This is a genomic window from Mesorhizobium sp. M1365 (genome assembly GCF_040317865.1).
Taxonomy (GTDB): Bacteria; Pseudomonadota; Alphaproteobacteria; order Rhizobiales; family Rhizobiaceae; genus Mesorhizobium.
The window spans coordinates 166951-248365 of the sequence record NZ_JAMYLG010000007.1 but is presented as its reverse complement, the minus strand read 5'-3'; the positions used below and the strand labels follow the sequence as shown (position 1 = coordinate 248365).

At 63.1% G+C, this 81415-nt stretch carries 81 protein-coding genes and 1 pseudogene (1 of these 82 cut by a window edge); 40 read left to right on the top strand and 42 right to left on the bottom strand.

The window, feature by feature from the left end:
* Nucleotides 1-1785, top strand: a 1785-nt coding sequence (locus NKH04_RS33210) for an OmpA family protein (protein WP_502913387.1), incomplete at its 5' end; no start/stop codon positions are given.
* A gap of 239 nt (nucleotides 1786-2024) precedes the next feature.
* Complete coding sequence (locus NKH04_RS11955) at nucleotides 2025-2540, top strand: TIGR00645 family protein (RefSeq protein ID WP_352450730.1); 516 nt, start codon at nucleotides 2025-2027, stop codon at nucleotides 2538-2540.
* Nucleotides 2541-2594: 54 nt separating this feature from the next.
* On the opposite strand, the gene NKH04_RS11950 is transcribed toward NKH04_RS11955, so the two are convergent.
* From NKH04_RS11950 to NKH04_RS11940, 3 genes are all read right to left on the bottom strand, one after another.
* Nucleotides 2595-3461, bottom strand: a complete 867-nt coding sequence (locus tag NKH04_RS11950; RefSeq protein ID WP_352473967.1) for an SDR family oxidoreductase — start codon at nucleotides 3459-3461, stop codon at nucleotides 2595-2597.
* Between the two features lie 114 nt (nucleotides 3462-3575).
* Nucleotides 3576-4211 (bottom strand): helix-turn-helix transcriptional regulator, encoded by a 636-nt coding sequence (locus NKH04_RS11945; protein WP_352473965.1) that lies wholly within the window; start codon nucleotides 4209-4211, stop codon nucleotides 3576-3578.
* Nucleotides 4212-4218: 7 nt separating this feature from the next.
* Nucleotides 4219-5088: a S1C family serine protease gene (locus NKH04_RS11940; protein WP_352491489.1), complete on the bottom strand. Its 870-nt coding sequence runs from the start codon at nucleotides 5086-5088 to the stop codon at nucleotides 4219-4221.
* 169 nt (nucleotides 5089-5257) lie between these two features.
* Here NKH04_RS11940 and NKH04_RS11935 point away from each other — a divergent pair, with 169 nt between their 5' ends.
* Nucleotides 5258-6208 carry a S1C family serine protease gene (locus tag NKH04_RS11935; protein ID WP_352491490.1) on the top strand — a complete coding sequence of 317 codons (951 nt, stop codon included), beginning with the start codon at nucleotides 5258-5260 and terminating at the stop codon, nucleotides 6206-6208.
* Here NKH04_RS11935 and NKH04_RS11930 read toward each other — a convergent pair.
* Nucleotides 6205-6630 carry a VOC family protein gene (locus NKH04_RS11930; protein WP_352836222.1) on the bottom strand — a complete coding sequence of 142 codons (426 nt, stop codon included), beginning with the start codon at nucleotides 6628-6630 and terminating at the stop codon, nucleotides 6205-6207. The two genes, NKH04_RS11935 and NKH04_RS11930, sit on opposite strands and share 4 nt — an antisense overlap.
* A 66-nt stretch (nucleotides 6631-6696) precedes the next feature.
* Here NKH04_RS11930 and NKH04_RS11925 point away from each other — a divergent pair, with 66 nt between their 5' ends.
* Complete coding sequence (locus NKH04_RS11925) at nucleotides 6697-7323, top strand: TetR/AcrR family transcriptional regulator (protein ID WP_352683626.1); 627 nt, start codon at nucleotides 6697-6699, stop codon at nucleotides 7321-7323.
* Here NKH04_RS11925 and NKH04_RS11920 read toward each other — a convergent pair.
* Nucleotides 7256-8212 (bottom strand): LysR family transcriptional regulator, encoded by a 957-nt coding sequence (locus NKH04_RS11920; RefSeq protein ID WP_352450726.1) that lies wholly within the window; start codon nucleotides 8210-8212, stop codon nucleotides 7256-7258. The two genes, NKH04_RS11925 and NKH04_RS11920, sit on opposite strands and share 68 nt — an antisense overlap.
* 110 nt (nucleotides 8213-8322) lie before the next feature.
* On the opposite strand from NKH04_RS11920, the gene NKH04_RS11915 reads away from it, so the two are divergent.
* From NKH04_RS11915 to NKH04_RS11905, 3 genes are all read left to right on the top strand, one after another.
* Complete coding sequence (locus NKH04_RS11915) at nucleotides 8323-8967, top strand: FMN-dependent NADH-azoreductase (protein WP_352491493.1); 645 nt, start codon at nucleotides 8323-8325, stop codon at nucleotides 8965-8967.
* 132 nt (nucleotides 8968-9099) lie between these two features.
* Nucleotides 9100-10482 carry a 3' terminal RNA ribose 2'-O-methyltransferase Hen1 gene (locus NKH04_RS11910; RefSeq protein ID WP_353044355.1) on the top strand — a complete coding sequence of 461 codons (1383 nt, stop codon included), beginning with the start codon at nucleotides 9100-9102 and terminating at the stop codon, nucleotides 10480-10482.
* On the top strand, nucleotides 10479-13055 hold the full coding sequence (locus NKH04_RS11905; protein WP_352922832.1) for a polynucleotide kinase-phosphatase: 2577 nt from the start codon (nucleotides 10479-10481) through the stop codon (nucleotides 13053-13055). Before NKH04_RS11910 ends, NKH04_RS11905 begins: the two co-directional genes overlap by 4 nt.
* Nucleotides 13056-13063: 8 nt before the next feature.
* On the opposite strand, the gene NKH04_RS11900 is transcribed toward NKH04_RS11905, so the two are convergent.
* Nucleotides 13064-13354: an HlyU family transcriptional regulator gene (locus NKH04_RS11900; RefSeq protein ID WP_023678291.1), complete on the bottom strand. Its 291-nt coding sequence runs from the start codon at nucleotides 13352-13354 to the stop codon at nucleotides 13064-13066.
* Nucleotides 13355-13467: 113 nt separating this feature from the next.
* Nucleotides 13468-14151 carry a PadR family transcriptional regulator gene (locus tag NKH04_RS11895; RefSeq protein ID WP_352922835.1) on the bottom strand — a complete coding sequence of 228 codons (684 nt, stop codon included), beginning with the start codon at nucleotides 14149-14151 and terminating at the stop codon, nucleotides 13468-13470.
* 270 nt (nucleotides 14152-14421) lie between these two features.
* Between NKH04_RS11895 and NKH04_RS11890 the strand changes: the two genes are divergently transcribed.
* Nucleotides 14422-14676 carry a DUF2798 domain-containing protein gene (locus NKH04_RS11890; RefSeq protein WP_352922837.1) on the top strand — a complete coding sequence of 85 codons (255 nt, stop codon included), beginning with the start codon at nucleotides 14422-14424 and terminating at the stop codon, nucleotides 14674-14676.
* A 62-nt stretch (nucleotides 14677-14738) separates the two neighbouring features.
* Here the strand turns inward: NKH04_RS11890 and NKH04_RS11885 are convergent, their stop codons facing one another.
* The 6 genes and pseudogenes from NKH04_RS11885 to dnaG all read right to left on the bottom strand — a co-directional run bounded on the left by NKH04_RS11885 (nucleotide 14739) and on the right by dnaG (nucleotide 21325).
* On the bottom strand, nucleotides 14739-15119 hold the full coding sequence (locus NKH04_RS11885; protein ID WP_352922840.1) for a thiol-disulfide oxidoreductase DCC family protein: 381 nt from the start codon (nucleotides 15117-15119) through the stop codon (nucleotides 14739-14741).
* A gap of 210 nt (nucleotides 15120-15329) precedes the next feature.
* Nucleotides 15330-15623, bottom strand: coding sequence for a GYD domain-containing protein (locus NKH04_RS11880; RefSeq protein WP_352450720.1), 294 nt, complete (start codon nucleotides 15621-15623; stop codon nucleotides 15330-15332).
* Nucleotides 15624-15830: 207 nt separating this feature from the next.
* A pseudogene (locus tag NKH04_RS11875) lies at nucleotides 15831-16230 on the bottom strand (sigma-70 family RNA polymerase sigma factor); the annotation flags it as partial.
* 135 nt (nucleotides 16231-16365) lie between these two features.
* Entirely contained in the window at nucleotides 16366-16929 is a 564-nt protein-coding gene (locus NKH04_RS11870) for a hypothetical protein (RefSeq protein WP_353044354.1), read from the bottom strand.
* Between the two features lie 38 nt (nucleotides 16930-16967).
* The gene (gene rpoD, locus NKH04_RS11865; RefSeq protein WP_023678297.1) at nucleotides 16968-18989 is read right to left on the bottom strand and encodes an RNA polymerase sigma factor RpoD; all 2022 of its coding nucleotides are present in this window, start codon (nucleotides 18987-18989) and stop codon (nucleotides 16968-16970) included.
* Nucleotides 18990-19363: 374 nt separating this feature from the next.
* Nucleotides 19364-21325, bottom strand: a complete 1962-nt coding sequence (gene dnaG, locus NKH04_RS11860) for a DNA primase (RefSeq protein WP_352771682.1) — start codon at nucleotides 21323-21325, stop codon at nucleotides 19364-19366.
* Between the two features lie 282 nt (nucleotides 21326-21607).
* On the opposite strand from dnaG, the gene NKH04_RS11855 reads away from it, so the two are divergent.
* On the top strand, nucleotides 21608-24808 hold the full coding sequence (locus NKH04_RS11855; RefSeq protein WP_352969032.1) for a putative Ig domain-containing protein: 3201 nt from the start codon (nucleotides 21608-21610) through the stop codon (nucleotides 24806-24808).
* 87 nt (nucleotides 24809-24895) lie between these two features.
* Here NKH04_RS11855 and NKH04_RS11850 read toward each other — a convergent pair whose 3' ends face one another.
* Complete coding sequence (locus tag NKH04_RS11850; RefSeq protein ID WP_352922845.1) at nucleotides 24896-25303, bottom strand: RcnB family protein; 408 nt, start codon at nucleotides 25301-25303, stop codon at nucleotides 24896-24898.
* Nucleotides 25304-25681: 378 nt separating this feature from the next.
* On the opposite strand from NKH04_RS11850, the gene NKH04_RS11845 reads away from it, so the two are divergent.
* The 3 genes from NKH04_RS11845 to NKH04_RS11835 all read left to right on the top strand — a co-directional run bounded on the left by NKH04_RS11845 (nucleotide 25682) and on the right by NKH04_RS11835 (nucleotide 28997).
* Nucleotides 25682-27346, top strand: a complete 1665-nt coding sequence (locus NKH04_RS11845) for a Na/Pi cotransporter family protein (RefSeq protein WP_352816167.1) — start codon at nucleotides 25682-25684, stop codon at nucleotides 27344-27346.
* A 132-nt stretch (nucleotides 27347-27478) separates the two neighbouring features.
* Nucleotides 27479-27688 (top strand): DUF2061 domain-containing protein, encoded by a 210-nt coding sequence (locus NKH04_RS11840; RefSeq protein WP_292658743.1) that lies wholly within the window; start codon nucleotides 27479-27481, stop codon nucleotides 27686-27688.
* Between the two features lie 127 nt (nucleotides 27689-27815).
* A complete protein-coding gene (locus NKH04_RS11835; RefSeq protein ID WP_352922848.1) occupies nucleotides 27816-28997 on the top strand; it encodes an MFS transporter in 1182 nt (393 codons plus the stop codon).
* 2 nt (nucleotides 28998-28999) lie between these two features.
* Here the strand turns inward: NKH04_RS11835 and NKH04_RS11830 are convergent, their stop codons facing one another.
* Nucleotides 29000-29557, bottom strand: coding sequence for a GNAT family N-acetyltransferase (locus NKH04_RS11830; RefSeq protein WP_352473942.1), 558 nt, complete (start codon nucleotides 29555-29557; stop codon nucleotides 29000-29002).
* Nucleotides 29558-29613: 56 nt separating this feature from the next.
* Entirely contained in the window at nucleotides 29614-30063 is a 450-nt protein-coding gene (locus tag NKH04_RS11825) for a GatB/YqeY domain-containing protein (RefSeq protein ID WP_292658734.1), read from the bottom strand.
* A 320-nt stretch (nucleotides 30064-30383) separates the two neighbouring features.
* Between NKH04_RS11825 and carA the strand changes: the two genes are divergently transcribed.
* A complete protein-coding gene (carA, locus tag NKH04_RS11820) occupies nucleotides 30384-31601 on the top strand; it encodes a glutamine-hydrolyzing carbamoyl-phosphate synthase small subunit (protein ID WP_352541094.1) in 1218 nt (405 codons plus the stop codon).
* 55 nt (nucleotides 31602-31656) lie between these two features.
* On the opposite strand, the gene NKH04_RS11815 is transcribed toward carA, so the two are convergent.
* From NKH04_RS11815 to mntR, 3 genes are all read right to left on the bottom strand, one after another.
* Nucleotides 31657-32925: a TCR/Tet family MFS transporter gene (locus NKH04_RS11815; RefSeq protein WP_352683610.1), complete on the bottom strand. Its 1269-nt coding sequence runs from the start codon at nucleotides 32923-32925 to the stop codon at nucleotides 31657-31659.
* 150 nt (nucleotides 32926-33075) lie between these two features.
* Nucleotides 33076-33993: a KPN_02809 family neutral zinc metallopeptidase gene (gene ypfJ, locus NKH04_RS11810; protein WP_352473939.1), complete on the bottom strand. Its 918-nt coding sequence runs from the start codon at nucleotides 33991-33993 to the stop codon at nucleotides 33076-33078.
* Nucleotides 33994-34216: 223 nt separating this feature from the next.
* On the bottom strand, nucleotides 34217-34672 hold the full coding sequence (gene mntR, locus NKH04_RS11805; protein ID WP_023678308.1) for a manganese-binding transcriptional regulator MntR: 456 nt from the start codon (nucleotides 34670-34672) through the stop codon (nucleotides 34217-34219).
* A gap of 235 nt (nucleotides 34673-34907) precedes the next feature.
* Here mntR and NKH04_RS11800 point away from each other — a divergent pair, with 235 nt between their 5' ends.
* Both NKH04_RS11800 and NKH04_RS11795 read left to right on the top strand, forming a co-directional pair.
* Nucleotides 34908-36275, top strand: a complete 1368-nt coding sequence (locus NKH04_RS11800; RefSeq protein WP_352473938.1) for an Nramp family divalent metal transporter — start codon at nucleotides 34908-34910, stop codon at nucleotides 36273-36275.
* 151 nt (nucleotides 36276-36426) lie between these two features.
* Complete coding sequence (locus NKH04_RS11795) at nucleotides 36427-37080, top strand: dihydrofolate reductase family protein (protein WP_352683606.1); 654 nt, start codon at nucleotides 36427-36429, stop codon at nucleotides 37078-37080.
* Between the two features lie 53 nt (nucleotides 37081-37133).
* On the opposite strand, the gene NKH04_RS11790 is transcribed toward NKH04_RS11795, so the two are convergent.
* On the bottom strand, nucleotides 37134-38003 hold the full coding sequence (locus NKH04_RS11790; protein ID WP_352683604.1) for a LysR family transcriptional regulator: 870 nt from the start codon (nucleotides 38001-38003) through the stop codon (nucleotides 37134-37136).
* 92 nt (nucleotides 38004-38095) lie between these two features.
* Between NKH04_RS11790 and NKH04_RS11785 the strand changes: the two genes are divergently transcribed.
* Nucleotides 38096-38695, top strand: a complete 600-nt coding sequence (locus NKH04_RS11785; protein ID WP_352683602.1) for a LysE family translocator — start codon at nucleotides 38096-38098, stop codon at nucleotides 38693-38695.
* Between the two features lie 18 nt (nucleotides 38696-38713).
* Here NKH04_RS11785 and NKH04_RS11780 read toward each other — a convergent pair whose 3' ends face one another.
* On the bottom strand, nucleotides 38714-39505 hold the full coding sequence (locus NKH04_RS11780) for an SDR family NAD(P)-dependent oxidoreductase (RefSeq protein WP_352683601.1): 792 nt from the start codon (nucleotides 39503-39505) through the stop codon (nucleotides 38714-38716).
* Between the two features lie 194 nt (nucleotides 39506-39699).
* Between NKH04_RS11780 and NKH04_RS11775 the strand changes: the two genes are divergently transcribed.
* Nucleotides 39700-40158 carry a MarR family winged helix-turn-helix transcriptional regulator gene (locus tag NKH04_RS11775; RefSeq protein WP_352683599.1) on the top strand — a complete coding sequence of 153 codons (459 nt, stop codon included), beginning with the start codon at nucleotides 39700-39702 and terminating at the stop codon, nucleotides 40156-40158.
* Nucleotides 40159-40195: 37 nt separating this feature from the next.
* Here the strand turns inward: NKH04_RS11775 and NKH04_RS11770 are convergent, their stop codons facing one another.
* The gene (locus NKH04_RS11770) at nucleotides 40196-41374 is read right to left on the bottom strand and encodes an MFS transporter (protein WP_352922854.1); all 1179 of its coding nucleotides are present in this window, start codon (nucleotides 41372-41374) and stop codon (nucleotides 40196-40198) included.
* Nucleotides 41375-41567: 193 nt separating this feature from the next.
* On the opposite strand from NKH04_RS11770, the gene NKH04_RS11765 reads away from it, so the two are divergent.
* Both NKH04_RS11765 and NKH04_RS11760 read left to right on the top strand, forming a co-directional pair.
* Nucleotides 41568-41921: an ArsR/SmtB family transcription factor gene (locus NKH04_RS11765; protein ID WP_352457526.1), complete on the top strand. Its 354-nt coding sequence runs from the start codon at nucleotides 41568-41570 to the stop codon at nucleotides 41919-41921.
* 94 nt (nucleotides 41922-42015) lie between these two features.
* A complete protein-coding gene (locus NKH04_RS11760; RefSeq protein ID WP_352922857.1) occupies nucleotides 42016-42762 on the top strand; it encodes a metallophosphoesterase family protein in 747 nt (248 codons plus the stop codon).
* A 106-nt stretch (nucleotides 42763-42868) separates the two neighbouring features.
* Here the strand turns inward: NKH04_RS11760 and NKH04_RS11755 are convergent, their stop codons facing one another.
* The gene (locus NKH04_RS11755; RefSeq protein WP_352969025.1) at nucleotides 42869-45310 is read right to left on the bottom strand and encodes a DNA/RNA non-specific endonuclease; all 2442 of its coding nucleotides are present in this window, start codon (nucleotides 45308-45310) and stop codon (nucleotides 42869-42871) included.
* A gap of 263 nt (nucleotides 45311-45573) precedes the next feature.
* On the opposite strand from NKH04_RS11755, the gene NKH04_RS11750 reads away from it, so the two are divergent.
* The 4 genes from NKH04_RS11750 to NKH04_RS11735 all read left to right on the top strand — a co-directional run bounded on the left by NKH04_RS11750 (nucleotide 45574) and on the right by NKH04_RS11735 (nucleotide 51883).
* Nucleotides 45574-46464, top strand: coding sequence for an SH3 domain-containing protein (locus NKH04_RS11750; RefSeq protein WP_352922863.1), 891 nt, complete (start codon nucleotides 45574-45576; stop codon nucleotides 46462-46464).
* Between the two features lie 257 nt (nucleotides 46465-46721).
* Nucleotides 46722-50225 carry a carbamoyl-phosphate synthase large subunit gene (carB, locus tag NKH04_RS11745; protein WP_352923658.1) on the top strand — a complete coding sequence of 1168 codons (3504 nt, stop codon included), beginning with the start codon at nucleotides 46722-46724 and terminating at the stop codon, nucleotides 50223-50225.
* 478 nt (nucleotides 50226-50703) lie between these two features.
* Nucleotides 50704-50967, top strand: a complete 264-nt coding sequence (locus tag NKH04_RS11740) for an HTH domain-containing protein (RefSeq protein ID WP_352923660.1) — start codon at nucleotides 50704-50706, stop codon at nucleotides 50965-50967.
* Nucleotides 50968-51280: 313 nt separating this feature from the next.
* On the top strand, nucleotides 51281-51883 hold the full coding sequence (locus NKH04_RS11735; RefSeq protein WP_352923662.1) for a hypothetical protein: 603 nt from the start codon (nucleotides 51281-51283) through the stop codon (nucleotides 51881-51883).
* Here the strand turns inward: NKH04_RS11735 and NKH04_RS11730 are convergent.
* The 5 genes from NKH04_RS11730 to NKH04_RS11710 all read right to left on the bottom strand — a co-directional run bounded on the left by NKH04_RS11730 (nucleotide 51870) and on the right by NKH04_RS11710 (nucleotide 54810).
* Nucleotides 51870-52151, bottom strand: coding sequence for a hypothetical protein (locus NKH04_RS11730; protein ID WP_352923665.1), 282 nt, complete (start codon nucleotides 52149-52151; stop codon nucleotides 51870-51872). The two genes, NKH04_RS11735 and NKH04_RS11730, sit on opposite strands and share 14 nt — an antisense overlap.
* A 302-nt stretch (nucleotides 52152-52453) precedes the next feature.
* Entirely contained in the window at nucleotides 52454-52918 is a 465-nt protein-coding gene (locus NKH04_RS11725; protein ID WP_352923667.1) for a DUF6644 family protein, read from the bottom strand.
* The gene (locus tag NKH04_RS11720) at nucleotides 52919-53302 is read right to left on the bottom strand and encodes a DUF6152 family protein (RefSeq protein WP_352772968.1); all 384 of its coding nucleotides are present in this window, start codon (nucleotides 53300-53302) and stop codon (nucleotides 52919-52921) included.
* 286 nt (nucleotides 53303-53588) lie between these two features.
* Complete coding sequence (locus tag NKH04_RS11715; protein WP_352969019.1) at nucleotides 53589-54077, bottom strand: GNAT family N-acetyltransferase; 489 nt, start codon at nucleotides 54075-54077, stop codon at nucleotides 53589-53591.
* Nucleotides 54070-54810 carry a transglycosylase SLT domain-containing protein gene (locus NKH04_RS11710; protein ID WP_353044353.1) on the bottom strand — a complete coding sequence of 247 codons (741 nt, stop codon included), beginning with the start codon at nucleotides 54808-54810 and terminating at the stop codon, nucleotides 54070-54072. The genes NKH04_RS11715 and NKH04_RS11710 overlap by 8 nt, the downstream gene beginning before the upstream one ends.
* A gap of 243 nt (nucleotides 54811-55053) precedes the next feature.
* Here NKH04_RS11710 and NKH04_RS11705 point away from each other — a divergent pair, with 243 nt between their 5' ends.
* Nucleotides 55054-55623: a methylated-DNA--[protein]-cysteine S-methyltransferase gene (locus tag NKH04_RS11705; protein WP_352923675.1), complete on the top strand. Its 570-nt coding sequence runs from the start codon at nucleotides 55054-55056 to the stop codon at nucleotides 55621-55623.
* Nucleotides 55624-55675: 52 nt separating this feature from the next.
* Here the strand turns inward: NKH04_RS11705 and NKH04_RS11700 are convergent, their stop codons facing one another.
* A complete protein-coding gene (locus NKH04_RS11700; protein WP_352772958.1) occupies nucleotides 55676-56002 on the bottom strand; it encodes a hypothetical protein in 327 nt (108 codons plus the stop codon).
* Nucleotides 56003-56301: 299 nt separating this feature from the next.
* Between NKH04_RS11700 and NKH04_RS11695 the strand changes: the two genes are divergently transcribed.
* From NKH04_RS11695 to NKH04_RS11685, 3 genes are all read left to right on the top strand, one after another.
* Nucleotides 56302-56514: a cold-shock protein gene (locus NKH04_RS11695; protein WP_023678332.1), complete on the top strand. Its 213-nt coding sequence runs from the start codon at nucleotides 56302-56304 to the stop codon at nucleotides 56512-56514.
* 276 nt (nucleotides 56515-56790) lie between these two features.
* A complete protein-coding gene (locus tag NKH04_RS11690) occupies nucleotides 56791-56991 on the top strand; it encodes a hypothetical protein (RefSeq protein WP_352475039.1) in 201 nt (66 codons plus the stop codon).
* Entirely contained in the window at nucleotides 56988-57242 is a 255-nt protein-coding gene (locus tag NKH04_RS11685) for a type II toxin-antitoxin system RelE family toxin (RefSeq protein WP_352616729.1), read from the top strand. The genes NKH04_RS11690 and NKH04_RS11685 overlap by 4 nt, the downstream gene beginning before the upstream one ends.
* Nucleotides 57243-57321: 79 nt before the next feature.
* Here the strand turns inward: NKH04_RS11685 and NKH04_RS11680 are convergent, their stop codons facing one another.
* The 3 genes from NKH04_RS11680 to NKH04_RS11670 all read right to left on the bottom strand — a co-directional run bounded on the left by NKH04_RS11680 (nucleotide 57322) and on the right by NKH04_RS11670 (nucleotide 59937).
* Nucleotides 57322-57930 (bottom strand): glutathione S-transferase family protein, encoded by a 609-nt coding sequence (locus NKH04_RS11680; protein WP_352705351.1) that lies wholly within the window; start codon nucleotides 57928-57930, stop codon nucleotides 57322-57324.
* Between the two features lie 262 nt (nucleotides 57931-58192).
* Nucleotides 58193-59029, bottom strand: coding sequence for an EAL domain-containing protein (locus NKH04_RS11675; protein WP_352923687.1), 837 nt, complete (start codon nucleotides 59027-59029; stop codon nucleotides 58193-58195).
* Between the two features lie 14 nt (nucleotides 59030-59043).
* A complete protein-coding gene (locus tag NKH04_RS11670; RefSeq protein WP_352774799.1) occupies nucleotides 59044-59937 on the bottom strand; it encodes an EAL domain-containing protein in 894 nt (297 codons plus the stop codon).
* A gap of 202 nt (nucleotides 59938-60139) precedes the next feature.
* Here NKH04_RS11670 and NKH04_RS11665 point away from each other — a divergent pair, with 202 nt between their 5' ends.
* Nucleotides 60140-61342 (top strand): pyridoxal phosphate-dependent aminotransferase, encoded by a 1203-nt coding sequence (locus NKH04_RS11665; protein ID WP_352923682.1) that lies wholly within the window; start codon nucleotides 60140-60142, stop codon nucleotides 61340-61342.
* Between the two features lie 6 nt (nucleotides 61343-61348).
* Here NKH04_RS11665 and NKH04_RS11660 read toward each other — a convergent pair whose 3' ends face one another.
* Both NKH04_RS11660 and NKH04_RS11655 read right to left on the bottom strand, forming a co-directional pair.
* Entirely contained in the window at nucleotides 61349-61744 is a 396-nt protein-coding gene (locus NKH04_RS11660; RefSeq protein WP_352683825.1) for a (R)-mandelonitrile lyase, read from the bottom strand.
* A 30-nt stretch (nucleotides 61745-61774) separates the two neighbouring features.
* Entirely contained in the window at nucleotides 61775-62374 is a 600-nt protein-coding gene (locus NKH04_RS11655) for a methyltransferase family protein (protein WP_352923679.1), read from the bottom strand.
* A 144-nt stretch (nucleotides 62375-62518) separates the two neighbouring features.
* Between NKH04_RS11655 and NKH04_RS11650 the strand changes: the two genes are divergently transcribed.
* The 4 genes from NKH04_RS11650 (at nucleotide 62519) to NKH04_RS11635 (ending at nucleotide 66914) form a co-directional block, all read left to right on the top strand.
* A complete protein-coding gene (locus tag NKH04_RS11650; RefSeq protein ID WP_352475048.1) occupies nucleotides 62519-63385 on the top strand; it encodes an alpha/beta fold hydrolase in 867 nt (288 codons plus the stop codon).
* Between the two features lie 163 nt (nucleotides 63386-63548).
* Nucleotides 63549-65600, top strand: coding sequence for an elongation factor G (locus tag NKH04_RS11645; protein WP_352683561.1), 2052 nt, complete (start codon nucleotides 63549-63551; stop codon nucleotides 65598-65600).
* A 636-nt stretch (nucleotides 65601-66236) separates the two neighbouring features.
* Entirely contained in the window at nucleotides 66237-66368 is a 132-nt protein-coding gene (locus NKH04_RS11640; protein ID WP_353044352.1) for a hypothetical protein, read from the top strand.
* 48 nt (nucleotides 66369-66416) lie between these two features.
* Nucleotides 66417-66914: a methyltransferase family protein gene (locus NKH04_RS11635; RefSeq protein WP_352541068.1), complete on the top strand. Its 498-nt coding sequence runs from the start codon at nucleotides 66417-66419 to the stop codon at nucleotides 66912-66914.
* Between the two features lie 19 nt (nucleotides 66915-66933).
* On the opposite strand, the gene NKH04_RS11630 is transcribed toward NKH04_RS11635, so the two are convergent.
* Entirely contained in the window at nucleotides 66934-67686 is a 753-nt protein-coding gene (locus NKH04_RS11630) for an SDR family oxidoreductase (RefSeq protein WP_352469808.1), read from the bottom strand.
* 121 nt (nucleotides 67687-67807) lie between these two features.
* Here NKH04_RS11630 and NKH04_RS11625 point away from each other — a divergent pair, with 121 nt between their 5' ends.
* Nucleotides 67808-68452 carry a TetR/AcrR family transcriptional regulator gene (locus NKH04_RS11625; protein WP_352458407.1) on the top strand — a complete coding sequence of 215 codons (645 nt, stop codon included), beginning with the start codon at nucleotides 67808-67810 and terminating at the stop codon, nucleotides 68450-68452.
* Nucleotides 68453-68556: 104 nt separating this feature from the next.
* Here NKH04_RS11625 and NKH04_RS11620 read toward each other — a convergent pair whose 3' ends face one another.
* Together NKH04_RS11620 and trxB are read right to left on the bottom strand one after the other, a co-directional pair.
* Complete coding sequence (locus tag NKH04_RS11620) at nucleotides 68557-69453, bottom strand: LysR family transcriptional regulator (protein ID WP_023678345.1); 897 nt, start codon at nucleotides 69451-69453, stop codon at nucleotides 68557-68559.
* Between the two features lie 98 nt (nucleotides 69454-69551).
* Nucleotides 69552-70526, bottom strand: coding sequence for a thioredoxin-disulfide reductase (gene trxB, locus NKH04_RS11615; protein WP_352469805.1), 975 nt, complete (start codon nucleotides 70524-70526; stop codon nucleotides 69552-69554).
* Nucleotides 70527-70780: 254 nt separating this feature from the next.
* On the opposite strand from trxB, the gene NKH04_RS11610 reads away from it, so the two are divergent.
* On the top strand, nucleotides 70781-71257 hold the full coding sequence (locus NKH04_RS11610; protein WP_352469300.1) for an Lrp/AsnC family transcriptional regulator: 477 nt from the start codon (nucleotides 70781-70783) through the stop codon (nucleotides 71255-71257).
* Nucleotides 71258-71579: 322 nt separating this feature from the next.
* On the opposite strand, the gene NKH04_RS11605 is transcribed toward NKH04_RS11610, so the two are convergent.
* The 3 genes from NKH04_RS11605 to NKH04_RS11595 form a co-directional block, all read right to left on the bottom strand.
* The gene (locus NKH04_RS11605) at nucleotides 71580-72155 is read right to left on the bottom strand and encodes a D-sedoheptulose-7-phosphate isomerase (protein WP_352586848.1); all 576 of its coding nucleotides are present in this window, start codon (nucleotides 72153-72155) and stop codon (nucleotides 71580-71582) included.
* A gap of 7 nt (nucleotides 72156-72162) precedes the next feature.
* Entirely contained in the window at nucleotides 72163-73641 is a 1479-nt protein-coding gene (rfaE1, locus tag NKH04_RS11600; RefSeq protein ID WP_352921182.1) for a D-glycero-beta-D-manno-heptose-7-phosphate kinase, read from the bottom strand.
* A 139-nt stretch (nucleotides 73642-73780) separates the two neighbouring features.
* Complete coding sequence (locus NKH04_RS11595; protein ID WP_353044351.1) at nucleotides 73781-74413, bottom strand: LysE family translocator; 633 nt, start codon at nucleotides 74411-74413, stop codon at nucleotides 73781-73783.
* A 176-nt stretch (nucleotides 74414-74589) separates the two neighbouring features.
* Here NKH04_RS11595 and rfaD point away from each other — a divergent pair, with 176 nt between their 5' ends.
* Genes rfaD through waaC form a run of 3 tightly spaced genes read left to right on the top strand, consistent with a single transcriptional unit; the run spans nucleotide 74590 to nucleotide 77500 of the window.
* Nucleotides 74590-75540, top strand: a complete 951-nt coding sequence (gene rfaD / locus NKH04_RS11590) for an ADP-glyceromanno-heptose 6-epimerase (protein WP_352450437.1) — start codon at nucleotides 74590-74592, stop codon at nucleotides 75538-75540.
* A complete protein-coding gene (gene waaF, locus NKH04_RS11585; protein WP_352921178.1) occupies nucleotides 75513-76520 on the top strand; it encodes a lipopolysaccharide heptosyltransferase II in 1008 nt (335 codons plus the stop codon). Before rfaD ends, waaF begins: the two co-directional genes overlap by 28 nt.
* Nucleotides 76517-77500, top strand: a complete 984-nt coding sequence (gene waaC, locus NKH04_RS11580; protein WP_352819953.1) for a lipopolysaccharide heptosyltransferase I — start codon at nucleotides 76517-76519, stop codon at nucleotides 77498-77500. Before waaF ends, waaC begins: the two co-directional genes overlap by 4 nt.
* A 207-nt stretch (nucleotides 77501-77707) precedes the next feature.
* Here waaC and greA read toward each other — a convergent pair whose 3' ends face one another.
* Entirely contained in the window at nucleotides 77708-78181 is a 474-nt protein-coding gene (gene greA / locus NKH04_RS11575) for a transcription elongation factor GreA (protein WP_023719113.1), read from the bottom strand.
* Nucleotides 78182-78506: 325 nt separating this feature from the next.
* Complete coding sequence (locus NKH04_RS11570; protein ID WP_352541060.1) at nucleotides 78507-79064, bottom strand: tetratricopeptide repeat protein; 558 nt, start codon at nucleotides 79062-79064, stop codon at nucleotides 78507-78509.
* Between the two features lie 236 nt (nucleotides 79065-79300).
* On the opposite strand from NKH04_RS11570, the gene NKH04_RS11565 reads away from it, so the two are divergent.
* From NKH04_RS11565 to NKH04_RS11555, 3 genes are all read left to right on the top strand, one after another.
* Nucleotides 79301-79726, top strand: a complete 426-nt coding sequence (locus NKH04_RS11565; RefSeq protein WP_023678354.1) for a DUF3775 domain-containing protein — start codon at nucleotides 79301-79303, stop codon at nucleotides 79724-79726.
* 76 nt (nucleotides 79727-79802) lie between these two features.
* Nucleotides 79803-80771 carry an extensin-like domain-containing protein gene (locus NKH04_RS11560; protein ID WP_353044350.1) on the top strand — a complete coding sequence of 323 codons (969 nt, stop codon included), beginning with the start codon at nucleotides 79803-79805 and terminating at the stop codon, nucleotides 80769-80771.
* A gap of 118 nt (nucleotides 80772-80889) precedes the next feature.
* Nucleotides 80890-81415 carry the 5' portion of an extensin-like domain-containing protein gene (locus NKH04_RS11555; RefSeq protein WP_352929698.1) on the top strand. Its footprint extends 329 nt past the window's final position, so the window shows 526 of its 855 coding nt (coding positions 1-526); the start codon lies at nucleotides 80890-80892; its stop codon lies beyond the right edge, outside the window.

Sequence of the window (81415 nt, the reverse complement as noted above, 5' to 3'; positions counted from 1 at the left end):
AATCAGCAGCAGCAAACAGAATCCGCTCCGGCCGAGCAGATCGCTCCAGCCGAGTCCGAGCAACCCCGCAAGAAGCGGCGCAATCAGCAGCAGCAAACAGAATCCGCTCCGGCCGAGCAGATCGCTCCAGCCGAGTCCGAGCAACCCCGCAAGAAGCGGCGCAATCGGCAGCAGATCGAAGCGGCCCCATCGGAACAACCGGCCGAGCAGGCAGCGCCGGCAAACGACAACCAGCCCAACGTCAACCCGCGCAAGAAGAAGCAAAAACAGAACCAGCAGATCGAGGCTGCCCCGGCAGAACAGGCTCCGACTGTCGAGCCCGGACAAAAGCCGGGCAAGCGCAAGAAGCCTGCTGAATTGACCGGACCCGCCACGGAGGCGGAAGGCCAGCCGGCGCCGACCAATAAGGAAGCGACCCCACAGGCCCAACCGGCTCCGATCGAGCAGCAGGCCGCTCCCGTCCAGGGCGAACAGCCCCAGGACAAGATCAAGAAACGTGGCAAGAGGCCTGTCGGCGAACAGCCGGTGACAGGAGAGCAACAGCCCTCGACCGGCGAACAGCCTTCGACTGGCCAGGCCGCGCCGGTCCAGGGTGAAAATCCGGTCCAGGGTGAAGCCCAGGCCAATCCGAACGAGGCACCTGTTCTGGACAGCCAGAAGGATGTCTTGCGCAAGCGCAAGGGTGGCAAGGAGCGCGGCCAAAATGCCGGTAAGCAGCAGGGCAACCAGCCCGCCCAGCAGGGCGAGAACCAGGTGGAAGCCCCGAAGCCGGCTCCGGTCGATCAGGGGCCGCCACCCACCGACGACCGGGCAGCCCAGCGGGAGATCAAGCCTGAAAAGATCGTTCCGGTGACCGAGGAAAAAGGCAAGCGCGTCGAGCGTGCGCCGGACGTCGAGGATGTTCGTCGTCGTCCGCGCCCCCAGGGCGCCAACGTCGTCAGGGAATTCGGCGACCGCGTTATCCTCCAGTTCAACAACCAGACGTTCGTCGAAAGCAGCGATGCACCGCGCATGCACCGCGGCGCCAGGAATGTCTATTATGAGGACCTGTCGGGCGATCGCACCCGGGAAATAGTCGAGCGTGACAATGGTGTCCGGATCGTCACCATCCGCAACCGCTACGGCGACGTCATCCAGCGTTCACGCATCGCGCCCGACGGCCGCGAATATGTGCTGAGCTATGTCGACGAGCGGAACTATGACGACGATGCAGACTGGCGCGACCCGGGCGACGACCTGCCGCCGATGCGCCTTACCATCCCGCAAGAGGAATACATTCTGGATTCCGAAGAGGTCGAGGATCCGGACGACTACTACACCTTCCTCGAACGGCCGCCGGTCGAGAGGGTCCAGCGCCTCTATTCGATCGACGAGGTCAAGCGCTCGGCCCGCGTGCGCGACATCGCCCGCCGCATCGACCTCGACACGCTCAACTTCGAATTCGGTTCGGCCTCGATTTCCGACACCGAGGTCCAGAAGCTGGAGGGTGTTGCCAACGCCATGGACAAGCTGCTGAAGAAAAACCCGGCCGAGAGCTTCCTGATCGAGGGCCATACCGACGCTGTCGGCACACCGGAAGCGAACCTTGCTCTGTCCGACCGCCGCGCCGAGGCGGTCGCCGAAGCCTTGACCAACGCCTTTGGCATCCCGCCGGAGAACCTGACGACGCAGGGCTATGGCGAGGAGTATCTCAAGGTTAACACGTCGGGACCCAACCGCGAGAACCGCCGCGTCGCCATCCGCCGGATTACACCCCTGGTAGCGCCTGTGGCCAGCGCCCAATAAACCGCAATGTGAACCGCGCGATTTGATCAACCATTGAATCGCGCGGTCATCAATCTTGAAACGCGCGGTTACCCATCCCAGATTCTGGAAAGGGCGTTCCCTGCCCTGTCCCGACTCCAGCGGGACACACGAGCCCCGCCGGTTCCCCTCCCCGGCGGGGTTTCGTTTTTTTGAAACCTTGCAAACCGCCGCAGCCTGCCCGAAATACGGCACTCCGATAACGGAGCCCGAATCGCCGCATGAAGCGCCTCGAACTCGCCATCGAATCGATCATTCTCGCCTCGCGCTGGCTGCTGGTCGCCTTCTATCTCGGACTGGGTGCGGCACTTGCCATCTATGCCGTGTCCTTCGGCAACAAGCTGTTCGAGTTCGTCTCCGTTGCCTTCACGCTCGATGACACCGACACCATCCTGAAAATACTCGGCCTCATCGATGCCGCGCTGGTCGCCTCACTGGTGGTGATGGTGATCATCTCGGGTTACGAAAACTTCGTCAGCCGCTTCGATGAAAATGACGGCAAGGTGCATTGGCTGGGCACGATCGATGTCGGCTCGCTGAAGGTCAAGGTCGCCTCGACAATCGTAGCGATCTCCTCGATCCACCTCTTGCAGGTGTTCCTGAACTCGGTCTCCTACACGACCGACCAGCTGATGTGGCTGACCATCATTCATCTGGCCTTCGTTCTGTCGGCACTGATGCTTGCCTATATCGACCGGCTGATGGGTCTTGGCAAAGCCAAGAAAGCCGAAGACTGAGCACACGTCTGTGCCGGTCTTTAAGAGATATGCCTGTCAGCTAGATACTTTCCGTCAGTAGATACCTTTGATTTTGGTATCCGTCCGGCCGAACACCTCGTCCGGCACAAAAAAGTCGCCGGCGAGCGGGCCTGTCGCACCCGGCGCATAGGCCGAGAAATCGCTGACGCCCTCAGCGCGCAGCACTTCTTCGTCAATGTAGAAATTGCCGGTCGCCTCACGCGACGGCCTGACCAGGATGGCGTATGCCGCATCGGCCATGATGTCGGGCGAACGGCTCATCGCCGCCACCGTCGCCCCGCCCAGGAGGTTACGCACCGCCGCCGTGTCGATGGTCGAGATCGGCCATAGCGAATTGACCGCAATGCCGTCCCTGGCGAACTCGGCGCTCATGCCCAGCGTGCACATCGACATGCCGAACTTTGCCATCGTGTAGGCGACATGGTTCTTGAACCACTTGGCCTTCATGTCGAGCGGCGGCGCCAGATTCAAGATGTGAGGATTTTCCGCCAACCTCAAGTGCGGAATGCACATTTTGGAGACGAGAAAAGTGCCGCGCGTGTTGATCTGGTGCATCAGATCGTAGCGCTTCATATCGGTCTCCAACGTGCCGGTAAGCTGGATGGCACTGGCGTTGTTGACGCAGATATCGACGCCGCCGAACCGCTCCACGGTCTTGGCGACCGCCTCGGCGACCTGTTCTTCATCCCGAATGTCGCACAGCGCCGGCAGCGCCTTGCCGCCGGCCTGCTCGATCTCGTGCGCCGCCGTGTAGATCGTCCCGGGCAGCTTCGGATGCGGCTCGGCGGTCTTGGCCGCGATCGTCACATTGGCGCCATCGCGCGCGGCGCGCAGCGCAATCGCCAGCCCGATGCCGCGCGACCCGCCGGAGATGAAAAGCGTCTTTCCCTTGAGCGACATCCTTGCGCCTTCCTGCAACATGAAAGACACGATCCTTGCGCGGCTGAGAACCGCCGCGCAAGGCCCAACACACCGCATGCGGGTTACGCTGCGTCGGCCTTGAGACAATCTGAACTAGACCAGCACCAGGCCCTGCCGCATGGCGATGGCAATCGCATCGGTGCGGTTGGCGGCACCGAGCTTCGTCAGGATCGCTGCGACATGGAACTTCGCCGTATGCACGGAGATGTTCAGCCGCCGCGCGATGACCTTGTTGGGGGCGCCCTCGGCCAGCAGCGCCAGCACCTCGCCTTCCCGCGGCGAAAGCGTCGGCCGGACGATATGCTCGTCAGTCGGTTCCTCTTCGAACCGGTCGCTGCCATGGAAGGTCAAATCGTGATGCAGATCGGATAGAGCATGACTGTCACGCGAAATCCGGTAGCCCGCAGCCGCGAGCCGCGCGGCGGCGGCGATCAGCAACTCGTCCGCTTGCACCGGCAGCACGGCAAATACTGTATCGGCCGGCCGTTCACGGGCCGCTCGCGACGATAGCAGCACGCGAGGCATAGCCGCGTCGACGAGCCCGCCTTGTAGCCCATGATCATCGACGATGGCGACATCCGCCGCCTCACGCCCGTCGACTTCGCCGGCCAGAACCGGCCGCAGATCATCGGTCGCGGCGAGAATGGCGGACAGACTTCGCGTGCGCTCGGCGTCACCGAGCGCGATCAGCACCGTCAGCCGTCTGCCAGCGACCTCACCGCTTACCATCTATCCCTCAGCTCAGTGGCTTTTCACCGATGGTCAGGGAAACCTCACGATTCTCGCCGCCGCGCACCACGCCGAGTGTCACCAAGGCACCGGCGCTGTCCGGCCCGAGCTTGCGGATCAGCTCGCGCGGGCCATGCACCGTCTCTGCGTTCCACGACACGATGATGTCGCCGAGACTGAGACCGGCTGATTTCGCCGGCCCGTTATCGTCGAGACTCATCACCATGGCGCCCTGTGTATCACCATTGCGGACCGGATGCAGGCCGGCGCCAAGATAGCCGCGCGCCACATGACCCTTCTCGCGCAGCGTCGTGACTGCCCGCTCGATCGTTTCGTAAGGCATGACCAGCGCCCGCCGGCGTGGCCCGAACAGCAGCATGCCGATCAGTCCGCCCTTGGCGTCGAGCACAGGGCCACCCTCGAAACGGCCGCCGGCATTGACGGCAAGGTTGATGCGCCGGTCGATCGTGCCACCGCGCATTGAACGCCAGGCCGGGCCGACCTCGCCGACCGTGCCGAAGGTAGCGAGCGAGGTGCCGTCGCTATTGCCCGCCACGACCACCAGGTTGCCCGGCCGCACCGCATCCGCCTTTACCAGTGACGGGGCGGCCGGCGCGCCGGCCGGTTTCAAAACGGCCGTGCCGGTGGACGGGTCGCGGCCGACCAGTTCCGCCTTGACGGCTTCGCCCGAAGAAAACGTCAGCTCGATCTCCTCGCCGGCCTCGACCGCCTCCTCGGCAGTGACGAAATAGCCGTCCCGCCAGTGGAAAGCAGTTGACGTCCGGTGGTGCGTCGCGAAGCTGGCCGTCGCTGGTGCCGCGGCTGCCGCGATGTCGGCAATGGCGTCGGAAAACGTGCTCAGATTGAAATCGCTCATGATTTGTCTCCTGGGTTCTTCGTGACCCAGATATCGCCCGGCAGGGCGTTGGCGGATACTCGCCTGACGGCTAGTTGGGCATTTGACTGGCCATCTGGTCAGGTCGCGGCCGGTCCGGCCGCTCCGCACATATAGGCATTGTTCATCTTGTTCCAAACGGAGCCTTCGGATGGCCCTGCCCGCCCAGCAATTGCAATATGACGATGCCCTTCTCGATGCCTATTCGGCGACGGTCGCCGATGCCGTCGACCGCATCGGGCCCGCTGTCTGCCGCATCGAGCGCATCGGTGGCCCCGGCGGCCATGGCTCCGGCTTCGTCATCGCGCAGGACGGGCTGGTCGTCACCAACTTCCACGTCGTCGGCGATGCGCGCAGCGTACGCGTGTCAATGCCGGACGGCGCCTCCAGGGAAGGCCGCGTGCTCGGCCGCGATCCCGACACCGACATTGCGCTGGTGCGCGCCGACGGCAACTTTGCGGACGTCGCGCCGCTTGGCGATTCCAAGCGATTGAGGCGCGGCCAGATTGCTATTGCTATCGGCAATCCGCTCGGCTTCGAATGGACCGTCACCGCTGGCGTCGTCTCGGCACTCGGCCGCTCGATGCGTGCCTCCACCGGCCGGCTGATCGACGACGTCATCCAGACCGACGCCGCGCTCAACCCCGGCAATTCTGGCGGACCGCTGGTGTCCTCGGCTGGCGAGGTGATCGGCGTTAACACCGCGATGATCCACGGTGCGCAAGGCATCGCCTTCGCGGTTGCCTCCAACACCGCCAATTTCGTCATCTCGGAAATCATCCGCTTCGGCCGTGTGCGCCGTGCCTTCATCGGCGTTTCCGCCGACACCACCAACCTGCCGCGCCGCGCAGCCCTTTTGTCGCAAGTATCGAGCAGCACGGCGGTGCGCCTGCGCACCGTCGAAAAGAACAGCCCGGCGGCCAAAGCCGGCCTCAGGGAAGGCGACATTATTGCCGCCATCGACGGCCGCCCGGTCACCGGCGTCGACGATCTGGTGCGCATGCTCGACGCCGAGCGCATCGGCCGCGAGACACTGTGCACGGTGGTGCGCCGCTCCGGCATTACTCAGGTCACCGTGATGCCGTTGGCGCGGGCGAGTTAGCGCGCCGCAGCACCCTGCGCATATTGCGCCATAAATTCTGGGCTCGGCGGGATCGGCCTGATCACGTCGATCAGCACGCCGTTGGGATCCCTGGTGATGAAATGACGCTGGCCGAAGGGTTCGTCGCGCAGCGTTCGCAGGATCGGCAGGCCAGCGGCGGTGATCCGCTCACAGATGGCATCCGGATCCCTGACCTCGAAATTGATCAGCAGGCCAGATGTGCGGCCCCGCCCTTCCTCCGGGATCGTCTCATGATCGCCCTGGACGATGCCGAGGTTGACGCGGCGATCTTCGGCTGAGCGCAGATGCACGTACCAGTAGGCCTCAAACAGCGGCTTGAAGCCGAAATGCGCAACATAAAAGGCTGCCGTGCCGGCAACGTCGCTCGTCATCAGCACCGGATAATAGCTCGTCGTCCTCATCTTTCCTTCTCCCGGCAAATAACATACAGTCTGCATGTAAATGGCAATAACATACAGGCTGCATGTATGCAACAAGGATCCGCTCGTCGCTCCAACCGTGATCGCACCGAGGCGACACGCGCTGAGCTCATCGCCGCGGCTCGCAAACTGTTCACCGAAAAGTCCTATGCCGAGACCGGCACACCCGAGATCGTCGCCGCTGCCGGCGTCACGCGCGGCGCGCTCTATCATCACTTTGCCGACAAGCAGGCGTTGTTTGCCGCTGTGGTCGAACAGGAGGCGCAAGCCGTCTCGGAAGAGATCGAACGCGCGTCGCCGCCTTCGCTATTTGCCCGCGATGCGCTGATTGCCGGCTCGGATGCCTATCTGGCTGCCATGCGTGCGCCCGGCCGTACGCGGCTCTTGCTGCTTGACGGCCCGGCCGTGCTCGGCCGCGCCGCCATGGATGCGATCGACAATCGCCATGGCAACCGTTCGCTGCGCGACGGCCTTGTTGCCGCGATGCGCTCGCACTCCATGACGAGACTGCCTGTGGAAGCACTGACCGCTTTGCTCGCAGCCGCCTTCGACCGCGCAGCGCTCGCAATCGAAACTGGAGCATCGATCGAGGACTATCGCGCCGTTCTCATGGCGCTGATCGACGGCCTGTCTCCGGCTCCTCCTCAGGTATCTCACCCGGTTCGAACTCGTTGAAACAGCCTAGCTGGCGCTTGAACTGGTCGATCAGCCAGGCGGCCGCCGGTTTCGGGCTGCGATCGGCGCGGTGCATGGCATAGAGCGGCGAGCGGACTTCGCTGTAAGGCTCGAGATCGAGTTCGACGAGCCGCCCGGTCGCCAGATCATCGGCGATGAGCCATCGCGGCAGCCCGCCCCAGCCCAGCCCCTCGCGCATCAGCACGTGCTTGGTGCGCACATCCGTCAGCCGCCAGGTGCGGTAGGCGAAGACGCCATAGTCACGCCCGCGCGTACGCTCGGACTGGTCCGAGACGACCAGTTGGATGTGTTCGCGGACATCCTCTAGCGCCACTGGTCTCGGCAGCAGCGCCAGAGGGTGATCAGGCGCTGCGGCTGGCACCAGGGAGAAGAAGCCGATGCGAAGCAGATTCACGTCCGTCTCACCCAGAAGCCCCCCGATGCCGAGATCGGCCTGTCCGCCGACAACATGATCGAGGATAAGGCCAAGCGAGCCGATATGCAGACGCAGCGTCACGGCCGGGAACTGCGCCTCGAATGCCTTTAGCACCCGAACCAGCACCGGCGACGGTAGCGTCACGTCGACCGACAGCGTCACTTCCGCCTCCAATCCCTGCCGGTATCCGTCGACACGCGAGCGGATGCGTTGCAGCACGCCGACCATGCGCCGCGCATCTTCCAGCGTCGCCTTGCCGACATCGGTCAGTTGCGGTTCACGCGTGCCCTCGCGCTCGAACAGCTTCAGCCCGAGCTGCGCTTCGAGGTTGGCGATGGCGTAGCTGATCACCGATTGCGCGCGATTCAATTTGCGCCCGGCGGCCGAGAAGCTGCCGGTCTCGGCCACCGCAACCAGGATCTGCAGTTGGTCAAGCGTCGGGTTCGGTTGCATCGTTCAATCCACATTTTAGATGGATAATATACAAAATATACCAGTTTTTCAAATGGGTCTGCGCACACATATCTGCCGGGAGATTTTGATCCAACCCTGGAGACCCCATTATGTCCATCCTTCTTGTCACATCGAGCCCGCGCGGCGCTGCCTCACACTCGACCCGTATTGCTACTGAATTCGCCGAAAAGCTTGTTGCCGCCGATCCGTCGAACACGCTTGTCGTGCGCGACCTCGTCGCCAATCCGTTGCCGCACATCGATGCCGATTATGCGACCGGCATCTACACGCCGGCCGAAGCGCGCACCTCGCGCCAGGCCGAAGTCGTTGGCGTCTCCGATGTCGTGCTGGATGAACTGTTCGCCGCCGATTCGGTGATTCTCGCCACCGGCTTCATCAACTTCAACATCTCCTCGACGCTGAAGTCCTGGGTCGATCACATTGCCCGTTCCGGCAAGAGCTTTGCCTATGGCGAGAACGGCCCCAAGGGCCTCGTCACCGGCAAGAAGGTCTACATCGTGCTGGCTTCGGGCGGCATCTATTCCGAAGGTGCGGCCGTGCAGTTCGATCACGCCATTCCCTACCTGCGCAGCGTGCTTGGCTTCCTCGGCATGACCGATCTCGAGGTCATCCGCATCGAAGGAGTCGGTATGGGCGCCGATGCGGTGGCAGCAGCGCTGGCCAAGGCCTCGACCAAGGTCGACGCCATTGTGGCCGCGACCGGTAATGCCGAGCGCGTCGCCACCGCGGCGTAAAGCGTCAGGATCGTCTGAATTGTACAAGGGCAGGCGCCCGGCGCCTGCCCTTGTTGTCGTTGGCGACAACCTATTGTGGTGGGCCACACAACCGCCATTGGTTATTCCGCTTGTCTGCGCTATCGGTCGCGGATGTTCCTTTCCGTTGCCACAACGCACCGTCCGGCCACCGATCTCGGCTTCTTGCTGCACAAGCATCCGGATCGCCTGCACGAGACCGACCTGTCTTTCGGCAAGGCGTGGCTGTTCTATCCCGAGGCAACCGAAGAGCGTTGCGAGGCTGCACTCCTGCTCGACGTCGACCGGGTGGGACTGGTGCGAGGCAAGGGCCAGTCAGAAGGCTTGCTAGACCAATTTGTGAACGACCGGCCTTACGCTGCATCATCCTTCCTGTCGGTGGCGCTGAACAAAATGCTGCGGACGGCGATGACCGGTATATCGAAGGAGCGCCAGGAACTAGCCGACAGCGAACTGCCGCTGGAAGCCGTGGTCACGCCACTGCCAACGCGCGGCGGTGAGGTTCTGGTTCGAAGTTTGTTCGAACCCTTGGGCTGGACAGTCGATCTGACGCCAATCGAAGGAATCGGGGGTGCTGCGGGCGAGCCCCGATACGGCCATCTGAAGCTGACCGGCACGGGCTGGCTCAGCGCCTTGTTGAACCACCTCTATGTGCTGATCCCGGTGATGGACGATGCCAAGCATTACTGGGTCGGCGAAGCAGAGATCGACAAGCTGCTGTCCAAAGGCGAAGGCTGGCTGGAAAACCATCCGGCCAAAGACCTGATCGTGCGCCGCTATCTGGGCAATCGCCGGGCTTTGGCCCGCATCGCCCTGGAGCGGCTGGCTCCCGAGACGGCTGGCGAGGCACAACCTGCCGAGCCGCGCGTTACGCCCGAGGAAGCGCTGGAGACGCCTATCCGGCTCAACGATCTGCGCATGGACGCAGTTGTCCACGCCATTCGGGCGACGCGAGGAACCACGGTTGCGGACCTGGGATGCGGTGAAGGCAAGCTGCTCGACAGGCTGGTGCGCGAGCGATGGATTCACAAGCTGTTCGGTCTGGATCCGGCGGCGCGCGAACTGGAATGGGCCGCAAAGCGTCTCAAGCTGAACGAATTAGGCGGGCCGCCCGAGGGCCGGGTCACGCTGCTGCATGGATCGCTGACCTACCGCGACAGCCGTTGGGCCGCAGCCGACGTCGCCGTTCTGGTCGAGGTCATCGAGCATCTCGACGAGGACAGGCTGCCCCTGGTCGAACGCATCGTTTTCGGTGAGACGGCGCCCAAATCCGTCATCGTGACCACTCCGAATGCGGACTACAACGCTCTGTTTCCAAGACTGGTCCCTGGCGCATTTCGCCATCCCGATCACCGTTTCGAATGGAGCCGGGCTCAGTTCCAAGCCTGGGCGGCCAAAATCGGCGAGATCTATGGCTATGCAGCCACCTTCAGCGGTATCGGAGCCGAGGACCCGACCCTCGGCGCCCCCACACAGATGGCGGTGTTCACCCGATGAGAGAACCTGATAAGACCCACCTCACCATTCCTGACTTCGCCCTCGTCGTGCTGATCGGCTCGACCGGATCGGGCAAGTCGACTTTCGCCACCAAGCATTTCCTGACGACTGAGATTATCTCCTCGGACCAGTGCCGGGCGCTGATCTCCGACGACGAAACCGACCAGGACGTCTCTGCGGATGCCTTCGATCTGGTTCGCGAAATAGCCGGCAAGCGGCTCAAACACCGCAGGCTGGCCGTCATCGATGCCACCAATGTGCGAGCCGCCGACCGCAAGCCCTGGATTGAGCTGGCGCGCAAGTGGCACGCTTTGCCCGTCGCCGTGGTCCTCGATCCAGGCGTCGAGGTGTGCGTCGCACGCAATGCGGTGCGAGCCGACCGGCAGTTCGGCGCCGGGGTCGCCCAGCGCATGACAACCGAGGTCCGCAAGGGTCTTGGGGGCCTCCAACGCGAGGGCTTCCGCCAAGTCTGGAAGCTTACCAGCGAGGCCAGCATCGACGCGGCCGAGGTGTCGCGACAGCCGCTGTGGACCGATAAGCGCGACGACCATGGCCCGTTCGATATCATTGGCGACATCCACGGCTGTTCGGATGAGCTTCATATCCTGCTCGCTCGATTGGGCTACAGCATCGTCTGGTCTGAGCATCAGGGCGACCGAACGGTCACCGTGGTCCCACCAGAGGGCCGCAAGATCGTCTTTGTCGGCGACCTCGTCGATCGCGGTCCCAACTCGCCCGACGTGCTGCGCATTGCCATGAGCATGGTCGCGGCTGGAACCGCATACTGTGTCCAGGGCAACCATGAACGCAAACTCAGCCGCTGGCTAGAAGGCCGCAAGGTCACGGTCGCTCACGGCCTCCAGCAGACTGTCGATCAGCTAAGTGCACAGGACCGAGGCCTGCGCGAGGCGCTGCCGGCCTTTCTCGACGGCCTGCGCAGCCATGTCTGGCTCGATGGCGGAGGCCTCGCCGTCGCCCATGCCGGCCTCAAGGAAGAGATGATCGGACGCGGTTCCGGCGCTGTGCGCGAGTTCGCTCTGTACGGCGAGACCACAGGCGAGACCGACGAGTTCGGGCTGCCCGTCCGCGCCGACTGGGCCGCGGCCTATCGTGGCAAGACGGCCATTATCTATGGACATACGCCCACGCTATCGGCCGAATGGGTCAACAACACCCTGTGCATCGACACCGGATGCGTATTCGGCGGCAAGCTGACGGCCTTGCGCTGGCCGGAACGCGAACTGGTCGAGGTGCCGGCAATCCAGACCTGGTCGGAGCCGATACGTCCGCTGGGCGGGTCCGGTCCCGGTAAATCGGCACAGGCCGACGCCGACGGCGTGCTCGATTATCAGGATGTCTCCGGTCGCCGTTGGATCGAGACCGGACTGAGGGGCCGGATTGTCGTGGCCGAGGAGAACGCGTCGGCAGCACTGGAGGTGATGAGCCGCTTCGCGCTCTCGCCGCAATGGCTGATCTATCTGCCGCCGACCATGTCGCCGTCCGAGACCAGCAGCCAGGACGGCTGGCTGGAACGTCCGGAGGATGCCTTCGCCTACTTCCGCGAGCGCGGCGTTGCGCAGATCGTGTGCGAGGAGAAGCACATGGGTTCGCGGGCAGTGATCGCGCTCTGCCGGAACGCGCAGGCGGCACGCAGCCGCTTCGGGGTCCCTGGCGACGAAACCGGCGCAATCTGGACCCGCACCGGACGCTCCTTTTTCAATGACAGTGCCATGACGGAGGACCTGCTCGCCCGTCTTCGCACCGAGGTCGACGCGGCGGATCTGTGGAAGGAATTGAACAGCGACTGGCTGCTGCTGGACGCCGAGATAATGCCTTGGTCGGCCAAGGCCGGCAGTCTGATCGAAAGCCAGTATGCGCCTGTGGCCACATCCTCTGCCGCCGGTCTCAAGGCCAGCAGCGAGGCGCTGGCCCGTGCGATGGCGCGCGGCGTCGATGCAGCCGGCCTGAACGCACGCCTTGAAGACCGGGCCGTCCGCGCAGCCAAATACGCCACCGCCTGGGCGCCCTACGTATGGCCAGTTTCGGGCGTCGAGGACCTTAAGGCCGCGCCTTTCCACGTGCTGGCCAGCGAGGGACGTATTTGGTTTGACCAGGACCATGTCTGGCACATGTCGCTCGCGGACCGTCTGACTGCCCGTGGCGGCGTGGTCACGCCGACTCGATGGCGTATGGTTGATCTGGCCGACGGCGGCGCGTGTGCCGAGGCCGTCGCCTGGTGGGAAGCGCTGACTGGCTCAGGCGGCGAAGGCATGGTGGTCAAACCACGCGACTTCGTCAGCCGTGGCAAGAAGGGGCTCATCCAGCCGGCGCTGAAGGTCCGCGGCCCAGAATATTTGCGCATCATCTATGGTCCCGAATATGACGCGCCCGACAATCTCGTCCGCCTCCGAGAACGCGGCCTGGCCGGCAAGCGCAGCCTGGCGCTCAGAGAGTTCGCGCTTGGCCACGAAGCGCTAACGCGATTTGTCGCCAAGCAGCCGCTACGCCGGGTTCACGAGTGTGTCTTCGCCGTGCTGGCGTTGGAAAGCGAGCCAATCGACCCAAGGCTGTAATAGCCGATCTATCCGAAGATCTTCTCGCCTTGCTCGTCGACCAGCTGGATGCCCTTTTTGATCGAGATGTCGACAGCGTCATCAAGCCCGGCAAAGCGGTCGGCGCGGATGAATTTGTGCTCCTTCATCACGCCGTCGATCTCCTTCGAAACCACACCGCAGGTCTGGTACTGGCCCTCCGCCTTGTAGGGCGTGGCGCTGATCAAAAATCCCTTGTGCTCGATCTGCTTTGCCGGCGCCGCTGTCTTTGGCTCGGCGGCTTCGTTGCCTCCGCCGAAAAGACGCTTCAGAAAAGACATGGGGTATCCTCCAACGGCAATCATCCTGCACCACATAGCGCGGTGCAGGATGATTTTCAGTACCGGTCCTTGGCCCAACGGGCAAGGGCCGCAACTGGCTTGGCAGCCAGAGATCAGTCGCGCGACAACGCTTCCAACGCCTCTGCGGCAGCTTCCAATATGCTGATTGCCTCGGCCTGCTTTGCTTCAGGCGCATCGACGATTTCGCCGAGCGCGGCGCGCAGCCGGTGGCGCACGGCGCGAAACTCGTCGCGCTTTTCCGAGCGGCCGCGGCCGCGCCGGCCACCGTCGCCGTCATCGTTCCAGCCGAACCAGTCGCGCGCCTTCGCCATCTTGCGGCCGAAGCGCTCGAGATGTTCGAGCACGTGGTCGATCATCTTGCGATTTTCGTTGAGGTGCGCCTGCCCAGCCTCGGTGATTGAAAACACCTTCTTGTTGCCTTCCGCCGCAGAAACGGCGTAGCCGGCCTCTTCCAGGAAGGTCAGCGTCGGGTAGACCACGCCGGGGCTCGGGCTGTAGAAGCCGCTGGTGCGCTCCTCCAGCGCCTTGATGATGTCGTAGCCGTGCCGCGGCGCCTCGGCCAGCAGCGACAGCGTGATCAGCTTGAGATCGCCGTCGGCCAGCATGCGCCCGGCGCGGAACATGTCGCCCGGCCCGCCGCGTCCGCCGCCTCTCATGCCATGCCCGAACGGGCCAAAGCCGCCGCCACGTCCGCCGAACTTGCCGGCCATATGCATGAAGACGCGCTCGGCGCGTTCGCCGAAACGGTGACGGCTGAAATGATTGTCTTTGTGCATTGTCTGCTCCTTGAGTTATGTCTTACGATATATCTCAACTAAGTGCCCGCCACGGTCGAGTCAAGATATATCTTACGATGTATCTGAAAATGGCACCAGCAGGATTGATTTCGCCAGCGAGGGCAGCTAGAGGGTGCATGAGGGCCGAAGGCCGCTCCGTAAGCGTCTGACGTGAAGCAACGCATCCACCCCGGTCGTTCCGGGCAGTTACGCCGACAATACCGGCGAATGGATGCAAGGCGACGAACCGGATGCTTCAGGGAAATCCAAATGACCATGACCCCCCGCAGCAAGCTGCCTGCGCGCTATGCCGCCGTGCTCGGCCCGCTGGTGCTGTCGTTGCTGATGACGTTCATCGTGTCGTTCATCTCGACACTGAAAAGCCTTGGCTTCCAGGCCGACATGCCGGCCACCTGGCTGACGGCTTGGGGCCTGTCCTGGCTGGTGGCCTTTCCGACGCTGCTGCTGGTGCTGCCGGCGGTGCGCTGCATCATTGGCTGGCTTTGCGAGCCCGTGGCTCGATAGCAGGGCACGCGAAAGGCCTGGAAACAATCTCCGGACCTTTCGGTGCGGAGCGAACAATACCGCTACCAGCGGCCTTTGCGCCGATTCCAGGCGTAGAGCAGATCGGCGAAACGATCATAGCCATAGCGCGTCAACGGCAGTGCGCCAGGATTGCCGAACAGCGTTGCGAGCCAGCCTTCGCCGGGCGTCGTCCGCCATACAGCAATGGCAACATCGGCGCCGACCAGCAATTTGCCACCGGCGTCGGTCGCATGCAGCCGGCGCCGGATGTCCTCCAGCCCGATGCCGTATCCGGCCAGCGCCGCCGGTTCGGCATTGATGTCGCGAAATTCGATCCGCCCGGCCTTGACCGCCTCGATCAGCCGCCGCTTCTGCCGGCTGATACCGGCATCACAGACCGGACAGCGCGTATTATACCAGACGGTCAGCAGAGGCTTGCTCATGTTTCGAAACGGCACCAGAGGACACGCACGGATTATCCGAGAAATGCCGTTGCGCCGCAACGTGACACGATACCGGCGGAATGGCCGGTTTCGCTGATCCAGGTCGCCCAAAGGGTACGCAGCGGTTTTACGATAACGACATGCATAAAAAGAAGAGCTTAAAGCGCGTCGCAAAGGCCGTTCAGCGCGACGCGCTTCAGACGCCGCGGCTCAGCCGAGCGAGGTGATGATCTCGCGATAGGCATCCTCCGGGAAAGCCTTGAGCGTCCGAGTCCTGACGTTGCCAGCCGTCGCCAGCATTAACGAGAAACGAGCCAGGACGGCATCGTCGGGCGCTTCGAGCACGGCCACCATGTCGCAATCCCCCATGGTGAGATAAAATGCCTTGAAGGACCCGCCCATGTCTCCCAGCAGCTTCTTGGCGGCATCGAGCCGCTTCGGCGATTCGCGCACGTTTTTGGCGCCTTGTTCCGTCCAGTTGATCAGCACGATGTAAGTTGTCATGGCACACCTCCCTCCGGTGCCACGGAGCACGGCGTCCAACTGCCGGGGCGGGCATCCGGGTTTGTCGCCCAGAGAATGCGTCCGTCGCGGAATTATCCTCTCGTAGGGCACGACACGCAAGAGCGGCGCGTTCAATCGTGATCGCCTGTGCCCAAACGGAAAAGGGCGCCACCGGCGCCCTTGAAACTGCTTATCCGTCACCCGGCCTCAGCTGTCGAGGAAGCTTCTGAGCTTGCGCGACCGGCTCGGGTGCTTGAGCTTGCGCAGCGCCTTGGCTTCGATCTGGCGGATGCGCTCGCGGGTGACCGAGAATTGCTGGCCGACCTCTTCAAGCGTGTGGTCGGTGTTCATGCCGATGCCGAAGCGCATTCTGAGCACGCGCTCTTCGCGCGGCGTCAGCGAGGCCAATACTCGCGTCGTCGTCTCGCGCAAATTGGCCTGGATCGCTGCGTCGATCGGCAGGATCGCCATCTTGTCCTCGATGAAGTCGCCCAGATGCGAATCCTCCTCGTCGCCGACCGGCGTTTCGAGCGAGATCGGCTCCTTGGCGATCTTCAGCACCTTGCGCACTTTTTTCCAGCGGCATGGCGAGCTTTTCCGCCAGTTCGGCTCGCGGCCGGTCTCATGCAGCCGACTGCACCACGAGCCCGGTGAACCGTCGATGGCCATTGCCCTATCATGCAAATGTCAACCGCTTTCATCCGGCTGTCACTATCACGGACAAATCCCTGTGGAATTACAGTTATTGAACAACATCAATTCCCGCCGCAAAAAGTCCGTCCGCCGTGCCGCGCCCGGTCAACACGACCCGAGTGCCCTGATGAAGTGTATTACGAAAGTTGTCCGAGATACCGCATGGAGTGCCGGTCATCATCGGCATGCCCGCCAGACTGACTCTATTCGGACAGCGGTAAGACCAACCCGCCGTATCACTGACGGAAAATTCGAGTTGCGTATGCTTCCCCATCAGTGCCGCCAGCCAGAGCGGGTATGCAGTCAGGACAGTTGCACGGATAAACACGCCGAAAATAAAAGGCAACACAATAACGCCAAAACCAGAAAGGATGAGGGTCTTGATGGACACCTGCGGGGCGTCGAAGTCCCTTGCAAACTTTCGGCAGTAAAGAACGAGAATTAAGCAGCCAGCAGGTATAGCAATCGATTTCGCGATCATATCGTGGTCGCTCACATAACGTTGCGACGGCACAAAAGAATGACCGAAGATCATTGCTCCAAGTAGAGCCAATAGGTGAATGGTAAGACCGGCCAGGCTGAAAACGATGACCCGTGGGAGGAGGCGGCGCAATGACCGTCTCTCTGTTATCTCCCCCACGGAAGCCTAGCCTAACTGTCCAGGAAGCTGCGCAGCTTGCGCGACCGGCTCGGGTGCTTGAGCTTGCGCAGCGCCTTGGCTTCGATCTGGCGGATGCGCTCGCGGGTGACCGAGAACTGCTGGCCGACTTCTTCAAGCGTGTGGTCGGTGTTCATGCCGATGCCGAAGCGCATTCTGAGCACGCGCTCTTCGCGCGGCGTCAGCGAGGCCAATACGCGCGTCGTCGTCTCGCGCAGATTGGCCTGGATCGCCGCGTCGATCGGCAGGATCGCCATCTTGTCCTCGATGAAGTCGCCAAGATGCGAATCCTCCTCGTCGCCGACCGGCGTTTCGAGCGAGATCGGCTCCTTGGCGATCTTCAGCACCTTGCGCACTTTTTCCAGCGGCATGGCGAGCTTTTCCGCCAGTTCTTCTGGCGTCGGCTCGCGGCCGATCTCATGCAGCATCTGGCGCGAGGTGCGCACGATCTTGTTGATCGTTTCGATCATGTGCACCGGAATGCGGATGGTGCGCGCCTGGTCGGCGATCGAACGGGTGATCGCCTGCCGGATCCACCACGTCGCGTAGGTCGAGAACTTGTAGCCGCGGCGGTATTCGAATTTGTCGACCGCCTTCATCAGGCCGATATTGCCTTCCTGGATCAGGTCGAGGAACTGCAGGCCGCGATTGGTGTATTTCTTGGCGATGGAGATGACGAGGCGCAGATTGGCCTCCACCATTTCCTTCTTGGCGATCGCGGCTTCGCGCTCGCCCTTCTGCACCTGGTTGACGATCTTGCGGAATTCCTGGATCGAAATCGCCGTCTCGGTGGCGAGGTTCTGGATCTCGGCGCGCAGGTCGCGGATGGCGTCCTTCTCGTTCTTGGTGAATTCCTTCCAGCCGCGCGAAGTCAGATTGCCGATCGAGCGGGTCCAGTTCGGATCGAGCTCCGAGCCCTGATATTCCTTGAGGAATTCCTCGCGGCGCACGCCATAGCTTTCGGCCAGCCTGAGCAGCTTGCCTTCGTTCTGCACCAGGCGCTTGTTGATGTCGTAGAGCTGCTCGACCAGCGCCTCGATGCGCGCCGTGTTCAAGGACAGCGACTTCACCGCCTTGATCAGCTGGTCTTTCAATTCCTTCAGCCGGCGGTCCTGGCTGGGCGACAGCGTGCCCGCGGCAGCCAGCCGGTTCTCGACCTGCTGGTCCTGCAGCTTGCGCAGTTTCTTGTAGGTGTCGGCAATGACGTCGAGCGTCTCCATCACCTGCGGGCGCAGTTCCGCTTCCATGGCCGCCAGCGACAGGCTCGCCTCGTCATCGTCTTCCTCGTCGTCGTCCACCAGGCCACGCGTGTCGCCGCCGACATTGGTGATGTCGTCCTCGTCCTCACGCGAACGGCGCGACTTTTCCTCGGTCTTGGCTTCCTCGATACGCTCGACAACCGGCGCCTGCTTGGCCTCCGGCCCGGCATAGGTCGCCTCGAGGTCGATGATCTCGCGCAGCAGGATCTTCGATTCGTTGAGCTCGTCACGCCAGATGATGATGGCCTGGAAAGTCAGCGGGCTTTCGCACAGGCCCGCGATCATCGTCTCGCGGCCGGCCTCGATGCGCTTGGCGATCGCGATTTCGCCCTCACGCGACAGAAGCTCGACTGAGCCCATCTCGCGCAGATACATGCGGACCGGATCGTCGGTGCGGTCGGTCGGCTCTTTCTTGGTCGTGGTGGCGGCGACGGCGGTGCCGGTCTGCTCGGCCAGCTCGTTGGCGTCTTCCTCGGCGTCAGCGGCGGTATCGGCGGCTTCGGGCTCCTCGCCCTGCTCGTCGTCCTCGACCACGTTGATGCCCATGTCGGAAAGCATGGCCATCGTGTCCTCGATCTGCTCGGAGGTCACTTCCTCCGAGGGCAGCACCGAATTCAGCTCGTCCATGGTGACATAACCGCGTTTCTTGGCGGCCTTGATCATCTTCTTGACAGCATCGTCGGAAAGGTCGAGCAGAGGGCCATCGGTCGCGGCCTCGCGTTCGGTCTCGACTTCTTCCTTTTCTTTTGTCGCCATAGTCTTTATTTTCTCCAAGCGGCTGAGTATCAAAGCCGCGTAAGCTGCCGGTCCGGTCAAATTGGATGCGCTCTTTCCAGAACGCGCTTTACCGGGCCAGTAACTGCATCTCTCGTTAAGTCCAGATTAACCCTGATATCTGTGGCAAGCTGACTGCCTGTCCAGTGATCAGTACCTTACATCGCTGCATTCCCGTCGATGCCGGGGCGGGTTAACGTTTCGAATCGACCTGATTCCGCCATTCTGCCGGAAGGTCAAGCGCCTCTCGCATGATTCGCATGAAAAAAGCGAATCAATTACCCGACTTAGAGCACCGCACGCTTGATTCAACGCGCAAGCACGTCCTTACATTTCAGTCTTCTGGAGGCTTCGATCTAAACGCGCCCAGCTCTGCCCGACGATACGCCAAACCCTTCGATCAGCGCTTCCGTTGCCTGCACATCACGAAATTGCGCCTGGATTTCGACCAGGTGCCGGTAATTTTCGTCCGTGGGATCGCTGGCGAGCGCTGCTTCCGCCTGCTTCAGCTCCTTATGTAAGGTGCGCGCGCTGCGCTGCAAGTGGAGAGCTTGGCTGAACGCATCGCGAGCATCGTCGAGTGCTGCCGTTTCCAGCGCCGGCCATTGCCGCGCACGTTTGATCAGCGCCACCGCGCGCTGCCAGATCTCACCGCAGCCGGCCCGCTCGATCGTCGCGATTACAGCCTCGCGGTTGTTGGCCATATCGTGCGCCATAGCGTCGAGGATGGCCGCATGCAGCCGCTTCAGATCGGAATTGGCGAGATCGAGGAACTCGACATGGGCGAAATTCTCGTCGATCAGCACGGGATGGTTGACGAGGGCCGCAATGATCGTCGCCTCGCGCACCGACATGCCCTCGCCGCCGCGTTTGACCAGCGCCGAGCGGCCGAGGCTTTCGGTGATCGCGGTGCGCCCACCGGCATTGCCGCCACGTGCAAACTGTCCGCCGGGTGCTGAGACCCTGCCCGGGAAGCGCTCACCTGGCCGTCCGTCCTGACGTCCCTGGCGTCCGCGCTGGGTCCCGAAGAAGCTCTGTACGCGCTCGCGCATTTCCTGTTGGTAGTGATAACGAAGGCTCTCGTCGCGGATGCGGCTGGTCAGTTCGCGGAGCGTCTTTTCGAGCTCCGCCCGCCGTTCCGGCGTGTCGAAGATGCCGCCGGCGGTCTCGCGCATCCACAAGAGGTCGGCCAGCGGCCGTGCCTCGGAAAGCACGGCGCGGAACGCATCCGGCCCGTCACCCTTGACCAGATCGTCGGGATCCTTGCCCTCCGGCAGCAGGGCGAAGCGCACGGAGCGGCCTGCCTGGACCGCCGGCAGCGCCATGTCGGCGGCGCGCCACGCTGCCTTCAACCCGGCCTGGTCGCCGTCGAAGCACAGCACCGGCTCGCCAGCCATGCGCCATAGAAGTTCGAGCTGGTTTTCAGTCAACGCGGTGCCGAGCGGCGCCACCACGTTTTCGAAGCCGGCCTGCGCCAGCGCGATCACATCCATGTAGCCCTCTACGGCAATGACCGTGCCGCCCTTGGCCAGCGCCCCCTTTCCGAGCGCTTGGCGCGCACGGGCGAAATTGTAGAGCACGTTGCCTTTGTGGAAGAGCTCCGTATCGGGCGAGTTCATGTATTTGGCCGGCGCATCCGGCGCCAGTGCCCGCCCGCCGAAGGCGATGATCTTGCCCCTGGAATCCGGGATCGGGAACATGATGCGGTCGCGGAACCAATCGTAGGAAACCGGGACGTCGTCGCCATGGCGCACCAGCCCGCACGCCTCGATGTCGGCCTTGGGGACACCCTTGGCGGCAAGATGCTCCTTCAGCGCATTGCGGCTGTCGGGGGCATAGCCGAGGCGGAAAGACTGCTGCGTCGCCGGTGTCAGCCCCCGGTCGCGCAGATAGGCGCGGGCCTTTGCCCCTTCCGGTCCCTGCAGCCGTTCCTGGAAGAACGCCGTCGCCATCTCCATGACGTCAGTCAGGCTGGCGCGTTCCTTTTCGCGCCGCTCCTCCTGGGCATCGCGAACCGGCATCGGCACGCCGGCCATGTCGGCGATCTTCTCGACCGCTTCAGGAAAGCTCATCCCGTCAAGTTCGGTTAGGAACTTGAAATGGTCGCCCGAAACCGAGCAGCCGAAGCAATGGTAGCGGCCCTTCTTGTCCTCGCAGTGGAAGGACGGGCTCTTCTCGCCATGGAAGGGACAGCACGCCCAATAGTCGCCGCGCGGCGCGTTAGTCTTCTTCCTGTCCCACGCGACGCGCTGGCCGATCACCGAAGAAATCGGCACGCGGTCGCGGATCTCGTCGAGGAAAGCAGGCGGAAAGCGCATGGGGGACAGCTCGTTTGGCCTCCATATAATCACGCCGGCGAAGCCCGACGACTCCTAATGCGGAACCATACCCGGTTTTCACAGGGCCAAGGGGTCCAGGCGCCTGACGTTGCGTGGCTGCCACACCGCAGCGGGAATAGTCTCAAGCTTACCTGACCCGTGGCTTCAAGATTGACTTTGCATGAACTCGCCAATCTAGATGATCATAAGCAAAGGCGACTCGTCCGGAATTCAGCGCCCGTAGAGAGCAGGCCCGCCGGTCGGGGGATTTTGGGGGACGGGGTGACCGTAGCTCTGGATGCGCATGTCACCATGCGACTGCGGCGTTTGCCGTTATCCGCACTTTCCTTTCCGTTGTCGTCGATTTTCCTGCTTTTGTTCGCAACGCTGAGGCGCACCCTTGCCGCCATTCTAGTGCTCGTGCTCGTGCCGACCGCGGCGTTCGCGCTGCCGACGGTGACCATCAACCAGGCAGCGGGCCAGAGCGATCCGGCGGGTTCGTCACCAATTCGGTTCGACGTGATCTTCAGCGAGCCGGTGACCGGCTTCAATGGCAGCGACGTCGATCTTTCCGGCACCGCCGGCGCCACCACCGCGTCCGTTACCGGCTCCGGCAGCTCCTACAGCGTTTTGGTCAGCGGCATGACGGGTTCAGGTTCCGTCGTGGCCACAATACCGGCCGGCGTGGCAACCAACGCCAGCGTTGATCCGAACGAGCCCTCGACCAGCACCGACAATACCGTCACCTACAATCTGCCGCCGCCACCGCCGCTGACAGTGACCATCAACCAGGCTGCCGGCCAGAGCGATCCGACCGGTTCCTCACCAATTCGGTTCGACGTGGTCTTCAGCGAGCCGGTGACCGGCTTCAATGGCAGCGACGTCGATCTTTCCGGCACCGCCGGCGCCACCACCGCGTCCGTTACCGGCTCCGGCAGCTCCTACAGCGTTGTGGTCAGCGGCATGACGGGTTCGGGGTCCGTCGTGGCCACAATACCGGCCGGCGTGGCGACCAACGCCGCCGTCGATCCGAACGAGCCCTCGACCAGCACCGACAATACCGTCACCTACAATCTGCCGCCACCGCCGCTGACAGTGACCATCAACCAGGCTGCCGGCCAGAGCGATCCGACCGGTTCGTCGCCAATCCTCTTCGACGTGGTCTTCAGCGAGCCGGTGACCGGCTTCAGCGGCAGCGACGTTGTGCTTTCCGGCACCGCCGGCGCCACCATCGCTGTCGTCACCGGCTCCGGCAGCACTTTCAGCGTCGCGGTCAGCGGCATGACGGGTTCAGGGTCCGTCGTGGCCACAATACCGGCCGGCGTGGCAACCAATGCCGCCGTCGATGCGAACGAAGCCTCGACCAGCACCGACAACACGGTCACCTTTACACCGCCCGTGATCACGGTCTCGCCGCCGTCATTGCCCAGTCCGGTCTACAACCAGGCCTATTCGCAGCAGCTGACGGCCAGCGGCGGTATGACGCCCTACACTTTCGCGCTGACGTCCGGAACCCTCCCGTCGGGCATCAGCTTCGACGCGGCCGGTCTGCTCTCCGGAATCCCGACTAATACCGGCACGTTCAACCTGGTCGTGGCGGCAACCGACGCAAACGGTTTCATCGGTTCGAAATCCTACACGCTGATCATTGCCGAGCCGACCGTCGAGCTGACGCCGGCATCCTTGCCAAACCCCGTATACAACCAGGCCTATTCGCAACAGCTTGCGGCCAGCGGCGGCGCGGTGCCTTATACTTTCGCGCTGACGTCCGGAACCCTCCCGTCGGGCATCAGCTTCGACGCGACCGGTCTGCTCTCCGGTACCCCGACCAATACCGGCACATTCGACTTCACCGCAGTTGCAACCGATCAGAATGGGAAATCCGGTTCCAAGGCCTATTCGGTGACCATCGACAAGCTTGGCACCACCACCTTGGTCGTTTCCAGCCTCAACCCTTCCAATCAGGGCGATCAGGTCACTTTCACGGCAACGGTTTCGGCTCCCGGCAATCCGCCGCCGGCCGGAACGGTCACCTTCAGTGTCGACGGCTCGCCCGCTGCTACGGTCGCGCTCGCCGGCGGTACCGCCGCCCTGACGACGTCCGCCCTCCCGGTCGGCACCCGTCAGGTCGTCGCGACCTACAATGGCGACGCGAACAACGCGACAAGCACCTCCAGCGCGCTCGCCCAGGAAGTCCACGCCCTAGGCTCCATCACCATCCGCCAGACCACCGACAGCGGCGACGGCTCCTTCGGCTTCTCCTCGCCGGCGCCCGGCCTCAACTTCACCATCGCCACCAGCAGCGGCTCCGGCGACGGACCGGCCGTTTCGCTGCAGACCGGCTCCTACAGCGTCACCGCCGCCGACATGACCGCCGCCGGCTTCGCCTTGACCTCGATCAGTTGCAACGATGGCGATTCCGTCGGCAATGTGGCGAACCGCACGGCCGTGATCAACCTGGCGCCCGGCGAAAGCGTCGTCTGCACGTTCGCCAGCACCAATTCACGCGAAAATACCACGGCGCTCATCAAGGAATTCATGGAGACACGCGCCAGCCTCATTCTGGAGAACCAGCCCGACATCCAGCGCCGCATCGACCGGCTCGACGGCGTCGCCGGCGGCGGCAGCCCAGTGGCCACCCTGCTCGCGTACCTGCCCGGCATGGCCGACACCAACTCGGTCAATGTCAGCGCAAGCCTTGCCTCCATGCGGCGGCTTGGCGGGGAAGATGCCAACAGCCTGTTCGACATCTGGTTCGAAGGCACTTACAGCCGCTTCGACATCAATGACCAAGACGGCAAATTCGCCCTCGCAACCTTCGGCGCCGACTATCTGGTCAGCCGCAATCTGCTTGTTGGCGCCTTCGTCCAGATCGATCGTACCGACGGCTTCACCGGCAGCGGCGGCGGAACCGCCGAGGGCACCGGCTGGATCGCCGGGCCTTATTTGACCGCTCGGCTGACTGACAATCTGTATTTCGATTTGCTCGCCGGAGCTGGAACATCCTCGAACAGCGTCAGCCCCATGGATACCTACACCGACGGCTTCGACGCCAGCCGTTGGATGGTCAGCGCCACGCTGCAAGGGGAATGGCAATATGACGCCTGGACCTTCTCGCCGCGGGCGCGCTTCTCCTATTTCGAGGAAAAATCGGGAGCCTATGTCGACGGCCTGAACGTCCCCATTCCCTCCGTCACCGCCGGCCTCGGCCAGATCGCCTTCGGCCCCGGCGTTTCCTATCGCCATGTCACGGATGACGACGTTACCCTCGACTTTAACCTGCGGCTCGACGGCGTCTTCGACATAAGCGACACAGCGACCGAAAGCGGCGCCGACAATTTCCATGGCCGCGTCGGAGCCGGCATCGATACCCGCATGCCGGGCGGCATGCGTCTCGGCCTCTCCACCAGCTATGGCGGCATCGGCTCCGATTCGGCGAAGTATTTCAGCGGAACCGTGAAACTTTCGGCCGCGCTGAATTAGGATCAAGATGGACCAATGAAAAAAGGCGGCCTTGGCGGGCCGCCTCTCTTTCATTGACCAGCGCCGTGCCGGTCAGACGTTCCGCGGTCACTGCGTGGCGATGGCGCCGAAGATCAAGCCGGAAAGAACGCTGACCAGCAGATAGTCATTGCCAACCCGGATCCATTCCTGCCCGGGACCCGGACGGCGCAGGCCATAGTGGCGATAGTCGCGGATCGGCTGGTGACGCTTCCAGCTGGAATATCTCTGGCCGTTGCGCCAATGGCTGCGCTTCACAACGATCTTCTTCTTCACTAGGACGCGCTTGTTCACGTCGACATGCTTGTTCACGTCGACATGCTTGTTCACGTCGACATGCCTGCCAGGCTTCTGCCAGTCGACCTGGCTGTAGTTCGACTGCGGCGCGTTTGGTGTGTTCAGAGGTGCGGCCTGGCCCTGCCAGGTGGTTGCAGCCAGCATCGAGAAGGCAATGGCGGAAAGAACGATGCGTTTCATGGCGGGTACTCCTTGGTTGTCGATGCCTACGGAATAGAGCCGGAAGGATGAACCGAAACTGAACACCGAGATTACGTTTTCGTAATGATTTCTTACCTTTATAACGACTAATTCAGCGCTACCTTTAAAGCGGGCGTCCGAGAATGGACGCATGACCCGCCGCAACTCCGCAGGCTATGCAACCATTTTGTCAGCCATCCATTTCCGACACGCCCCGTCGCGTGGCAACACGCGTCCGAAGCGGGCAAAATTTATTATTCGGCTAAAATAAATCGGAGTAATATCAACCTCTGCAATGTCCACGATTCGCGCCCACTTTTGCCTCTTTGACTTCACCGCGCCCGCGTCGCTGGCACCTGTCGCGTTGCGGGGCCTGGCATGAGTGGCTCGGTCGTCTTGCTGCACCTGGCCGGTGCGGTCGCACTGATGCTGTTTGCCACCCGTCTGGTGAAGACCGGCGTCGAGCGCGCCTATGGCGATGTGCTGCGCCACAAACTGCGCGCCACAATGCGCAATCCGTTCATGGCGGTTCTGGCCGGCTGCGGCCTGGCTGTCGCGCTGCAAAGCTCGACCGCCGTCACCTTGCTGGTCGGCTCGTTCGCCGGCTCCGGTATTGTCAGCGGCATGTCGGGCCAGCTTGCGGTGCGCGGCGCCGAGATCGGCTCGGCACTGGTAGTCAAGCTGCTCACCTTCGATCTGTCGCTGCTGGTGCCGATCTGCCTGGTCGCCGGCACCGTCATGTTCATGGCCACCGAGCGGCGCGACTGGCGCCAGTTCGGCCGCATCCTGGTCGGCATCGGCCTGCTGCTTCTGTCGCTGGAGATGATCGGCCAGGCGTCGGAGCCGCTGCGCCAGAGCACGCTGATGCCGCTCATCGTCGATTACTTCTCCGGCGATCCTGTCACCGCCTATCTTCTGGCGGCGGTGATCACCTGGCTGTTCCATTCCTCGATCGCCGCGGTGCTGCTGATGGTGACGCTGGCCGGCCGCGGCTTCATCCCGCCCGAACTCGGTATCGTGCTGGTGCTGGGTGTCAATCTCGGCTCTTCGATCATCGCGCCGCTTCTAACCCGCAACGCAGAACCCGGCGTTCGTATCGTGCCGATCGGCAATCTCCTGATGCGCGGCATGGGTTCGCTGATCATGCTGATCCTGTTCCTGACGTTCAAGCCGCCGGTCGCCTTCTTGGGCAGCACGGTGCCCGAGCAGATCGTCAATGCCCACATTGTCTTCAACATCCTGATCCTGGTCGCCGGCCTACCGCTGGCGAGCCTGGTCTATCGCGCCTCGGAAAGGATCGTGGCGTTGGGCACCAAGCCCCAGGCCGCCAACGCGCTCGACGTCGTCGAGCTTTCGGCGCTCAACGAAAGTGCGCTCGACGTGCCGAGCCAGGCATTGGCCAACGCCACCCGCGAGGTGGTGCGGGTCTGCGAAACGGTCGAGATCATGCTGAAACGGATCATCGAGCTCTATGAGAGCGCCGATGCCGACAAGATCGGCGCGCTGGCCGCACTCGACGACCGTGTCGACAGGAAGCACGCTGCGATCAAGCTCTATCTGGCCAGGGTCACCAAGAACCCGCTGAGCGAGGACGAGGCGCTGCGTTGCCAGGAACTGATCGGCGCCTGCGTCAAGCTGGAGCAGGTCGGCGACATCATCGTGCGCAACATGCTGGTCCACGTGAAGAAGAAATTCGAGCGTGGGCTGGAGTTCACGCCGGAAGGCTGGCGTGAGCTTTGCGCCTTCCATGCCTTGGTGCTTGCCAATGCCAGGCTTGCCTTCAACGTGCTGGTGTCCCGCGATCCGGAGACCGCTCGCCAGTTGGTGCTGGAAAAGGACCGGCTGCGCGACCGCGAGAAGGAAACCAGCCAGAGCCATTTCGTGCGGCTGCGCGACGGCACCGCCAAGAGTGTCGAGACCAGTTCCATCCATCTCGACACCATTCGCGACCTCAAGCAGATCAACTCGCTGCTCGCCTCGATGGCCTATCCCGTTCTTGAAGAACGTGGCCTGCTCACCGGTTCGCGGCTGAAGGCCGGATAGATTGCATCCACAGGCCGGGAAGCTTTAGAACATCGCCTATGAAAATTGCTGTGGGCCAATGCGCAGAAATTATCTTTGCGCCACCTCCTGTCTGTCGGCTAAAGATCGCCGCATCTACCGGAAGGAAAGTCGATGGACACCCATTCTCGCAGCTTCGCCAAAGCGCTTTCCTGGCGCATCACCGGCACCATCGACACGATGATCATTTCGCTCGTCGTGACCGGAAGCATCAAGCTCGCCGCTGCCATCGGCCTGACCGAGGTCGTCACCAAGTCGCTGCTCTACTATCTTCACGAACGTGCGTGGCTGAAAATTCCTTACGGGAGGAAGGCAGCCGCCTAGCTCTTGCCTCCGCGCGGACGCCTGACCGGCGATCAAGAAAAGCTAAAGCGGCGTCGACAATTTCTGGATTGCCCGCTGCCCTCATCCGTGGTTTGAGGCGACCTTATCCGAGGATCGCCTTTCCGCCATGCTCCCCCTCATTGCCCTGTTCATTGCCGCCTTCGCCTTCGGCACCACCGAATTCGTCATCGCCGGCGTGCTGCCGCAGGTGGCGGAGGGCCTTGGCGTCGCGATCCCGACCGCCGGCTATCTCGTTTCCGGCTATGCCGGCGGCATTGCAGTCGGCGGCCCGCTGCTGGCGCTCGCCACCAAAAGCTTCTCCCGCAAGGCCCTGCTGCTTGGACTGACTGCAGCCTTCACCATCGGCCAGGCCGCCTGTGCGCTGGCGCCCGACTTCGCCTCGATGCTGCTGTTGCGGATAGCGGTGGCCGTCGCGCATGGCGCCTATTTCGGCGTTGCCATGGTGGTGGCCGTCGGCCTCGTGCGCGAAGACCAGCGCGGCATGGCGGTGGCGCTGATCCTGTCCGGCCTCACCGTATCGAACGTAATCGGCGTTCCGGCCGGCACGGCAATCGGCAACATCTGGGGATGGCGTGCGACATTCTGGGTGATGTGCGCGCTCGGTGTGGTGGCCTTCACGGCAGTCGGCGCCCTGCTGCCGCGCAAGACGGGATCGTCGAGCCCGTCGGCGAGCCTTGGAAGCGAGGTCCGTGTGCTCGCACGCCAGCAGGTCTGGACCTCGCTCATTGTTATGCTGATGCTGATGATCGGCCAGTTCGGCCTGTTCACCTACATCACGCCGACGCTGCTTGAGGTCACCGGCCTCGACGAGAAATGGATACCTTGGGTGCTCTTGCTCAACGGGGTCGGCGCAACGATCGGCGTCTTTGTCGGCGGGCGGCTCGCCGACTGGAAGCTGATGCCGTCGCTTATCGCCATGCTTTTCCTACAGGCGGCAATGCTCGCCTTGATCTACGCTGTCGGCCCTTACCCGCTGCCGATGGTGATAGCGATCTTCGTCTGGGGCGGCCTCAACTTTGCCATCGGCACGCCGATCCAGACCCGCATCCTGACCTGGACCGCGGACGCCTCCAACCTTGCCTCGTCGCTCATCCCGTCGGGCTTCAATGTCGGCATCGCGCTCGCCGCATCGCTCGGCGCGGCGATGCTCAATGCCGGCTATGGCTATCGCAGCCTGCCGGTGGTTGGCGCGATCGCCATGCTGGTCGCCGTCGCGGTTGCGCTTGCCTCGCATGTCTGGGAATGGCGAAGCCGGGCTGCGCCGCCGCTGCCGGCTGCCGCCGAATAGGGCTACAGATCGATCCGGTAGCGCAGGCTTTCCGCGCCGCCATAGGCGGCGTCCTCGAAGAAACGCCCGACCAGCCGGCCGCCATTGGCCAGAACGACCTTCTGCGAGGGCACATTGTGAGGCTTGCAGGTGATTTCGACGAAGGGCAGGCCAACCGCCCTCGCCTCCACCAGCATCAGCCGCAGCGCCTCGGTCGCATAGCCGCGTCCCCGTTTCCACGGCACCACCGCATAGCCGATGTGGCCGAGCACATGCGACGGCAGCGACGCGGTGCCGTGCTGCCAGCGCAGGCCGATTGAGCCTGCGACTTCCCCGTCCCAGATCCAGCGCCGGAATCCGGGCAGCCGCGGCACCGTCGAACCGTCGGGCAAGGTGATCGGCGGTCCCTTGCCATCGGAATCGTCGAGATCGCCAAGGAAAGTCGCTGGATCCTTTTCGATAGCCGCAAGCTGCTCGCGCGTCGCGTCGAGCAGCCGCACATTGTCCGGCGACCAGCCGCGCTCGAGGGCCGCCTTGTAGGACGGCAGGTGTTCAAACGCCGGTTTGACGAGTTCGATCACGGGCGCGAGCTTTTGGCTGCCGGATTGCGGGCGCGACGGCAAGGGCCTTCGGCGGCTTACTGCAGCAGGCTCTTGACGATGCCGCTCGCCTTGGAGAAATCCATCTGGCCGGCGTATTTTTCCTTGAGCGCCGCCATCACCTTGCCCATGTCCTTGACGCCGCTGGCACCAGTCTCGGCGATGGCGGAACGGACGGCGCTTTCCGTCTCGGCCTGGCCCAGCTGCGTCGGCAGGAAGTCGCGGATGATGGCCATCTCGTCGCGCTCCTGCGCTGCAAGCTCCGGCCGCTTGCCGTCATCGAACGCCTTGGCCGATTCTTCGCGCTGCTTCACCATCTTGGCCAGGATCTGCAGGATCTCGTCATCGCTCGCCGGCTCCTTGCCGGCGCCGCGATTGGCGATGTCGCGATCATGGATGGCCGCCTGGATCAGCCGCAATGTCGGCAGCCGGCGCTTGTCCTGCGACTTCATCGCGCTCTTCAGGGATTCGGCGATTTTGCCTCGCATGGTGCTTTCTCCTTCGAATGCGGCGGACAATAGTCGTGCCGATAGCTCAAGGCAAACTCGATAGCGTCCGGCAAACCGCTGATATTATTCGACGAAATAAATCTAGGCTCGCACGGCGCGGCATCATTGACCGCCTTGGCGCCTTCCCCTATGTACTGGGCCTTGCATGAAATTGAATTCTAGTGCACGTCGCCCAAAAATGCGCAGCGGTTTTGGGCAACGACAGGCACAAATGAAAACCTAGCGCGCCGAGGCTGTGAGATCGCCGCTTCGCGCCTTTTGTTGCGCCGACTGAGGGCGCAACCTTTAGGAGTGCCGCCATGGCTACGATGACAGCCGCGTCGACCCCCCCTTGGGCCAGCGAGAGGCCGACAGCCCTGCTGGTGCTGGCCGACGGCACTGTCATAGAGGGCCGTGGTCTGGGCGCCGCCGGCTCCGCCGTCGCCGAGGTCTGCTTCAACACCGCGCTGACCGGCTACCAGGAGATACTCACCGACCCATCCTATGCCGGCCAGATCGTCACTTTCACCTTTCCGCATATCGGCAATATCGGCACCAATGACGAAGACACCGAAGACCTCAACCCGCTGGCCCGCGCCGGCGCCGTCGGCGCCGTGTTCAAGGCCGATGTCACCAACCCGTCGAATTACCGGGCCGGAACCGGTCTCGACCAGTGGCTGAAGAAGCGCGGCATCGTCGCACTTTCAGGCATCGACACGCGGGCGCTGACCGCGCTGATCCGCGAAAAGGGCATGCCCAATGCCGTCATCGCGCACGCGCCCGACGGTATCTTCGACATCGATGACCTCAAGCGCCGCGCCGCCGCATGGTCAGGGCTTATCGGGCTTGATCTCGCCAAGGAGGTGACCTCCGGCCAGTCATCAGTCTGGCGCGAGACGCCTTGGGTCTGGAACGAGGGCTTTGGCGAACAGGCTGATCCGTCGATGCACGTCGTTGCCGTCGACTACGGCGTCAAGCGCAACATATTGCGCCTGCTGGCCGGCCTCGGCGCCAAGGTCACCGTGGTGCCGGCAAAAACCGGCGCCGAGGAGATCCTGGCGATGCGGCCGGACGGCATTTTTCTATCCAACGGCCCTGGCGATCCGGAAGCCACCGGCGACTACGCCGTTCCGGTTATCCAGGATCTGTTGAAGACCGAAATCCCGCTTTTCGGCATCTGCCTCGGCCACCAGATGCTGGCGCTGGCGCTGGGCGGCAAGACCGCAAAAATGCATCAGGGCCACCACGGCGCCAATCATCCCGTCAAGGACCACACCACCGGCAAGGTCGAGATCGTCTCGATGAACCATGGCTTTGCCGTCGACGCCGACTCATTGCCGAGCGGCGTCGAGGAAACCCATGTCTCGCTGTTCGACGGTTCGAATTGCGGCATTGCGCTCACCGGCAGGCCGGTCTTCTCGGTCCAGCATCATCCCGAAGCCTCGCCCGGCCCGCAGGATTCGCACTATCTGTTTCGCCGCTTCGTCAATCTCATCCGCGAAAAGCGCGGCGAGCCGGCACTGGCCGAGCGTGTTTAGCGCATTGCGTAAAAACGGATTTGATTGACGGCGCCGGCCGGGCTCCCGGCGCCGATCAAGCCCCGTCCGTCACGGCTTCCTGCGTGTGCATGCGTTTGACTTCCTTCGGCGTCGGCTTGGCCACCCTGGTGACGAAGACGACGAGCGCCAGCGTGAGGAAAATCGCGCCGAGCAGATAGGGGGCACCGCCGAAAACCACGGGCGCGTTCGGGCCCGTGAACCAGGAAAAGATCGCCGTATAAAGCAGCGGTGTGATGATCGACGTGATCGAGAAGATCGAGGTCATTGCGCCTTGGAGTTCGCCCTGGGCGGAAGGTGGCACCTTGGCGGCCGCCAGGCTTCTGAGCGGCGGGTCGGCCAACGCCTCGAGACATCCGACGACGATCACTGCATAGATCATCCAGCCTTGTGACGCGAAGGCGTAGCCGAAGGCGCTGAGTGCGGTAAATGCCAGACCGATTACCGCCGTCTTCCACTCGCCGAGCTTAGGGATCACGCGCGGCAGGACTGTCGCCATGACGATCGCCCCGCACAGGCCGAAAGCGCCGAGCGAGAAGCCGATCTGTTGTTCGCTCCAGCCATAGCGATAACTGGAGACGAACGACCAGACCGCAGGATACATCATGTGCCCCAGCGTCATCAGAAAGAAGACAAGTCCGATCCAGCCGATACCTTCGTAGTTGCGCATCTGGACGAGCGTGCCGACCGGGTTCGCGCGTTTCCACTCGAAGCGGCGACGGTGCTTGTTATCAAGTGTTTCCGGCAACAGAAACAGCGCGATCAGAAAGTTTGCGAAAGCAAGCCCGGCAGCGAAATAGAACGGCACACGCGGCCCGAACGTGCCGAGCAACCCGCCCAGAACCGGCCCGATGACGAAGCCGACGCCGAAAGCAATGCCGAGCAGCCCGAAATTCTTCGCACGATTTTCGTCGGTCGAGATATCGGCAATGAATGCCGATGTCGTGGAATAACTGGCGCCGGAAATGCCGGCCAGCACGCGGCCGATGAACAGCATCGGATAGGACCAGGCGATAGCGCAGATCAGATTGTCGATAGCGAACGTCAGCACCGAGGCAAGCAGGATAGGCCGCCGCCCGAACCGGTCGCTCAACCCGCCCATCACTGGTGCGAAAACGAACTGCATCGCCGCATAGACGAAGAACAGCCAGCCGCCCTCGATAGCCGCCTCGCTGATGCCGACGCCGGTCAATTCCCTGAGATAGGCCGGCAGCACCGGCATAATGATGCCGAAGCCAATGATGTCGAGCAGCAGGGTGGTGAAAACAAGCGCAAGGCCCCGCCTGGCGGTTTTGGGGTCTATCATGATGGTATCTCCTCGGGCCGCCCAAGCTAACGGGAACACACCTTATAGGCGAGCACATCGCTGGGAACAATGAGGGAACGGGCAGAGTGCTTTCATCCTGACATCCCCTGACTGCGATCCAGTCTCTCGGATTACGAGAAAACCGTCGGCTCAGATCGGGTTGTTGAACGTGTCGCAGTCCGAAAGCTTGCCGTTCTGGAAGCCTCGCGCCAGCCAGGTCTGCCGCTGCTGCGACGTGCCGTGGTTGAAGCTTTCCGGCACGACGTAGCCCTGCATCTTCTTCTGCAGCGTGTCGTCGCCGATCTGCTTGGCGGCGTTCAGTGCCTCCGCCATGTCGCCCTGTTCCAAGATGCCTTTCTGACCGGTGAAATGCGCCCAGATGCCGGCAAAGCAGTCGGCCTGCAACTCGACCTGCACCGACATGTGGTTGGCGTCCGCTTCGCCCATGCTCTGCCGCATCTGGTTGAATTTGGGCAGGATGCCGACGAGGTTCTGCACATGGTGGCCGACCTCATGCGCGATCACATAGGCCTGTGCGAAATCGCCCGAGGCACCGAACTGCTGATCGAGCTGCTGGAAGAAGGTGGTGTCGAGATAGACTTTGCGATCGTTGGGACAGTAGAATGGTCCGGCCGCTGACGAGGCAGAGCCGCAAGCAGAGCCGATCCGTCCGCTGAACAGGACCAGTTTTGGATCTTGATAGGTCAGGCCCTCGGACTGAAAAATACCGGTCCACGTGTCCTCGGTCTCGGCCAGCACAGTCGACACGAACTGCTTCATCTCGTCGGAGGCGGGCGCACCGGTGCCGCCGCCTTGCGCACCGCTATTGTCGGTGATCTGACCGCCGCCGGGCTGCAAGCCGCTGTTATCGAGGATCTGACTCGGGTCGAAGCCGAAATACCACCCTGCCAGGAAAATCAACCCTACGATGATAATGCCCGACATGCCGCCGCCGCCCGCGCGACCGCCGATCGGGATGCGAAACTGCCCCGGCCCGCCGCCAAGCCCGCCGCTCTGGCCGCGCTCGTCCTCGACATTGTCACTCTGACGACGGCCCTTCCAGAGCATGGCAACCCCCGTGATGCAATTTTCCGGCCGATCGGGCCGTGTCCCGGTTCGATCGGACACGACAACAATTATCTCAACGGTTACGCCAAGTCACAGTATTTTTCGTGCGAACAAGCAATGCTTGCTGACGCTTGCCTGCTCTGGCCGAGACATCGCAAGGTCTGTGCCGTTCACCCTGCTCGTGGGAAGCGAGTCGCGCGAAGAGATACGCTGGCCGTGCTTTTCAGCGGGCGGCGATTATTGCCTTGCGAAAGGCTTCGAGCGTCTCGGCGCTGACATGATGCTCGATGCCCTCGGCGTCGATGCGCGCCGTCTCGGCGCTGACCCCGAGCGAGCGCAGGAAGGCCTCGACCGTCTGGTGGCGAATGCGGCTCTCTTCCGCAACCTTGCGGCCGGCATCGGTCAGGAACACGCCGCGATAAGGCTTCCGGGAGACCAGCCCGTCGGCGCACAGCCGCGTCAGCATTTTCGCGACCGTCGGCTGAGCGACGCCGAGCCGTGCCGCGATATCGACCTGGCGCGCCTCGTTGCCATCCTCGATCAGGTCGGCGATGAGCTCGACATAATCCTCGACCAGCGCGCTGCGGCGCGCTTCACGCGTCTGCCTGAAGCCTTCCGAGTGGATTTCTGCGTCAGGCAGCGGCTTTTCGCGAGGAACCGGTCTTTTCTTCAGCGCCAATACGCGCTCCTCCCGGCAGTTTGAATCGACATTGCGGTCATAACACGGAACCCTATTGGTTCTGGCCGTTTATTTCCATTCGGTGGCCGGCGCAACCGGCGTTCACTGCCGTTCAGGCCGCACGCCAAGCGGCCACAAGAAAAAGCTCAGACAATGAAATATAGCATATTGCATAATGTTCAGCCGTGGCATAGATAAGGAGACAACATCGATCGTTCCAGTGGAAAGCCATTTCATGTCGGAAGCCGAAGCCACCTCAGCCCCCCGGTCCATGTGGCGATTTGCCCGCCCGGAGGACGACGAGCAGCCCAGCCTTCGCGAAGTCAACGCAACGATCGCGGTGCCGCACTCGGGGATCTGGCTTCGCCGGCTGTTCGCCTTCATGGGGCCGGGCTACATGGTTTCGGTCGGCTATATGGATCCGGGCAATTGGGCGACCGACCTCGCCGGCGGGGCCCAATTCGGCTACACGCTGCTTTTCATCATCATGTTGTCGAACCTGATGGCGATCCTGCTGCAGGCACTCGCCGCCCGGCTCGGCATCGCCACCGGCCGCGACCTTGCGCAGGCGTGCCGCGCCTATTATCCGCGACCAGTCAATTTCATGCTTTGGGTCGCTTGCGAACTGGCCATCATCGCCTGCGACCTGGCCGAGGTCATTGGCACGGCGATCGCCTTGCAACTGCTGTTCGGCATTCCGCTGATAGGCGGCGCCATCATCACCGCGCTTGATGCCTTCCTGCTGCTGCTGCTGATGAACAAGGGCTTCCGTTTCCTCGAGGCCTTCATCATAGCGCTTTTGATTATCATCTTCGGCTGCTTCGCCATCCAGATCTTTGCCGCCGCCCCGCCGGTCGGCTCCATCCTGCATGCGATGTTCGTGCCGTCGTCCGAGATCGTCACCAATCCGGCCATGCTCTACATCGCCATCGGCATCATCGGCGCCACGGTGATGCCGCACAATCTCTATCTGCATTCCTCGATCGTGCAGACCCGCGCCTATGAGCGCACCGATCGCGGCAAGCGCGACGCCATCAAATGGGCGACGACCGACTCGACCATCGCGCTGATACTGGCGTTGTTCGTCAATGCTTCCATCCTGATCGTGTCGGCGGTGGCGTTCCACGGCACCGGTCATCATGACGTTGCCGAGATCGGCCAGGCCTTCGAGCTTCTGTCGCCGCTGCTTGGCCTCGGCATCGCTTCCATCCTGTTTGCCGTAGCGCTGCTCGCCTCCGGCCTGAACTCGACGGTGACGGCGACGCTCGCCGGCCAGATCGTGATGGAAGGGTTCTTGCGGCTGCGCATCCCGCAATGGGCGCGCCGCCTGCTGACGCGCGGCATCGCCATCATTCCGGTGGTGGTGGTCACCGCGCTCTATGGCGAGAAGGGAACCGGTCAGTTGCTGGTCTTCAGCCAGGTAATCCTGTCGATGCAGCTCCCCTTCGCTGTCGTACCGCTGGTGCAGTTCGTCTCGGACAAGCGCAAGATGGGCAATTTTGCCATTTCCCGCGCCGTCGCCGTGCTGGCCTGGGTGGTTGCCGCGCTCATCCTGGTGCTCAACTTCAAGCTGCTCTACGATACGGTCGTTGGCTTGGGCTGAGCGTTCTCGGCTCCAAGCTGAGACGATAAGGTCGGCAGTCACCTGCCCCCGGTCCTAGAAATTTGCCGGCCGCTGTCGGACAAATGTCCGTTCGCCCGTCCTTGGCTCGAACTCCGGCCATGACGGCACGGATCAGGGAAAGGGAGCTCCAATGAGGAAGATCATCGCCGCAACATTCGTCAGCCTCGACGGCGTCATGCAGGCGCCTGGCGGCCCGCAAGAGGACCCTGTCGGCGGCTTCAAATTCGGCGGCTGGACGTTTCATTACTGGGACGATGTGATGGGCGCCGCGATGGGCGAGACGTTTTCAAAACCGTTCGCGCTGCTTCTCGGCCGCAAGACTTACGACATCTTTGCCGCCCACTGGCCTTATCAGAAAAATGATCCGATCGCCGACAGCTTCAACGCCGTCACCAAATATGTGGCGACGCACAGGCCGGATTCGCTGTCCTGGCAAAACAGCCAGCCGCTCGGCAGCGATGTCGTGGCGACGTTGCGCCGGATGAAGCAGGAGGACGGCCCCGACCTGCTCATTCAGGGATCGAGCGAGCTGATCCAGACCTTGCTCGCCAATGACCTGATCGACGAGATCAGCCTGCTGATTTTCCCGCTGGTGCTGGGCAAGGGCAAAAAACTGTTCGGCAGCGGCACAATACCCGCCGCCTTCAAGCTGACCCGTTCGCAGGCATCGACCACCGGTGTCATCATGGCGAGCTATGAACGCTCCGGCGAGATCAAGACCGGGTCATTTGCCACGGAGCAGCCGTCCGAAGCCGAGATCGAGCGGCGCAAGAACTGGAAGTAGATGCCGCAGGGCGATCAAGGACGGCTGAACACTGGCCGTCCTTTTTGCTGTTTTTAAGCCGCCTCTCGTCGCCCTGCCAACCCATCGCGGAGGTGGCCCGCGAATGCCAGTGCAGCCGGCGCGACGTCGTGCTTCGGCAAATGCAGATTGATCGAAAAATTCGGCAATGACGGCAGCTCCGGATCGTTGGCCAAAATGTCGAGGTCGACAGGCACGGTCGACGCCAACCAGGTGGTGACGGCCAAGTCCGAACGCACTGTCGCCGTCGTCGCGTCAATGCTGCCGTTTTCGAATACGGTGCGCCATTCCAGCCCATGCTCGTTAAGCGCCTCCAGCACCACCGGGCGGAACGCACAGGTCTCGGCGACCATCGAAACCGGCAAGGGCCGCTTGCCGCGGGCGGCGCCGCCTTTGGCGCCGACCCAGACCAGCCGGTCGACAACAAGGCATTCGCCGGCCGACCGACCGATCGGCTCCTCGATCACCGCGAGCTCGATCGTGCCGGCTGCCAAGGCTGCGGCCAACTCTGGCGACGAAGCACAGACAAGCGAGATCTCGACCTGCGGATAGGCTTCGGCATAGGCCTTCAGCACCGGCGCAAGCAAGGTGCCGACAAGGTCGTACGGCACGCCAAGCCGCACCTGACCGGCAACTGCATCGCCCGCCATCTCCGCCAGGATCTCGTCATTGAGGGAAAGCAGGCGCTTGCCCTTGCCGAATAATCGCTCGCCGGAGCGGGTCAGCCGCAATCCACGCCGGTCGCGCTCGAACAGGCTGCAGCCGAGAACCTCTTCCAAACGCTTGATCTGCTGGCTGACGGCACCTTGCGTCAGATGCAACGCATTGGCTGCTGCCGTCATGCTGGCCTTATCGGCAACGGTGACGAAGGTTCGGATCAGGGCAGTATCGAGATTGCGGAGCATCTGGCCATTATATTTGCTAATACAAACCATAGCAAACATTGCATTTACTGATGAGCCAAACAGCCTACCGTGCAGGCTCCAAAGGAAGCAGCATGTTTGAACCCGTCCTTCCCCTCGTCCTGTTCGCGCTGGTCTCAACCTCAACGCCCGGCATGGCCACGACCTTATCGACGGCGTCCGGTGCGCAGTTCGGCTTTCGCCGCTCTATCCCGCTGATGGCCGGGAGTGCGGCCGGCCTGGCCACGGTGGCTGCGGCAGGTGCTGCCGGGCTTGCCGGTCTGCTGGCCGCCGCCCCTTCGCTTCAACTGGCAATGAAAATGGCCGGTACCCTCTATCTGACGTGGCTTGCCCTCAAGATCGGCCGCAGCGGTCCGCCCAATCTGGACGTGGCCATGGCAAAGCCGAACAGCTTTTTGGGCGGCGCCGGCCTGCAATGGATGAACCCAAAGGGCTGGGCCATGGGGTTGGGAGCGGCGGCATCCTTTGCCGCGCTCGCCAACGGGCCGCTGCAGCTCGCCGTGCTGCTCGGCACGGTCTTCGGTCTTGCAGCGGCCCTATCGCTGGCGGCGTGGTGCGTGGCGGGCACGCTGCTCGCCCGGTTGCTGCGAACCGAGCGGCAGTGGCGCATGCTCAACGCCGTGCTTGGCCTGCTGCTGGCCGCCTCGATCATTCCGATGTGGCGGACAGCGTAAAGTTAGTCTTTAGCTATGTCAGGCAGCGTAACGCGCCGCCGGCTTGCCGGCCAGAAGGCTGCCGAAGAAGCCTTGCCTCGCACCAAGATAGGTTTCCAATCCAGCCGGATCGGAGAGCCCGGGCGCGGTGACGGTTTCGCCCTTGGCCAGGCCGGCAAGCGCCGCATCGACCAGATCGTCGGCCGTCATGACGATCTCTTGCGGCACGTTGGCAATATCGCTTCCGGCGACTTCCCAGAACTCGGTCCGGGTGGCTCCCGGCAGCACGACCTGTACAGCTACCTTGCTATCGGCGACTTCCCGCTGCAAGGCTTCGGTGAAGTTGACGACGTAGGCTTTGGTGCCGCTGTAGATGCCGCCGAACGAGGTATCGAAGGCCAGCACCGATGCGATGTTGACGATGGCGCCGCGGTTGCGGGACAGCAGCCCCGGCAGCACCGCGCGCGTCAGGCGAGTCAGCGCCACGACATTGACCTTGATCATGCGCTCGGCGACATCGGCATCGGCCGTTGCCACCATCTGCGCGCCGCCAAGGCCGGCATTGTTGACCAGCAGCGTCACGCTGTCGTCGCTTGATATCGCCTGCTCGACCCGCCGCAGATCGCCGTCTTCGGCCAGGTCGGCGCTGATGATGCTGACTTTGATACCATACGCGTAGCGGAGCCTCTCCGCCAATTCCTTCAGCCGGTCGGCGCGCCGTGCCACCAACACCAGATCGTAACCTTGGCCGGCGAGCCGGTCGGCATAGACCGCGCCGATGCCGGAGGAGGCGCCGGTGACGACCGCCGTGCCTTTGTCCTGATTGCTCATTGTCTTGTTCCTTCTGGTTCCAACGCCAGAGCCGCAGGGCAACACCCTTGCTTCGACTGGCAGATCATCAATTAATGGTATATGCCACTGTTTTAAAATAGGCATATACCATCATCTTGTCAATCGGCGGGGCAAGGACTATTTCTGGTTCGCATCGAGGGGTTCCTTCCGGTCCCCTCATCGGAAATCCGCCAATGTCCCAAACCACCCTGCCCGGCCTGGCGCTTTGCAACAACGCCGTGTTGCGCCGTGCGACCCGAAAACTCGGCCAGTTCTATGATGATGTGCTCGCGCCCTCGGGCCTGAAGGCCACGCAGCAGGGCCTGCTATACCAGATCCACATCGGCGACGAACCGACGATGGGTGCCATTGCCGCTGCCCTCGTCATGGACCTGTCGGCCCTCGGTCATACTCTGAAGCCACTGATCCGGGACGGCTATATCGAGACCTTCGCCGACCCTGTCGACCGCCGCATCAGGCGCGTCAGGCTGACATCGCAGGGCCGGATCAAGCTCGAAGAAGCCCTGAAGCTGTGGCAAGTCGCTCAGCAGCGCTTCGAGGAGATGTTTGGAAAGGAGCAGGCGGCAAGCCTGCGAGCGGCGCTGGACGAAATCGCCGCGCTCGATTTTGACGTACCGCCGGCCGCGAGTTGAATTATCGGCGGCCGGCAGCCAAGCTCCACTGACAGCCTCATTCGGCCGGCATCGCTACCGGACGCGCCGCCAGATGGCCCGCCAGTACTACGCCCAGACCGATGATCGGGAACGCCGCCGCGACCACGCCGAGGTCGGCCGGTGCGCCATAGCGCAGCACAGCGGCGCCGACCACGGCACCCAGTGCCACGCCGAGATAGAGCGCCGAAGCGTTCAGCGATAGCACGATGGGCGCGGCATCGGGCGCCAGCTTGATGATACGGCTGGCCTGCGCCGGCGGGAACGCCCAGCCGACGATGCCCCACGGCACCATCATGGCCATGAGCGCCGGCCCGGCGATCTCGCGCGGCAGGAACATCGGGATCAGCGAAAACGTGACCAGCATGGCGGCACTCAGCGCCAGCGACCAGCAGACGGTGCGCGTCGCGCCGAAACGGTCGGCGGCCTGCCCGCCGCCGATATTGCCGATGACCGCGCCAACGCCGAAAGCGAGCAGCATTCCGGGAAGCGCGATCGGGTTCAGTCCGCCGCCTTCGATCGCGAGCGGCGCGACAAAGGCAAAGACGGTGAAGGCGCCGATCAGGGCCAGGATGGTCGTCACCAGGATAGGCATGACGCCGGGGCGAAGTGCCGCTGCCAGCCGCATCCGGAGCGGCAGCCTGGTGCCGACGATGCCGCGCGGCAGCCGGTACCACAGGATCGCGCCGGCGAGCGCACCAAGGCCGGCAATGGCAAAGAAGGTGCCGCGCCAGCCGGCAACCGTCGCAACGAGCGCGCCGAGCGGTGCTCCGACCGCGACCGCAACCGTAGTGCCGCCGACGACCACGGCAATGGCGCGGGCGCGATGATGATCGTCGACAAGCGCAACGGCCGTTCCCTGTGCGGTCGCCGCGAACAAGCCTGACGACAGCGCCATGACGATGCGCGCGATCAACAGCAATTCGAAGGAGGAGCTTAGCGCCGCGGCGACGTTGCCCAACACGAAGAACACCAGCGTCCACAGGATGACGCGGCGCCGGTCCCATTCGCCGGTCAGCGTTGCCAGGATCGGCGTGCCGATCGCATAGGCGAGCGCAAACGCGGTGATCAGCGTGCCGGCGAGCGGAATGGAGATGGCGGCATCCTTTGCAATATCGGGCAAAAGGCTGGAGATGACGAAACCTTCGGTCGAAATCGTGAACGATCCGAGCGCAAGCCAGATGAGGCGCTTATCCATGGCAATTTCCTTAGTTCAAAGGTTATTGAACAATTGGACATAACAGGGCATGATGTCAATAAAGCCACTGCAAAATAGCCGAACCATCCTGACAGCCCGGTGTCAGGACGGGGCGACGGGACGAAACTCTGTGTCCATTGGCCACGAGAGGAGATGCGTTGAAATCGGCTCCGAATGTGCTTAATTCCTGGGCATGACCTTGCCCCATCCCACCGCCGACCAGATCAGCCTGCCGAACGTGCTTGCCGTGCTCGGCGACCCGACGCGGCTGGCCATCGTGCGCTATCTCGCCAGCAAAGAGGGCGTGCCGCTGAATTGCAGCCGGTTCCTCGATCTCTGCTCGAAGACCAATCTGAGCTACCATCTGGCCAAGCTGCGTGAGGCCGGCGTCACCCGCACCGAGGCGGTTGGAACCAGCCGGCTGATCACGCTGCGCCGTGACGATCTCGACCGCCGCTTCCCGGGCCTGCTCGACAGTGTTATTGCCGCGGCCGGCGACGCATCGTTGCCGGCGGTCGGCGGCCACGAGATCGAAGTCCGCGCCTGAACGACCCGAAGCTGGGTTCCGCTCTCGCCCGCCTCGCGAGGCGGGCAAAGTAGTTTCACCTGCCCTCCAGCCATTCCAATTAACGGAGCCTGCCATGCGCATTGCCGTCCTCGCCGACATCCACGGCAATGTCCTGGCGCTCGACGCCGTGCTCGATGATCTGCGGCAGCGCGGCGGCGCCGACCTCATCGTCAATCTCGGCGATTGCGTTTCCGGCCCGCTCTGGCCGCGCGAGACCATGGAGCGGCTCGAGACGCTCGACCTGCCGACGGTGCGCGGCAATCACGACCGCCGCGTTGCCCGCGACACCGCCGACGAGACCATGTGGCCGTCCGACCGCTACGCGCAGGAACGGCTGACCGCGGGCCAACGCGAGGCGCTATTTGCGCTGCCCCTCACGCTGGAAGTCGCGCCCGGCATACTCGCCTTCCATGCCCGGCCCGACCACGACGAAAAATACCTGACTGACGCGATCGTCGACGGCCGGCTGGTGCGCGCGCCGCTGGTCGCAATCCAGCGGCGCCTCGGCGCGATCGATCCCGCCTGCCGCATCATGCTTTGCGGCCACAGCCATCGCAGCGAGCTGGTCCGCATTCCCGGCGGTCCGGTCATCTTCAACCCGGGCAGCATCGGCTGCCCCGCCTATGACGATTCAACCCCGCCGGCGCATGTCTCCGAACAGGGTTCGCCGCACGCCCGCTACGGCATCGTCGACTTGCATCCCGATCGTTTCGAATCCATCGCCGTCGACTATGACCATGAGGCGGCGGCGTATCAGGCCGAGCACGCGGGACGGCCCGAATGGGCTCACGCGCTGCGCACCGGCTTCATGCCGGGCTGAGCTTGCTCATCCCGGGCTGAGCTTGCTCATCCCAGGCTGAGCTTGCTCATGCCTAGCTGAACGGATGACCGCCTTCGAGCGGCAGAAGTCGCGACCGGTCCAAGCTTCAGTCGTCAGACGCCGATCGCTTCGATCGCTTGGCAGGAAGTCGGGCGCTGGCCGCCGAAGTCTTGGGCGCCGAAGTCTTGGCCGCCAAAGTCTTGGACGTCGAAGTCTTGGTCGCCGAAGCCTTTGGCCGTGACGTCTTGGGCGCCAGTTGCGTTGGGTTGAACGTCTGTGCTGGGGCGGATTCGGAACCGGCCCGAATGTCGGCGTCGCGCACCTGCTGGCCAAAGTTCAGGCCGGTCAGCTCTTCAATCTCGGCCACCGTCGAAAGGAACTCCGATACCCTGGCAATTTCAAGCGGGTCATCGAATGCCTCGGCACGCTCGCCGAACGCTTCGGGCATCACTTCCAAAACCGGCTTCTGGTCCGCCAGCAGCGCGATGGCGCGCAGGCCAGCTTGATCGGACCACAGCGCGATCTTCCAGAACTTCAGCGGAACATGGCTGTCGAAGCGGTAGGGAGGATCGTCCTCGCCGAACACTGGCCCGGCAAACACCGTGACACGGCCTCGCGTCGTATAGGCGTTGCGCAGCACATAGGTTTCTACCGCGCGCCATCTCAACTTCCCTTTGGAGCCGGGATGGTTAAGCGAGCTTCCTTGATTGAAGAAGCCGACTTGCGGCGCAGCATTGGTATAAAAGAACGTGTCGCGTTCTGCCGCGACCGCCTCCTGATCGACGCCCCATGCGGGGTCGCCGCGAAGTGTAATATGGCCCTTCTGGAACATTCGAGCGATTCGTTCCTTGGATTTTGCGACGGGAAATCCAGGCACATTCTGGCTCGAATAGAATTCCTGGGTCATCTGCTCGCCAAGATCGATGCGCCGATCCGGCCGGAAAGCATCGCTGGCTTCCGAACCGGAAATCGACTCCACCCCCAATTCGAGAAGCGACGGGTTTTCGATGACCGTCTTGTCCTCACGATTGACCGCCTTGGTGCGGGATCCATCGATATTGCAGGCGGTAACGAAGGCAAGCCTGCGATCGGCGTTCATCAAGATCGAAAAATGATGGTAGCGCAATTCGTGTGGGTCCTCTCCCGGTTTGGCAAGAAGGTTTTTGGCCAACCGGTAGGGTGAATTGGCAACCGTCGGCATTGCCAGGACAAAGCCCGGTATGAAGCCGGGCTCATACCCTCCACGATCGTCGAAATCCTCTGTTTTCCAACCCGCGGCCTCGGCGATGGCCACCTTCCCGGGTTCGCTTGCCGGGCCTTTGCCGTCGTTTCGTCTCGCATCGCCTCCGTCGCGGTCGATCAGCGGCGCCCGGACATTTATCTCGACGGGAAAAGTCCAGGTGACCGAGCCATCGGCATTGTGTCTCGTCGCCGGCGGATTGCGATCCGGTTCCGGCCGCTGCACCGGCTTGTCCGGCACATCTTCGCGAATATCGGCGTTCAGCCGAACTGTCTCGTCCATCATGCGCGGCATGCCGGCCCAAATCGCCAGAGCTTGCGAAACCGCCGATGCCGAGGAGCCCGGCAGCTTGGACTTTCTAGCACCCAGATGGTCAACGATGGCGCTGATCCGTATGCCTTCGTTGATCTCGCGCGCGAGCGCATAGCCACCTATGCCCGTCACCTCGTGGAACGGGCCGGCCCAATGGTGCAGGGCGATAGGTTCCCATTCATTGTTGAAGACCGGGGAGCCGGAAGAACCCTGTTCGGTGTCGGCGACATAGTGCAGCACTTGTACCGTTTCGTCGCGGGCCACCAGCCGGTTTTCACGCAACACCAGTTCCTTGAAGCGGCCATCGGGATGCTGAACGATGTTGGCGATTTCGCCGAGCATATGCTTGTCGCGCGCATCCGACAGCGAGATAAAACCGAACTCCCCCAGTTCCTTTGGACCGGAACGCCGCTCGCCGACTCCGATCAGCGTATAGTCCAGACCCTCTATGCTATCGGTCACGAAACAGGATTCAGGATCGAACAGGAACGTCGTCGGCGTACGCACGGCATTCGCACCGTCCTGCTCATAATCGAACTGGACCTGGAAGCGCCGGGAATCCGCCGGCGACGAAATCACATGGTTGTTTGTGAGGAACAGCCTTGGCCCGACCAGAAAACCCGATCCTTGTGGATTGCCGTTGAGAAAGGCAACGCGGCCAACCGCATCGGCAGCACGGCGCCCACGCTCGAGGAATGCGACCCCGATGAAATCGAGCGTTGGGCCGAGAATTGCCTCCGGCCCTGGCTGCTTGGCGGCGGCCTTTCTTTCCCCGGCAGACCTCATGTCGATCGCTGCCGATATCATCTCCGCTTCGGTGCGGCTGAGCGACGCCTTTACCTGCAACCTGTCGAGGCGCCTGGAGAGGGTCTGTTCGGCGGCCAGCGGATTGCCGTTGGCGATGTGGCCAAGTGAAGCCTCAATCTCGGCGCGCGTTTTCTTGATACGCTGGCGAACTATGTTTTCCACCTGCGCAAATATTTCAAGGTCGACCATATTGCCCTCCTCAACCTTACTTGAGAGAGTGCATATTTACATGAAATGTGCAATATTTTGCCGGCTGTTAGTTCACGGAAGTGGCCTGGTCGCGATTCAACACGCGGCACCTTTTCGGGCTTACACAGCGCCGTCTCGTCGCCTATAAAAACCGGCTGGCGTGCGATGGCGCTTTCGTGCCTGGCCGCGCCTTCGGCAATTGAACCTACCGCCCATGGCAGATGATTAGGCGCACAGTAACACTCCCGACGACGCTGCTTGCGGTGATTGCCGCTCCGCTGATCCTGGCGGAGTTGCCGGCCAACGGCCAGGAGCCGGAGCCCATCGTCTCGATTGTGACGGGTCTCGCTCCGGATGACCTCCTGAACGTGCGCGCCACGGCGTCGGCCATGGGCAAGATCGAGGCGCGGCTGCCGAGTGGTTCGAGCGTGAAAAATCTCGGCTGCGGCGACGTCAGCGGCTACAAATGGTGCAAGGTTGAAGACATTGATGACCCGAAGATGAGCGGATGGGCGCCCGCACGCTACCTCGACCCTATCAATCCCCGGCAAGTGACACCGCAGGTGGCGGCCAGTGCGGAGAACCCTGCGCCTCAGCCGCTGCCCGACCTGACAACGCGCCTCGGCGCGACCGCTCCCGAAACGCCGCTGAATTCCCCTGACGCGATCGGCAGGGTGGCGATCGAGGATGCTTACCGCCTGGCCCTGGCCGGTGGAAACCCCACGACTGGACAGGTTGATGGATCGCCGCCCGCGGCATTGGGTCCCGTCCAGAATTTCGGCGCGGCCAACGCGGCGCCCCCGGCCGACGCACAGACCGTTGCGCGGCTTCAGCCGCCGGGGACACCGGTACCCGGTGCCGGCGACGCCATCCCCTGTGCGCGCTATCTCGGCCAGCCGATGACCAGCTGCAAGGCAGGCGTGGTGCGCACCGGCGACAAGACCGACGTGACCGTGACCTGGCCCGATGGCGGCACGCGCATCATCAGCTTCAAGGCCGGCAAGCCGGCCGGTGCGGACGCACCCGGCGAATTCCGCTTCACCCGCGAAGGCAGCCTGAACATGATCCGCGTCGGCGTTTCCGAACGCTTCGAGATTACGGACCAGTTGGCGCTGGGGGATAGTGATAAGGGGAATAAGGCAGTAGGGCAGTAGGGCAATATGTTTAAAGGGCGCTCGAACCTCTGCCCTACTGCCCTACTGCCCTACAGCCCTACTGCCCTACTGCCCTACTGCCCTACTGCCCTACTGCCCTACTGCCCTACTGCCCTACTGCCATTTTAGGGGGTTACATCCGGCAAAACTCTTCCCTATAAGGCCCTCCTAGCCTGATACCAGAATCGCGAGCACAACCGGCCGGGTCATCCCGTCCGGCTTTTTGTGCAAGCCGCCCGCCGAAACGGACCCTCGACATGCCAAGACGCACCGACATCAAGTCGATCCTGATCATCGGGGCCGGCCCCATCGTCATCGGTCAGGCCTGCGAATTCGACTATTCCGGCACCCAGGCCTGCAAGGCGCTGAAGGAAGAGGGTTTTCGCGTTATCCTGGTCAATTCCAATCCGGCCACCATCATGACCGATCCGGAGCTGGCCGACGCCACGTACATCGAGCCGATCACGCCCGAAGTGGTGGCCAAGATCATCGCCAAGGAGCGGCCGGACGCGCTGCTGCCGACCATGGGCGGCCAGACCGCGCTCAACACCGCTCTGTCGCTGCGCCGCATGGGCGTGCTCGACCGCTATCAGGTCGAGATGATCGGCGCCGACGCCACCGCAATCGACAAGGCCGAGGACCGCGCGCTGTTTCGCGAGGCGATGAACAGGATCGGCCTGGAAACGCCGAAGTCGATGCTGGCCAACGCCACCGACGTCAAGAATGCCGACCGCAAGACGCACGAGGCCGAGCGCGCCGCGCTGAAGGCCGAGAAGCCCGAAAATCTCGACGCCGCGCTCGATGCTCTGGAAACGCGCTGGAACCTCGGCGAAGGCGACCGCAAGCAGCGCTATATCAGCCATGCCATGGCGATTGCAGCACAAGCGCTCGACCATGTCGGCCTGCCCGCCATCATCCGCCCGTCCTTCACCATGGGCGGCACCGGCGGCGGCATCGCCTACAACCGCGCCGAATTCTTCGAGATCGTCCAGTCCGGCCTCGATGCCTCGCCGACCACCGAAGTGCTGATCGAGGAGAGCGTGCTCGGCTGGAAGGAGTATGAGATGGAGGTTGTCCGCGACAAAGCCGACAACTGCATCATCGTCTGCTCGATCGAGAACATCGACCCGATGGGCGTGCATACGGGCGATTCGATCACCGTCGCCCCTGCGCTGACGCTGACCGACAAGGAATACCAGATGATGCGCAACGCCTCGATCGCGGTGCTGCGCGAGATCGGCGTCGAGACCGGCGGCTCCAACGTGCAGTTCGCCGTCAACCCGGCCGACGGCCGCCTGGTGGTGATCGAGATGAACCCGCGCGTCTCGCGCTCGTCGGCGCTGGCCTCCAAGGCGACCGGTTTTCCGATCGCCAAGATCGCCGCCAAGCTCGCCGTCGGCTACACGCTGGACGAGCTCGAGAACGACATCACCGGCGGAGCAACGCCGGCCTCGTTCGAGCCGAGCATCGACTATGTCGTGACAAAAATCCCGCGCTTTGCCTTCGAGAAGTTTCCCGGCGCCGAGCCAGTGCTGACCACCTCGATGAAGTCGGTCGGCGAGGTCATGGCCATCGGCCGCACCTTCCGGGAATCGCTGCAGAAGGCGCTGCGCGGGCTGGAGACCGGCCTGACCGGTCTGGACGAGATCGAGATCCCCGGCATCGGCCATGGGACGACAGCTGCCAGCCACGTCGACGACCGCAACGCCATCCGCGCCGCCTTGGGCACGCCGACGCCGGACCGGCTGCGCATGGTGGCGCAAGCGATCCGCATGGGCACTTCGCTCGAAGACGTGCACGCGATGTGCAAGATCGACCCGTGGTTCCTCGAACAGATCGCCGGCATTCTCGACATGGAAGCCCGCATCCGCGAGCACGGAATTCCCGAGGACGCCGCCAATCTGCGCATGCTGAAGGCGATGGGTTTTTCGGACGCCCGCCTCGCCTCCCTGGTCAGGAAGGATGTCGAAGAGATCCAGAAGATACGCGACAAGCTCGACGTTCATCCGGTTTACAAGCGCATCGACACCTGCGCCGCCGAATTCGCCTCGCCCACCGCCTACATGTATTCGACCTATGAGGTGCCGTTTGCCGGCGCGCTCGCCAACGAGGCGCAGGTCTCGTCGCGCAAGAAGGTCGTCATCCTCGGCGGCGGCCCCAACCGCATCGGCCAGGGCATCGAGTTCGACTATTGCTGCTGCCATGCCGCTTTTGCGCTGCGCGACGCCGGCTTCGAGGCGATCATGATCAACTGCAATCCCGAGACCGTGTCGACCGACTACGACACCTCCGACCGGCTCTATTTCGAGCCGCTCACGCCGGAGGACGTGTTGGAGATCCTGCGCGCCGAGCAGGCGTCCGGCGAGCTCGTCGGCGTCATCGTCCAGTTCGGCGGCCAGACGCCGCTGAAGCTGGCGGATGCGCTGGAGAAGGCCGGCATCCCGATCCTCGGCACCTCGCCCGACATGATCGATCTGGCCGAGGACCGCGACCGCTTCCAGAAGCTGCTGCACAAGCTCGGCCTCAGCCAGCCGAAGAACGGCATCGCCTATTCGGTCGAGCAGGCCCGCCTCGTCGCCGGCGAGCTCGGCTTCCCGCTGGTGGTGCGCCCGTCCTATGTGCTCGGCGGCCGCGCCATGCAGATCATCCACGACGAGAGCATGCTGCAATCCTATCTGCTCGACACCGTGCCCGGCCTGGTGCCGGAGGACATCAAGCAGAAATACCCCAACGACAAGACCGGCCAGATCAACACGCTGCTCGGCAAGAACCCGCTTCTGTTCGATACCTATCTGTCGGGCGCCATCGAGGTCGACGTCGATTGCCTTTGCGACGGCAGGTCGACCTACGTCTCCGGCATATTGGAGCACATCGAGGAGGCCGGCATCCATTCGGGCGACTCGGCCTGTTCGCTGCCGGTGCACTCGCTGCCCTCCGAGCTGGTCGACGAGCTGGAGCGCCAGACGGCAGCACTTGCCCGCGCGCTCAATGTCGGCGGGCTGATGAACGTGCAGTACGCGATCAAGGACGGCACCGTCTATGTGCTGGAGGTCAACCCGCGGGCGTCGCGCACCGTGCCCTTCGTCGCCAAGACCATCGGCCGGCCGATCGCGAAGATTGCTGCCCGCATCATGGCCGGCGAAAGCCTGGAAGACGCCTTCGCCCATTACGGCGCCATGCCCGACCCGCGCAATCCCGGCCACATCGCGGTCAAGGAAGCGGTGTTCCCGTTCGCCCGCTTCCCCGGCGTCGACATATTACTCGGCCCGGAAATGCGCTCGACCGGCGAGGTCATGGGCCTCGACCGCGACTTCGCGCTGGCCTTCGCCAAGAGCCAGCTCGGGGCGGGTGTTGATCTCCCCCGCGCGGGCACGCTGTTCGTCTCGGTGCGCGACGAGGACAAGAAGGGCATATTGCCGGCAGTGAAGCGCCTTGCCGGCCAGGGTTTTAAAGTGCTCGCCACCTCCGGCACCGCCCGCTTCCTCGCCGAAAACGGCGTCGCGGCGGAGAAGATAAACAAGGTGCTGGAAGGCCGCCCGCACATCGAGGACGCCATCCGCAACCGCCAGGTGCAGATCGTCTTCAACACCACGGACGGCCAGAAGGCGGTGTCGGACTCAAAATCGCTGCGCCGCGCGACGCTGATGCAGAAGGTGCCGTATTACACCACGCTCTCGGGGGCCGCCGCGGTGGCCGAGGCGATTGCCGCGCTGAAGGCGGGGAGCTTGGAAGTGAGGCCGCTGCAGGAGTACTTCGCGTAGGCGATTAGCCAATCTCCCTCCTTGTGGGGGAGATGGCCGGCAGGCCAGAGGGGGGCGCTGTCCCGCTGACGCTTAGCTCTTAAAATAGAGTGCGTCGTTCTGACGCATCTTGCTGACCCTCATTCAGGACTCGTTAACTATGACTCGCCCGACTTTTGTTGGGTGAAGCAGCTACTGCGCGTAGCAAGGGCTATGCCAACCACCTTTTGAGGCAAGAAACCGCAAGGACTCGTTAACTATGACTCGAGTCCACTTTTATCTTGCAACTACATCAGACTTGACATAAGATCTGACCATGGCTTCGCTACATGAACTCCTCGCTCGAAGGCACAGAGAGCTGATCAGAGCGCTCGCGGAAACGCGACGTCGGCTAGCGTCCATCGAGGAGGAGATTGATCAAATCGAAAGGGCTGCGACAGCAGCAAATGTAAATCTTGCGACTTCTGAGGAATTGGCAGAAAGGCAGGCGCCTCCCACTATGAAGGAAGCCGCTGTCCAAGTCCTCAGAGAAGCAACAGGTGGGCTGACTACAAACGAACTGCTGGAAATCATCAACAACAAGCTTGGCACAACTTTCGCCAGATCTAGCCTAAGCCCACAACTATCACGGCTAAAGGGCGATGGAATCCTCTACAGAGAAGAAGATGGTCGCTGGATATTGGCGTCTGATCCTAGCTTGAACGAGAATGGGGCATCCGAAGATGCCCCAGAACACGCCGATCGTAAAAGATCGCAGTCCTAGCGATCGGCTTTCCACGTACGCGAAGGAGGCCTCACATGCAGCCGCCATAAACAAATCCTGGCTACGCGTGATTTGATCATTCATAGCCAGCAACCGGGGAGCCCGGCAGTGGTGATGCGCGTTCCAATCCTCGCATCACCACACTAATTGATGCACACCATATGGTCAACGCTGCTCGCCTGCCCCGAAAATCCTACTCAGCTAGCTGTGGCGCGTCCAGAACCGAGGGCGAGTCAAATTGACTCACCCCCGGTTTTTACGACTTATTAACCATGTGATTCCATTAATATTTCTTCCGTTCAGGAGCAATTTTATGGACGCAACTTATAATTTGAATGGTGGCTTCAAGCCCACCATGAAGCGTTTCGCCGACCTGAACGGCCCAGACTATTTCCCTACGCCAAGATGGGCCACGCATGCTCTTATAGAAAACGAGAAATTCGTTGGTGAGATATGGGAATGCGCTTGCGGCGACGGGGCAATGTCTCGGGTCTTAGAAAGCCGCGGCAACCCGGTTCGCAGTTCCGATCTGTTCAACCGAGGCTTCGGCAAAGCAGGCGTTGACTTCAACACTGCGACGACCCCTGCAGATAATATCGTGACCAATCCGCCCTATAACAGCGCGGAGAGCTTCGTCCGCTCCGGAGTAAGGCTTGCGCGGAACAAGTTCGCGTTGCTCCTCAGGCTGGCCTTTCTGGAGGGTGCGAACCGCGCGAATACAATCTTCGCGGAATGCCCGCCATCAAGGGTATGGGTATTCAGCGAGCGGATTACATTTTACCCGGCCGGAGCCGTGCAAGCGGGCTCCGGCACGACCGCTTATGCTTGGTTCGTTTGGGACAAACGCGCGCCTGGCATCACAGAACTGAAATGGTTCCAGCCTGGTTATAAGCAAAAATTCTCTAAGGTCGCCTGAAACCATCCTTAATGGCAATAAGATGCCCGTCATAGATTAGATTACCGGGACTGTCCTTGTGAGATTTTATGTTGCGGACTATCTGAGAAAAGCGATCGTCGTTTCGACCATTTAGTTGTTCTTCATCCTCAGCGCTAAGTGGTATTCTATTTCGTAATTCTGCTATCAGTTTGGTAGTGGTAATTTCACGATGCGGTTCAGCATCAATGATCGCGATTACGTCTGACCCAATATCTGCTTCCCCAATTCTGCCCGGTTTCTTTGCCATCTATTCCCTCCCATGTTTAGCCGAGAATGCCTCCGATGTCGGCTGGACACAAGTACTTGCATCAAGGAACAATTCGCTAGCAGGATCGAAGTGCAAAGCGTGTTTCAAACTTGCTTAGCTTCAGCAGAGTGGGAGGCGACGCTCCCCCCTCACGCCACCGCGACACTCGATCTCAATATCGAACTCCATCGGCCATGAAGCCGGCGGCACGAAGCTGCGCGCCGGCGGGGATCACGCTGACACCGCTGCGTTCGCTGCGCACCCATCTCGCGCCTCAAGGAACGCCAGCGCCAACCCTCACCTCAGCCGAGAAATCCAATAAACCGTCCCGCGAAAAGCACGGCCGTCCACAGCATCAGCGAGAGCACAGCCAGCATGGTCGCGGCCCCATCGACCGGCTCCTCACCGCCTTTTGCGCGCCGCATGAAGGCGAGGAAGTTGGCGCCGGCAAGCAGGATGAGCCCCATCTTGGCGAGGAAGATTGGCATCGCCGCATACTCGCTCGCCCTGACTGAAAAGAGCAGCGACCCCGTGACAAGCGCACCGCCGAACGCGGCAAATGCGGTACGGCGCAGCAGCGCCACGAACGCCGTCTGCGGCAGCGAGCGGAAGGCGCCGAGGATCCTGAGATCCATGAGCCAGACGCTGGTGAGCAGCGCGCCGATCGACATAATGTGCAGTGCATTGATGATGGGGTAGGCGACGAACGAGGCCTTTAGTCCCCGCACCATAGCGAGCTGCTCGATGCCGGCAAAAAACCCGTCCATTCAGGCCGGCGGCACGCGGTCGGGATAGACATCATAGGTTTTGCCGCCGACGATGACGCGCACTGCCTTCATGCGTTTTTCGTTTTCGTCGCGCGAGCGGTTGCCGATCGCGGTCACTTCGTCGCCGATCTTGGCGACCTCCTCGGTAAAGCCGGCGGCGATCGTGCGGGACGGCGTCGCCATCTCCACCCGCCAGGCCTCTCCCTCGGCATCGACGTCCAGCGTGGCGTGCGGATTGCCGATATAGATGGCCGTGATCTTGCCCTTGAGTTCGAAAAATCCGTCCTGCGTCCACGACCAGCCGTGATGGGCATAGGCTGCGGTGGCGGCGGCAAGGATCACCGCCGCTGCCAGCATGACGCTTCGGTTGAAAGGTGACTGCATCGCTCGTCTCCTCGGTTCGGCATTAGAGGGTAGGTCAGCGCGCGGCAGCGTCAAATCACATGAGGTGTGCGCTGCCCCTCATTGCCCTGCCGGGCATTTCTCCCCGTATAGTGACGGGGAGAAAGGTGCCTTCGCCAAGGATTTCGCCAATCTCCAGAGTTGAAGAAAGGGAGCTGAGTTTGCCGCCAGCCCCCTTCTCCCCGTCCCTCTACGGGGAGAAGATGCCGGCAGGCAGATGAGGGGCGGCGCCGACTTCTACGATCGAGCGCCCGCTTGCCCCGACCCCTCACCCCGCCCAATCGACTTCGAACATCCCCAGCCGTTCGTAGAGCCTGACCGCAGCCGCGTTCTCCACCGTATTGGTCTTGAGATCGACATGCGCCGCGCCCCTTGCCTGAAACACCGCAAACGCGTGGCGCATCAGCGCCTCGGCGATGCCCTTGCCGCGTGCCTCGGGGTGGACGGCAAGGTCCTTGACGAAAGCCCGCGTCCAGCAGAGCGCCGCGCCCGCCAGCCGGCCCTTGCCGTCGATGACCAGGAAACACAAAGCTGGGTCGAATTCCGCATCAGCCGAAATGCGCGGCCACCATTCGTCGAACGGCCCGTCGGCGCCGTCGTCGAACACCGCGGTCAACAGCGTATGCAAAGCGAGTGCATCGGCGGCTTCGAAGCCGCGCATGAAAAAACCTTCGGGCCAGCGCGGCGCCAGAAGCGTGTCGTCGAAGATCTTGCGCAGGCGGATGTCGTTTGGCGCCGGTGGGCGCGGCTCAGGCATCGGGCTGCATGCGGCGGCGCAGGCTATCGCTGCCGAGGCCGGTTTCGCCCAACAGGCCTTTGCGCTTGGCGTCGTAATAATAGCCGCTCTGGTAGAGCCGGTCGGCGCGCTTAGGGTTGCCGCCTGAGACCAGCCAGGCGCCGCGCAGATATTTCACCGCATATTTCAAATTGGTCTCGGCATCGAACAGGCCGCTTGCCGGCCCGTCATAGCCCATGCCGCGCGCCGTCGCGTGCTTGATCTGCATCAGCCCCCAATGGCCGTGATTGTAGGCTTTCGGGTTGAACGTGCTCTCGCGGTTGACGACGCTGCGCACCAGATCGACCGGCACCTGATAAAGCGCGGAATATTTCTCGATCAGCCGCTCGATCTCGCTGCGGCCGCCGGCGTTGGACTGACCCTCGGTGGGGTCGGTCGCGGCCAGAGCGGCCGGGTCCTGCGGCAGCGTGTAGGAAACCGGCTGAACGCCGGGCATGGCCTCGGTCTGTTGGCTGACCGGCATGGCGACGGCTGGCGTCGCGGTAACAGGCAGGGCGTTGGCGGTCATGACGGCGGGGGTACTTGCCGCCAGCGGCGTCGGCCCGGCAAAGGCGGCGGCCGGCTCGATCGGCAGCGCCGCTGTCTGGGCGACGCCGGACGGCTCCGGCAGGACCGAAACCGTGTCAGGCAGCGCCAACGTAAAGCCGGCATCGGTATTGGCCGTATTTTCGGTGAAGGCTGGCGTCGGGGTCACCGGCGAAGTCGGGGTGCAACCGCTGAGAGCGGCCACGGCCAACACCGCCGCAAGGACGGGAAAGAGGAATTTTGCTGGCAAGCGGCGCTCGGGTCCGGTTCGTCGGGTGTTAAGAAGTCCTTACACCAGCATCTTTCCTCGGGCAATCCGCGGTAGCCGGTGGTTTTCGGGTGGCGAGCCGGGCCGCGAAATGCGATATTGTTCTGGATTTGTACTTCGAAGGATTCCGGAAAGGAGCACGCCATGCACGCCTCTCATGCCACCGCCGGCCACGCGGTCTTCGAAACCGTGCTCGGCTTCATGGGCATCGCCTGGAGCGATGCCGGACTGACCCGGCTCTGCCTGCCGCAGCGCAATCGCGACGCGGTCGAGCGCCGGCTGCTGCGCCATGCCGCCGCCGACCAGCCTGCGAAGCCCGAGCCGCAATGGGTTGCCGAGCTGATCGCGTCGATCAAGGCCTATGCCGCCGGCGAGGATATAGATTTCTCCAACGTGCCGGTCGATCTCAGCGGCGTCGACGAGTTCCGCCAGGCGATCTATGACGCGGCGCGAAAACTCGCCTTCGGCGAAACCACCACCTATGGCGAACTGGCCAAGCGCGCCGGCCATGCCGGGCTGGCGCGCGAAACCGGTGCCGCACTCGGCGCCAACCCGGTGCCGCTGGTCATCCCCTGTCACCGCATCCTTGCCGCCGGCGGCAAGATCGGCGGATTTTCCGCGGCCGGCGGCTCGGCCACCAAAGAAAAGATGCTGGCAATGGAAGGCGTACGCGTCGGCCCGCCGCCCCCGGCGCAGGTGTCGTTCGGGTTTTAGTGGTGCTGATATTCAGGCGAGGCCGGCACCCGGCGCACCATTTCGTCCCACTCTAATCCGGAAGCAGGCGCCGGCGAAAACGCCGGTCGATCTCCACCCGCTTGCATTTGTAGACGGTGCAGGAATTCGTGTCGGCGCTCGGCACCGAGGCCCGCGCCCTGACCTCGCCGATGTCGCAGAATTGCTGGCTCCGCACGTAGCGGTCGTAGAGCGCCAGCCCCGGCACGCGCGCCGATCTGTAACGCAGGATGACCGCGCCCTCGCGCGCGATCGTCGCCTGCACCTTGCCGCAGCTCATGCGGGTCGGGTCGTAGCGCGAGCCCGCCTGCGCCTCGGCGGCCACCAGCGTCAGGCAAGCGGCAAGCAGAACGATTTTCATGTCCCTCTCCCCAAAACCCGGTCGCGCCCGAAGCCGGCGCGATCCTCCCGGGTCAGGCGCGCAGCGACGACGCTCTCACGCGATTGGGGCGGCCGTTGGGCAGCGTTGCCGCCGCGCCATTTTCCGCCCCGTCTTGTTTTTTGCGCGAAGGCATATTATATGCGGTCCATTGATATTTCGGCCGATCGATCCGGGCCTCGCGATATTCGCGTTTGCTGACGTTCTATCTCCAAAATCTCGATACAAACCGGCTGGGTTTCGGCCCAGTCAAACTAAAGCAAACGTAAAGGACTATCGAAATGGCAACAGGTACGGTCAAGTGGTTTAATTCCACCAAGGGTTTCGGCTTCATTCAGCCTGACAGCGGCGGCGCGGACGTTTTCGTTCACATCTCCGCAGTCGAGCGTGCTGGACTGTCGACCCTGGTTGAAGGCCAGAAGATCAACTTCGAGATCGAGCAGGACCGCCGCACTGGCAAGTCGTCCGCTGGATCTCTGAGCAAGGCAGCCTGATTTTGCGAATGGCGCGCGCCGGGCGATAGCCCGGGGCGCGCGGCAAGTCACGGATGTACTGGCGGTCGCGCGAGAAGCGCGCCGGAGCGAAAGACCCCGACAAGCCGAAGCAGCAGATTGCTGCCGGCCCGGCCAAAGCGCTCCCGATCAGGCTACCAAGCATGGGAAGGCGGGATTTTGTCCCGCCTTTTTGCTGTCTGGATTCCAGTGAACCGCTGCCTTGGGCCTATAGTCCCACTTTGTGGTGTTTTTGGCCCAATGTGGTACTATTAATTCATGAGCAAGCTTGAACAGATTGAGAAATCCGTTGCCGAACTAAGCCCCGAAGAGCTGAGAGCGTTTGCCGCATGGTTCGAGGCGCTGCAGGCCGACATGTGGGACCGGCAGATCGAAGCCGACGCCAAGGGCGGCAGGCTGGACAAGCTTGCCGAGCAGGCCTTGGCTGATCATCGCGCCGGCCGGACCCGGCCTCTGTGAATCATTTTGCTACTCCCTCGTTTTGGGAGGCCTACGCAAAACTGCCCTCGTTAATCAGAGCAAAGGCGAACAGACGTTTCGCCAAACTGAATTCTGACCCGTTCCACCCGTCGTTGCATTTCAAACAGGTCGGGCGCTACTGGTCGGCGCGGGTTGATATCAACTACCGCGCCGTGGCTGTTCGCGACCACGATGACGTGGTCTGGTTCTGGATAGGCACCCATTCCGAATATGATCGCCTGCTGAAATAGCCGCGCGACCATTCACGTCATCGGCCGAGGGCCGCAAGCCCGACCTCCGGAGCGAGCCGCGAAGCGCCGAGAAGCGTGACTAAGGCAGCCACTCCAGCGGCACATGCCCCGGGTCGGCCTCGACCCTTTTCAGCCAGGCGGCCACCGCCGGATAGGCGTCGAGCTGAAACCCGCCCGTCTCGGCCGTGTGCGTATAGGCATAGAGCGCGATGTCGGCGACGCTGAGCGCATTGCCGGCAAAGAACGTGCTCCCGGCCAGGTGCTTGTCCATGACGCCAAGCGCCTTGTTGCCGCGCTCCAGCGTCAGCGCCAGCCGCTCGGGCGTTGCGTCCTTGGCTCTTTCGGGGAAGGTCAGCAGCGCCCTGCGCACGGCGATATAAGGCTCGTGGCTGTATTGCTCGAAGAACAGCCACTGATAGGCCAGCGCGCGTTCGTATCTGTCCGCCGGCAGAAACCGCGTGCCTTCGGCGAGATAGAGCAGGATGGCATTGGATTCGGCCAGCCGCCGGCCGTCGTCGAGTTCGAGCAGCGGCACCATGGCGTTCGGGTTTTTCGCGACATAGTCGGGCTTGCGCGTGTCGCCGGTGTGCGAGCTGACCTCGACATTGGTGAAAGCGATGCCGAGCTTGGCCATCAACAGGCGCGGCTTGTAGCAATTGCCGCTGTCGATCATTCCATAGAGTATCATCGGTGCTCCCCCTTGCTCGCAACCACCCGTCTCAGGGCTTGATCCAGCCTCTATCGCGGCAGCGGCGGCTTCATCCAGTGATTTGTTTTGGCGTAAGCATCAGCGCCGCTGATGCATTTCAGGATATATCGAGATTCAAGTCAGGCCGAGCCGAGAAGGGTGGGTTCCGAGAACCGGAGCGGAGCGTACTTTGGGTACGTGAGCACCGGAAGCGCAGGAAACCGCCGTTCGCAGGCCGGCATCACTTGAATCTCGATATATCCTAGCCGAATAGGGGGATGACGTTGTTGTCCCTGCCAAGCAGCCTGTCGATCGACAGCGGCTCCTCGTCGAACAGCGTACCGGCCAGCGCCGGCCGGGCAAGGTAAAAGCCCTGCAGCAGGTCGACGCCGCCATCCAGCGCGACGCGCAGATGCGTGGCGTTCTCGACGCCTTCGACCAGCACCTTGGCGCCACGGTCGTGCAGCGTCGAAACCAGCGGCCGGAAAAACCGCTCGGCGGCGGCATGGCGGCAGAATTCTGCGAACCAGGTGCCGTCAATCTTGACGATGTCGGGCTGCACCAGCGCTACCCTTTCTTCGGTCGAATGCCCGGTGCCGAAATCGTCGATGGCGATGCGGACGCCGTCGCGCCGCATCTCGCGCGCCAGGCTGACAAGCACCTTGTCGCCGGCCGCCTGTTCGGTGATCTCGCAGACCAGCATGCCGGGATGCAGGCCGAAATCCGCCAGATGCCTGGTCATCAGCCTGATTTCGGCCAGCGCCCGTGCGGGGTCATCGTTGATCAGCGGATTGTAATTGAAGAACAGGTCGAGCCCGTCGACGCCGATGTTGCGGAAGTTGCGCAAATGCAGCACCCGGCACATGGTTTCGACAAACAGCCGATCCGCTGCCGGCACACCTTCGAAGAAGATTTGCGGCGCCACCGGCCTGCCTGCGCGGTGCGGCTCGATCAGTCCCTCGACCGCGACGGCGGCGAGAAGCCTGCCGCGCGGCGCGAAGACCGGCTGATAGGCGCTCCTCAGCCGAAATGCGCCGTAGACGCCATATTCGATGCCGACCTCGTCGGCAAAGATCGCTTCGCCGACTTTGCGCCGCATGTCGGCCCGCCCGGTCACGATGCCACCCTGCGCCCGAAAGCCCGCATCGGCCGCCGCGAGGTCGAAACGGCCGTAGGCACTTTGTCCTTATCGGGCGACACCGCTGATGCCTGCCCGGCCTTGTCGAAGACGTGAAAGCTGGTCGGTGCAAGCTCCGGGCGTGCCAGCACGAAGCCTTGCACCATCGAGGCGCCCGACTTTTCGGCGAGCTCGAGCTGCCAGCCCGTCTCGATGCCCTCGAATACCGTACGGATGCCTTGCTCTTCGAAGCTGGTCACCATGGCGGTCAGCAAGGCGAAGCCGGCACCGGATTCCATCAGCGTCATGATCCAGTCGGCGTCGAACTTGACGATGTCTGGCCTGAGTTCCTTGATGCGATTGATGTCGGATTCGTCGGCGCCGTAATCGTCGACGGCAATGCGCAAACCATTGCCCCTGAGCGCCTCGACGAAATTGTAGAGCGTTTCCTGCGACGCAGATTTCTGTTCGGTGACCTCGCAGACGACGCGGCGCGGATCGATGTCGGCCTCGTGCAGCACCAGCCGCATTTCGCGCAGCGCCTTGTCGGCGATGCTGCGGTCGGTGAACACCGATGGATCGAAATTGATGAAGATGGAGGCGTCTCGCGGCAGGCAGGCGCCGGCGTTCAGAAGGTGCAGCGTCCGTGTCAGCGCCTCGATATGCAGGCGGTCGACCGCCGGACAGCTGTTGAAGAAACTCATTGGCGGCTGCGGCTCGCCTTCGCGGAACGGCCGGATCAGCCCCTCGAACGCGACGACGGAAAGCTTGCCCTTGTTGAAGGCGAAGATCGGCTGGAACGCGCTTTGCAGCGTATAGACCCCCCAGACACCGCTGGCGGTGCCGTCATCATGGCGGATGATATGGGCAAGCCCGATGCTGCGTGTCACGGTTCCTCGCTATGCGAGACTGGCGGACCGGCCACGGTCCTGCCGTTCAAGCTTTTACCGATCGTTGATGAATTTATTGTTGCCAGCATTGCGCGCTGGCTCATTCGACAATGCCTGCGCTGGGCTTGCGCTTGACCAGATGATGCGACATGAGAGGCGCCGCAGCGCCTTCGCCCGCCGGTCCTTTCTGGAGATATCTGTCATGGCCTTTCTTGCCGACGTCCTTTCCCGCGTAAAGCCTTCCGCGACCATCGCGGTGACGCAGAAGGCGCGCGAGCTGAAAAACGCCGGCCGCGACGTGATCGGGCTGGGCGCCGGCGAACCGGACTTCGACACCCCCGACAACATCAAGAACGCCGCGATCGAGGCCATCCGCCGAGGCGAGACGAAGTATCCGCCAGTATCCGGCATCGTGCCGCTGCGCGATGCGATCGCGAAAAAATTCAAGCGCGAGAACAATCTCGACTACCGGCCGGAGCAGACCATCGTCGGCACCGGCGGCAAGCAGATCCTGTTCAACGCTTTCATGGCGACGCTGAATCCCGGCGACGAGGTGATCATCCCGCGGCCCTACTGGGTGAGCTATCCCGAAATGGTGGCGATCTGCGGCGGCACCTCGGCCTTTGCCGACACCTCCATCGACAACGGCTTCAAGCTGACGGCGACCGTGCTGGAAAAGGCGATCACGCCGCGCACCAAATGGCTGTTGATGAACTCGCCGTCCAACCCCTCGGGCGCCGCCTATACCGAGGCGGAGCTCAAGGGCCTGGCCGACGTGCTGTTGAAGCACCCGCATGTCTGGGTGCTGACCGACGACATGTACGAGCACCTGACTTATGGCGACTTCGTCTTCAAGACCATCGCCGAGGTCGAGCCGAAGCTCTATGAGCGCACGCTGACGATGAACGGCGTGTCAAAGGCCTATGCCATGACCGGCTGGCGCATCGGCTACGCGGCAGGCCCGGTGCCGCTGATCAAGGCGATGGACATGATCCAGGGCCAGCAGACCTCCGGCGCCTGCACCATCGCCCAATGGGCGGCGGTCGAAGCGCTGAACGGCCCGCAGGATTTCATCCCGAAGAACAAGGCGATCTTCCAGGGCCGGCGCGATCTCGTCGTCTCGATGCTCAACCAGGCGCGCGGCATCACCTGCCCATCGCCGGAGGGTGCGTTCTACGTCTATCCCTCCTGTGCCCAGCTGATCGGCAGGAAGACCAAGAACGGCAAGGTGATCGACAGCGACGAAACCTTCTGCTCGGAACTGCTCGAGGCCGAGGGCGTGGCGGTTGTTTTCGGCTCGGCCTTTGGCCTCGGCCCGAACTTCCGCATCTCCTACGCCACGTCGGAGGCTCTGCTCGAAGAGGCCTGCACGCGCATCCAGCGCTTTACCGCCGCGCTGGTCTGAGACGTTTCAGCCGCCATACTGCTCGTCGTTCACCTTCTCCAGCCAATCGACATGCGCACCCTCGAGCGCCTCCTGCATGGCGATGTGGGTCATCGCCGATTTGGGCGCGGCGCCGTGCCAGTGCTTTTCGCCGGCCGCAAAGGAGATGACGTCGCCGGCCCTGATCTCCTGCAGCGGCCCGCCCCAGCTTTGCACGAGACCGGCACCGGATGTGACATAGAGCGTCTGGCCGAGCGGATGCGTGTGCCAGTGGGTGCGGGCGCCGGGCTCGAAGCTGACCAGCGTGGCTCTGAGCCGCGCCGGCGCCTCTTTCTCGATGATCGGCGTCTGCAAAACCCGGCCAGTGAAGTATTTTTCCGGCGCAACAATCGTCGGCACGCTGCCGCAGGCAATGATCTTCATCGTCGCAAATCCTCGATTCAATCCAGTGTCTTAGACCCTACCACTTTCGTCCGATGCCGGCTGCATCTCCTGCCGGCTGCGGGCAAAACGCGGCCAGAACAGACCGGTCCGCGTGCGGTAAGCGTCGTAGGCATCGGCCAACCTTGTCCGCGAAAATTTTCGCTCTTCGTCCAAGGCCGCGATCACGTAGATCGTAACGATGCCGGCGACCGGCACCACCGCCCAGACCGACCAGGTCGCGATACCCCATCCGACCCAGAAGATGATGTAGGACGTGTAGAACGGATGCCGGACATGGAGATAAGGGCCTTCGGTCACCAGGCTGTCAGGATTGTCAGGATCGAATGCGAACCGCAGCCCCGCCTTGCGGGAGACCGAGATCGCCCACCAGAACAGCGCCGAGCTTGCCAGTTCGATGGCGAGCCCGCCGATCTTCGCCGCCAATGGCTGCCGCTCGATCCACAGCAGCGCAAGAAAGAACAGCGCCGTGCCGACCACGACGGCCGAAATGATCATCGCGCCTTGAGACATGCTCGGCGACTGGAAATGCGCGCGCATCGACCAGGCATATTGGCCGAGCGTCGCGATGCTGCTGATCGAGACGAGAAGGTCGAGTGTGGATTCCATCATCAGGCTCCGGGGGTTAGCTGTGGTGGATTCGTTCATCATACCCGGCAGAAACCCAGAAATCATTTCTTAACCACCGTTCTAAACAACATGGTGACCTCGGCATGCGATGTTGACCTGGAGACAATCCCAAGGTCCAAACCAGATATGGCCGTTTCCCACCGCACGATCCGCACGCCGCAAGCGGATTTGCGCCTCAGCCAGTCGTCGGGACCCGGCATCCCGCTTGTCCTGATCCACGGCTCAGGCAGTTCGCGCGCCGTATTCGCCCGCCAGTTCGACAGCCCGTTGGCCGCTGCCCATCGGTTGATTGCTTTCGACCTGCCCGGCCATGGCGAATCGTCGGACGCCCGCGATCCGGCGACGGACTACACAATCGCCGGCCTTGCCCAATCGGCGGCCCAGCTCCTCGATGCCTTGGGCATCGGCCGCGCCGTCGTCTTCGGCTGGTCGCTTGGCGGGCACGTGGCAATCGAACTCGCGAGTTTTCACCGCGCCGTCGGCGGGCTGATGCTGACCGGCGCGCCGCCGGTATCGAAGGGTCCTTTCGGCATGCTGCGCGGCTTCCACGCGCATTGGGACATGCTGCTGGCGTCCAAAAAGACGTATTCCGAACGCGATGCCGAGCGCTTCGAGACGCTGTGTTTCGGCGACACCGCCGATCCGTCCTTTCGCCAAGCCATCCTGCGCACCGACGGCCGGCTGCGCGCCGCGGTGACGCGCGGCATGCTCACCGGCAAGGGTGCCGACCAGAGACAGGTGGTCGAGCAAGCCGCGTTTCCGGTCGCTATCGTCAATGGCGAGAACGATCCGTTCGTCCGGCTCGGCTATTTTGAGACGCTCGCCTACGGCTCGCTGTGGGAGCATTGCCACATCGTCTCCGGCGCCGGGCATGCGCCTTTCTGGGAGCGTGCGGACCTGTTCAATCCGTTGCTCGCGCGCTTTGCCGAGACGGTGGCGGTGCAGCGCGTGGACGCACCCCCGCTGGCGTCGCGCCTGACCGGCACCGGCTGAACCGGCCCCAACTTCAAATCCCTTCAACTTCAAATCCCTTGCCCTCCCGGCCTGCCCGTGGGACGATGCCCTTTGGGTAGGTGGCAAATTGAAAAAAGCCTCGCCCGCGACGGCCGACAGGCCGGCCGCCGCTCACAGGGAAACGCCTGAGTGGAGGTCAGCCATGGGTACTCGCGCCGGAGGACGACGCACGGGACCGAAATGCATTGCCATAGTCGGTCCCTTCGCAAGCGGTAAGACGACACTTCTCGAAGCCATACTCGCCCGTACAGGCGCCATTCCCCGCCAGAATCCCGTTTCGTCCGGAAATACCGTTTCCGATCATTCGCCCGAGGCGCGCGCTCACGGCATGAGCGTCGAGGCGACCTTCGCCACCACCGATTTCATGGGCGAGCCGTTCACCTTCGTCGATTGTCCCGGCTCGATCGAATTCTCCTTCGAAGCCGAGCCGGTGCTGGCCGCCTGCGACGTCGCCGTGGTCGTTGCCGAGGCCGACGAGAAGAAGATCCCTGCCCTGCAGCTGATCATGCGCAAGCTCGACGAGCTCGGCGTGCCGCGCATGCTGTTCCTGAACAAGGTCGACAAGGCGATAGCAGGTGTGCGCGACACGCTGAAGATGCTGCAGCCGGCAAGCTCGGTGCCATTGCTGCTGCGCCAGATCCCGCTGCGCAAGGACGGCGTCGTCATCGGCTCGATCGACCTCGCTCTGGAGCGTGCCTACATCTACCGCGAATATGCCGAGAGCGAGGTCGCCCAGATCCCGAGCGACGACAAGGCGCGCGAGCTCGAGGCGCGCTTTTCCATGCTGGAGACACTCGCCGACCATGACGACCGGCTGATGGAGCAATTGCTTGACGAGATCGAACCGCCGAAGGACGCGATCTTCGACGACCTCGCCGCAGATCTGCGCGACGGCACGGTGACGCCGGTGCTGATCGGCACCGCCGAGAAGGGCAACGGCGTGCTGCGCCTGTTGAAGGCGATCCGTCACGACGCACCCGACATCGCGGCGACGCGCCAGCGTCTCGGCGCGCCCGATGGCAATGCCACCGTGGTCCAAGTGATGAAGACCATCCACACCGCGCATGGCGGCAAGCTGTCGGTGTCGCGCATCCTGTCCGGCCAGGTCGCCGACGCCGCCGAGCTGTTCCTTCCCAGCGGCGAGACGGCAAAGGTCTCCGGCATCTACAAGATGCTCGGCAAGGACCAGGTCAAGCTGACTTCGGCCAAGGCCGGCGACACTGTGGCGCTCGGCAAGCTGGACGCCGTCAGGACCGGCCAGACGCTGAGCTCGACCAAGGGCGGCATCAAGCCGCTGGTCACGCTGGCGCCGCCGCAACCGGTCTTCGCCTTCGCGCTGCGGCCGAAAGAGCGCAAGGACGAGGTCAAGATGTCGGCGGCCATCCAGCGCCTGGCCGAGGAAGATCCCTCGCTCAACCTGCATCACAACCAGGATTCCGCCGAAACCGTGCTGTCCGGTCATGGCGAGATGCATCTGCGCGTCGTGCGCGAGCGGCTGGAAGGCAAGAACCAGATCCCGGTCGAAGGCCATGTGCCGGCCGTGCCCTATCGCGAGACGATCCGCAAAGCGACGCAGCAGCGCGGCCGCCACAAGAAACAGTCGGGCGGCCACGGCCAGTTCGGCGATGTGGTGCTGGAGATCAAACCGCTGCCGCGCGGTTCAGGCTTCCAGTTCACCGATACGATCACCGGCGGCGTCGTGCCGAAGACCTACATCCAGTCGGTCGAGACCGGCGTGCGCGATTACCTGAAATCGGGCCCGCTCGGCTTCCCGGTCGTCGATGTTGCCGTCAACCTTTCCGACGGCTCCTACCATGCGGTCGATTCCTCCGACATGGCCTTCCAGATGGCGGCGAAGCTGGCGATGAAGGAAGGCATGGCCGCGTGCTCGCCGGTGCTGCTGGAGCCGGTGATGAAGGTCGAGATCGTCACGCCGTCGGATGCGACGTCGAAGATCATCGCTCTGATCCCGCAGCGGCGCGGCCAGATCCTCGGCTACGACGCGCGGCCCGACTGGCCGGGATGGGACGTGGTCGAGGCGACCATGCCGCAGGCTGAGATCGGCGACCTCATCATCGAGCTGCGCTCGGCCACTGCGGGTGTCGCCAGCTACCGGGCCGTCTTCGACCACATGGCCGAACTCACCGGCCGGTTGGCCGACGAAGCGCTGAACGCCAACGGCAAGGCCGCCTGAGCTGCCCTTGCGGCCCAACAGGAAACGGCGCCCGGATGACCCGGGCGCCGTTTCTTGCGGACCGTCTTCGTGGGAGGCGAAACGGCAGGTCCGCCGCATGCTTGCCGCCGGTGTTTTGGCGGAGGAAGGTTCGGACGCGGTAGCTGCCTGAGCCCGGGTCGTCCGAGTGATGCCCCCATCCCCCGGACGAGCCACACCGCGTCCTATGCTCTGCTTAATCGATTTGGCGCGCCCGCGGCATGTTACCCGAGGTTACATGTCACTGTTACGCGACCGTTCCGGCCGATTTTCTGGCGATGTGTTGGTTTCGGGCAACAAAAAAGCCGGATCAATGAAGACCCGGCTGAGTTTGATTGGAAGTGCCTGTTAAGGCTAACCTCCAGAGGGGAACACTCGAGAGCGCTAATGGGAGGAGAACGCGCTCAGGAGATGATCTATATATGTGCTCTTCATGCCCAAGAAACAAGCATCTATTTTGCAACACTCACATGCAAAAAGGCGCCGGCTGTGGTCTAATCCGTCCCGAAGCGCAATAGGACCAGTTGAATCGCTGAAATACAGCCTGCGGCAAGGCAAAAATCGATCCGCGGCTGCGAATCAGCAGCGATTCCTGCTCGGAAAGTCGAAAAACGCAGGATGACGTGGAATCGTGCAGCACGCGTTTGTTTTTTCGGCAGGCAGACCTTGCTGGTGCATGCCGCCCAAAAGCCCGCCATCGAGCTTGACCTGAGGTGCGGCGGCTTGGGTTACGTGCCGGACAAGACCTGAAGCGCGTTGCAGGAGACCGTTCAAGGCCGCGCCCGTAAGGAGAGCTATATGCGAGCCACTTCGGCGATCGCCGGCAGCGTCATCTTTCTTGCTGTAGCGCCCGGCGTGGTCGCCGGACTGTTGCCTTGGCTGCTGACCGATCGCTATCGCCTGCCCTGGTCGAGACTGCCCGGTTTCGTTCCTGTGGGCTGGCTGCTGGTTGTCGCCGGCACAGCCATACTGCTGCACGCCTTTGCCCGGTTTGCCCTGGAGGGTCGGGGTACGCCCGCCCCGGTCGCGCCGACCGAGAGGCTGGTCGTCGGCGGCATCTACCGCCATGTCCGCAATCCGATGTACGTCGCCGTGCTGTCGATCGTCCTCGGCCAGGCACTGCTGTTTTCGAGCTGGACGGTCGCCGCCTATCTAGTCATCGCCGCGGCCGCCATGATCTCCTTCGTGAGACTATACGAGGAACCGACGCTTGCCCGCCGCTACGGTGACGAATACGAGGCCTACCGCCGTGCCGTACCAGGCTGGCTGCCCCGCCTGACACCTTGGCGCGGCTGACGCAGGCTCCAACGCTGCGTCACCACGGCAGCGGGCCGTCCTCGTTCGAGAACGTGCCCGTCGGACCGTTCGCGTCGAGAAGCGCGAGGCGCACGGGCTCCCGCGCGGCCTGTTCGACTGTGCGCGGACCTTCGAAGTTGTTGAGCTCCGTCGCGGTGTAGCCCGGGCACGCAGCGTTGACCTTGATGCCGGTCTCCTCGAGCTCGATGGCGAAGGCGAGCGTCATCGCGTTGACGGCCGTCTTCGACGGGTTGTAGACGGCGCCAAACGACGTGCGGTACGGAAAGGCCGGATCCGCGTTCAATGTCAGCGAGCCGGCGCCGCTCGATACGTTGACGATACGCGCCGCCGGCGCCTCACGAAGGAGCCGCAGCATCGCTTGCGTGACGGCGACGATGCCAAACACGTTCGTCTCGAATACGGCGCGTACGTCGTCGAGGGAGGCAATGCTCGGGCGGCCCGAATTGATGATCTCCTCGAGCGGCCTGCCCGGCTTTCCCGCATGGGAGATGCCGGCATTGTTCACCAGCACGTCGAGGCGGCCGAGTTCGATGCGGATGCGCTCTGCCGCGGCGGCGATCGACGCCTGATCGGTGACGTCGAGCTGCAGGGCGTGGGCATCCTCTCCGATGCTATTTGCGGCTGCCTCGGCATGCTCGAGCCTGCGCGATCCTACGAGCACGGTAAGGCCGTTCGCCGCGAGGTCCTTGGCGATCTGAAGACCGATGCCCTTGTTGGCCCCGGTGACCAGGGCGACGGGTTTGTCCTGCATGGTAATCTCCTTTTGTGCACCGATGTGTGGCCAACACCGCTTTGCCGTGCTAGATACAAGTCAAACGGAACCACGTTCCACATATATCCGGAACAAGGTTCCGTTTGCAAGAGGTAATTTGATGGGCGAAAAAACGCCGAACGGCAAAACGGATCAAGGCGATGGTCTGGAACCCCGCGACCGCGCGGATCGCCACGTGCGCGCCGACGCACGGCGCAACATCGACGCGTTGCTCCGGGCGGCCATGGCGGTGTTCGCGACCTCCGGCGTGGAGGCTCCGGTGCGAGAGATCGCGGAAAAGGCTGGCGTCGGCGTCGGCACCGTCTACCGCCATTTTCCACAGCGCTCGGACCTGATCGTGGCCGTCTTCCGCAACGAGGTTGACGCCTGTGCGGACGCCGCGCCGATCCTGGCCGGAAAGCATGAGCCCGGTGAAGCGCTGGCCCTGTGGATGCAGCGCTATGTGGATTTCATCACGGCAAAACGCGGCCTCGCGGCAGCCTTGTACTCAGGCAATCCGGCATTCGACACTTTGCCTGCCTATTTCAACCAACGGCTCCGGCCCGCGCTTCAAACATTGCTGGAGGCGGCGGCCGCGGCCGGCGAGGTGCGCGCCGATATCGAGCCGGGCGACCTGTTGGGGGCGGCCGCCAGCCTTGCCATGCCGGCACATGGCGGCGGCCCTGCCCAGGCGCGGCGCATGGTTGCCCTGCTGGTCGACGGTTTGCGCTACGGCGCCAGCACGCTGGCGGATACGCGTTCCTAAAGCGCGTTGCGTTCGACCGACCTGATGCGACGCGCTTTAGGTTCTTGTTTGATGCATGTCCTTATCGCAAAACCGCTGCACGCTTTTGCGCGACACGCATTAAATCAGAACGACCAGCTGCGCGCCTTGGCGATGATGAAATCGCGGAAGACATGCAGCTTCGCCTGGTTCTTCATCGCATCGGGATAGGCGAAATAGGTATCGAAGGACGGCACTTCGGTCTCGGGCAGCAACTGCACCAGTCCGGAATCCTTGCTGACCACGTAATCCGGCAGCATGGCGATGCCGGCGCCGCCCTGCACCGCCCGCTTGATCGACAATATGTCGTTGATCTGCAGCGTCGGCACCCTTTGCCCGCCTTCGAAATCGCCGACCGTCTCCAGCCAGTTCAGTTCCGACAGATGCGCCGGCACCGGCACGCCGAAGGTGACGATGCGATGGGTTTTCAGCTCGGCGATCGAATTCGGCTTGCCATATTTGTTTACATAGGATGGCGCCGCGTAGAGATGGAAATGCACGGTGAACAGGCGGCGCTGGATGAGGTCCGGCTGCTGCGGCTGGCGCAGCCGGATGGCGCAGTCGGCCTGGCGCATCGTGAGATCGAGCTCCTCATTGGCCAGGATGAGCTGCAGGCTGACCTCGGGATAGAGCTCGATGAATTCCTGCACGCGCTCTGTCAGCCAGCCAGCGCCGAGGCCGACCGTGGTCGTCACCCTGAGCACGCCGGAGGGCCGGTCCTTGGTTTCGGTCAGTCGCGACTTGATGGTTTCGAGCTTCATCAGCACGTCATGCGCCGTGCGGAACAGCATCTCGCCCTGCTCGGTCAGCACCAGGCCGCGGGCGTGGCGGTTGAACAGCGGCACGCCGACATCATGCTCGAGCGCGCTGACCTGCCGCGAGATCGCCGATTGCGACAAATGCAGTGTTTCCGCGGCATGGGTGAACGACCCCGCTTCCGCCGCGGCGTGAAACACGCGTAGCTTGTCCCAATCCAACGCCATGATTTCCCCTCGTCCTGTTTTCTGGCGTCCGCCTGTTTTCGGCGTCTGAATGAAAAATCAGGCTTTTGCGCGGCTTTTCTCAGCCGCTTATCGAACAATCACTCCGCCGCTTCGCGGTGAACCTCGATCCCTGCCAGATATTTTTCCGCCTCGAGCGCGGCCATGCAGCCGAGACCGGCCGCCGTCACCGCCTGGCGGTAGATGTCGTCGGTCACGTCGCCGGCGGCGAACACACCCGGCATATCGGTGCGGGTCGAATCCGGCGCCGTCCACAGATAGCCGTTCGGCTTCTGCTTCAGCTTGCCGGCAAACAGCTCGACCGCCGGCGCGTGGCCGATCGCCACGAACACGCCGTCGACCACCAGATGCATCTCCTGCCCGGTCACCACGTTGCGCAGCTTCAGCCCTTCGACCGACGGCGGCAGCGGCGCCTTGCCGGGCCTGCCGGTGATCTCGTCGACCACCGTGTCCCAGATGATGCGGACATTGTCTTTCCGCAGCAGCCGCTCGCGCAGGATGCGCTCGGCGCGGAAATCGCTGCGCCTGTGGATGACGGTGACGCTCTTGGCCAGGTTGGAGAGATAGAGCGCTTCCTCCACCGCCGAATTGCCGCCGCCGATCACCGCGACGTCCTTGCCGCGGTAGAAGAAGCCGTCGCAGGTGGCGCAGGCCGAGACGCCAAAACCCATGAAGGTGTGTTCGCTCGGGATGCCCAGCCATTTCGCCTGGGCTCCGGTGGCGATGATCAGCGCGTCGGCGGTATAGATCGTGCCGGAATCGCCCTTGGCGCGGAACGGCCGCACGTTGAGGTCGACCTCGGTGATGATGTCGTTGACGATGTCGGTGCCGACATGCTCGGCCTGCCTGAGCATCTCGCTCATCAGCCATGGACCCTGGATCGGTTCGGCGAAGCCCGGATAGTTTTCGACATCGGTGGTGATCATCAGTTGCCCGCCCTGCTGCAGGCCGGCGACCAGCATCGGCTTGAGCATGGCGCGGGCGGCATAGATCGCCGCCGTATAGCCAGCGGGGCCGGAGCCGATGATGAGAACAGGCGCGTGCTTGGTGATCATGAAAAACCTCTGCGGGGAGCAGCCATGGATTGTGGCATGAACTCTCGTCGATTGTTGCGCGTAATGTAAGTGTTGCCTGCGATGCCAGCAAGGCAAGTTGCCGTTCGTCCCCGGAAAGCTTCGGCGCCGGCGACGGCGACAAGCAACCCGCAGCAAGATGTGCGAAAATCCTCGATCCAGCGGATGGAATGGACAGCAAAGTCGTTTAATTACAAAGTCGCGAAAGATTCTTTCGCGTCACCACGGAAGCCACCATGCCGATCAAGGCCGATCTCGATGCCATCGACTGGAAGATCCTGCGCGAGCTTCAGCAGGACGGACGCATGACCAATGTCGAACTGTCGGGCCGCGTCGGCATTTCGGCGCCGCCGTGCCTGCGCCGCGTCAGGCGGCTGGAAGAGGCCGGCATCATCCGCGGTTACCGCGCTTTGCTCAACGCTCCGGCGCTCGGCCTCGACGTCGTCGCCTTCTGTCTGATCGGCCTGCATCACCAGGCCGACGCCGAACTCAAGACCTTCGCCGAGCGCACCCGCGGCTGGCCGATCGTGCGCGACGCCTGGATGGTGTCGGGCGAGTCCGATTTCCTGCTGCATTGCGTGGCGAGCGATCTCGGCACCTTCCAGACCTTCGTCATCGAGGAACTGGCCTCGGCCCCCAATGTCGATACGGTGCGAACCGCGCTGACCATCCGCCGGGTCAAAGACGAAGGGCTGGTGGCGTTTTCGGCTTAAGAGAGCAGGCAAAGCGGCTGCGAAACAAAAAACCGGAAACAAAAAACCCGCCTCGGCGGGCGGGATCGTCGGTGGAATCATCACCATACCGAAATTAGTAGCATAGCTGCCGGCACAAAGCAAGAACAAAATTGCCTTCAGCGTTGAAGATTGGCTTCATTCCAGCTTAGGTTCCTCGCCCCACGAAAGTGGGGAGGTGGCTCGGCGAAGCCGAGACGGAGAGGGGAACCGCGCTCTACGAAGCCCCCTCTCCAGCCGCTTCGCGGCCACCTCTCCCCCGCTTCGCGGAGGGCGAGGAACCCAGGTCCTGAGAGTTCGAGGATCACCCTGCGTCGCAGAGGCGCGTTTCGACCATTTCGCACAAATGGTGGTAGAGGCACAAATGCCCCTGCTGGATGATCGGCGTCGAGGTCGAGGGTACGTTGAGCAGGATGTCCGAGAGCGGCTTCAGCTTGCCGCCGGTGTCGCCGGTCAGGCTGACAACCGTCATGCCCATCATGCGCGCCTGTTGGGCGGCGGCGAGGATGCTTGGCGAATTGCCGCTGGTCGAGATGGCGAGCAGCACGGCGCCCGCCGAACCATGCGCCTCGACCTGGCGCGCAAACACCGTGTCGAAGCCGTAATCATTGCCCCAGGCGGTCAGCACCGCCGCGTTGGCCGGCAGCGCGATGACGTTGTAGGCCTTGCGCTCCCTGAGGAAGCGGCCGACCAGCTCGCCGGCGATATGGATGGCGTCGCTGGCCGAACCGCCATTGCCTGCTATCAGCAGCGCCTTGCCCTGCGAAAGCGCGGCGACGACGGCGCTGACCGCCCGCTCCATCTCGCTGGTCAGGTCGCGCTCGACCATCGCCGAAATCGCGGCCGCCGAGCGCGCCAGGTAATCGTTCAGTTCGGACATGAAACCCTCAGTTCCCGGCGCGCAATCTGCCGATGGTGCCGGTCGTGCTCTTGCCGGCGACGAGGTCGACCAGCACGACGCGGCCGCCGGCCTTCTGCACGACATCGGCGCCAACCACCTGATCGACCGTATAGTCGGCGCCCTTGACCAGTATGTCGGGGCTCAGCGCCTCGATCAGCGAAAGCGGCGTATCCTCCTCGAAGATGACGACGGCGTCGACCGAGGCAAGTGCTGCCAGCACGCAGGCCCGGTCATGCTGGTCGTTGACCGGGCGCCCCGGCCCTTTCAGCCGGCGCACCGAGGCATCGCTGTTGAGGCCGAGCACCAGCCGGTCGCACTGGCTGCGCGCCGCATGCAACAGGCTGACATGGCCGGCATGCAGGATATCGAAACAGCCATTGGTGAAGCCGACGCTCAAGCCCTCGTCTTTCCAGCCCGCCACCAGCCGCACGGCGGCGGCGGCATCGAGGATCGCATCCAAGTGGGCGACCGGACCATGCGAGCGAAACAGCGCACCGGTGAGTTCCTCGATCGTCAGCCGCGCCGTGCCGCGCTTGCCGACGACAACACCGCCGGCGGCGTTGGCGATCGATCCGGCCATGACACGATCAGCCCCTGCTGCAAGAGCCAGCGCGAAGGTCGCGATTACCGTGTCGCCGGCGCCCGAAACGTCGAACACTTCGCGCGCCTGCGTGGCGATATGGCGGGCATCGTCCGCACCGATGACGCTCATGCCCTTTTCGCTGCGCGTCGCGACGACGAAATCGAAACCGTGCGCCGAAATCAGCTGGCGTGCCGCCGCCTCGATTTCGTCGTCGGCAAACACTGCGCGGCCGACCGCCTCGCCGAGTTCCTTGCGGTTGGGCGTGATTGCCGTCGCGCCGGCATAACGCGCATAGTCGCGGCCCTTCGGGTCGACCAGCACCGGCTTGCCCGCTTGCCGGCAGATCGAGATCAGCTCGCCGGCGACGCCGTCGAGCAGCACGCCCTTGCCATAGTCGGACAGGATGACGATGTCGGCGCCCGCCAGCGCTTGGCGAAAATGCCCGATCAATGTCGCGCGCTCGGCATCGCCCAGCGGCTTGATTTCCTCTTCGTCGAAACGCAGCACCTGCTGGTTGAGCGCGCTGAAGCGGCTTTTCGACGACGTCATGCGATCGGCATCCTGCGCCAGCCCGCCGGTGTCGACGCCAAAGTCGCCGAGCATGCGCATGAGGTTTTTGCCGGCCTCGTCAGCGCCGATCACGGAGACCGGCATGACGGCAGCGCCGAGCGAAACGATATTGGCGACGACATTGCCGGCGCCACCCATCGCCAGCGTTTCGCCGCGCCCGTGCAGCACGGGGATCGGCGCCTCCGGCGAAATGCGCTCGATCACGCCGTTGACGAAACGGTCGAGGATGAAATCGCCGACCACCAGCACGGTGGCGCCGCCGAAGCGCGAAATGGCGCGGTGAAGAGGTTCGGGAGAGGGCAGCTTGATCATGTCAACGCGTGGGAGAGCCGATTTTCAGTGATGGGAAATTCGATTGGCAGGGCCGGCCGTTCATGGCGATGCCGATATACCGCAATTTCAGCCGACGCAACGCCGGGCCTTCGACCGGTCGCGGCGGCGAGACAGTGCGTCAGCTTTTCTGCAACGCGACATGCACGCCCAGAGCGACAAGCACCGCACCGCCAGCGCGCCGCATCAGGCGCTGCGCCCGGCTCGACTGCCGCAGCCTGGCGATCACCGCGCCGGCCAGTATCACGCAAACAATGTCGGCCGACGAGAACATCAAATTGACGATTGTTCCAAGCACAACGAACTGCAGCCAGACCGGAAACGCTGCCGAGGCATCGATGAATTGCGGCAGGAACGCCATGAAGAAAATCGCCGTCTTGGGGTTGAGCACCTCGACGGCAATGCTCTCGAAAAAGGCGCGGCGGGCGGATTTCGGCTGAATTCCCGGCAAGACAACGTCGCCTTGCGCCTTGGCGCGAAACAGCGAAACACCGAGCCAGATCAGATACAGCGCACCGACCAGCTTGACCGCCATGTAAAGCACCGGCACGGCATGGAAAAGCACCGACAGGCCGACAGCGGCGGCGAAGACATGAACGTAGCCGCCAAGATGGATGCCGAGCGCCGCCATCAGGCCGGACCAGTGGCCGCGCGCCATGGTTTGCGCGGCGGCATAGAGCATGGCCGGGCCGGGGATATAGGCGAAGATCGCCGTGGTGGCGAAAAAGGCGACAAGCAGTTCGGTTGACGGCATTACCTTGCTCCTGTCGCCGGTCGGCCGGCAGGCCGACTGAAACGTGACGTTTGCGGCGCCACTATGGCGCTCATCCGGCCGCCCAGCCACCTGCTTTGTCGACAGCCCGGCCCGCCTCCCCTATAAGGCCAGAATCCCACAAGGGCTACAACCGGCACAAGGTACCAGAGGCTTTCATGATCATCGTCACGGGCGGCGCCGGCATGATCGGTTCCAACATCGTCGCCGCGCTCAACGCCGAGGGTTTCAGCGACATCCTCGTCGTCGACGACCTCACCGACGGCCACAAGATCGCAAACCTCGCCGATCTCGAGATCGCCGACTATCTCGACAAGGACGATTTTCTGGCGCGGATGGAGGCCGGTGACCTCGGCCGCATCGAGGCCGTCTTCCACCAGGGCGCCTGCTCGACCACCACCGAATGGAACGGCAAGTTCATGATGGAGGTCAACTACGCCTATTCGAAGCGCCTGCTGCACGCCTGCCTGGCCCTGCGCGTGCCGTTCCTCTATGCCTCCTCCGCTTCGGTCTATGGCAGCGGCGCCGAGTTCCGCGAGGAGCCGCAATGCGAACGGCCGCTGAACGTCTATGCCTATTCGAAAAAACTGTTCGACGACTATGTCCGCCGCACCGTTTTCGATACCGATCACTCGCCGGTCGCGGGCCTGCGTTATTTCAACGTCTATGGACCGCGCGAGGCGCATAAGGGCGCCATGGCCTCTGTCGCCTTCCATCTGTTCAACCAGGTCGAGCAAGGGCAGAATCCCAAGCTGTTCGGCGCCTATGGTGGTTTCGGGCCCGGCGAGCAGAGCCGCGACTTCATCCATGTCGGCGATGTCGCCGACGTCAATCTGTGGCTGTGGAAACGCGGCTCGAGCGGCATCTTCAACTGCGGCACCGGCAAGGCCCAGCCGTTCCGCGCCATTGCCGAAACGGTGATCGATACGCTGGGCCAAGGCCAGATCGAGTTCATCGAGTTTCCCGACCACCTCAAGGGCAGCTACCAGAGCTTTACGCAAGCTGATATGTCCCGCTTGCGCGCAGCCGGTTACAATGGCCAGTTCCGCACAGTGGAAACCGGCGTCAGAGACTATGTCGAATGGCTGAAAGCCCAACGATCCTCGTGATCGGCCCACGCTGGGTGGGCGACATGGTGATGGCGCAGTGCCTATTCCAGGCGCTGAGGGAGCTTCATCCGGATGCCGCCATCGATGTGCTGGCGCCGGCATGGGCAGCACCGCTGGTCAAGCGCATGCCCGAAATCCGTCAGCAGATCGACCTGCCGCTGCAATCCGGCGCATTCGAATTCCGCATCCGAAGGCGCTTCGGCCGCCTGCTGCGCGGCCGCTACGACATGGCCTTTGTCCTGCCGGGAAGCTGGAAGTCGGCGCTGATCCCGTTCTTTGCCGGCATTCCGCGCCGTGTCGGCCATCTCAGGGAAATGCGCTACGGGCTGCTGACCGACATCGTGCCCTTGCCCGATCGCCTGAAGCGGCGCACCGCGCAGGCCTATTTCAGCCTTGCCCGTGGCGGCGCCTTCCAGACGCCGAAGCTCGCCGTCGATCAAGCCAGCCAGGCGGCACTGCTCAGCCGTTTCGGGCTGACGGCGGGGAAATTCGTGGCACTCATGCCCGGCGCAGAATTCGGCCCGGCCAAGCGCTGGCCGAGCGAACACTATGCCGGCCTTGCCCGTGAGATGATGGCGAAAGGGTTTGGCGTGGCACTGTTCGGATCGAAGAACGACGCTGGGGTGACGGCGGAAATCGCCGCGCTGGCGCCGGGCACGGTCGATCTTGCCGGCCAGACGCGGCTCGAGGATGCCATCGACCTGATCGCCGCGGCGAGGCTCGCCGTCTCCAACGACAGCGGGCTGATGCATGTCGCCGCCGCGGTCGGCACGCCGGTCGTCGCCATCTACGGCTCAACCTCGCCGCAGAACACGCCGCCGCTCGCCGAGCGCCGCGAACTGGTCTGGCTCGGCCTGTCCTGTTCGCCCTGCCACAAAAAAATCTGCCCGCTCGGTCATCTCAACTGCCTGAAAACGCTGGAGGTCGAACGCGTCGTGGCGGCGGCGGAGCGGCTGCTGGAAATGCCGGCCGCCGCATGAAAGTGCTGATCGTCAAGACATCGTCCATGGGCGACGTCATCCACACCTTCCCGGCGATCGAGGACGCGCGCCGCGCTCGGCCGGATATCTCCTTCGACTGGTGTGTCGAAGAGGCATTTGCCGGCATTGTGGCGCTGCATCCAGCCATCCAGACCATCCACAGCGTGGCGATCCGGCGCTGGCGCAGGAAGCTGCTCGAGCCCGGCACATGGCGGGAAGTGATCGGCTTGCGCCGCGCCTTGCGCGATTGCCGCTACGACCTCGTTCTCGATGGGCAAGGCTTGCTGAAATCGGCGCTGGTGGCGCGGCTGGCGGCAGCGCCGATCGCCGGTTTCGATCGGTCGAGCGCTCGGGAGCCGTCGGCGACCTTGTTCTACGACCACCGGTATCCCGTGCCGCGCGGCCTGCATGCCATCGAGCGCACGAGACGCCTGTTCGGGCTGGCGCTCGGCTACGAGCCGGATCTTTCCCGGCTTGACTCCGGCATCGCGCCGCCGGCCGGAAGATCCATTCTTGTCGGTGAAAAGACCGCCTTCCTGCTGCATGGCACCAGCCGCGAGGACAAGAAATGGCCGGTCGCGGACTGGATCGAAACCGCCCGTCTGCTGGTGGACAAGGGGATGACGCCGGTCACCACCTGGTCGAACGATCGGGAACAGGCGGCTGCCGAAGCGATCGCCGGCGCCGTTTCGCAAACCGTGGTGGTCGCCAGGTCGCCGCTTGCCGAGATCGCCGCTGTCATCGGCGGCTCGACGCTGGTCATCGGCGCCGACACCGGCCTGACCCATCTCGCCAGCGCTTTCGGCCTGCCGACGGTGGCGATATTCCTCGCTACCGAGCCCGGCCTGACCGGCCCGCGCGGACCATTCTCATCGACGCTGCTGGCCAGGCCCGGTCACAGCGTCACCCCGCCGGAGGTGATGGCGGAAGCCGAGAGGCTTGTGGAGCGCCAGACGCTTGGTCAGGCCGGTGACCGCTGATTTGCTCAATCCATTCAATCGGAAAGGTCAGCGCTGCCCCTTCCCTTCTCCCCTTGTGGGAGAAGGTGGATCGGCGCGAAGCGCCGAGACGGATGAGGGGTGTTGGACGGAGTGCGGAGGGAGCCAAGCTGGAACACCCCTCATCCGACCTCGCTTCGCGAGGCCACCTTCTCCCACAGGGGGAGAAGGCAGAGCAGCGCCAATCCCCTAGATAAATTGCACCTGGACGATCTCGTAGCCCCTGGCGCCGCCCGGTGCGTTGACCTCGATGGCGTCGCCGACTTCCTTGCCGATCAGCGCGCGCGCGATCGGCGAGGAGATCGAGATGCGGCCGGATTTCACGTCCGCTTCCTGGTCGCCGACGATCTGGTAGGTCTTTTTCTCCTCGGTATCCTCGTCGACCAGCACCACGGTGGCGCCGAATTTGACCTTGTCGCCGCTGAGCTTGGTGACATCGATCACCTCGGCCCGCGCGATCAGGTCCTCGAGCTCGTTGACCCGGCCCTCATTGAGGCTCTGTGCCTCTTTTGCCGCGTGATATTCGGCATTTTCGGAGAGGTCGCCATGCGAGCGCGCTTCGGAAATCGCCTCGATGATACGCGGCCGCTCCTGTTGCTGGCGCCAGCGCAGTTCTTCCTTCAATGACGCGAACCCCTCGCCTGTCATCGGGACCTTGTTCATAATGCCTGACCTTTCCTGCCGCCGCCCCCGCAATCGGGAGCGACCTTGTCGATGGTACAAAAAGAAAACGGTCCGGCAGCCTCGCTAACGGAACCGTCTCACCACAATCTTGCAAGATATAGCAATCTTCGCGGGTTTTTCACGTCCAAAAAGTCGGTTTTTGAAAAATCATCCACCGATTGCACGGCTGACCCCACGTCGAGCGGGGTTTCCAAGATCGTATCGTGTACCGTGATGCCAAATTCCAGTTCCGAGCAGCATGTGAGCACAGCAAAAAACCGGCTGCGATCGCCGCAGCCGGTATGAGCAGCGTCCGGAAGTCGGATCAGCTCCTCATGAAGTGATCGATCTGCTCCGACAGCATGCCGTATTCGCGAGACCCCTTGCCCGTGCGCTTCTCGATCTCGCGGAGCTGTTCCTGGGCGCCAGCAAGATCGCCGATCTGCAGGTGCGCCTCGCCGAGATATTCGCGCACCAGCGTGTAGTTCGGGTCGATGCGCAGCGCTTCCTCGTAATAGCCGAGGCCGACGGTGACGCGGCCGGAATGGCGGTGCGAATAGCCGAGATAGTTGAGGATACGCGGGTCCTGCTTGTTGGCGGCGAGGCTGAGCACGGCGATCGCCTCGTCATAGCGTCCATCCATCGCCAGCGCGCGACCGGCATCATAGATGCTGTCGTCATCCAGCATGCCTTGCTTCGGCGAGACACATTTCTTCTGCTTCTTGTCCCAGGCCTGCCCCTTCTTGCACTGGCTCTGGCCGCCGCCGCCATTGCCGCCGCCGCCACCACCACCTCCCCCGCCTTCACCAGCCGAAAACGCCGGAGCCGCAATCAGCGGCAGGGCGGCAATGGCCATGGCGTAAATCAGCAATCGTCTGCGCATTACACTCTCCTTTGAACCTGACAATGCAACACTAACGCCGGGCCGAAGCCGTTTCGTCCCCGGAAAATGCCATCCTATCTCAAAACCGCGATCTCTCCCAGCAAGGCCATCTTATCCCGGGAAGAGAGGGCATCGGAAATCATGCTCACGATCAACGCCGCCGCGCAAGATAACGTGACGAGCGCTGCAAATCCGCTATCATCGGGCCGACCGAGCACGAAGCAGGGAGACGGCCGGTGCAGCAACGCGTTGAACGAGACTGGGAGCTTTCGATCGGTCCCGACACCGTGCGCCTGTTCATCCTGAAGGCGAAGGCGCTCAGCGCCGCCGTCAACGAAGACTATGCCGACGGCGCCGAGCACGAGGTAGAGCTCGACGGCAACGCGCACGACAACCACCATCATGACGGCCTTGCCGAGGAAAGCTCCGAAGATCTCACCGAAGAAGAATTGCGCGAGCTGATCGACGATCTCAATGTCGACGAAGCGGCCGAACTGATTGCGTTGGCCTGGGTCGGCCGCGGCGACTATGACGCGACGGAATGGACGGACGCGCTGTCCGCCGCCCGCGAGCGCGCCAACAAGCGCACGGCAAAATATCTGCTCGGCATGCCGCTGCTGGCGGACTGGCTCGAGGAAGGCCTGGAGGCGATCGGCGCGTGACGGCGCGGTTACCGATTGTGATCGCCTCGAACCTTCGTCCAAGGCAACTTCCCTGCATTCTGGCCGTTGCGAGCTGATGGCGGCGTTTGGTTTTTCCGGATTGTGCAGACTGATGCTCGCCGTTGCGGCGGCGTCGCTGCTGGCGGGACCTGCATTAGCCAAGGCGCCCGAACTACCGCAAACCGCACCGGTTCCCCAGCCCAACCGGGAAGCCACTTCGCCATCGCCAACCGAGATCCCGGTCCCCGAACCACGCCCCGCTCCGGAGGCTGAGCGGCCCAAAAACGGTCAGCCTCAAAACGATCAGCCCCAAAATGGCCAGTCCAAGACCGAGCAGCCGGAGCCACCGGCGATCGCACCGCAGCCGCCTGAAAAGCCGGCGCAGGCCGAGCCGCCGGCAAACCCATCGGTCGCGCCACCAAACCCCGCCGAGGCAGACGAGAAGGCGGAGCAAAAAATCCTTCCTGATCCTCGATCGGCCGCCATTGCCGGGAAAGAAATGCCGGCCGAGGAATTGGCCTGCCGCAGGCGGCTGAAATCGATGGGCGTCGATTTCGAGGAGCGCAAGCCCGAGCATGATACGGCGGTCGGTTGCTCGATCCCCTACCCGATCGTGCTGAGGACGCTCGGCAAATCCATCGCCATCGGCCCGGAGCCCGAGCTGAATTGCCAGATGGCGGAAGCGGCCGCACGCTTTGCTGCTTCGGTCATCCAGCCTGCCGCAAAGGCCGAGTTCGGCGCGGATATTAAATCGATCGGCCAGGCCTCCGCCTTTGTCTGCCGGTCGCGCAATGGCGGCGGCAAATTGTCGGAGCACGCCTTCGGCAACGCGCTCGATATCGCCAGCTTCAAGCTTTCGGACGGGAAGGAGATCGATGTCGGCCCCGCGCCGCCGGAAAAGGACGCGAAATTCCTGAACGCAGTGCGCAAGGCAGCCTGCGGACCGTTCAAGACCGTGCTTGGCCCCGGCAGCGATGCCGATCATTCGCTGCATCTCCACTTCGACCTCGAACCGCGCCGCAATGGCGGCACGTTTTGCCAGTGACATCGAGCCCGCCGAGATCGGGCGCCGCAATTTGGCCGCAGGCGTGAACGGCGCCGCTGATTTTTCCTTTACCCTTGGCGATTAAACTCTGTGCCATCTGGGGACAGGAACCCTGCCGATGGCCGGAATATTTCGCGCTGCGCTTGCCGCCGCGCGGCAAACAAGGCGCGCGCGTATGGCCGGCAGGCTTGCCGCCATGCTTGCCATTGCGGGGGTCTCCGCCTGCAATACCGGCAGCGTGCTGTCGCTGCAGCCGGCCGTCGATGTCGGCAGCCAGACCGCTGCCGTCCCGCCCAATTCCGGCGCGCCCAATTCCGACCCACAAAGTTCCGGCCCGGAATATTCCGGCATGCAGCGCCTCGTCCCGTCCAACCCCTATATGACCGCCGCCTATCCGCGCATGGACAACCCGATGTCGCCGGCCGAACAGATGCCGGCCACCGAGATCGATTGCCGCAAGGAACTGAAACGCCTCGGCGTTGTCTACACCGACGTTGCGCCGATCCATGAAGGCCAGTGCGGCATCGACTATCCGGTCAAGGTCTCGGCCATCGGCAGCGTCGAGATGAAGCCGGCCGCGACGCTGACCTGCGACATGGCCGCCACCTTTGCCGGCTGGACCAGGAACGAACTCGTCCCGTCGG

Bases quoted from the DNA above. Each gene is read 5' to 3' on its own strand.
- NKH04_RS11840 (WP_292658743.1), top strand. From the start codon at position 27,479: ATGGACACCCATTCTCGCAGCTTCGCCAAAGCGCTTTCCTGGCGCATC.
- NKH04_RS11650 (WP_352475048.1), top strand. From the start codon at position 62,519: ATGGCCGTTTCCCACCGCACGATCCGCACGCCGCAAGCGGATTTGCGC.
- dnaG (WP_352771682.1), bottom strand. From the start codon at position 21,325: ATGCGCTTTCCGCCTGCTTTCCTCGACGAGATCCGCGACCGCGTGCCG.
- NKH04_RS11920 (WP_352450726.1), bottom strand. From the start codon at position 8,212: ATGCAACCGAACCCGACGCTTGACCAACTGCAGATCCTGGTTGCGGTG.
- NKH04_RS11850 (WP_352922845.1), bottom strand. From the start codon at position 25,303: ATGAAACGCATCGTTCTTTCCGCCATTGCCTTCTCGATGCTGGCTGCA.
- ypfJ (WP_352473939.1), bottom strand. From the start codon at position 33,993: ATGCTCTGGAAGGGCCGTCGTCAGAGTGACAATGTCGAGGACGAGCGC.
- NKH04_RS11720 (WP_352772968.1), bottom strand. From the start codon at position 53,302: ATGCAGTCACCTTTCAACCGAAGCGTCATGCTGGCAGCGGCGGTGATC.
- NKH04_RS11940 (WP_352491489.1), bottom strand. From the start codon at position 5,088: ATGAGCGATTTCAATCTGAGCACGTTTTCCGACGCCATTGCCGACATC.
- NKH04_RS11610 (WP_352469300.1), top strand. From the start codon at position 70,781: ATGCCGATCAAGGCCGATCTCGATGCCATCGACTGGAAGATCCTGCGC.
- NKH04_RS11945 (WP_352473965.1), bottom strand. From the start codon at position 4,211: ATGGTAAGCGGTGAGGTCGCTGGCAGACGGCTGACGGTGCTGATCGCG.
- NKH04_RS11595 (WP_353044351.1), bottom strand. From the start codon at position 74,413: ATGCCGTCAACCGAACTGCTTGTCGCCTTTTTCGCCACCACGGCGATC.
- NKH04_RS11735 (WP_352923662.1), top strand. From the start codon at position 51,281: ATGGACGCAACTTATAATTTGAATGGTGGCTTCAAGCCCACCATGAAG.
- NKH04_RS11690 (WP_352475039.1), top strand. From the start codon at position 56,791: ATGAGCAAGCTTGAACAGATTGAGAAATCCGTTGCCGAACTAAGCCCC.
- NKH04_RS11605 (WP_352586848.1), bottom strand. From the start codon at position 72,155: ATGTCCGAACTGAACGATTACCTGGCGCGCTCGGCGGCCGCGATTTCG.
- NKH04_RS11800 (WP_352473938.1), top strand. From the start codon at position 34,908: ATGTCGGAAGCCGAAGCCACCTCAGCCCCCCGGTCCATGTGGCGATTT.
- NKH04_RS11935 (WP_352491490.1), top strand. From the start codon at position 5,258: ATGGCCCTGCCCGCCCAGCAATTGCAATATGACGATGCCCTTCTCGAT.
- NKH04_RS11950 (WP_352473967.1), bottom strand. From the start codon at position 3,461: ATGTCGCTCAAGGGAAAGACGCTTTTCATCTCCGGCGGGTCGCGCGGC.
- NKH04_RS11640 (WP_353044352.1), top strand. From the start codon at position 66,237: ATGACGTGGAATCGTGCAGCACGCGTTTGTTTTTTCGGCAGGCAGACC.
- NKH04_RS11815 (WP_352683610.1), bottom strand. From the start codon at position 32,925: ATGATAGACCCCAAAACCGCCAGGCGGGGCCTTGCGCTTGTTTTCACC.
- NKH04_RS11835 (WP_352922848.1), top strand. From the start codon at position 27,816: ATGCTCCCCCTCATTGCCCTGTTCATTGCCGCCTTCGCCTTCGGCACC.
- NKH04_RS11680 (WP_352705351.1), bottom strand. From the start codon at position 57,930: ATGATACTCTATGGAATGATCGACAGCGGCAATTGCTACAAGCCGCGC.
- NKH04_RS11955 (WP_352450730.1), top strand. From the start codon at position 2,025: ATGAAGCGCCTCGAACTCGCCATCGAATCGATCATTCTCGCCTCGCGC.
- NKH04_RS11560 (WP_353044350.1), top strand. From the start codon at position 79,803: ATGGCGGCGTTTGGTTTTTCCGGATTGTGCAGACTGATGCTCGCCGTT.
- NKH04_RS11725 (WP_352923667.1), bottom strand. From the start codon at position 52,918: ATGGACGGGTTTTTTGCCGGCATCGAGCAGCTCGCTATGGTGCGGGGA.
- NKH04_RS11620 (WP_023678345.1), bottom strand. From the start codon at position 69,453: ATGGCGTTGGATTGGGACAAGCTACGCGTGTTTCACGCCGCGGCGGAA.
- NKH04_RS11730 (WP_352923665.1), bottom strand. From the start codon at position 52,151: ATGGCAAAGAAACCGGGCAGAATTGGGGAAGCAGATATTGGGTCAGAC.
- NKH04_RS11695 (WP_023678332.1), top strand. From the start codon at position 56,302: ATGGCAACAGGTACGGTCAAGTGGTTTAATTCCACCAAGGGTTTCGGC.
- NKH04_RS11890 (WP_352922837.1), top strand. From the start codon at position 14,422: ATGACCATGACCCCCCGCAGCAAGCTGCCTGCGCGCTATGCCGCCGTG.
- NKH04_RS11705 (WP_352923675.1), top strand. From the start codon at position 55,054: ATGCACGCCTCTCATGCCACCGCCGGCCACGCGGTCTTCGAAACCGTG.
- NKH04_RS11665 (WP_352923682.1), top strand. From the start codon at position 60,140: ATGGCCTTTCTTGCCGACGTCCTTTCCCGCGTAAAGCCTTCCGCGACC.
- NKH04_RS11790 (WP_352683604.1), bottom strand. From the start codon at position 38,003: ATGCTCCGCAATCTCGATACTGCCCTGATCCGAACCTTCGTCACCGTT.
- NKH04_RS11645 (WP_352683561.1), top strand. From the start codon at position 63,549: ATGGGTACTCGCGCCGGAGGACGACGCACGGGACCGAAATGCATTGCC.
- NKH04_RS11915 (WP_352491493.1), top strand. From the start codon at position 8,323: ATGTCCATCCTTCTTGTCACATCGAGCCCGCGCGGCGCTGCCTCACAC.
- NKH04_RS11625 (WP_352458407.1), top strand. From the start codon at position 67,808: ATGGGCGAAAAAACGCCGAACGGCAAAACGGATCAAGGCGATGGTCTG.
- NKH04_RS11825 (WP_292658734.1), bottom strand. From the start codon at position 30,063: ATGCGAGGCAAAATCGCCGAATCCCTGAAGAGCGCGATGAAGTCGCAG.
- NKH04_RS11770 (WP_352922854.1), bottom strand. From the start codon at position 41,374: ATGGATAAGCGCCTCATCTGGCTTGCGCTCGGATCGTTCACGATTTCG.
- carA (WP_352541094.1), top strand. From the start codon at position 30,384: ATGGCTACGATGACAGCCGCGTCGACCCCCCCTTGGGCCAGCGAGAGG.
- NKH04_RS11885 (WP_352922840.1), bottom strand. From the start codon at position 15,119: ATGAGCAAGCCTCTGCTGACCGTCTGGTATAATACGCGCTGTCCGGTC.
- NKH04_RS11635 (WP_352541068.1), top strand. From the start codon at position 66,417: ATGCGAGCCACTTCGGCGATCGCCGGCAGCGTCATCTTTCTTGCTGTA.
- trxB (WP_352469805.1), bottom strand. From the start codon at position 70,526: ATGATCACCAAGCACGCGCCTGTTCTCATCATCGGCTCCGGCCCCGCT.
- NKH04_RS11755 (WP_352969025.1), bottom strand. From the start codon at position 45,310: ATGGTCGACCTTGAAATATTTGCGCAGGTGGAAAACATAGTTCGCCAG.
- rfaD (WP_352450437.1), top strand. From the start codon at position 74,590: ATGATCATCGTCACGGGCGGCGCCGGCATGATCGGTTCCAACATCGTC.
- NKH04_RS11925 (WP_352683626.1), top strand. From the start codon at position 6,697: ATGCAACAAGGATCCGCTCGTCGCTCCAACCGTGATCGCACCGAGGCG.
- NKH04_RS11900 (WP_023678291.1), bottom strand. From the start codon at position 13,354: ATGTCTTTTCTGAAGCGTCTTTTCGGCGGAGGCAACGAAGCCGCCGAG.
- NKH04_RS11630 (WP_352469808.1), bottom strand. From the start codon at position 67,686: ATGCAGGACAAACCCGTCGCCCTGGTCACCGGGGCCAACAAGGGCATC.
- NKH04_RS11795 (WP_352683606.1), top strand. From the start codon at position 36,427: ATGAGGAAGATCATCGCCGCAACATTCGTCAGCCTCGACGGCGTCATG.
- NKH04_RS11910 (WP_353044355.1), top strand. From the start codon at position 9,100: ATGTTCCTTTCCGTTGCCACAACGCACCGTCCGGCCACCGATCTCGGC.
- NKH04_RS11715 (WP_352969019.1), bottom strand. From the start codon at position 54,077: ATGCCTGAGCCGCGCCCACCGGCGCCAAACGACATCCGCCTGCGCAAG.
- NKH04_RS11660 (WP_352683825.1), bottom strand. From the start codon at position 61,744: ATGAAGATCATTGCCTGCGGCAGCGTGCCGACGATTGTTGCGCCGGAA.
- carB (WP_352923658.1), top strand. From the start codon at position 46,722: ATGCCAAGACGCACCGACATCAAGTCGATCCTGATCATCGGGGCCGGC.
- waaC (WP_352819953.1), top strand. From the start codon at position 76,517: ATGAAAGTGCTGATCGTCAAGACATCGTCCATGGGCGACGTCATCCAC.
- NKH04_RS11760 (WP_352922857.1), top strand. From the start codon at position 42,016: ATGCGCATTGCCGTCCTCGCCGACATCCACGGCAATGTCCTGGCGCTC.
- rpoD (WP_023678297.1), bottom strand. From the start codon at position 18,989: ATGGCGACAAAAGAAAAGGAAGAAGTCGAGACCGAACGCGAGGCCGCG.
- NKH04_RS11570 (WP_352541060.1), bottom strand. From the start codon at position 79,064: ATGCGCAGACGATTGCTGATTTACGCCATGGCCATTGCCGCCCTGCCG.
- NKH04_RS11845 (WP_352816167.1), top strand. From the start codon at position 25,682: ATGAGTGGCTCGGTCGTCTTGCTGCACCTGGCCGGTGCGGTCGCACTG.
- waaF (WP_352921178.1), top strand. From the start codon at position 75,513: ATGGCTGAAAGCCCAACGATCCTCGTGATCGGCCCACGCTGGGTGGGC.
- NKH04_RS11905 (WP_352922832.1), top strand. From the start codon at position 10,479: ATGAGAGAACCTGATAAGACCCACCTCACCATTCCTGACTTCGCCCTC.
- NKH04_RS11675 (WP_352923687.1), bottom strand. From the start codon at position 59,029: ATGCGGCGCAAAGTCGGCGAAGCGATCTTTGCCGACGAGGTCGGCATC.
- NKH04_RS11775 (WP_352683599.1), top strand. From the start codon at position 39,700: ATGTCCCAAACCACCCTGCCCGGCCTGGCGCTTTGCAACAACGCCGTG.
- NKH04_RS11880 (WP_352450720.1), bottom strand. From the start codon at position 15,623: ATGACAACTTACATCGTGCTGATCAACTGGACGGAACAAGGCGCCAAA.
- NKH04_RS11655 (WP_352923679.1), bottom strand. From the start codon at position 62,374: ATGATGGAATCCACACTCGACCTTCTCGTCTCGATCAGCAGCATCGCG.
- rfaE1 (WP_352921182.1), bottom strand. From the start codon at position 73,641: ATGATCAAGCTGCCCTCTCCCGAACCTCTTCACCGCGCCATTTCGCGC.
- NKH04_RS11780 (WP_352683601.1), bottom strand. From the start codon at position 39,505: ATGAGCAATCAGGACAAAGGCACGGCGGTCGTCACCGGCGCCTCCTCC.
- NKH04_RS11765 (WP_352457526.1), top strand. From the start codon at position 41,568: ATGACCTTGCCCCATCCCACCGCCGACCAGATCAGCCTGCCGAACGTG.
- NKH04_RS11700 (WP_352772958.1), bottom strand. From the start codon at position 56,002: ATGAAAATCGTTCTGCTTGCCGCTTGCCTGACGCTGGTGGCCGCCGAG.
- NKH04_RS11740 (WP_352923660.1), top strand. From the start codon at position 50,704: ATGAAGGAAGCCGCTGTCCAAGTCCTCAGAGAAGCAACAGGTGGGCTG.
- NKH04_RS11895 (WP_352922835.1), bottom strand. From the start codon at position 14,151: ATGCACAAAGACAATCATTTCAGCCGTCACCGTTTCGGCGAACGCGCC.
- greA (WP_023719113.1), bottom strand. From the start codon at position 78,181: ATGAACAAGGTCCCGATGACAGGCGAGGGGTTCGCGTCATTGAAGGAA.
- NKH04_RS11785 (WP_352683602.1), top strand. From the start codon at position 38,096: ATGTTTGAACCCGTCCTTCCCCTCGTCCTGTTCGCGCTGGTCTCAACC.
- NKH04_RS11930 (WP_352836222.1), bottom strand. From the start codon at position 6,630: ATGAGGACGACGAGCTATTATCCGGTGCTGATGACGAGCGACGTTGCC.